We start from the raw sequence: 115343 nt of genomic DNA on the forward strand, positions 1-115343 counted from the left end.
TATAGTATCAGAAAAAAATTAATTATTTAGATGTAACTCAACTCCAGAATTGTCAGCATTCAGCCATCAGCTATCAGCTAGCCTCCTATGGTCGGAACTTTGTTAACAGCTATGAGTTGTTAGCTCATTATCAGCTCAAAATAGGAATTAGTCTCCCAGGAGAGTTAAAACTTATAAAAAAAATGTCTTCAGCTAACCTTAGTAATTTCTTGAATATGTTCAAAAGCTGAATGCTGAATGCTGAATGTTGAATGCTGAATGCTGAATGCTTACCCAGAATTAGGCAACAGGAATCAGGGTTTAATTTTTTTATCTATTGAGTAATGACTGAAAAATTATTCAAGATGACTATATATACTGGGTACAATTTTCTGATTTTATTTACCAGTTTTTCAGCCAAATATATAGTGATTTCAGTTGAGATTGAGACAAGGGTTTCTTGCTTTGAAATAGTTTCAGCTGAAAAAGTGTTTCATTCTTATTTTAAATGACTATAGTATCAGAAAAAAATTAATTATTTAGATGTAACTCAACTCCAGAATTGTCAGCATTCAGCCATCAGCTATCAGCTAGCCTCCTATGGTCGGAACTTTGTTAACAGCTATGAGTTGTTAGCTCATTATCAACTCAAAATAGGAATTAGTCTCCCAGGAGAGTTAAAACTTATAAAAAAAATGTCTTCAGCTAACCTTAGTAATTTCTTGAATATGTTCAAAAGCTGAATGCTGAATGCTAAATGTTGAATGCTGAATGCTGAATGCTTACCCAGAATTAGGCAACAGGAATCAGGGTTGAAATTTTTTTATCTATTGAGTAATAACTGAAATAATGAATATACATTGCTAAGGTCAAGGTTAGTTTTTTTTCCAATACTTTGAATTCTCTTGAAATCTCTCAATACTAATTCCTGCTATAAAGGCAATGAATTAATAGCTGATAGCTGAATTATGATAGCTGAATGCTTAACAATATAGGTAACTAAATAATTGAAAAAAACTGTTGTACTGCATCTCAAATAAATCTGTAATTTTTTAAAATTATCAAAATAATATGGGTCGCGCCACCCCACCTTTTAAGGCGATAGGGTTTTTGGATAGTTGCTCAAATTCCCTACTTCTCCTCCACGGTCGGGGTTAGGGGTAGGTTAACTTCTGACTTCGTTAACACCTCCTTAGAAATAGCTGCTGGAAACTTTAAAAAGAAATTATCAAACTGATAAGAACTAAACTTAACAATAACCACCAAATAGTATTTCTTTGAAGCCAAAATTTGACAGTTCCAAACCAACTAATATGATTAAAATTAGTAGGAGGTACTAGGGGTTCAGATTGGTCGTGATAAAGAGTACAATTTTTAGCATAGGGGCGTTGAGGAAAATTACAGGTATCATCAAAATGGTAGGTACAGCTATTACACAAATATTCTTCTGTTTGAGTGTGATAAATAGGAATTCCTGGATGACCAAAAGCTTTAAGAGAAACTCCACAATGGGGACAAGCGATCGCCTGACTATCAATTGGTTGATGACAACGAGGACAATTTGACATTTTGATTATGCTAGATATGTTAAATTTAACGACTTTTTTCATCTACAGTTTAAATTTGTAGCTTAATTCTAAGTTTGTTGCTCCTTTATACCTAAAATATGGAAATAGGAAAAAAATATGAATAATACTGAAAATCTACTTAAACAACTTTTAATGATAGGCATTGGTACAACTTCCTTAGTGGCCGAAAAAATACAGGAAGTCACTAACCAATGGGTTAAAGATGGTACTATCAACCCAGACCAAGCTAAAACTTTTGTTGATGATATTATGCAGCAACTTAGGTCAGAGCAAGGAAACTGGGAAACTCAGATGCAGCGACAAATGCGGAATGTCATGCAGGATATAGGTGTTCCTCGTCAATCGGAATTGGACGAACTCCGGGGTCGTTTGGACCGTTTGGAGCGTCAGATCCGAGATTTAGAAAATCGCAATTGGCGATAGATGAAGTCAGAAGTCAGAAGTCAGAAGTTAGAAGTTAGATGCTTGCTGTGATTAAATTTGAGAGACGTGAGAATTTCCTAACTTCCCTGACGACTGTTATGTCATTTAACAATATCTGGAATCTTAGTTAAAGTTAAACTTTCATATTAATTTTTGGTTTTTGACTTAATTATATGGAAGATTGATTTTAGTATCAAATATTATAGTTATTAATTTTTCAGTAGTTATGTTCTGTTTTGTCTGTTTGATTTTTTTTCAAAAATACAAATTAGAGAAAATGGGAGGTTGTTTAGAGTGTTTATAAAGTCAGCTGCGAGATTGGAAAAATTACAACTGACGCTAGTGTAGCTGCAAAATATAGTGGTTATAATTTAAACTTCAACACTGAGAATTTTTGACTTTTAACTTAAATTAGGAGGATTAATTTTGCGAGGAATTATTATTAGTCTGGCAGTAGTAATATTCTGTGGTTTAGTTTTGATTGTTGCTCAAATCACAGGTTCGGAAAAAGGAGCAGTTGCTTCTCAAAATACACCAGGTACTATAAATTCTACTGAAGTTCAAGAACAAGTGGCAGAAAATATTATGACTGAAAATAACGGAGAAACTATTACTACTGAATCTGGTCTTCAGTATGTGGTCTTGAAAGAAGGAGATGGCGCTACTCCTAAAAAAGGTCAAACAGTTGTGGTTCACTATACTGGAACTTTAGAGGATGGTTCTAAGTTTGATAGTTCTCGCGATCGCAATCAACCTTTCCAATTTCCAGTTGGTGTAGGTCGAGTTATTAAAGGTTGGGATGAAGGGGTAGCGAGTATGAAAGTTGGTGAACGTCGTAAGTTTATTATTCCACCGGAATTAGGGTATGGCGCTAGTGGTGCTGGTGGGGTTATACCTCCTAATGCTACTCTGATTTTTGATGTGGAATTATTGAGAATTGCTGGATAAATTCAGCATTAAGAATTCAGCAATTATAATTATTAAAAGGGGATAGAGACTTGTTCTCTGTTCCCTTTTATATATTCTTTAATTCCTAAAAATTATATGTCAAATCTCACAGTTAAAGACTTAGAAATATTGCAAGGTACTCTTGATAAATTAGATTTAGATTATCAATTAGAATTAGACGAAGGAAAAATATTAGTCATGGGTCCGTCAGATATTATTTCTAGTGAAGTTGGTGTTCAGTTAATTAGGTTATTAGGTAATTGGGTTTACCCACGTCGTCTCGGACGTTTGTTTGATTCTAGTGGTGCTTTTATTCTTCCAGATGCTAATTTAAAAGTTCCTGATGTTTCTTTTGTTCGTGCCCAACGTTTGAAAAAAAGTGTTCGTTATTTTGGGGAGTTGGTGCCAGATTTAGTAGTAGAAATTAAGTCTCAAAGCGATAGAATTAAACCTTTAAAAAAGAAAATAAAGAAGTATTTAGAATTGGGAGCGGAAGTAGGAATATTGATAGATCCTGACAAGGAAATAGTTATAGTTTATCGTCCTAATGGTGAAGAAATTAAGTTGGAAAATGGAGATATTTTGACTATTCCTGAATTATTTGGTGAGTGGGAATTATCTATTGTTGAACTTTGGCCTCCTGTGTTTGATTAGTAAGCATTTCCTGCGGACTGCTGCGCAAACAGCAATCAGTATTCAGCTATCAGCTTTTTTTTACGAATTAAGTCATAATTTGTTTAAAAACACTTAATATACTAATCCTAAATAATTTGTGATAAAAACATAAAATATTACAACCTATTTAGTATTGCTATCTTAACTGAATAGTTACTTATTTATCCTATAAATGATATCAAATGTATCAATAATAATTTTTTCTTTCAAGATAATAGTTAGTAATTATAATCTAGTTGATAACACAGTTCTGATCTAGAAGGCAAGCTAAAAACTAATGGTTGAATACTAATACTTATATTAAATCCGCATAATTACTACACCTAAGTCATTGCGACGGTCACTGCGTGGAAGGAAGCAATCTCAGAGGTTTAGGAGATTGCTTCCTATTGTCGCAATGACGATTGTTCAAGTTTATTTGTTGTAAATGTACTCCTGAAGAAATTTCTCAGAGAAAGATCGATCCAAGAATAGTAATTCCTTTGTGTGGGATAGTATTACTTGATGAAATTGATGTTTTAAAGTTAAAAGATTTTAATGAAGAAGTAGATGATAATTTTGCAGTATTAGTAGAAAGAGCGATCCCTCTCTAATATTTCATCCTTAAAATATCAACAATTTAACTGGAAAGCTAATAACTGGAAAGCTAATAACTGGAAAGCTAATAACTGATAACTGAAAAGGAGATCGCCCTCAAAACTATACTATCTTTAGTTGAATAAAAAGTCATGCGTATAGGCAAGCAGCCCCCTATATTACTTACTTTATCATAAAAATTGCGAGGATAGAACTGAAAATCTTTTGACACGGCGTTTTTTTTAGAGCTTCAGAGAATGAAAAACTTTGTGGTTTTCAACGCTAGGGGAGATGAATCGAAAGATTTAATCAGAGAGAAACAACCATTTATAGAAGCTTCACAAGATGAAAATATTTTTTATATTGCTCCTGGGAATAATTCCTCAATATTTGATTGTCTTTGACCATGGAAATTAAGTTGAATAAAAAGTCATGCGTATAGGCGAGCAACCACCAATAGCTTTTATGATATCAGAATTTTTGTGAGGCAGCAACCGAAAATCCTTTGACGCGCGTTTTTTCAGGAGCTTCATAGAATGAAAGTGTTGGTAATTTTCCACCATAGGAGGGATGGATGGAAAAATTTGATGATGGGAAAAAATGTATTGAGCGATCGCTATATAGATGACTGCCGAAAGCTGATTATAGGAGCTTCACAAGATGAAAATATCCATACCATTACTCTTGGGAACATTCTTAAATATTGAAAAATCTCTATAGAATAGACTAGGAAATTAAGTTGAATAAAAAGTCATGCGTATAGACGAGCAACCCCTTATAGATTTTATGATATCAGAGTTTTTGTGAGGAGGCAACGGAAAATCCTTTGACCCGCCGATTTTTTTAGAGCTTCAGAGAATGAAAGAGTTGGTAATTTTCCACGCTAGGAGGGATGGATAGAAAAATTTGATGATGGGAAAAATGGATTGAGCGATCGCTGATTGATGATTGCCGAAAGCTGATGATAGGAGCTTCACAAGATGAAAATATCTATAGCATTACTATTGGGAAAATTCTGAAATATTGAAAAGTCTCTATAGACTGGGAAATTTAGTTGAATAAAAAGTCATGCGTATAGGCGAACAACCCCTTATAGCTTTTATGATATCAGAATTTTTGTGAGGCAGCAACCGAAAATCCTTTGACGCGGCGTTTTTTTCAGGAGCTTCATAGAATGAAAATGTTTGTACCTTTCCACGCTAGGAGGTATAGATAAAAAAGAGCGATCGCTTTGTAAGATTCACACTTTTTATTTGACGCGCAGAATTTTTTTTGAGCTTCAGAGAATGAAAATATTGGTGGTTTTTCACGCTAGCAGAGATGGATAGAAAGACTTGATGAGGGAAAAACAATCATTTATGGTAGCTTCACAAGATGAAAGTATTTCTGATATTGCTCCTGGGAAATTTCCTGAATATTCTATTGTCTCTGACCATGGAAATTACGTTGAATAAAAAGTCATGCGTATAGGCGAACAACCCATTATATTTTTTATGATATCACAAAAATTGTGGGGATGGAACCGAAAATCCTTTGAGGCGCGATTTTTTAGGAGCTTCATAGAATGAATACTTTGGTAATTTTCCACGCTTGGAGGGAGGGAGGGATGGAAAAATTTGATGATGGAAAAAATGTATTGAGCGATCGCTATACAGATGACTGCCGAAAGCTGATTATAGGAGCTTCACAAGATGAAAATATCCATACCATTACTCTTGGGAACATTCTTAAATATTGAAAAATCTCTATAGAGTAGACTGGGAATTTTAATTGAATAAAAAGTCATGCGTATAGACGAGCAACCCATTATAGCTTTTATGATATCAGAATTTTTGTGAGGCAGCAACCGAAAATCCTTTGAGGCGCCGATTTTTTTGTGAGCTTCAGAGAATGAAAATGTTTGTACCTTTCCACTGAGGAGCTACTAGATAAAAAAGAGCGATCGCTTTCTAAGATTCACACTTTTTATTTGACGCGCCGAATTTTTTGTAAGCTTCAGAGAATGAAAATATTGGTTGTTTTTCAATGAGGAGAGATGGATGGAAATATTTGATGAGGGAAAGACAATCATTTATGGGAGCTTCACAAGATGAAAATATTTCTGATATTGCTCCTGGGAAAATTCCTAAATATTCGATTGTCTCTGAGCAAGGAAATTCAGTTGAATAAAAAGTCATGCGTATATACGAGCGACCCCTTATATCTTTTATATTATCACAAAAATTGTGGCGATGGAACCGAAAATCCTTTGGCGCGCCGATTTTTTTTTGAGCTTCACAAGATGAAGATATTGGTGCTTTTCCACTGAGTAGGGATGAATGAAAAGATTTAATCACGGAAAAACAACCGTTTTTGGGAGCTTCACACGATGAAATTATTTCTGGTATTGCTCCTGAGACTGATAACTGATAACTGATAACTGATTTATCTGTTCCCTGTTCCCTGTTCCCTGTTCCCTCTTATTGCCAAATTTCTAAACTTAGTAAACTGGGGGTCAAACAATAACTTAACGGTACCAGTTGGCCCATTCCGATGCTTAGTAATAATCACCTCAGCAATACCCTGATCTGGAGTATCTGGGGAATAATACTCATCCCGATAAAGCATAATAACTAAATCCGCATCTTGTTCAATAGAGTTATGAACAACAATCTCATTCGCCACAAAATTATGTAAACCAGGCACAGTTAAGTCAAAAACCTCCGCCTCACCATCTGGTCTTATTTCCACAATTTCATCCCAGTTAACATCAATTTGAGTAGGTTTTTCCCACTCCCGACACTTAACTACAGACCCTAAATTTCCACCATATTTTGGCCCAAAATCTACTTGAGACAAGAATTGCCCACAATACAATATTGAATATTTAAGCATTTTTTGGTTCAAAATAGCAAGAGAATCCCCAATATTCAGAGTATTTAACTGTTTCCAACCCCCCATGGAAAAGAAAGGATGATTAGCCGTAGCCCTAATCAATTTTCCTGAAGAAGTTTGCAAAAGAAAGATAGGTTTAACCCCAGTAGAAAATACTCGACTAACCATAGCCGACTCAAATTTCCCAGTATTTTCATTCAATGCCAAAACAGAAAAATTAGATTTACCAACCAGACAAGAAATAGGATTTTTTTTACCATCAGCTAAATAAATTAAAGTATCCCCAGTCAAACAACCAGACTCTCTTAAGTCAGACATCATCGGTCTTTTATTAGTTCGAGACTCCACACTTCTACTAAGTTGAGATAAAGCAATAATCGGCACGGAAAGTTCTCGCGCCAAACCCTTCAAATTCCTAGTAATTCTTGCCAACTCCAAAACTCGATTATCAGTATTACTCCCCTCCATTAACTGTAAATAATCTAATAAAATTAATCCTAACGCCCCACCTTGTTCGCTTTGAAGTTGTCTAGTTTTTGAACGAATTTCATTAACAGTAATATTAGGAGTATCATCAATAAAAATTGGCATCTCAGCAAGAGTACCAATAGCGGAAGTTAGAGGTTCCCATTCATTCTGACTAATTCGCCCAGAACGTAATCTATTACTTTCAATTCTTGCCTCACTTGCTAATAATCTTAAGACCAATTGTTCCTTAGACATTTCTAGACTAAAAATTGCTACTGGTAATTTGAGATTAGATGCAATACTATGACCAATATTTACAGCAAAGCTGGTGTTATGAAGGCAAATATCATTAGCTACAAAATTATGAGTTTCTGGTATGGTCAAATCGTATACTTGTTTTTCTCCTACTGGTTCTATAGAAACAATTGCATCCCAGTAAATATCGCTATTTTCTAATTGTTCGACTAATAAATTTCCTTCTCTGACTAAATTTAATCTGTAGGAGGGAAAATCTAGATTGTCTGGTGGAAAATTTCTCATATCTGTCAGAAGGTTTTTCCCACAGAAAGTATCAGTAGTAGTGAAGTTATCGAAATTTTTCTCAGTCTTTCCTTTTCTATTTTTGCTCTTTTCCGAAAGAATGATAGATTCGGCAAATTTTTCCATCACATCAACAATTTCATTCCAGAAAATCTGAGTATTTTTTAGTTGCTCAACCCAGAAATTCTCCTGTCTGACTAAATTTAATCTGTAAGAGTGGAAATCTAGATTTATAGATGGAAAATTTTTCACATCTGTCAGAAGGTTTTTCCCTCCGAAAGTATCAGTAGTAGTGAAATTATCGAAATTTTCCTCGGTCTTGACTTTTCCATTTCTACCTTCTACTGATAGACATTTAGATTCGGCAAATTTTGCCATCATATCAACAATTTCATTCCAGAAAATCTGAGTATTTTTTAGTTGCTCAATCCAGAAATTCTCCTTTGTGACTAAATTTAATCTGCTGGAGGAGAAATCTAGATTGTCTGGTGGAAAATTTCCCATATCTGCCCCTAAATTTTTCCCTCCGAAAGTATCAGTAGTAATGAAATTATCGAAATTTTCCTCGGTCTTGACTTTTCCATTTCTACCCTCTGCCCTAAGACATCTATATTTGGCAAACTTTTCTATCACATCAACACTTTCATTCCAGAAAATCTGAGTATTTTCTAATTCCTCAATCCAGAAATTATCCTGTCTGACTAAATTTAATCTGTAAGAGTGGAAATATAGATTTATAGATGGAAAATTTCCTATATCTGCCCCTAAATTTTTCTCACCGAAAGTATCAGTAGTAGTTAAATTATCGAAATTTTCCTCGGTCTTGACTTTTCCATTTCTACCCTCTGCCCTAAGACATCTATATTTGGCAAACTTTTCTATCACATCAACACTTTCATTCCAGAAAATCTGAGTATTTTCTAATTCCTCAATCCAGAAATTATCCTGTCTGACTAAATTTAATCTGTAGGAGGGGAAATATAGATTTATAGATGGAAAATTTTTCATATCTGCCCCTAAATTTTTCTCACCGAAAGTATCAGTAGTAGTGAAGTTATCGAAATTTTTCTCGGTCTTGACTTTTCCATTTTTATCCTCTGCCTCAAGACATCTAGATTCGGCAAACTTTTGCATCTCAGAAATCATTTCATTACCGAAAATGTTCCAATTTTTTAGTTTTTCAACTAAGGCATTTTCGTTTCTGAGTAAATCCAAACTTTCTGATGGAACATTACCAATATTTGTCAGAAAATTTTGTCGAAATAAGGCATCAGTAGTAGTTAAATACTCGGAATTTTGCTCGGTCTTTCCTTTTCTATTTTTGCTCTGTGCCGAAAGGATGATAGATTCAGTAAACTTTTCCATCACAACAAGAACTTTATCCCAGAAAATCTGAGTATTTTCTAATTCCTCAACCCAGAAATTCTCCTGTCTGACTAAATTGAATCTGCTAGAAGATAAATCTAAATTTATAGATGGAAAATTACCAATATCTACCACCAAATTTTTGAGGGATACTTTATCTGTAATAGTTAAATGCCACAAATTTTTATTCGTCTTTCCTTTCCTACTTTTACCTTCTTCAATCTTTTCAATAGCAGCAACAATTCCAAATCTGAGCAAAAGATGTTGTACTTGCCTAACCAACTTTTCACTCACCACAGAATAACCTAAACATACTGCCCCAGTTTCACATATTTTTACCCATCCATCCAGGGAAAATAAATATCTAATAAATAAAGCTAATTGTGACTTTTCTAATTTAAAGACAATAGGAACAAGACAGAAATTATCAGAATCAATCAGAGAAGCAAACTGATTTTCTGGAATAGTTTCATCGCCAAAAATATCTAATCGACGGGGTACAGCTATTTTTTCTCCTACCTGTAATTTTGCCAAAGGTTTCCAACCATCAACCGTTAGAAAAGGATGAGTAATTGTCGTCTCTACAAATCTTCCTGATTTTGTTCTTACTCTAAAAACTGGCTTAATTCCATCATCAATAAAAGCAGAAGGTTTAGTAATCTGAAACTTCCAATTTTTGTCTAAAGTTAATAACTCCGTTTCTTGCCTTTGATAAACATCTGCCAAAGTAATTAAACTGCCATCTTTTTGCAAAACTAAAGTATCATAAGCAGCACATTTTCCCATTGATGGACGACCAGCTACAATAATTAAATCCGAACGTTGAAAACCTCCAGTCATTGCATCCAAATCGTAAAAACCACAAGCAAGACCAGGTAAAGCAATTCCCTCATTTCTATCTTCAATCTCCTGAAAAGTATTGATTAAAGTTTCAGAAATAGGAACTAAATCTTGTTGTGGTTTATCCTGAGTCAGAGCAAATATTTTTTGTTCAGCTTGGTCAAGAATAGTTTTTAATTCAGTAGCTGTTTGAAACCCTAAATCAAAAATTTCATTTCCCGCTTGAATTAATTTTCTGCGGATATATTTATCAACAACTAAAACAGCATATTGGTCAATATTAACCGCCGAAACAGTTCGTTCTAATAGTTGAACTATTTTTACTTGCCCGCCAATTTTTTCTAATTGATTATTATCAGTAAGCCAACTGGTAACAGTCATTAAATCTGTAGGTTTGCCCTGATTATAAAGTTGCCACATAGCTTTATAAAGAATTTGATGAGCTTCAATGGCAAAAAACTCTGGGCGTAACAATTCTGTGACTCGATTAATAGCTTCTGGGTCAAGGAGAATACCACCTAAAATAGCTTCTTCCGCTTCAATATTTTGGGGAGGTAGGCGATCGCTAGGCATCTGTGATTTACCGACAATTCTTTTAAATTTATTTTAATAGGGAATAGGGGATAGGGAGTAGGGAGTAGAGTTTAAATTACTCTGGTAGAAAAATCCATACTCTATCCAATTTTTTAATATTATTCTCGAGGATAATACTATCTAAAATAGCTTCTTCTGCTTCAATATTTTGAGTTGGGGAGGTAGGCGATCGCTAGGCATCTGTGATTTACCGACAATTCTTTTAAATTTATTTTAATAGGGAATAGGGGATAGGGAGTAGGGAGTAGAGTCTAAATTACTCTGGTAGAAAAATCCATACTCTATCCAATTTTTTAATATTATTCTCGAGGATAATACTATCTAAAATAGCTTCTTCTGCTTCAATATTTTGAGTTGGGGAGGTAGGCGATCGCTAGACATCTATGATTTACCTACTATTATTTAAAATTTATTTGAATAGGGAATAGGGAGTAGGAAATAGAGTGTAAATTACTCTGGTAGAAAAATCCATACTCTATCCAATTGTTGAATATTAAAGTCGAGGATAATACTACCTAAAATAGCTTCTTCCACTTCAATATTTTGGGTTGGGGAGGTAGGCGATCGCTAGACATTTGTGATTTACCTACAATTATTTAAAATTTATTTGAATAGGGAGTAGAGTTTAAACTACTCTGGTAGAAAAATCCATACTCTATCCAATTTTTTAATATTAAAGTCGAGGATAATACTACCTAAAATAGCTTCTTCCACTTCAATATTTTGGGTTGGGGAGGTAGGCGATCGCTAGACATCTATGATTTACCTACAATTATTTAAGATTTTTTTGAATAGGGAGTAGGAAATAGAGAGTAGGGAGTAGAGGTTAAATTGCCCTAGTAGAAAAATCTTTACTCTATCAAGTTACTGAATATTAAAGGTCAAAAGTTAAAGACTGTTGATCAAAGGGTACTTAGGCATTTTTGAGGTATGAAATCTAGATTGAGTGTGGTACTAGAGTATTTCTTTGTGTAATCCCTAATTTCTTTTTAACTTTTAACTTTTGACTTTTAACTTTTGACTTTAATTAACTACCTACTACTTGAATCTCTACTTCAGCAGTTACTTCTGGATGAAGTTTAATTTGAGCTTTGTAGAATCCAACTTTGCTAATTTCTGGTAAAGTAACGCCACGTCTATCAATTTCTTGACCAGTATTTTCCTTAATTACATCCACTAATTCTCTATCAGTAACGGTACCAAAAATTGCATCATTTTCACCAACTTGTTTGGCAATTTTAAAGCGACCAACTGTTTCCAAAGCTGTCTTTTGAGCTTCTGCTGCTTGCTTCAATTCTATTTGTCTTTGTCGCTCTTGTTCTCTACGACGTTCTACCTGTTTAAGAATACCTGGAGTAGTACGAAAAGCAATTTTCTGAGGAATCAAATAGTTACGAGCATAACCAGGAGCTACTTCTACCACATCTCCTGATATTCCCAATTTTTTGACATCTTGATTCAAGACTACCTGCAATTTTTTGGCCATGATTTTAATTTTAAAGTTTTCACTGCAAACTTTAATTATATAGCAAATTATATAGCAGTTCTCATAAGTCGTGAGGTACACAATTCTTTTTCTTAGGGAATAGGGAACTAGAAAAGAAATAAAGATAGATATACCTCCATTGCTTGAGAAAGCCTATATCGTAATTAAAAAAAACAACAAGAGATGATTTACAAAATCCATGGATTAATTTAAGCTAAGGTCTTAGCTGATAGTAACTAGGGAAAATAACTATAATTAAAAATTAAGTCCTAGTTATTCTGTAAGCATTCAGCGGTCAGCTATCAACTATTCCTACGGAATGCTTACGTTATTCTTACTGAATCATAAAATTTTCAGTCTGAATCAAGCTAAAAATTATCATATTTATTCAGGTCAAAATGAAACCAAAATTCCTCAAAATTATTTTAGGGACAATCCTGACCAGCTTATTAATAGTTTTTACTTCCTGTCAACAGGTTCCTACCGATCAAATTATTACTATTAGGAGTGCTTACAATACTGGTTGGGTAGAAGAGTTATTTCAAACCGAAGTTGTGAATATAGGTTTAGAAAAATTAGGCTACAAGGTCGAAAAACCTAAACAAATTGATTATCCTGCACTTTATATTTCCATAGCCAATGGAGATTTAGACTATAGTGTTGTTTACTACCAACCACAACACAAGAAATTCTTTGAAAATGCTGGTGGTTCAGAAAAGTTAGAAGGAGTTGGAAATTTAACTCCTAATGGAAATAGTGGATATCAAATCGATAAAAAAACCGCTGATAAATATAACATTACTAACATTGAACAATTAAAAGATTCAGAAATAGCCAAGCTTTTTGACTCAGATAAGGATGGTAAAGCAAATTTAGTTGGTTGTAATCCTGGTTGGGCTTGTGAACTGACTATAGAACATCATCTTCAAGCTTATGAATTAGAGGATACTGTAGAACATAATAGAGGCCAATATACAATCCTTCTGGCAGATGCTGTTACTCGTTATCAAAAAGGCGAACCTATTATTTATTATGCCTATAATCCTCACTGGATATCTGCAGTTTTAAAACCAGGAGAAGATGTAGTTTGGTTAGAAGTTCCTTTTACTTCTTTACCAGAACCTATGGAAAATCTGACTGAAAAAGATACATCAGTAGATGGTAAAAATTTTGGCCTTCCGAAAGTATATCAGAGTATTGTTGCTAATAAAAAATTCCTAGAAAATAATCCAGTTGCTAAAAAATGGTTTGAATTAGTTGAGATTTCAGTTGCTGATATGAATGAGGAAAGTTTGCGTATAAAAGAGGGTGAAAACCAAGAAGAAGATATTTGGCGTCATGCCCAAGAGTGGGTGGAAAATAATCAGGAAAAATATGATAGTTGGCTGGAAATAGCAAGAAAAAGTACAAATTAAGTTTCTCGTTTTTTAAGTAAGAAAGGAAATAAAGAAAAAGACATAAATAATAATTTGTCGCTGTAACTTTAGGATTAGATGATACTGTATCAAACTATCAGATTTCAATCCTTTAAAGTATTCCTAACTGTTATATATTTACTCCTTTTGAACTCTCTTAATAATTATTTTAAAAACAACCTCTAAAATATTTAACCTGATACTTTTTAGAGAGAGTTTCTCATCTTAAGCATTCCGGTCTCGGGAGGGCATTATCATTTATTTTGTGCATATTCAGTTGTTCAAAACCGAAAACTGTATCTAAGGATACTCAACACTGGATATCTACAGTCTGAAAACCAGGAGAAGATGTAGTCTGGTTATTAGTAGATGGAAAAAATCTAGGCTTTTCTGGAAGTAAACAGCAGATAGTAGCTAACAAAAAATTCCTAGAAGCTAACTCAGTTGCCAAACGGTGGTTTGAATTAGTCCAAATTCCGGCGTTGCACAGCGACGAATGATTTTGGATTTTTGATGAACAGGATTTTGGATTTGAGAATTGCTAAAATAAATAATTATATTAGGTTTTTTTAATCAAAGTCTAAACTAATTTTTGGCAATATCATTCCATAATGTGCAACCCCAAAATTCCAGTTGCAGATATAAATGCTGAAAGTTTACGCATCAAAAATGGAGAAGATAAACTTGAAGATATTTTGCGTCATGCTCAAGAATGGGTAAAAAATAATCAGCAAAAATATGATAGTTGGCTGGAAATAGCAAGACAAGAAGCTAGTTAAGGAGGAAAAATTTTAAGAATCTTTCAGCACTTGCAAAGCTTTTCATTTCAGTAAACTACAAAATTATTTTGGGTTAGGGAGTAGGCAGTAGGAAAATAATTTGGCTACTGTAGTCTATCTATTTGAAAACTGCTATAAATGGATTTTAATAGTCATAAAAAAACTAAGGTTAAATTGAAAATTATTCAAGTCTTACATCTAGAAATTATTTCAGATTTTGATAGTTCCAGGTCTTCAATTTTTCAATTGATTTGCTGCTTCATTCTACCCCATAAATCAGAAAACTCAAATATAGCGTTTTTATCTTAAATTTAGAGACTAAGTGCTATTAAAAAGGAAATAGGTAATAGGGAATAGTCAAGGAGGTAAAACAGGATTAAATAGTAGTAAACACAAGGATATCAGGTACTCAATCGAGGTTTTTTTTACCTCAATCTAGATTTACATATAGAAGAAGGAAGAAGCAAAAAGCAAGAAGGAAAAATCTGGCGTTGTCTGAGTTTTAAGCTTTTAATATGCCTTAATCTTTGCTTCGACTGCTATATCAAATAAAAACACTATATTTATCTTGTGTTTTTCTAGTAATTTGTAGATATCGCGATTATCATATTAATGAATATAATATTTTTCTCTTTATTTTTATTCCGATATCCGGTGTTTCCTAAAAATACAAAATTTTTGTATCTTAACCAAGAGGGAAAATTGCTATAAACTAATTATGAATATTTGAATCAAAATATAGTGCCTCTTGTCTATTCTCAAATTTCTATAAATCTTTAGTGCCGAGAGTAGTAAAATACTATTGATACTATTTATGAAAAATTTTTCAATCAAACCACAATGAAACAAAAATATCTCAAAACTGTTTTAGGAACAATCCTCACCAGCTTATTAATAATTTTTACTTCCTGCCAAAAAGTTTCTGATTCTGAAACAGTTACTATTCGGAGTGCTAATAGTACCTGGATACAAGAGTTATTTCAAACCGAAGTAGTAAATATAGGTTTAGAAAAACTCGGCTATAAAATTGAAAGACCAAAACAAATTGAATATCCAGCAATTTATATTTCTCTTGCCAATGGAGATTTAGAATATAGCACTGTTTACTATGAACCACAACACAATGAATTCTTTGAAAATGCTGGTGGTTCAGAAAAGTTAGAGAAAGTTGGAAAATTAACTCCTGATGGAATACAAAGGTATGAAATAGACAAAAAAACAGCCGATAAATATAACATTAATAACCTTCAACAATTAAAAGATCCAGAAATAGCTAAACTTTTTGATTCTGATGGAGATGGTAAAGCAAATTTAGTTGGTTGTAATCCTGGTTGGTCTTGTGAAGTAGTTATCAATCATCATCTTAAAGCTTATGAATTAGAAGATACTGTAGAACATAATCAAGGACAATATGAAATTCTCTTGGCAGACGCAATGACTCGTTATCAGGAAGGAAAGCCAATTCTTTATTATGCTTACGAACCTCATTGGATATCGACAGTTTTAAAACCAAATGAAGATGTAGTTTCACTAGAAGTTCCTTTCACTTCCTTGCCAGCATCGATGGGAAATTTAAGTGAAAAAGATACATCACCAAATGGAAAAAATCTTGGCTTTCCCCTGCTTCAACAACGTATAGTAGCTAATCAAAAATTCCTAGAATCAAACCCAGTTGCCAAAAGATGGTTTGAGTTAGTTGAAATTCCAATTGTAGATATGAATGCTGAAAGTTTGCGCATCAAAGAGGGTGAAGATACACCAGAAGATATTCTGCGTCATGCTCAAGAATGGGTAAAAAATAATCAACAAAAGTATGATGGTTGGTTAGAAATAGCAACAAAAGTTCAGGAAGAATAAAGACACTAAAAAGGCTTTCAGTACTTCAATGAATCTGAAAAGCCATAAATTAAAGCTGAGAGTATAGCAATTTCATTTGAGTTGTGTAAAAAATATCGCTTTTAGTTAGTAAGTAAGCATTTCCTCCGGAATTCTTACGTTAGTAAATTAAGAGGCATTGTAGGATTTTTGAATATTAGTAAATTGCCAAATCTTGTGGGTGCATCTCATTTGAAAATGCTATAAACTCAAAGTATTAATACCATTTATTTATTAAGCTACATTTAATATTAAATACGATAATCATCGATGAAATTAAAAGTAAGCATTTCTTGCGGAATGCTGCGCAAACAGCCTGCAAAAGTTGTTAAAGTCTATTCCCTCCTTAAAAGCAGAGTCTTATTGCTGATAGCTGAATGCTTACCTATAAATTTATCAATCAATCAAATTAAAATTAAACAAAAATATCTCAAAATTATTTTAGGAACTATCCTGAGCAGCTTATTAATAATTTTCACTTCCTGTCAAAAATATCCTCCTGAAATAGTTAGCATTCATAGCGCTCATAGTAACTGGATAGAAGAGTTATTTCAAACTAATATTGTCAATATAGGTCTAGAAAAACTCGGCTACAAAATCGAAAAACCTAAAGAAATTGGATACCCCGCTATTTATATTTCTGTTGCTAATGGAGATTTAGATTATAGCACCGTTTACTATCAACCAGGAAATAATCATTTCTTTGAAAATGCTGGTGGTGAAGAAAAATTAGAAGGAGTCGGAATTTTAACTCCCAATGGAATTCAAGGATATCAAATTGATAAAAAAACTGCCGATAAATATAATATTACTAACATTCAAAAATTAAAAGATTTAGAAATTGCCAAGCTTTTTGACTCCGATGGAGATGGCAAAGCAAATTTAGTAGGTTGTAATCCTGGTTGGTCTTGTGAATTAATCATCAACCATCAACTTCAAGTTTATGAACTGCAAGATACAGTTTAACAAAATCTAGGTGAATATACAATTCTTCTTACAGATGCTATTACTCGCTACCGACAAGGAAAACCTATTATTTATTTTGCTTATAATCCTCATTGGATATCTTCAATTTTAAAACTAGGAGAAGATGTAGTTTGGTTAGAAGTTCCGTTCACTTCTTTTCCAGAATCTATGAAAAATATGAGTGAAAAAGATAGATCAGCAGATGGAAAAAATTTGGGCTTTCCCGTACTTCAACAGCGTATTTTTGCGAATAAAAAATTCTTAAAATCAAACCCGGTTGCTAAATGATGGTTTGAATTAGTCAAAATATCAATTGCAGATATGAATGCTGAAAGTTTACGCATCAAAGAGGGTGAATACCAACCAGAAGATATTCTGCGCCATGGTCAGGAATGGGTAAAAAATAATCAATAAGAATATGATAGTTGGTTGGAAATAGCGATAAAAGCTGCTAATTAAAGTAGCTATAGACAATTAGCGTTCGGCTTTTCAATAGTAAGTGTTGGAGAGATTTTATTCCGGCTAAATCGTATTTTATAGCAGTTTTTATTTGGGTAAATCGCAGTAGATATTTTCCATGGAATGTACCTACTATGTTTTGTTTTTGATGATGTGGTTTATCGATCGCTAAAAGCGCTGTAAATGATTTTATTCAAAATAAAAAATAATGCTATATCTATTACTTCAGTTATTAGTTAGTCTGTAATATTTTGAGAGATTATTAGCATGGAATATTAGATATATTCGTCCTGATTTTCCTACTCTATTATCTCAATAAATCCAATAGATAATATTTCAATTATCACAATTCATACCTGATTACTATATTATTAAAAATTAACTCAAAAAGTACCATATATGAATGTAAGCATTTAGCTATTAGGAGTCAGCTATCAGCAATCATTAATGAATAATTACTTCTAAGATTTAGTCCGGAAACTTTGGCAGTAACTTTTTATTATTTCTCAATTTCAAAGCTTACTTTTACCTTTCTCAAAATTAATAGCTGATAGCTAATAGCTGACGGCTGAATGCTTACATATGAATTCTTTATTCAATCTCAAGAAAATGAAACAAAAATCACTAAAAATTATCTTAGGAACTATCCTCACAAGCCTATTAATAATTTTCACTTCCTGTCAAAAAACTCCCAATTTTCAAACAGTGAGTATTCGGAGTGCCCATAGTAACTGGATAGAAGAGTCATTCCAAACTAATATTGTTAATATAGGTCTAGAAAAACTCGGCTATAAGGTGGAAAAGCCTAAGATAATTGATTACCAAGCACTTTATATTTCTGTAGGTAATGGAGACTTAGACTATAGCGTTATTTATTACTTACCAGGACATGAAAAATTCTTTGAAAATGCTGGTGGAGAAGAAAAATTAGAAGGAGTTGGAAATTTAACTCCTAATGGAAATAGTGGATATCAAATCGATAAAAAAACCGCCGATAAATATAACATTACTAACATTGAACAATTAAAAGATCCAGAAATTGCCAAACTTTTTGACTCCGATGGAGATGGTAAAGCCAACTTAGTAGGTTGCAATCCTGGTTGGTTTTGTGAATTAATTATAGACAATCAAATTGAAGCTTACGGATTAAAAGATACTGTTGAGCATAATCGAGGCCAATATACAATTTTATTAGCAGATGCCATTACTCGCTATCAACAAGGAAAATCTATTATTTATTATGGTTATAATCCCCACTGGATATATACAGTTTTAACACCAGGGGAAGATGCAATTTGGTTAGAAGTTCCTTTTACATCCTTACCAAAATCTATGGGAAATTTGACTGAAAAAGATACATCTCTAGATGGAAAAAATCTAGGTTTTCCCTTACTGCAACAGCATATTGTGGCTAATAAAAAATTCTTAGAAGCAAACCCAGTTGCGGGAAAATGGTTTGAATTAGTACAAATTCCAGTGGCAGATATGAATGTTGAAAGTTTACGTATTAAAGAGGGTGAAGACAAACCAGAAGATATTATGCGTCATGGTCAAGAGTGGATAAATAATAATCAACAAAAGTATGATAGCTGGTTAGAAACAGCGATAAAAGCTGCTAATTAAGAAGAAAGAATTTTGCTGATTTTTCAAGAATTAAATGAATTTGAAAAATCAGAAAAAAGGATGAGACAAATTTTCACATTTTCAGGTCTCAGTTAATTCATAAATAAGTAGGGTTTGCTGAAAAAGTCTTTTTGCTCTTTGTAGTAGTCAGTAATCAGGAGAAATGGGAATGAGCAAGGAAGTCCAAAGAAGATATCGTCCCTTAATTTTTCTTCCCTTATCTTCCCAAAATACTAACTTTCTGAACCTTTTGAGCCTAAAACTTTGCACTTTTTTCGACATAAAAAGGCTAAAACCTTGATCTGTAAATGTTTTTAGATTTAATCAGCAAACCCTAAGTATAAATAAGATAAAAAAATCAGGAATTAAATGGATTAAAAAAATCAGAAAAAGTATGATAGGAATTTATAAAACTCTATAAATTTGGAATAAATCAAGTCCTAAGCTACCAGATATTAAATATATTTAAATCAATTAAACTAAAATGAAACAAAAATATCTCAAAATTATTTTAGGAAGCATCTTAACAAGCTTATTAATTGTTTTCACTTCTTGTCAAAAAACTCCTCCTGGAATAGTTACTATTCGTAGTGCCAATAGTACCTGGATACAAGAATTATTTCAAACCGAAATAGTAAATATAGGTTTAGAAAAACTCGGCTACAAAATCGAAAAACCTAAAGAAATTGACTATCCTGCGATTTACATTTCTCTTGCCAATGAAGATTTAGAATATAGCACTGTTTACTATGAGCCACAACACAATGAATTCTTTGAAAATGCTGGTGGAGAAAAAAAATTAGAGGGAGTGGGAATTTTAACTCCCAATGGCATCCAAGGATATCAAATTGATAAAAAAACAGCCGATAAATATAACATTACGAACATTGAACAATTAAAAAATCCAGAAATAGCCAAACTTTTTGATTCTGATGGAGATGGCAAAGCAAATTTAGTTGGTTGTAATCCTGGTTGGCGTTGTGAGCTGACGATAGACTATCATCTTCAAGCTTATGAATTAGAAGATACAGTAGAACATAATCAAGGACAATATGAAATTCTCTTGGCAGATGCAATGACTCGTTATGAGCAAGGAAAACCAATTATTTATTATGCCTACGAACCTCATTGGATATCTACGCAATTAAAACCAAATAAAGATGTAGTTTGGTTAGAAGTTCCTTTCACCTCCTTACCAAAATCTATGGAAAATTTCAGTGAAGAAGATACATCCCTAGATGGAAAAAATTTTGGCTTTAGGATAATTCAACAGCGTATAGTAGCTAATAAAAAATTCTTAAAAAATAATCCAGTTGCTAAACGATGGTTTGAATTAGTAGAAATTCCAGTTGCCGATATGAATGAGGAAAGTTTACGTATTAAAGAGGGAGAAGACCAACCAGAAGATATTCTCCGTCATGCCCAAGAGTGGATAAAAAATAATCAAGAAAAATATGATAATTGGTTAGAAACAGCGAGAAAATCTGCTAATTAAGAATAAATAATGCTGCTGACTTTTCAAAACTTCAATGGATTTGAAAATTCATAAAAAAGGCTGATACCAAATTGATAAATGTTTGCTACAAATAGTTAGGCTATTTATTAGGATTCAGGAGTCAGGAGTCCTATGGGAATGGCTTAAATGCCAGTTTTTAGGGCGTAAATTATCTTTTTTGTCAAAGGGACAGCTCCTGTAAAGTATTTTTATCGCTCTTACTATTCGTAACATTCTTTTTGAAAATTGGTATGAGACTAATTTTCACATTTTTAGGTATCAGCTAATTCATAAATAAGTATAAATAAGGTAAAAAACATAACTTCAATGGATTTGAAAATTTATAAAAACTAGGAAAAAAAGTTGAAAGACCAAAACAAATTGAATATCCAGCAATTTATATTTCTCTTGCCAATGGAGACCTAGACTATAGTGTTGTTTACTATCAACCAGGGCACAATTAATTCTTTGAAAATGTTGGTGGTGAAAAAAATTTATAGAAAGTAGGAAGATTAACTCCTGATAGAATCCAAAGAAATGAAATTGACAAAAAAACAGCCGATAAATATCAGATTACTAACATTGAACAATTAAAAAATCCAGAAATAGCCAAACTTTTTGATTCCGATGGAGATGGCAAAGCAAATTTAGTAGGTTGTAATTCTGGTTGGTCTTGTGTATTAATTATAGATAATCAACTTAAAGCTTATAAATTGCAAGATACAGTAGAGCAGAATCAAGGCCAATATACAATTCTTCTAGCAGATGCTATTACTCGCTATAAACAAGGACAATCTATCAGAGAATGTTGAAAGAGCTCAAGTCGCTATAATTTTTAATTTAGCAGTGAGATGAATTTCAACCAGTAAATTAATTTCGCAGTCTCTAAACAAACTTTGTGTTAGGATTAAATAATATTTATAAATAAGTTAAATCACCAAATTGATTACTTTAACTTACCAGTACAAGCTGAAACCAACTCATCATCAAGAGGCAGAAATTAATCAGATTATTGATGTCTGTAAAAGTGTATATAACTACGCTTTAAAAGAGCGTAAAGATTGGTTAAGTTCAAGAAAGTCACCAATTAATAGTTGTTCCATTATTTCTGAATATATTATCCCTGCTGATACCCCTTACCCTAATTACAATTATCAGGCCAAAAACCTAACAACAGCCAAGAAAACTAATCCTAAGTTAAAATCAGTTTCGGCTAAGAGCCGACATGAAAATGCTCAAGTTTTACAACAAACTTTAAAACAATTAGACAGGGCATTTTCTGAAATGAAATCCCTGGGTAAAGGCTTCCCTAGATTTAAGAAAAAGATGAGAAGCTTTGTCTTTCCTGCCATGCTAAAAAATTGTTTAGATTGCGGTAAATTTAAGTTGCCTCAACTGGGGTGGATTAAAATTAGACAAAGTAGACCAATACCAGAAGGAATGGTAGCTAAACAAGCTAGGATAGTAAAAAAAGCTAGTGGTTATTATCTGATGGTTAGTTTTGCTTCATCAGAGTCAGTGCCCGATAATCTAGTAGGTAAAAAATCATTAGGTATAGATGCAGGGATAGAAAGTTTTGTAGCTACTTCTACAGGAAAATTAATCAAAGCCCCTAAGTTTTTATTAGGTCAACTACAGTAGGGGCGAATGGCCATTCGCCCCTACAATTGCTGCAAAGAAGGTTGAAATATAAAAATAAGGGGTCGAGTAATTGGTCAAAACTCCAGAATAGAATAGCTAGATTGCATGAGAAAATCACTAATACAAGACGTGATTGGCATTTCAAAGTAGCTCATCAACTTTGTGATTTAGCAGATAATATTTTTGTTGAAGACATTAACTTTAAATCTTGGTCTAAAGGTATTGTTAGAAAACAATCTTTAGATTCTGGAATTGGTCAGTTTATCAATGAAATCTTACCTTATGTTTGTTGGAAACGAGGTAAATATTATGCCAAAGTTGACAAGAATTATACATCTCAAGAATGTCCGTTGTGTGGTCATATACAGAAGAAGAAACTTTCTGATAGAGAACATAATTGTAGCAACTGTGGTTATCAATTGAATCGTGATGTAGCTGCTGCACCCACCCCCATCCCCTCCCGGGAGGGGAGCAAGAGGGGTGGGTGAGGATTAATAGCCGTGGGGCACACGGTTAAATAAAAGCGCACCGCCTGCGCTGAGGTTCCCTCAGCGTAAAGACGGAGCAAGAAAGCTTGTGGAGATGGTCTGACGGGGGTGCAAATTAACTTGTTTGATTTGTTATCTAGTTAAGAATCTGTGATACAAGAATCTCCCATTATAATCTCTGATTTAACGGGCGATTGTCAAAACGTTCTATATATGTAGTAGCGCGTCAAGCTGAAAATGATGTATTAAATTTTTGAGTATAATTATTGCTATGACTAAGGTTTGGAGAATTTTCCTAAAACACTATTTCAAGCTTGACGCGCCAGTAGTATTGAAACCTCAAAAATCTCTAAATGATGATTAACTAAACTAGAATAGAGTATTCCTCTGTCCCTCTGCAAATATAAAAAAAACCCAAGAATAAATAGTCAATGTCTAGGCCAGAATCTAATCCTTCCCCAGAACAACCAGAAAAAATCCATTTACCTCGCACCAGCGAGTCAGAAACCCTCAAAAAAATTCGTCATACCACATCCCATGTCATGGCAATGGCCGTACAAAAGCTATTTCCCAAGGCACAAGTAACAATCGGCCCCTGGATTGAAAATGGCTTCTACTACGACTTTGATACCCCAGAACCATTTACAGAAGCTGACCTAAAAGCCATCAAAAAAGAGATGGTCAAAATCATTAAACGGGATTTACCCGTAATTAGAGAAGAAGTCAGTCGAGAAGAAGCTAAAAGTCGAATTGAAGCAATTAAAGAACCTTACAAATTAGAAATTCTTGAAGATTTAGAAGACCCAATTACTATCTATCATCTCGGTGAAGAATGGTGGGATTTATGTGCTGGCCCTCATATTGAAAGTACAAAGCAACTTAATCCCAAAGCAATTGATTTAGAAACTGTTGCTGGTGCTTATTGGCGTGGAGATGAAACCAAAGCCCAATTACAACGTATCTATGGTACTGCTTGGGAAACTCCAGAACAACTAGCCGAATATAAAAGACGTAAAGAAGAAGCTTTCAAAAGAAACCATCGTAAGCTAGGTAAAGAATTAGGACTATTTATTTTTTCCGACCTTGTTGGACCGGGATTACCTCTTTGGACTCCCAAAGGCACAATGTTAAAGAATTCACTGAAAGACTTTCTCCAACAAGAACAACAGAAACGGGGTTATTTACCTGTAGATACTCCCCATATTGCCAGAGTCGATTTATTCAAAACTTCCGGACATTGGCAAAAGTATAAAGAGGATATGTTCCCGATGATGGCTGAGGATGAACAAGCAGAAGCTATGGAACAGGGTTTTGTTGTAAAACCAATGAACTGTCCATTCCATATCCAAATCTATAAAAATGAATTACGTTCTTATCGAGAGTTGCCAATACGACTTGCTGAGTTTGGCACTGTTTACCGCCATGAAAAGTCTGGGGAATTAGGTGGTTTAACTAGAGTCCGGGGTTTCACTCAAGATGATTCTCACTTGTTTGTAACACCCGAACAACTTGATGCCGAGTTTCTCAGTGTGGTAGACTTAACTCTATTTGTCTTTAAAAATCTACAACTAAAGAATTTTAAGGCTAGATTAAGTTTCCGAGACCCTAACTTAGATAAGTATATTGGTTCTGATGAGGCTTGGGAAAAAGCTGAAGGTGCTATTCGTCGGGCTGTGGAAACTTTGGGTATGGAACATTTTGAGGGTATTGGTGAAGCGGCATTCTATGGTCCAAAGTTAGATTTTATTTTCCAGGATGCTTTGGAGCGAGAATGGCAGTTGGGTACTGTACAGGTAGACTATAATTTGCCCGAACGGTTTGATTTGGAATATGTGGCAGAAGATGGGACCAGAAAACGCCCAGTGATGATTCACCGGGCACCTTTTGGTTCCCTGGAAAGGTTGATTGGGATTTTGATTGAGGAATATGCAGGAGATTTTCCTTTGTGGTTAGCTCCTACCCAAACTAGACTTTTGCCTGTTAATTCTGAATTTTTGCCCTTTGCTCAAGAGGTTGCTGCTCAAATGTGTCAAGTAGGTATTCGTGCTGAAGTGGATATTAGTAATGAACGTTTGGGTAAGTTGATTAGAAATGCTGAGAAGGCCAAAATTCCTGTAATGGCTGTAGTTGGAGCTAAGGAAGTTGAGTCAAATAGTCTAAGTATTAGGACTCGCGCTGCTGGAGAATTAGGTTCTATACCTGTGCCAGAGGTAATTCAGAAGATGACTGAGGCGATCGCTAACTATGAAAATTTCTAGAAGGTATCTGATAGAAGCCTTATAGTATCTTGTCAAAGGTAGGGGTTTTTGGCAAAGAAGTCAGGAGTCAGAAGTTAGAAGTTAGGAGGCACTGAGGGAAGAGAATTGAGTAAAGATTTGGCAATGACGCTGAGGGTGGAACATTTTTTTATACCGAACCCGAGCGGATTTTATATTTTACCGAAAAAATTGGTCTAAAGTCTCGCCCATAAGCGGGCGACTTTTTGATTGATTAAGCAGGAAGACATGAGCTTATAGAACCCATTTGATAGCTATATAATTATGGTAGTCAAGTGTTTTCGCGCATCAATTTTGAGGAAAAATCAGCTATAAGGAGTGTTTTTTGTATTATTTCTCCCCACATCTTCCCTTTTCCCTCTTCCCTCTTACCTTCTGTCTCCAGTATAGCTGTCTCCTGTCTCCTATCTCCTACCCTCACCCATAAGACTTCCATAAGCAAACCCTAAGTATTTATACCCGCTTTCTGATAAATTGAGAGCGGGTTTATTTATTTGACTTGTTATTTGATAAGCTCTTGATAGTATTTAAAAGTTTTAAATTTAAGAATTTATGAATGGCCATAAATTAATAATGACTAATTCCAATTTCCACCATTAAACTATGCCAAATTGAATTTGATCGTCTATCTGTACAAAGTAAAACTTTTCTTTGAAGACCACTAAGAAGTCTAGATCGAGTTATACTTTGCAGGGATCATAAATATAGATGATTGACCCATAAGTTATTAGCTGTAAGTAATTACACTGGTAGCTGATAGCTCAAAGTGATAGTATTCTCTTTCAAAAGTTAAATCAGATTGTTATATTATTGATAGGTATATTACCTTCTTTATATTTAGAGCCAAGGTCGGCGATAATCTGACATATTTTGTTTGCGAAAGGCGCTAGAACATGAAAGCATCTAATTTAAAGGAACTATATGAGACCAAAAGGTTTCAACATAATAAAGTTAAAGATAAATAATGATTAATATCTTAAAGGTTCCTCTAAGAGGGGATGTGTTTTTCGCTTTTTTATGCTTGGAAAGTGCGAAAACGCAAATCACCAGATGTCGCTGTCCAATGGCTCATGTACGGCTAGGAACAGTGACTTAATAATATGAACTTTATGAATACCGCTAAGAAAAAAGTAGAATCTCTATTAAGTAAATTGCCAGATAATTGCTCCCTTGAAGATGTTCAATATCATTTATATGTAATTGAAAAAGTTCTTCATGGTTTAGAAGTAGCTAATAAAGAAAGAAAAATTACACAAGAAGAAGCTGAAGGGCTTTTGAGTAAATGGGTTATAAAGTAGTTTGGTCTTCTAAAGCTATAGATGATGTGGACGCGATCGCCTCCTACATAGCGCGTGACTCTGTTTCTTATGCTGCAGCAGTGGTCCATAGGGTAATTAATGTCACCAAAAATTTGCTTCATAATCCTTTACAAGGAGAAGTGGTCAAAGAGTTTGGAGATGAGAGTTACCGACAAGATTATGCTTATAGTTACCGAGTCCTTTATCAAGTTAAAGGGGATTTAGTAATTGTGGCCGCAGTTATTCATGGAAAAAGATTATTAGATTTATAGTTGAAGCGCGATCGCGTCCAATCAAATATTAGCTCAGAACCGAGTTTCATTGGAAGCTCGGTTTTCTAAGTCAGGAGTCAGGAGTCAGGAGTCCGGAGTCAGGAGTCCGGAGCAGGGTCTATTTATTGTCACGCCTAGAAAAAAGGAAGAGGGGGGAGAGGGGGGAGAGGGGGAAGAGGGGGAACTCAAAAAAATATAGGGTTGTAAATATTCTCGCTACGACAAAGAATTAGCCCTGGGGAGATGGGGAGATTTGTATATTTGCACAATTAAATGTATTTCTGATGAATATTCTCGCTACGACAATGAATTAGCCCTGCTCCACCGGAGGGGTTAGGGGTGGGTTTACTCCTGCTGACTTAAACAATCTATAAATGTTTAACCGGATTTGATATTAAGTATTGTTGATTAGCTTGAATACTTTTTTTTAGCCACCTGTAGCATCTGATGCCAAGTATTTTAACTCTCCTAATTAAATTACCAATTTTCCCATTTTGCTCTACTTTCTTTATCCCAATCATTAATAGTATTATCTTGCTTTGTAGTTTCTTTAGAACGATAATTTACTTCTTCTTCTCCATAATATTCTTCTTCTGCTTCAAGCTCTTCATTAGGGGAATAAATATTAGTCAAAGGTTCTACAACTTTAGCCAACGCATCTTGAATAAACAACTTAACAAATTCATCTTTTTTTGTTAATTGAAATTGTTTTTGTACTACCTCTGTAATGCCACCATCTCCCCAATCTTGGTTATGACTAAAATACTCAATAAAACTCTTTCCAGCAATTCTAGTTAAATAAGCTGCACTTACCCCTTGAATTGCCTTCCCAATTAAAAAAGTTGCTATAGTTAATTGTAAAGCTGTAGAAATTAATTTAATCGCCCCTTCAACAATACCCAAACTAGCAAGTGTTTTAGCCAAAGACATTGCTAACTCTTGCCCTCTTTCAAAATTCAATTCACAACCATAAACTTTGCCAATTTCTATCACCATTTGAGCATTAACTGCAGCAGTGGCCAAAACATCAACTACAGGCAAAGGCGTCACAGCAATAACCCCTGCTCCTATCCACTGAAACCTTTCTACAATCTTCTCTGCTTGTCGTCCTCTTTGAGCATCAATTAAACATCTTGCCTCTTCCCCTAAACGTTGAGATTTGAGCAAAATATTATCAGCAATCAAATCTTCTCCCTCAGCCCTCAAAATAGCAGCCATACGTCCGATTAAAGCCATAATATCAGGTTCTGGCTGATATATCTCCCCAGTCTCAAGCTTAACAGAATGAGGATGAGCAGCGATCGCCACAATATCCATCTTGCTAAACCCTACTAATCTTTGCCTCAGTTTAAGAATGATTGCTTCTTGGTCTTCTTCAGTGTAGAGGTCAATTTTATTAAAGACCACAAGCGATCGCTTACCAATGTCCGCCAAACCATTCAAAGCAGCATATTCGGACTGCTGTAAATCGTTATCAACCACAAATAATAATAGATTCGCCTCTGTCGCCAAAATTCGTGCCAGTTGACCCCTTTCTGTACCTGCTACTCCCGCTTCTAGAATTCCTGGAGTATCAGTAATCAAAATTTCTTTTTCCAATTCTGGCATTCTTAAATGATAGGTTTCTCCGACTGTAGTTGACCCCATAGGTGCTTCTACCCTACCCACCATCTGACCCATTAGTGCATTCACCACAGAAGTCTTACCCGCAGAACCCGTACCAAAAACAACAACTTTTACATCACCTCGTGCTAGACTAGCTTCTATTTCTTGTGAACGCTCTAATAACGCTTGTCGAGCAACCTCATCTTGAATCAATATAGCCTGTTGTCTCACAGCTTTGAGAGATTCAGAAGCTACCTCAGATTTCACAACCGGAATCTTAACTTTAACTTTTGAACCTCGTCGCCGTTGATTTTTTTGAATAGTATATAGTCTCAGATAATATATGAAGGCAAAAATGACTATTCCAATAAGGAAAATTAATAGTAGTAAGAATAAATTGGCCACAAGTGGAGGAGCGGACCATGAAACTTGACTATATAGCCATGATAAAGAACCAATCAGCCAAATTATGAGAAATAAAATTAGGCTTAAACCTAGAATCAATATTAACAAGCGGGAAGTAGACATTTCGAGTTACTTGAAATAAGAGGTTTGAAGTAAATTCAGTTATCAGTATTTTCTTTTTTATCCCTTTAAAAGGGCAGGAGACTTGATTTTTTTGGTTATATAGCGGGTAAGAGCTAATAGTGAGAAAAAAAGTGGAATGTATTCGATTCATTACCAGTTTATGTCCTAACCACTATGGCTGGTATATCTAAAATTTATTTGGTTCACAAGCTAATTGTCAGGAGTTTTTTTGTTCTAGAAGTTAAATTAATCAAGAAAAAAGAACATCAACTTTAAAAATCCCTATCATTTATTGATGTGCAATATTTTGAGTTAAAACACTATCTAAAATCTAAGACTTGAAAGCTAGTGCCGCTACGCGGAAGTCAAAAGTCATGCATCGAGTGTGTAATTCTGAGGGGACCTCAGAATGTAAGACACACATCTGACAGTCAATCATTTTTGATAGGTAAGGCTTTTAGGATGTTGTAACTGGTTAGTTAGGGTTTGCCTATGGAAGCTAAAAGTCAGGATAGTTAAGGTAATGAAGCTTTTTATATTCAATTTATATCCTAAGTTATTGGCTCTTATTGGCATCAATTTACTGAAATTTTCTGCTGAAATTCAAGAAAATTTATTCACATAAAATGGCGAAACCATTGCCTGTTCCCCCATCTCCGAGTCCTCGCGTCTCCGCGTCTCCGTGTCCTACCCCACCAACCAATTTTTTCAGCAAACCTTAGTTATTTCTGTCATCCTGCACTAGATATAAAGCAAAGATAAATATTTAATTAAATGTTATAGATAACTTGAAACAGAAGTTAAAATATTAAAATTTTGTATGTATGAAGCTATTTAAAAAACTATCAGAAGAAACACAATCAACTCCAAAAACTGTTTCTGATCAAAGTAATGAAACAGGTTTAGGAACATTTGGTGGTGTTTATACTCCCTCAATTTTGACAATTTTGGGTGTAATTATGTACCTCCGCTTTGGGTGGGTAGTAGGTAATGTTGGTTTATTGGGGACTTTAATTATCGTCACTTTGTCCACAGCAATTACATTTCTTACTTCTTTGTCAGTCAGCGCGATCGCTACAGATCGAATAGTCAAAGGAGGAGGTGCCTACTATATGATTAGTCGGTCCCTAGGTATTGAAACAGGTGGTGCAGTAGGAATACCCCTATACTTTGCCCAAGCTCTATCAGTAGCTCTTTATACTATTGGTTTTGCAGAAAGCTTAGTAGATGCCTTTGGTGGCCTTAATCAACTATATGTAGCTCTAGCTACAACTATAGCAGTGGCAATCTTAGCCATAACTTCGGCAGAGATTGCTATTAAGGCCCAGTATTTTATTATGGTCGCGATAATTCTATCTCTACTTTCATTTGCATTCGGACATCCCCTAGAAACAACAAACATAGAAATTTTGGGAGCTTCAGAGAGAGTATCAGAATCATTTTGGACAGTTTTTGCAGTCTTTTTTCCAGCCGTGACAGGTATTATGGCAGGGGTGAGTATGTCTGGAGACTTGCGAGAACCTAGCCGTTCAATTCCTGTAGGTACTTTGGCAGCCGTTGGTACTGGGTATATAGTTTATATGGTACTACCAGTTGTCCTGGCTCTGCGGGCGGATGCTACTACTTTAATCGAACAACCTCTGGTGATGAAAGAAATGGCTCTTTGGGGGCCAGCAATTTTGTTGGGAGTTTGGGGGGCCACTCTTTCAAGTGCGATTGGTAGTATTCTGGGAGCACCAAGGGTTTTACAAGCTTTAGCAAGGGATGGAGTTTTACCTAGTTGGTTATCTTTTCTAGGTAATGGTAATGGTCCCAATGATGAACCCAGGATTGGTACAGCAGTAACTTTAGGTGTCGCTACTGCCACGGTTTGTATTGGTGACCTGAATATTATTGCCCCAGTGCTGACAATGTTCTTTTTGACAACCTACATGGTTTTAAATGTTTCAGCAGGTATAGAAGGCTTTTTGCAAAGCCCCTCTTTCCGTCCTACATTTAAAGTCCATTGGTCATTATCAATGTTGGGAGCGCTTGGTTGTCTGGCAGTGATGTTTTTGATTAATGCTGTGGCTACAGTTATTGCTGCTTTGATAGTGCTGGCAATATTTATCTGGCTACAGCGACGGGAGTTAGAGACAACTTGGGGAGATGCCAGACGCGGAATATGGATGGCGTTGGTGCGGGAAGGAATTCTTCAAATAGGTGAGGAGGATACTAAAAATTGGCGGCCACATATTTTAGTTTTGTCTGGGATACCAAAAAAACGTTGGTTGTTGATTAAATTTGCAGATGACTTAACTCATAATCGAGGTATGATTACGGTCTGTAGTGTTTTGCCTAGTGCGTCTCGCGATGTCTCTCAGCAAAGTGATATGCAAGATACAATACGTGAGTATTTGGACAAGCGAGGGGTACAAGCTCTGGTGCGAGTAGTGACTGCTACAGATTTTTTTGATGGTGCGAAACTCTTGGTGGAAACTTATGGCATTGGGCCACTAACGCCAAATACTGTTGTACTTGGAGATAGTCAGGAACCTTCCAGACGCGATCGCTACTGTCAGTTAATTGGTCATGTTCATAAAGCTAAGAAAAATGTAGTGATTTTTCGAGAAGACAGCGAGCATGGTTTTGGTCAACATCGTCAAATTGATGTCTGGTGGGGTGGTTTACAAAATAATGGTGGCTTAATGTTACTTTTAGCATATTTGCTGCGTACAGATATGGATTGGCGAAATGCGGAAATTTATTTGAAATTGGTAGTACCTGAGCAAGCAGCTATTCAACCGACTCAGGCAAATGTTGATCGTGTGATTCGAGGTTTACGAATTAGCGCTGTATCTCAAATTTTGGTTTCTAATGGTCGTCCTTTCTATGATATTTTGCATGAGTCTTCTCAAAATGCTGACTTGATTTTTCTGGGTATTAGGACTCCTGGGGAGAATTTTACTAAATATTATGAGGATTTACAGTGCAAAACGGCCAATCTTCCTAGTACAGTATTTGTTCTGGCAGCACCAGGTTTTTCTTATGGTGAAGTTCTCAGCGATCGCTAATTTTTATTAGACATATTCTTCAAAAGAGGGAATAGGGAGTAGGGAGAAAGAATTAATGAATAAGAGTACGATAATTAATTTGATTTTTTATGATCGGAGATGTCTATTAGATATTTTTAGCTATAGAAGTCAATAAATTCAGGAGCGGTAATTTCAATAATGGATAATTGATAATGGATAATTGATAATTACCTCTCCCTAAAACGGATAGGATTGAATAAAAGGAAAAAATTTATTTTTTTCCCCTTTAAAGGGGAGGTTTTAAACCTGAATTATTTAATAATTTGAATTATTTAATAATTTAATTTAGATAGGACTTATGAATTACAACGTATTTTCGTCTCCTAGTTTTTCATACTTCATGCGTAATATCATGTCCGGTAGCATCGTTTGTGTATAAAATTAAGGCGACAATAGTAGAAAACCTTCTGCCTCCTGCCTCCAGCTCCCGCTGCCTTCCTTCCACCAAAGTATAATTATTCAACCGGACATGATATAAGTCCTGTTAGATAAATTAATAGATATCCCGCTCCAAAAATGTAAAAATTGGAGCAGGATTTTCATCTTAGAGTTATATTCTATTGATATCTTTCCCAACCGAAAAACACAGGGACTACTACTGAGTCTTAACTCCTCGGTGGGTAGACGTTTTGCTGCTTCAGAGTTTCTGCCAACATGGGTGCTGCTACCTTGACGGTAGTCTTACGCTCCCCTCCGTGTCCGTTTCATGTCTCAGATTGTCCACTCACGGCCATAATACTATAGTATATTTCTTCCTACTTAATCAATCAAAAAGTCGCCTGCTTATGAGCGAGGTTTTAGACCCATTTTTTCGGTAAAGTTTGTGGTCATTTTTTAATAATTAATCAGGAGGTAATAATGCCTTAATCTGACTGACAAATTCTTGATGATCCACTACTGGTTTAGAAATATAACTATCTGCACCACTTTGTTTCAAAAAAGATTCTCGATCGCCTGCCATAGCATGAGCTGTCACTAATATGATTGGTATTTTATTCGTTTCAGGGTCAGCTTTAAGAATTTGAGTAATTTTAATTCCATCAACAGATTTACCCTGGTAAACACTACGAGCTAGAGAAACATCCATCAAAATCAAGTCTGCTTCCCCTGAGTGAGCCATTTTTACTACTTCCTCCACATCTTCTGTGTGTTTAACAGCTAAACCACCTCTTTTAGTCAAAATCTTGGAAAATACTCTAGCATTAACTTGATCGTCTTCTACAATCAAAACAGTTTTCATACAAGTCTCCCGCTAAATACTCGTAAGTGTAAAAACCCCATTATAAAGTTTAGACTAAATTTTCTTATAAATACCCAGTAGGCAGTAGGCAGTAGTCGGAAAGAATTAATGTCTCTAAATACGATAATTAATTTGATTTTTTATTATTTGAAGATGTCTAATAGTTATCAGTGATTTTTTGGACGTTTACTTCACCAAAGATTGGTTTAATAGTCCCATCTTACAGCGCTTTTCAAATTGATGAACCACATCTTCACAAACAAAACCTTGTAGGGACTAACCATGGGAACCGCCCTACAGTGGTCTACCCAAATGAAAACCGCTGTAATTTGGATAGAGATTCAGAATATAGGGTTTTCATTTGAGATGTCAGACCAGAGTTGGTTATTTACTAACAGTAAAAAGTCTAGCAAACCTTCTTAACTGTTGCCTCTTGGATTTTACTTTTTGCCTAAAAGCTACCATGTTTTTTACCCAACTCAAATTAAATTAGTATATATTTTTTTATTCCTGCTATGATGATGATAAAAGCAAGAGAAAATTAGTCTATAAAGAATGCTTTTAGCAGCTATAATTCAGGAACTTCAAACATCAAGAATAATACATACTTATCAAGGTAATATTTTAATTCTTTCAGCAGAATTCAGCTTAACACACTTTACTTTAATCTAGTTGTATGACTACCTAAGATAGCATGGCAGATATTTTTGATTTTATAGCCTTCAAAGTATTATTTGGCTAATTAGATAATATTTTAAGCTTTAATCCAAATATGTGCTCGATCTAATATAAATAATTATTCCTATAATCAACTATGGTCAAAATATTTGAGGTATGTTAGCTACTATCTGCAAAAAATCTTTTGTACATTAAAAAAAAATAGATAAAAAAAGTTACTACTGTGAGTGCCTGTAAAGCTATTAAATTTACTTTGCTTGAATTAGGAAAAACATCCTTCAATACACTCTAATTAGTACACTGATGTGCATATAAGTTGGTTACTCCTTGTTACTTTTGAGAAAATTTAGGTATTTCATGCTGAAAATCTTAAATTGTAATAATATTTGGACTTAGAGACTGTTTGTCAAATAAGTATTAAGAGATTATGGATCGACATTCATATAAAAGTGGGAAGGAGTCCAGGGATTGAAATAAGTATGACAGTAATGTATTGGTATTCAGACTTCTAGGCTGACAGATAGAAAGTATAGTCGTGTTAAAAAAACACTCCCCTATTTCCTGTTCCCTATTTCCTTATATAGCAATGTGCGCTGGCATATTTACACATTATTTTTTATACAACTTTTCGCTTACTGCACTTTGAGCTGGACGTTGTAAATACCTGAGCGCTCATTGCCATACATTCAATCTCTTAGTCTCTCAATTGTGCTTTGTCATTTTTTATAAATCGTAATCTAAATAGCAACTCATGGCCAAACAATTAAATCTACTTTCCGGACAAGTCATTACTGCAGCGCTGCATATTGAAATGCAGCAATCATATCTTGAATACGCCATGAGTGTGATTGTCGGTAGAGCCTTGCCAGATGTCAGAGATGGACAAAAGCCTGTGCATCGTCGAATTTTATACGCCATGCATGAACTTGGTCTCACCCCAGACAGACAATTTCGTAAATGTGCCAGAGTGGTTGGAGATGTTCTGGGAAAATATCATCCTCACGGCGACCAAGCTGTTTATGATGCCATGGTACGGATGATTCAAGACTTTTCTAGTCGTTATCCGTTAATCGATGGACACGGTAATTTTGGCTCCATTGATAATGACCCTGCTGCTGCTATGCGCTATACAGAAAGTCGCTTGGCATCTATTAGCAATGAAGGTTTACTTACCCAAATTGGTGAAGCTACAGTTGATTATACCAACAACTTTGATGGTTCTCAGCAAGAACCTACTGTATTACCGGCACAATTACCTTTTTTATTACTTAATGGCTCTTCTGGTATTGCAGTGGGAATGGCGACTAATGTTCCGCCACATAATCTTGGAGAAGTAGTGGATGGCCTTATTGCTTTAATTGATAATCCTAATCTTTCTGATGAAAAGTTATTTAGATTGATTCCTGGGCCTGATTTTCCTACTGGTGGGGAAATTGTTAGTACTGATGGCATTATTGATGCTTATACTAAAGGTAGAGGTAGTATTCCTATCAGGGGAGTGGCCACTATTGAGGAAGTTCCTACAGCTCGTGGGCGTCGCACAAAAAGGGCTATTGTGGTGACAGAGTTGCCTTATCAGGTTAATAAAGCGGGTTGGATTGAAAAAACTGCAGATTTGGTTAATGCGGGTAAAATAGAGGGTATTTCTGATTTGCGGGATGAAAGCGATCGCTCTGGTATTAGGGTTGTAATTGAGCTAAAACGTGAAGCTGACCCTAGTGTTGTACTTCACCACCTCTATCAGCATACTGATTTACTTTCAAAGTTTGGTGCTATTATGTTGGCTTTGGTTGATGCACAACCACGACAGTTATCTCTACGAGAATTGTTGCAGGAATTTATTAGTTTTAGGGAGCAAACTTTAACTCGTCGCTACAGTAATGATTTGGAAATAGCTCAAGGGAGGTGTCATATAGTTGAGGGTTTGCTCAAAGCTTTAAAAGATTTGGATGCTACGATTGATATTCTCAGAAATGCTCCTGATGGTAGTAGTGCTAAGGTTGGTTTTCAGGAAAGTTTGGGTTTGAGTGAAAATCAAGCTGATGCTATTCTGGCAATGCCAATGCGTAGACTGACTGGTTTGGAAAGGCAAAAATTAGAGGAAGAATATGAGCAACTGAGAGAGAAAATACAAGAGTTACAGGGTTTATTGAGCGATCGCCGTTTACTTTTAAGATCGCTGAAAAAAGAATTACGGACTCTAAAGCGCAAGTATGGCGATCCTAGACGTACTCGAATTATTGTTCAAGCGGAATCAAATGCTTCTGTTTCTCAACAGAAAAGCAATGTAGAAATTGGTAATCAAGAAACAAATAAGGAAGCTAAAGGTAGAGGTAGAAAATCAAAAAGTACAGCTATTGAATCACAATTTTTGACTTTGGAAGCTGCTCCACCACCGACTGAAGAGGTTGTTATAGAATTTACTCACCGAGGATATGTAAGACGATTAGCTGCTAAAGAATTTGAGAAGCATCAAATTGATAAAAAATCTAATATTATTACTGAAAATAATGATGATTTTACTATTAATATAATTGAGACAACTACAGACAAAACTTTAGTAGTATTGACTCGTACTGGTAAAGCTTATCCTCTGAAGGTAAATGATATTCCTTCTAGTTCTAATCGTTCGACAACACGACATGAATATAAAGGTGTACCTTTAGTAACATTATTATCACCGTCAGCAACTAAAGAAATGACGGATGCTCGTCAGGAGTTTATTATTGCTCAATTTGTTTTACAGGAGGCTGAAGAAAATAAGGATTTAATCATGTTGACTCAAAATGGTAAAATTAAGCGTTTATCTTTGTCTGATTTAAGTGATATTACAAATCGCGGTATAACAGTAATTAAATTAAAGGAAGATGATGAATTACGTTATGCTAATTTGGCTCAGGTAGGGGAACAAGTAGTTTTGGCAACTTCTGGGGGGAGATTATTAAGATTAGAAATAGATGAGGAACAGTTACCTTTAATGGGACGTACTGCACAGGGGTCTCAAGCAACAAGATTAAGAAAACAAGAGGAGTTAGTAGGTTGTGTAACTTTGGATGGAGAAAGCAATTTATTTTTAGTTTCTCAACAGGGTTATGGAAAGCGTATTGCTATTGGTTCGTTGCGAGTTGCTAATCGTGGTGGTATTGGTCAGAATGCTTTTCAGTTTACGAGACAAACTGATGTTTTGGCGGGAATAGTTGTTGGTGGGTCGGATGTAGTAGTTCAGATGTTAACAACTGATGGTAAGGTATGTGGAATGATGGTGGATTCGGTTAAAGTTTATGGGCAGGATGATAGGGGAAGTCGGTTGGTGAAATTGGGGGCAAACGAGAGGATTATTAAGGTGGTTGGTTATTGATAGCAGAAGGAAGAAGGAAGAAGGAAGAAGGAAGAAGGAAGAGGAAAGAATAAGAAAGAAGAGGGAAAATTTTAACATGAGGTTAGATATTTCCCTAGCTTTTACACAAACGATACCAACGGATATGATATTATTAGGTATTATTTACCTTTTTAATCCAAGGAACATCTCCTGAACGTGTCTTTTAACTGCCCTTATTATTCTATTATTAATAACATTCTTTTTCCAAATTACTATCACAGAGAATCGGAAAAATTGTAAATCTCTTTGATAAACTTTATAAACCAGGTTTGTTATAACTATATTTAGGGTTTGTGATCCAAAGTCTTTTAGTAGGGGTAGGAGACAGGAGACAGGAGGAATGGGAGTTATATCAAATCCGGTAGCATCGGTGTAATTAGATGGGGAGATGGGGGGATGGGGAGATCGAGAAATATTTGGCAATGGTTGAAGATGGAAATTTTTTTTATTCCGAATTAAACGGATTTGATATTATATGAGGAGGTAGGAAGAAGAGTTGTCTCCAGATTGTTCTGCTTTTTTTTGCTCTCAATACTAACTTTTTGAAGTTTTTATGCCAAAAAAAAGCTCATTTTTTTCGCTCCAAAAAGGCTAAAACTAATACCATTCAATGCTTTGAAATTTAATCAGCAAGCCCTATTTACTATTATTTAGAAGTAAAAGTTTCCCAACTATATATCTTAACTTCAAACTCTGCGACATGAAAACGACGAATAGTTGTCTCTTCATCTTCAACCCAAAATTGCCGACCAAACTGTACTAACTTTTGTTGTTTTCCATCAAATATTAATGCTCCTATTGCTACCTTTGCTTTTTCCCGATCGCCAGAAGATTGTTCTTCAACAATTGCTTTAATTTGTTCAAATAAAGAATCATTGTTAGGAATAGTATTTACTGGTATTTGCAAGATAATTATTTTTCTTTGTTTAGCAGAAACATTTTCAGTTATTAATAATTCAGCATCTTTTTTCGGAGGATTTTTTTGAATCTCTAATTGCTCAACTGGTTTTTCTATTTCTACAATAGATTGGTTAATTTCTCTCTCTTCATTTGTTGATTCATTCTGATAATTATCTAATTCTGTCACTGGTTTTTCCTGTTGTTCAACCGGACCTATCATTACCTTTTCTACTTTATTTACTATCAACTGAATTTCATCTTCCCGTTTCTCGGTTTTGCCAGTTAATAAAAGTGGAGTATTTTCTGTAATTACATCTTCGGTGAGTAAATTTTTCACCTCTTTATAAGTTTCGGAAAAAACCACCCCATCAACTTGCCCGGTCATATCTTCTATTTGTAGAAAAGCCATTGTAGTTCCTTTTTTGGTGACATGATGTTTAATACTGGTTAATACCACGACAACTTTTACAATTGACCCCATTTTTTCTTCCTTCATCTGAGAGATATCAATAACATTCTGAATCGAGTGTTGCTGCTGCACTTGTTTGAGAGGATGTTCTGAGACATAAAAGCCTAGAATTTCTTTTTCGTGCTGTAATTTTACAGCAGGTTCAAAATCTGGATCTGAGGAATATTTATAAACAAAATCAAAAGCGGGCATTGCTGTTTCACCTACATCAAATAAACTTAATTGCCCCATATCCCGGTCTTTCTTTCTATCTTGTGCCCACTTCATTACACCATCTAAATTTTCAATTAATTGATTACGGTTTGATTCAATTTTATCGAAAGCTCCGCATTTAATTAAAGATTCTAAAGTACGACTATTAAGAGCGTTAAGATTAACACGGTCACATAAGTCTACTAAAGATTTAAATTCGCCTCCTTCTTTTCGTGCTTTTAAAATTGCTTCTATTGCTCCTTCACCTACATTTTTTACTGCGGATAATCCAAATAAAATTTTATCTTTTACTTCTCCTGTAATTTCTTTTGGCAGGGGAGTAAAATCTACTTCTGAGCGATTAATATTTGGCGGTTCGACTTCAATATTAAATTTCTGACAATTAGCAATATATTTTTGTACTTTATCTTGGTCGCCACTATTAGCAGTAATTAGAGCTGCCATATATTCAACTGGATAATTGGCTTTTAAATAAGCAGTTTGATAAGCTACATAAGCATAAGCAGTCGAATGAGATTTATTAAAACAGTTAGAGGCAACTAATCCATTTGCTAAGACAAAGTTATGGTCTTTTTTTACACCAATATCGTAAACATTTTCTGTTTTTGCGAGCTTGCGAGAAACAATTTTAACCACGACAGTAACTCCTTAAAATCTGTTCTATTTTTGCTTTTTTGTAATCTAACCCTAGACCTGGTATTTGATAGACCCAATTGTAAAATTGCTGAATATGCTCCTGACTATAAATTCGCCAATAGTAAACGGATTGTGATTGGTGCTGAACAACCTTGCCCATATCAAGGTAATTGGACAATGCTTCTGCCCAAGGGTATGAAGCAACTATGCAGACTAACCCACCACTTCTACCTTGATTAACATAGGCACATCCATCACCATCAAAATATCCTAGTAAATAACTACTAAAGTATTGAGCTTCTCGAAAATAATAAGCACCTGACTCAGTGCGTCCAACAACCACAGCATATTGCTTTAGTGCTGTTGCTAGTTGTTTGGAAGAAAAGTTAATCCGATAATGAGGAGCATATCCCTGTGTAAAAGTAATAGTACGGATATCCCCGGTGTATCTCAACTCAGCTTTAAACAACTTAACTAGAGAAAGTTCGGTTGACTCAAAAACAACGTAATTCGTTGAAGTTACACAGCCATCTGCAGCCATTAACCCAAGTAAATATGCTTTCTTTTACGAGTCAATAGTGTTGAAGTAGGTTTCATCAAGACTATAACGATTCCTTCGTTTAGTATTAATTCCTACTTCTACCAATACGCGTGCAACTGAGCGTTTACTTACATTGAGAAAATCTGGAATTTCTTGGCATTCCATTCCCCCCTCAAATGCTTGAACAATCTGTTGCTTCAATTGAGGTGTTAACTGACGATAGGAAATTCCCATTGTGCTACACTCCCTAAACACTTCAAATCCAAATTACGCTCAAAAATTTCATCAATAGGCAGCATTTGACCATCTTCAGTCATAAACTTATGTTCTGGTGTTGCTCGAATAACTTTTCCATCTTCCAGAATATATTCATAAACTTCCTGCATACCCTGATTATGCCATTGAGCAATTGGTTGTGTATAAATATATCCATTTTTATCTATGGTATAAACATTACATTCAATCCGATCTTCTACAATTTTACCAATAGGAATAGCGCCATATTCTACAGTCATAATTTCTGTCTCATAAGCCAAACAATATTCAGCGAATTTAATCATTTGCTCAAACAAATCTTCTGCCACTGCAGAAAGAACTCCTCTTTGAGTTGCACCATCAATAAATATTTCTCGGTGCTTTTCCATTTCCGAGACTTTCTTTTTACCCATACAGTTGTGAACTATAAAATCATTGGCAATGAAGTTATGAGTTTCGGAAATTGTCAAATCAAAAACTTCTTCTTTGCCAATATATTCTATAGAAGTAATCTCATCCCAAAACACTTCAGAGTTAGCTATTGCTTTTAATTCTTCATCTGCAAAAGCTGTGGCAAATCTATTAACTTTATGACGGGATAAACTCCGGGTTGGAGTATTTTTAAAATTTAAACCTGACGACATTGTGCCACGACATACTCCGACAGCTTTATCTATTTCCGCCCAAGTCATTCCACTAGCTTTTTTAGCTTGTGCAATTACGGTAAGAATTTCTGGGGGTAGACAATGTTTAGATTGATTATTTTGCTTATCTTTGATAACTAAATAACAACTTTGACAAATCTGCTTTTTGTAACTACTCAAATATGGCTGTATCAATTCACAAAACTTGAGCATATCCTCACGTCCTGTAATTTGAACTCGATAAGAAACATAAGGCTCACCTAGATATTTTATCTTCTTAATATTGAACAGAGAAACAATACCTAAACGCAGAAGTAAATGTTGGATTTGTCTGACTAAAACTTTTGAGGTAGAGTTGTAATCTGTATGCCCAATTTTTTTGTCAAAACTACCATCTGTTGACCATAAAATTCCTAAGAAAAGTTGTAACTGACTCTTCGACAAAGAAAATACCCAATTAGGAATTTCTTTATCCCGTGAATGAGCACGTTTGAGATGATTATCTACCCAATTATTAAAAGCTGAAAGAAAACCTATACGAACATAAGTAACTGATTTTTTTCCTTGATGAAGTTGTTTATCGGTAGGTGCTAAAGAGCCAAATAATTCTTCTGCGCAATTATTAAAGTCAGCAATTAATTCTGTATTACTATTACAAAAATAACTACAAGAGGGACTCTTAGTAGATAGATGTCCATCACCTATTAAATAAGCAGTAAGTTTAATTTGAGCATCAGATATCTGACTACTATGATTAATCGGGATTTTCTTTGGTAAACCTAAGCGATCGCCTAGGTCAAAATCTTTTAAAGGTTTCCACCCTAAAACTGTATAAAAAAGGTGGTCGTTTGTAGCTCTAATTTTCCGGTTTGTTCGAGTAGTAATTTGCCAAACATCTCGTATACCATTAGGATGAATTTCTGTTATTGTTTTTTGCACAATTTGTTGAGTTTTGGTGTCTAAAGAAAATACTTTTCGACTTAACCAATACTCAGGTTTAGCAGCTATTTCTTTGAGACTAACTAAGTTGCCTGTTGCTGCATCTATTACTTCTGTTGAACCACTCAAACAACGACGTAATAAATCTGCTTCCCCCAAAGAATATCCTGCTAAATCTTGAGCCATTTTCATAATTTGTTCTTGGTAACAAAGGACTCCATAAGTTTCTTGCAAAATCGGCTCTAATTTTGGATGTTGATATTTAATTTCTTCCCGCCCATGTTTCCTATCAATAAACTTCGGAATTAAACCAGCATCCAAAGGTCCAGGACGATACAAAGCCAAGATAGAAGAAATATCTTCAATCGAACTAGGCTTCAATTTTTTCACAACATCAACCATCCCAGAAGATTCCAACTGAAATACTCCTTCTAAATCTCCAGATTTAAGTAAGTCATAAGTCTTTTCTACATCTTCTGGCATTTCCCCTCTGCTTTGTTTTGCAATAATTGCTTTTCTTTCAAGAGCTGGCAAATCATCTGGAATCAAAGGAAAAGGAGGATTATAATTTTTCTCAATCAAATCGGCAGTATTCTGAATAATAGTTAAATTTTTCAATCCCAAAAAATCCATCTTCAACAAACCAAGGGATTCTATATCTTCCATGTGATACTGAGTAATGACCGAACCATCATTATTTCTTTGCAAAGGCACAATTTCATCCAGAGGTTCTTTAGAAATTACTACTCCTGCCGCGTGTACTCCAAAAGTTTTATTCGTACCCTCAATTCTAATTGCCATATCTATCCATTGCTGGACAGAAACTTTATTAAAAATTCCCCCTTCATTATCTTTTATTTGTATTTCATTATTCTCATAAGCTTCCTTAAACTCTGGAGCAGGAGTCTCATTAGAAATCATCACCTTTAACTTTGCTGGTTTACCCCTGGCAACAGGAATTAACTTTGCCATTTTATCGGCTTCTCCAAAGGAAACCCCCAATGCTCTCGCCACATCTTTTAATACTGCCTTAGATGTCATCCGGTTAAAAGTAATGATTTGAGCAACTCTCTCTTCCCCATATCGTTCAGTCACATAATCAATCATTGCATCTCGGTTTTCAATGCAGAAGTCTGTATCAATATCTGGCATTGATTTTCTTTCTGGATTTAAAAACCTTTCAAATAACAAGCCATGATGCACCGGATCGATATTAGTAATTCGCAAAGAATAAGCAACTAATGAACCAGCAGCACTTCCCCTACCAGGACCCACAGGAATATTTGCATCTCTGGCATATTTTATATAATCCCAAACTACCAAAAAATATGTAGAGAAACCTTTATCCTGAAGAACTTTTAATTCAGTTTCCATCCGCTCTTTATAAACTGCGGAAATTTCACTTCTTTGTTGACGTTTTAGCCTTTCTAATAATCCTTGCCAAGAAAGTTCTTCCAGATAAGTATCGGCATTATGTTCTGGCGGAATCGGATAATCAGGAATCCTTGGCTCTCCTAAAATTCCTTCATATTTTTCAACCTTATTTGCCACTTCTAATGTATTAGCGATCGCTTCTTCTATTACTTCATTTTCTAAGTGGTCTCTAAATAGTTGTTTCATCTCTTTAGCAGACTTTAAATATTCAGTACCGCTATATCGCATCCGCTTTTCTTGAGTGATTAATTTTTTAGTGTTAATACACAACAAAGCGTCGTGTGCTTCTACGTCTCGACAAGAAATAAAATGAGAGTCATTTGTAGCTACTATTTTTATCTTTAATTTCTCGGCAATTTTAACAATTCCAGTATTTACTACCCTATCTTCTGAGAAACCGTGGTCTTGTATTTCTAAATAGTAATCTTCTCCAAATAAATCTTTGTACCACTTAGCTACTTTCTTAGCTTCATCTAATTTTCCCTGCATAATATTTTGCGGTACTTCTCCTGCCAAACACCCGCTAGTTACTATCAAGTCTTCGTGGTATTTTTCTAACAATTCTTTGTTAATACAAGGTCTACCAAATAGAGAGTTTCCTTGAAAACCTTGTAGATGAGAAAGGGTTGTTAATTTGACTAAATTTTTATAGCCTTGAGTATTTTTTGCTAATACAATTTGGTGAAACTTTTTGCCTCGTTGCTGTTTTGTAATATCTCCATTTATGACATACATTTCATTGCCAATTATGGGTTTAATGTTTTTATTTCGACACAGTTTAATTAATTGAATCGCCCCATACATTACTCCGTGGTCTGTCAGAGCAATGGCTGGCATTCCTAGTTCTACCGCCCTATCTATTAATTGTGGTAATTGGGATGCCCCGTCTAATAGGCTATAGTCGCTATGAATATGTAGGCCAACAAATGACATTTTTTTTAGATTTTAGAATAAATATTATATGTAGCTTTATTTTATAGGGAAGAAGTCAGAAGGAAGAAAGAAGAAGGTTGATATTTAATTTTTGCTGGTGTTGGTTTGACTGAAAGCCTTTACCTGTAAAATTTTTAGGGTTTAATGAAAGGTAACTATAAATTAAGCTTATAAATTATTGCTAAATATATTTGGAATTTAAACTAAATTTTCCAAAAAAAGTTCAAATGAGCTATTTAGAGGGAAAAATGGGGGTAAAAAGGGTGCGATCGCGCTTTCATTGGCTATTTGTTATAAGTATTGATATATAAGAGATATAGGGTAGTTGCTTGTCAAGAAATTTTCGTGTATTTTGGAGGTAAGTCATTCGCTCTGCGTAGGTGCTTATGAAGATGAGTAAAGGATTTTCGGGTGGGAGTGCGTTCGCGCTAGCGTAACGTAGTTTTATCGCTTTTCCGTCAATATTATGTAAATCAAATTACAATTAATAATGTTGATATCAAATTACTACTATGGCTACTGAAAAGGTTAATCCAAGTTTGAAATGGCTACTTCAATCTGATTGGCGAGAAAAATTCATTCCTAGTTTAGGTATAGACCCATGGATAACTGTTTATTTTGATAAAGTTACTGAAGACGAGAATCTTGGCATATTTTCAGCCTTGATTCCAAATGCTGATTTTGAAACTTCTCTAAGCAAGATTTCTTGGGATTTCCATCTTGAAGATGGGCATCCATGTTTCAATAAAAATCTTAACTATTTGCGGTTTGGAAACTTAGATGATGTAGAACCATTTATAATTCGTCGGGATTTTCATGGCATTCGTGACTCATATAACGAAATCATTGAAGAGTTTCGACACTTCCATCGTTTGTACCACGATTGTGAAAAAAATCAACTTCTCAAATTTGATGATAGAGGAGATGAAATTGTAGTAGCAAAACTTGAAACAGATAAGGTTGAAGTTCGTCTCAAAGAAGTACGTCAATTTCTTGCTGTAAAAGAAATGCACTTAGCAATTTATTTTGACTTTAAACGATACTCTGAATCAGTGCTTGATGAATTTACACAGGAATTAGACCATAAAAATAAAAAGGATTTAACTTACTATAAACTTCGCGCAAGTTCGGCAGAAAATTTTCATATAGCCAACTACAAATCCTTCTCATACTTGTGTGGAAAGAAACTTATTTCTCCATTTCCACTCAATCGCTGTGGAATGTGGCCATTCAATGATAAGGACAAGGAAAACTACATTGATTTCATTATTGGAGTAGATAAAAATGGGGATTCAGTCAAATATTCTTGTAATCCAGATGAGCTGGCAAACTACTTTGGTGATAATCCAAATGCTCCAAAATATCTTACACCTGTCTTCTTTCGGCGCGAAGTTTTGACAAAATATTATGCTCATCTTTACCTTGAACTCTTTCCGTTAACTTATCTGGTAAATTAATTTTAATTTGCATAATTTAAAAATATCCTCGCTCTACATTTGACATTTTTTTTAGGTTTTAGATTAAATATTTGGCGTTAGTGAATCAAGCTATGAAACCTAAATTTGGCAAAATATAACATAATTAGGGGCGAAGTAGATTTTAGTTTAAACTGAAATAATATCACCTCAATATTTGTAAGCATTTCCTGCGGAATGCTGCGCAAACAGCTATTAGCAGTTAGCTAGTCTCCTCCAGAGGAACTACGTTAACAGCAATTAGTAATGAATAATTGCTTCTCAGGTTTATAAATGGGACTTTTGCAGTAAATTTTTATTCTTTCTCAATTTCAAAGGTTGCTTTTACCTTGTCAAAAATTAATAGCTGAATTGCGCAGTTCCGACCATAGGAGCCTAGCTAATAGCTGACGGCTGAACGCTTACCGAATAATTAATAATTAAATAATTCTGGTTTAAAGCCTCCCCTTTTAAGAGGAAAAAAAGCGGTCGAGGGATGGCGATGTCTCCTCGCCATATCCAATCGACCAAGAGAAGAAATAATATTTCCTTATATTCAATTCCGTAACGGTTTTAACCAGAGGTAATTATCAATTATCAATTATCCATTATCAATTATCCATTATCAATTAATGAACAATATTTATGTTTAAAGTCGCCCCTATAACTCAGATATCTCAGCCAAATATTCCAAGTTTTATAGATAACTGAAAACTAACTACGGTCAATTTCTGCCAAAATTTCATCTAAGATTTCTTGGGCACCTTGTTTTCTCAATTTCTGAGCTAATTCAATACCTATTTGTTCCGCATCATTAACACCAGCAGTTACAACATCCTTAACTAATTTCTGACCATCTAAACTAGCAACAATACCAGTTAAAGTCAGTTGTTCCCCTTCTACTTTAGTATTGACACCAATAGGAACTTGACATCCACCTTCCAACTCTCTCAAAAAAGCACGTTCGGCATAACATCTCTGAGCCGTGGCAGTATGTTCCAAACTCTTCAATATATCAAGAATATCATTATCTCCGGCACGACATTCTATTCCTAAAGCACCTTGTCCAACTGCATGAAGAGAAACTTCTGGCGGTATAACCTGATGAATGCGATCGCCCATACCTAATCTATGCAAACCAGCAAAAGCTAAGATTAGGGCATCATACTCTCCAGCATCCAATTTTGCTAGTCTAGTATTCAGATTACCACGAACATCCTTAAATTGAAAATGGGGGTAATGGTGACGGAGTTGTGCCAAACGTCTGAGGGAAGATGTGCCAATCACAGCACCTTCTGGCAAAGCTTCAAGTTGTTTATCCTTGAACTTTTCATGGACGACCAGAGCATCTGCCGGGTTTTCCCGTTCGGTGACACAACCTAAAACTAAACCTTCTGGCAAATTTGTAGGTAAGTCTTTGAGGGAATGAACTGCTAAATCAGTTTCATTTTGCAGCATTCCCAACTCTAGTTCCTTGGTGAAAAGCCCTTTATCCCCAATTTTTGCTAAGGCCACATCTAGAATTTTGTCTCCTTGAGTAGACATAGTGTGGACTTCAAATGTGATATTTGGGAAATTTTTCTGGAGTTGTTCTTGTACCCAATAAGTTTGAACTAAAGCCAGTTGACTTTTGCGGGAACCGATCCGAACGGTACGAGTAGGGGCAGATACTGTCATATCTTAATAATTTCGAGTAAATAATTGTGGTCATTCTTTCTAGACTACCGTAAAAAGGGGCCTAAATGGATGATTCTGGGTAAGTGAAATTATTTTCTGGTTGTAAACATAGGTTTCCTTCATTAACTATAGCGCTAGGGTTTGAAATGCTAAATTTGTAGCTACTAGGATTTCCTACTAGATTTGAGTAGTCATTTGTTCCCATTGCCTTAAACCAGAAATTATTGTTGTTGAAATCAATACTTGTGGAGGTAGTGGCACTAAATGGAGCCGGAATATTTAGGCTAGAATTTCGGCCAAACGCAATGTCTGCAGGGTTTATGATCCACATTCCGCACCACAAAATGTAGCAAACAAAAGTCAAAAGTCAAAAGTCAAAAGTCAATTATAGTGGTCAATAGGAATCAAGGATTCAGTAAGTATTTATGCTGATATATTTAACTGAGAATTTGACTCCTAATCAAGGTAAATGAAGATAATTTATATAGTATAAATACCTAAGCAAGCTACAGATTTTATACTAATTTTCATGTTACAAATTGAAGTGCGGAATGTGGGTTATTAGGAAACGGTTGAAAATTTGTATACCTAAAAAAAGTTATTGCTTCTAAAAACAGACTCAAAGCAGTCAAAAAATTAGCAAAAGCACACAAAAAAGTAGCCGATATCAGAGTAGATGGTCTACATAAACTCACAACATGGGCGAGCTTTAAACCACAGCACCATAGTAATTGAGGATTTAAACGTAAGTGGAATGCTCAAAAAGCAGTGCGACCCCGCGACGACGTCAGCTCGCTTGCGGAACGCGCACCAAGACATCACAAACTAGCAAGTGCCATAGCAGACTGTGGATTTTATGAATTCAAGCGTCAGCTTACATACAAATGTAAATGGTATGGTAGTGAATTAGTCATAGCAGATAGATTTTACCTAAGTTCTCACATAAGTTCAAACTGTGGACATCAACAGAAAATGCCGTTACACTTGAAAACTTATGTTAGCGTTTGCGCAGCATTCCGGAGGAAAGCTTTGCGCAACGCAAATGTAGTGAATGCGGTTTTCAAGCAGACAGAGATTTTAATGCTGCTATCAACCTGAAAAACTATGTGTATAAGTAGCTTGAGTTTCAAGGGATTTTAAGCCTGCTCTTGAGAAAAAGGTTACAGACTACGGTCGGTGATTCTCACAGAAGCAGGAAGCTAACTCCAAAGCTCAAAATCTGGTTTTGGGTAAGTGTGGGTAAGTTTAGTAGAACGGTATTGCTTTCCTTCGCAGTACCTCAAAAAGTAATCTTTTTTGTCGTTTTTTATCGTCATTTTCTATTTAAGTCAACTTATTGTGACTTTTCCCTATGTTCTTAATGTCAGTGCTTTGCTAGTCAATTAAAGCATGAATCAGAATATCTGTGAGAGATTTTTGCTTAATTTCATACCAAAACTTCGTGTCAACAATATCACATTTTGCACCAGCGTTGACAAGATGATCGTCTAGGAAAGTCAAGCATTCTGTTGTTGCTGAATCTTCACCAATTTGTAAAAAACTAATTCCTAGTTCATAACTATTTTCTGTACCTGGAATTAGGTCAATTTTTTCAGTAGCATTAATAATTAAATTTACCAAAGCTTCTTGTTCATCAGAAATTTTATCTACTAATACTAAAATAATATCCCCATTTTTAGTTTGCTGTGCATCTCTGCGTTGAAAATAGTCATCAAGAGCATCTTCCAGACTACTTACTACATCTATTATTTCTGGAGGATTTTTTAGCTGAAATAGTTGAGCTAATTTTACGACTTCTGTGTTTGTATGCTTGATAAAAGGACTAGAAGCAAGATAAACAGTAATTCCATCACTATCTAATGATTGACAATGCTTGGCTAAATCAATGATTTTTATTTGCGCTGCAATCCAATCTTCATAGTACAGATTAGAGGCAGACCAGCTTTCAAAACTTCGAGCAAAAATAAATGTGTAGTCTCGATTTTTTAGTAATGAAAGATTATCAGACATAAACTTTTACCTAGAATTATAGTTGGGAGCAATATAGTTTTTTGTACTTCTAATAAAAATAGTAGCAACTTAAATAAGTGTATGTCTATTAAATTAATATGAAATTATGCACAATATTACTCTTAAGAAAATTCATGTTTAATTTAGTTATGGAAAAACTAACTATTACTTAGTTTTAATATCAAATTCATTTCTAAGCTGCATAGAATAATATATTAATCAGAGTTGACTGTAGGTGGAGATAGACAAGTTATAGTCATTTCAGTTTAGATTGAGACAAGTATTTCTTGCCTTGAAAGAGTTTCAGCCGAAAAAGTGTTTCATTCTTATTTGAAATGACTATATATCAAATCCGCTCGGGTTCGGTATAAAAAAATGTTCCATTTTCAACCATTCCTTTAAAGAAGAAACAAGCGGTCGAGGGATGGCTCCGAAACCTACCCCATATCCAATCAACCAAGAGAGAAAAAATTTTCCTTTTATTCAATTCTCTTCCTTTTAGGGAGAGGTAATTATCAATTATCAATTATTGAAACCTACCACCTAATACCTACCACCTACAATATTTAATTACACCGATGCTACTGGATTTAATATTAATAAATTTCATAATTCTGCACCACCTCAGATAAAATTGGTATAACACTCAATACGTTAAGAACTAAGACCTAAGACCTACCACCTACTACCTAATTCTGTGCAGCCTCACATAAAATTGGTATAAGTAGGTATTAATGCTGTGACTGCATAGCGATTTGGAGATAAGTATTTTTCAGCTAAATTGAGTAATTCTTTTGGTTGAAATGCTGCTATTTTTTGCGGATAACGGATTGCCAACTCTGGATTTGCTATAATAAAATAATAACCATAAAGACCTGCTAGCTGTCCAGGACTTTCAATGGAAAACACATAATCATTACATAATAAACGCTTAGACCTAGCTAATTCTGCCTCTGAAATCTCTTGAGTTAATAACTCATAAAGGCGATCGCCAATTCGTGCTTCTACTTCTGGAATATCTTTCGGTTCTAGCATGGCGCTAATTGTAAATAAACTTGAGTCTTGCTGCAAAGAGAAACTGCTAACAATTCCTTGCACTAAACCTAAATCTTCGCGCAATTCTCTAACTAATCTAGAACTTCTACCATCAGCTAATAATATTGACAGTAAATCTAATCCATAAGCATCATCTAGCTGTTCGACTCCAGGTCCTAGCCAAGCCATTGTTAGACGACCTTGTTCTAATCTGGGCAAATATATTTCCTGGCGACGAACTTCAGTTATTAAAGGTTCTGCTGTTATTTCAACTCGCGGACAACGAGAGCATTTTTCCGCAAAATTGGCAAAAGCTGCACTGACTAATTCTATTACCTGGGTTTGCTCTACTCTCCCAATAACTACCACTGCCATATTCTCTGGTTGATAGTGATGATGGTGAAAACAACGCATTTCATCAACTTCTCGTTCTTTGATAAGTTCTGCTGTACCCATCACTGAACGTCGGTAGGGATGATATTTGTAAACATTCTCCATCAATGCTTGAAACCCTACAGAGTCAACACAGTCTTCTGATTGACGAATTTCTTCTAATACCACTTCCCGCTCTCTAGCAAATTCTGATTCTGGTATGGAAGCACGCAATAATATTTCTGCCAATGGATGTACCACTTCTTCTACATATTGGGCAGCAGTTGTAATAAAAAAATGAGCATAGTCGTGACTTGTAGCAGCATTTGCTACTCCGCCACGATTTTCAATTATTCGATCGAAGATTCCTGGACCTAATTTTTCTGTTCCCTTAAAAATCATGTGTTCTAGGAAGTGAGCCATACCTGACCATTTATCAGGTTCCTCCCTAGCACCTGCTCTTACCCACACATCTATCACCACTGCTGGAGTGGCTGAAATATATTGATGAATAATTGTTAGACCATTATCTAGCTTGAAAACATTAGCTGGAAAATTAGAAGTTGCTACAGACAATTCTTTTAATAATTAAATTTGGGCTAAAATTTTATTTGCATTGAGTTTGAATATTATAGAGCTTTTGTCTAAGATAATTTGTAACATTTAATACAATCAAAAAAAGCGCAGCTTTGTGATAGCAAACGATAGTATTTGCGGGGCATTCCGGAACCGAAAGCAATCTAAGCGCCAATTTTCTATTAGACATCTCCTGCAAAAGAGGGAATAGGTAATAGATATGGAGGGGAAAAAAACTGATAATTTCTGTACGATAATTGATTTTATTTTTGATTTTTGTAGATGTCTATTGCATCATTTTAGTTGAAACAGTCTAGTACTGGACTACTTGATTGGTTGGTTTTGGTTTTTCTCTTGGGAGCATAGAGCGATCGCCCTGTTTCTTCTTTCTTTGATTATTGGACTGACACAGCTAAAATGGTGCGTTAGATGGGGAGATGGGGAGTAGGGGAGATAGGGAGATAGGGAGATGGGGAGATGGGGACACCTAGAAACAAAAATAAGGGGAGTAGGGGAGTAGGGGAGTAGGGGAGATAAAGATACCTAGTGGTACTTAGGAGCTATGTAAGAATAAGTTGTACAAATTTTATCTGGGATAAATTGTGAAATATAGCTTCCATCAAAAAACTGTTCAAGTTATTTTTACCGAATTATTAATAATTAATAATTAATAATTAAATAATTCGCGCCTTGAAGCCTCCCCTTGATCGGGGAAAAAAGCGGTCGTTTTGCTACGCAACATGTAAAGCGCAGCTTCCCGTAGGGTGGGATGGCGAGGTCTCGGAGCTGTCCGACCATCGACCAAGAGAAGAAATAATATCTCCTGATATTCAATTCCGTAACGGTTAAAACCCGAGGTAATTATCAATTATCAATTATCCATTAATGAAACGGCTACTTAGACATTTTTTGGTAGGAAAAATGCTTCAAAGTTAGTCTAGACAAGGGAATTACGTCGATGCCTTAAAAATGGCTAGAACCCTTGATGATTCAGGATTTATACCTTTTTGACGTAAAAGCCTCTGCCCATCTATATTTGAGCCTATTTTCTAGCTTTATTTTGTGTAAGTCCCACTAGAAATAAAAATCTATTGCACAGTTTTAGGTGTGTCGGTCCACTACTGGACTTAATTATTCGGTAAAATATATTTATATTAATTAAATTTATGAAATAGTCTCAAATATATTTGAAATTTAAACTGATTTTTGCCAAAAAAGTTCAAATGAGCTATTTAGGGGAAAAAATGGGGTAATTTTGGTTGCGATCACTTATCGTTGGCCATTTATTAAAAATATTGATACGTAAGAAATACAGGGTAGTTGCTTGTCAAGAAATTTTCGTGTATTTTTGAGGTAAGTGATTCGCTCCGCGTAGAAGCTTATTAAAATGAAAAAAGAGAATTAGTGAGTGGGAGTGCGATCGCGTAGGAGAAGGGAGTTCTATTGCGCAAGCGTTTAGCGGAGCTATGCGTCAGCAAAACGTAGTTTGATCGCGTAGGGGAACGGAGTTCTATCGCCCAAGGGTTCAGCGGAGCCATGGGTACAGCGAAATGTAGTTTGATCGCGTAGGGGAACGGAGTTCTATCGCGCTACGCATTAAGGTGTTTGACATCAATAGAAGCTGAAAGCCTTTTGTCTTCCCCTGTTGCCTTACAGAAGTTCGCATTCCCTCTCTTGGTCGGCATTCCCATGGCGAGGAGACCAGCTCTTGACAGAGCCGCTCTGCTAACGCCGGGTTCCGACCGCTTGCGTCTGTCGCCGACGCGGGGTCGCACCGCTATTGCTTTCCGGAACTGTTGCCTTGCGCGTAGCACTATATCATATCATGTCCGTTGATATCGTTTGTGTAAAAGTTAGCGTGAATATCTACAGGAAATTTAAATTTTTTTCTTGCTCTAAAGCCTTCCTGCCTGTTGCTTTCCGGAGCTGTTGCCTGTTGCCTACCTTTGCTATACAATACCGATGCTACCGGACATGATATCATTTGTAGCAAACATTTATCAAATTGGTATAATATCATGTCCGTTGGTATAGTCCCGTGTAAAAGTTGGGGAAATATCTACCGCCATATAAGTAAAATTTTTCCTTTTCTTAAAGCTTCTTCCTTCTTCCTTCTTCCTTCTTCCTTCTTCCTTCTTCCTTCTTCCTTCTTCCTTACCTTCTCTATACAAGACCGATGCTACCGGACATGATATAACAGGTCAAAAAAAACAAAAGCGTAGTCAAATTTCCAAAAATGATTGACTACGCTGAAAATTTAATTTTATAGTTCTATCTCAGTTTTTACTCTGAGTTTTATTGCTATCTAAATACCCAGATAAATCTAGATATTTATAGACGAATATTGCCAATATTAACACCAGGCACATTAGCACCACCAAAAGTGCTGATAAATACTGGTTCATTAGGACCAGGAACAGTTTGAGTAAAGATTGCCGCCTGCTCTGGGTTTAGGTCTTGCCGAACTGTATAACTAGCATCTGCTAAGTTTGAGAAACCATAGTTACCGTTGACATCACTAGCAACGAATATTTCATCAGCATCTCGAACAGAGTTGTTGTTTTGGTCGAAGTAAATAACCACACCACCAATACCAGGTTCGCCAGCATCTATGAAACCATTACCATTGAGGTCTTCAAAAGTTATCCCACTAATGCTACCAGTACCACTAGGCGGTATAGGTGGTTGAGGTGGTATAACTGGTGGGTTAGCACTGTTGCCAATGTTGACAAAATTAGCATCATCCCCTGCAAACAGAGTTAGAGTTGGGTCTTGGGTAGTCTGGAATAAACCTGGTGGCGGAACTTGAAGCACTGTATATGTACCAGGAGGTAACTCATCAAAGTCGTATACTCCCAGTGAATCAGTAATCGCAGTACGTTCCTCATTGTCTAGAATTGAGTTATCATTGCGGTCGAGGAATACTGTAGTACCAGGAATACCATTCTCTCCTGGATCTAACAGACCATCACCGTTGATATCATTGAAAACAATACCACCAATACTAACAACAGGAAGGACAGCTTTTGGTAGTCCTGTTGGATCGTTGGCAAAATTAACAAAGTCAGCGTTATCCCCTTCTATCAAAGTGATTACCACTGGTTCTGGAGTAGTAGAGTCAGTAAAACCAGGCCGTGGTTCCTGACGAATTACAAAAGTGCCTGGAGACACATTGGGAATATCATAGAGACCAAATTGATCGGTAAGTGCAAATCGTTCCCCATCATCTCGTTCCCCATTATCGTTAGCATCGATATAGATAACAGCATCAGGTAGTGGAGGTTCACCTGGATCTGCAAAACCATCTCCGTTTTCATCTATGAATGCAATACCTGAAATATTTGCAAGACCAGGAGGAGGAATTATCGGAGACTGCCCAAAGTCAATTTCCAGATTGGAGTTGTCAAACTCATCAACAGTAATTGTGAGGTCTGTTAGAGTAGTAGAAGTAAAGTTTTCTGGATCTGGAATCAGACGTAGTGTGTAAGTACCTGGCAACAAACCAACAATTGCATATTCTCCGTCTGTATTTGAGAAGGTATTAGGCTCAATATCGTCATTATCAAGAATGCCATTTTCATTGAGATCGACATAGATACGGAAACCAGGAACACCCCTTTCTACAAATTCATCAGGGTCAAGGATGCCATTAAGGTTAGTATCGTTAAAGTCTTGGATACCATTACTGTTAAAGTCTTCAAAAACAGTTCCAGTAATTAAGGTTTGAGCTTGGTTACCAAAGTTGTAGACAACACTGTCACCTCCCACACCTACCTCTACATGGGCAGTAGTCTGGGTAAAGCCAGTACGAATGATTTGTAGGAGCGGATATGAGCCTGAGCTTACATCAGACACATCTAAACCATAAGTACCACCAGGACCACTAATTTGATTTGGTTCAAATCCTTGTATCTGTCCATCTCGGTGTACATCTAGGAAGACCTCAACACCAGGCAAACCTACTTCCCCTTTCAGAGGTTCAAATAGTCCGTTACCGTTGTTGTCAGCAAATACAATTCCACTAACAGTATCTCCTCCTGGTGCTGTGACATTAACACCAACGTCAATATCATTGAGACTCTGACCGAGGGGAAGATTAATTGGAGTGGGTGAGATATTTGGATCTGGTGGTACTTGACCAACAGTAACATTAATAGTGGAGTTACTGCTAGTTAGGAATAAGTTTTCTTGTAGAACAACATCAACTGTGTAATTCCCTGGCGTTAAACCATCAAAGAAATAACGACCATTAGGATCGGTGAAAGTTTCAGGTTCACTTACATCCAGGTTTCCGTCGCCGTCTACATCTTCGCCATCATCCAATACACCGTTCAGGTTGAGGTCTTCGCTGCTATCCAGGTTTCCGTCGCCGTCTAGATCTAGGAAAACTTGAGCAGTTGGAATACCTGCTTCCCCAGACTCTTGAAAACCACTGTTGTTACTATCAGTGAAGATTATACCGCTAATGCTGGTGTTGGGGTCAAAGATACTGGTGTCACCGAAGTTGTAAACAACAGTCTGACCTGGAACAACAGGAACAAACGGAGTAGGAGTGGTGTTAACAAAACCAGCAGGTGGTGTTTCTAGTACTCTGTAGTTACCTGGTGGCAATGTAAACCGATATTCCCCATGAGCATCTGTAAAAGTAAATGGTTCATTAGCTTCTGCTAAACCATTATTATTGAGGTCTACAAAGATTTCGACACCTATAAGTCTTGGTTCATCTGGGCCTGCTAAACCATCAGCATTGCGATCGTCAAATTTAACACCAGCAATTGTACCCGTGCTATCAGTATTTACAATTGGGGGAAGAAGTGGAGGAGGAACTGGGGTAGGACCTGGGGGAGGAATTGGAGTTGGAGGAGGGGGTGCTATTGGTACATCTGGTTGGTTGCCAATATTCACAAAATCAACATTATCACCCCCAACTATGGTAATTACTGGATCGGGAGTAATTTGAGTAAAGCCTGGTTGTTGAACTTCCCTGACTACATAAGTATTCGGTGGTAAACCTTCAAAGCTATAACTACCATCTACATTTGTAATAGATGTAGGTTCATCAGGGTCTAGAACTTGGTTATTATTAGTATCTAGGTAAATAGTAAATCCACCAAGACCAGGTTCATCTGGATCTACTATATTGTTGCCATTATTGTCACTAAATTTAGTACCAGCGATTCTGCCTGTTACTGTAACTTGACTAGCAATTCTGGTCGCTTCTGTTGTAGGATTATCAGTTACGCCAGTATCAGTAGGAATGTCAATATCAGTAGTAGTTCCTTCTGTTGTGGCAGTACCAGTATCAGTAGTTCCTTCTGCTGTGGCAGTATCAGTATCAGTAGTTCCTTCTGGTGGTGCTGCTGGTGCTGCTTCTGGCGCTGGTGCTGGTGCTGGTGGTGGCGCTGGTGCTGGAACTGGAATTGGTTCTGGAAGTGGAATTGGATCTGCAATTACAGCATTACCAACATTCAAGACAATGGGAGCATCACCTTGCAGAACATTAATAGGTGCATTTAGAGTAATTTCTTGATCTGGAGTAGTTTTCACAAAACCTGGTTGGGGAATTTCTCGCAGAAAGTAAGTTCCTACAGGAGGATTATTAAAGCTAAAGTCACCATTAGCATTTGATATTGCAGCAGGTTCTGTAGGATCTAGTATATTGTTACCGTTTTGGTCTAAGTAGAGGGTGAAGTTCGGTAAACCTGGTTCTCCTGGGTCCAAAACTCCATTTGAATTAAAATCGTTGAACTTATTACCAATTAAGTCACCCTGAAGTAAAGGGGTGGCAGGAGAGCTACCAATATTAACAAAGTTAACATCGTCTCCACTGGTGACTGCAATGACTGGGTCTGGAGTTGTTTGAATAAATCCTGGTTGAGGTACTAATCTGACAACATAAGTATCTGGTGGTAGAGTATTAAAGCTGTACTCACCTTGACTGTTAGTAATTCTGAATGGTTCCTCTGGGTCAAAGATACCATTTTCATTAAGGTCTAGATATACAGTAGAGTTTGATAAACCTACATCTCCTGGATCGATGGCACCATTGCTATTATTATCTACAAAATTGACACCAGCGATTACATTTCTTTCAGCATTACCAAAGTTAACACCTAATAAAGTTCCCCCATCAGGTACATCAACAGTCCGAGGATCAGTTGTCAGATTAAATCCCACTTGTTGCTCTGCTTCCCGAATAGTCAGGCGAGTTGCTGGAAGGTTAGGTAAGAAGTAAACACCATTAGTATCAGTAATATCAAATGGCTCGCCTACATCTAGAATGTGATTACTATTGAGGTCTGCATAGATAGTAAAGTTTGGTATTCCAGGCTCGTCAGGATCTAAAATACCATTAGCATTAAGATCGAGATATTTAGCTCCTTCAACATTACCAGTCCCGCTAGGAGTAACTATACCAATATCTAGAGCTATATCTGGTGGTGTTTCTTCAAAACCAGTAATTATAACTACTGAATTAGGAGTTGTTCTTGCTTCGTCTGGTTCCCTGATAACATCAATGTTGTATTGGCCAGGGAATACGTCTACATACGAATAAAAACCAAATTCATCTGTAAAAGTGCTGGCTTCCCCCTCCTCTAAAATACCATTTCGGTTGGCATCAAGGAATACTTGGCTACCAGCAATTCCTGGTTCTCCAGGGTCACGGACACCATTAATATTGAGGTCATCAAATAATACACCACTAATATTACCTCTACCTGGTCCCACTGGAAGTGGAGGCGGAATTGGAATGGGGTCTGGAGTGGGAACTGGAGTGGGAATTGGTGTTGGGACACCAATGCCACTACCAAGAGCTATCCTGCTCTCTCTAACCATAATTCCACCGACTATGCTCACTGGTACTGGCAGTGGTGTAGTTGAAACAGTGCCACTGGGTGGAACCTGTCTGACAAAATATTCACCATCTACTAATCCCAAGAAGTTGTAGACACCATCTGAACGACTAATGTTAGATAATTCATTGGGGTCTTGAATACCGTTATTATTCTGGTCAAGATAGACTGTAACATTACCTATTACTGATTCTGATGTATCAAAAATACCATCACCATCTGTGTCATTAAATGTGACACCTACTATATTCCCGCTCCCTCCAAGTTGGGAGCTTTCTCTTATTTCTATTTCATCTCTCACGTTCTAACTCCTCCACCGTAAATTTATCCAAATAGCGATTTGTATTTAAGTGACATACTCCCACGCCAACCTTAAGGTATGACGTGGGCTTCTCGTTTCCCAGTCCCGGTACCCCGTCGGACTCCACGAGCTTTAAGGACGTCTGGGCCCTACCGCCCTATTTTTGATATTTATTGCTACATTTCCGTTTGTCATGCTCCGCAAACAAATCACAGTCAATAATCACACGGCAATTGGCACAAGAATGAGTTCTTTCTGGTAATTTTTTGGGGACCCCCTCACCACAATTTGAACAATTTTGGCTCTGTTTTTGAGGATTCACAGCTATAGTCTTCACCTCCAGCATTTGCCTCCTAGGTCGGAGCTGCCCTAACAGCTTTGACAGTTAAAATAGTTAGAAATTGTCCCCATCCAGTTGATTGCCCAAGTTTGAGACTTGATTTTCGCACCAGAAACAGAAATTTTTAGATCATGGTGAAAAACTCCAGAATGGTATTGTCAATCAATTGGACATCGAATCCAATTGATTTACCACCGATTCATCTCAAGACAATTTTTCAAATATGGCGTAAGGCTTCTCGGCGATGTAGCTAAAAAAGCTAAAGCGCAGACGCTGAGGATTATATCAGGTTGACAAGAATGTGACAATTAGATTAGAAAATAGACTAGAACAGTTTATTCTTGAGGCCATAAACAAAATTTAATTATTTAATATCTAGTAATATGAAACACCCACCTATAAGGAGGGGGGTGATATGGTGTCGGGACGTTATTAATATATGACAAGTTCCAATTCCAGAGAAATTTTCTCCTATTTCCTGAAACCTTAAGAAAATAGATAGAAATTGACTTTAATTAATGTTTTTTTTAGTGATTGCCTAGAGGGTATTATTACTAATATTGCTTAGTTGACATCCTTACCTTTCTATAAGAAATAGTGATTACTCAGCAGGTCATATTTTTAGGGATGGTCGCTGAATGGGGTTAACAGTTCCACGCACACCGCTTGATCACAAGTCACAAGTCAGAAGTCAGTAGGGGCGAATGGCCATTCGCCCGTACAGAAGTTGACCCACCCCTCGCCCCTCCGCCTCCCAACCCACCCCTAACCCCTCCCAGGAGGGGAGGGGAATTAGGGGATTTGATCCCCCCTCCAAAAACATTTCGCCATTTCCCGGCAGGGTTGCGCGACCCAATTATTTTGATAAAATCCATGTCCACTTTAAGTCTCGGAATGCCCTCCCGCGACGATATGTATCATTTAGACAAAAAAACACAAACAAAGCTTTTTGTTTTGCTTCCAGTTTGGATTTTACCGAGAAATTGTGGTCTAAAGCCTTCCCTTTTAAGCTATCCCTTACCCATAAGTCTTGAAACCCTTGTGGGACCAACCCCTAACCCCTCCCAGGAGGGGAAGGGGAGCAGGGAGCAGGGGAGAAAGGAGAAAAAATCATAGTACCTAAGTAAAACTACTGAAGCCGTCTAAAAAAAGTATTTTTCTATACATTTTTTTCTCCCGACAAACCTGAAGCAAGACTTATGCATAACTCGTCTATTTTGTCAAGCTTTATCTCAACGTTGGTTGAAGACCCGCGCTCTCCCGACGCTCCCTTTCGGGGTGAATGCGAGCGCATTCCGAAGGAAAAACCAATCAATTTTGAGGTTTTTTCAATAGTATGTTAGACTATAATGCCTGGCTGTTGGGCTAGCAGTGTCAGTCTGTGGAGCGCGCCTTTAGACCGAAAAGAGGCTCGACCTTGGAGGCTGGTGTATTGTTAGCGCAGCTCCTCTGCAAGAGGCAGCAGAAAGACCTAAGAGCGCGATGGTTAGGAATCCCGCGCTGTCACGCAAGTGCAGCGTCGGGAGGATGTCAAGTTAAGCAAAGATGTGGTTCATTAATGGATAATGGATAATGGATAATTACCTCGGGTTTTAACCGTTACGGAATTGAATATAAGGAATATTGTCTTTTCTTGGTCTCATGGATATGGCGCAGGTTTCCTCGCCATACCTCGACCGCTTTTTTTTCCCTTAAAAGGGTCGGCTTCAAGGCGCAAATTATTTAATTATTAATTATTAATTATTAATTATTCGGTAATGGATAGCCTTTTAAGGCAGGGTCAATTGATTGTCACGCTTAGAAAAATTGATAGGGAGATGGGGAGATGAGGAGATTCTTAGATATTTGCACAATTAAATGTATTTCATACCCATATAAATATTCTCTGACGACAATGAATTAGCCCTGCCCCTTTTGGAAACAAGAAAAAAATTTCCCTACCGCGTCAATCCTCTTCTTTTCAAGGAGAGGTAATGATTAAATATTAATTATTAATGCCGAAAAATCACTCTCATATTGATTCGGCCACTGACTCTGTAATTCCCATTTATTCTACCTCTTAACTACTCCCTACTGCCTACTCCCTACTCCCTACAAAGAGCAAAAAGACTTTCCTATACGCAAACCCTAATTATTATTAGTACCAGTTTCAAGTTAATGATTAATGAGTGTATGATCGCTGCCAGCTTAAGTTGGATATTTCAACCACTTTCACCATAGTAAAAAAGTCCCCCTAGTAAGGCAGGGCTGTTTCAAAGTCTCGTAAGTTAATGATTTAGGGAGAATGAGAGATTAGAGGATAGGGGCATAGGGAAATTTAGCAAAATTTGCCAAAATTTGCTAATTTTTTCAGTGTTGGAGTATCCGTGTTTACTCTGACTAAATTAGGTCAAATAACAAAAATTCGTTAATTTACCTTCAAGGATAATTGATAAATTTGGCCGAAATCCTGACTATTTTTCCAAAATTTTCCTGTTATACCCATCTATCTATCTCCTTCTCTGTTTTTCGCGAGAATGAAACAGCCCTCCCCCTATTAAGGGGGAAGCTTGTGACCCAAAGGGTCCGCTCAAAGTTTCAACCTAAAATTTAGTAGGCATCTTGTAATTCATAGAATTCTGGAGAAATATAATCTTTACGCAATGGCCAACCAACCCAATCTTCAGACATCAAAATGCGTTTAAGATTAGGATGTCCCTCATAGATAATGCCATACATATCATAGGATTCCCGTTCTTGAAAATCAGCCGATTTCCAGATCCAATAAACTGAAGGAAGTCTAGGATCGTCTCTGGGCACAAATACCTTTAAACGTAATTCTTCTGGTTGGTCTACATCGTCCTTGACCTTAACTAAGTGATAAACACTTACCAAATCTTCTCCCGGACCTGCATCATAAGCACATTGACATTGTAGATAATTAAACCCATAAGCATATAAAGCTGTAGCTAAGGGAATTAAAAATTCTCTGTCAACTTTGATCATTTCTACTCCCAGATGATCGGGTGCTAGAAACTCATGCTCAAAGCCATTTTCTGTCAGCCATTTTGAAGCTTTACCTGCTTCAACTATTGGAGCTTCTGATTCAGCCACGATTTACCTCCTCTTTTTGTGTAGCTTGCAGTGCAGGTGGTACAGGCATACCTATTGCTTCAGTTAATTCTTTTGGCGGTGTTTCCCGGTCTGATGTCTTGAGATAATTACCATTCAGAATTGGTTCAACCACTTTCATATTGTGTTTAACAGTGTGGTAGCGATGTACCTGCTGTAGTTGAGCCCGTTCTTGCAAAGATTCATTGGCAACTTTTTTTCTCAGCTTGATGACCGCATCAATAATTGCTTCTGGACGTGGTGGACAACCAGGAATATAAACATCTACTGGGATTAATTTATCTACTCCACGGACTGCTGTAGGTGAGTCCATGCTGAACATTCCACCAGTAATTGTACAGGCTCCCATAGCAATTACATACTTAGGTTCTGGCATCTGCTCATAAAGACGCACCAAAACTGGGGCATACTTCATGGTAATTGTACCTGCAGTAATCAACAGGTCTGCTTGTCTTGGACTAGACCTTGGCACTAAGCCAAAGCGGTCAAAGTCAAATCTAGAGCCAATCAGAGCTGCAAATTCAATGAAGCAGCAGGCTGTACCATAAAGTAGAGGCCACAAGCTAGAAAGTCGTGCCCAGTTGTAAAGGTCATCAACTGTAGTTAACACAACATTCTCTGACAGTTCTTGAGTAACCTGGGGAGATTGCTCAATAGGATTGATAATTTTTTGGTTTTGATTTGGACTTAAGACCATTCCAAAGCTCCTTTACGCCATGCGTAGACTAAAGCAACAACTAAGATTGTGATGAAAATTAGAGCTTCTATAAATGCTAGAAGTCCCAATTGATGAAAGGCCACTGCCCAAGGATACAAAAATACTGTTTCTACATCAAAGATGACGAAGACGAGAGCGAACATATAATAACGGATATTGAATTGTATCCAAGCTCCACCAATTGGTTCTACACCCGATTCATAAGTAGTTCGTCGCTCTGGGCCACGAGTTTTAGGCCGCAGTAGTTTAGATGCAGTTAAGGCAATAACTGGAACTAGGCTACTAATTAGTAGGAAGCCTAGAAAATATTCGTAACCACTAAGAATAAACACAATTAACCTACATTTCTGAAATAACTAGGACTTTTATCTGTGAACATTTTGACACTCTCCAGTTAAATTAAAGATTATAACGAGAGATTCTTTTTTGAGTGATTGTTAGATTAGATGAAAATTAAAAAGCTGCCCTTTTTAACCCTCATCAGATCATATCCATCAGTTTTTTCAGTTTTACTTTTACTGCCAGGTAGTTAGTAAAAGGATTTAAAACTTATTTATTTTTTGTTTTCTGGCTATTCTATCAATGCTCTGAGCGATCGCTCCCATTACCATTACAATTTTTTTGTGATATTTGTCTCCAGGAAAGAAGTTAGGGAAGCCAAACTCTGTAATCTTTAGATTAGCATTACCAATTTCTTAAGCATAACTACTGATCGATCAAAATTTCTCTCTTTGGTCGTTTTTCTTATTGGCCACAATTTCTCTATAGCGTTTTTACCAAAAAATCAGGTCTAAAGCCTCCCCTTTTAAGGGGATGAAAAAAATATTTAGTTCAGTATTTCAAGCCTCCGACTTCAGTCGGAGGTTCACTGATAACTGATAACTGATAACTGATAACTGAAATGACCCACATTCCGCACTTCAATTCATAGCATTAAAAGTAGTATATAAATTCGTAGCTTGGTCAGTATTTATACTATGCAAATCATCTCAATTACTTTTTTCGTTCATCAAATCCCGAGTAAAAAATTTACGCATAAATACTTGCTATACATGATTACTCAATCACGGCAGCTATGATTTTCTGCTGAATTCTGTCTCCTGTCTCCTGTCTCCTGTCTCCTGTCTCCTTCTTCTATTTTCAATACCCATCTCCTCGAATTACACCAATTCTGTAATAATAATTAAAGATGTTCTCATAATAGCTATTCAATTTTTTGGAACTATGAGCGAGGAAGCCACTGAGGCCACAGATGAACAGGATCGGTATGAATGTCGAGCCTGTGGATATATATATGAACCGAAGAAGGGAAGTTCTACTGGTAATATTCCACCGGGAACTGCTTTTTCAGATTTGCCCCCTAGTTGGCGCTGCCCTGTTTGTGGAGCGATTAAGGTTCAATTTGTGAATGTTGGACCAACTGAAGGTCCTTCAGGATTCAAAGAAAACCTTGGGTATGGTTTTGGTGTTAATACACTCACACCAAGCCAGAAAAATATCCTAATTTTCGGCGCTTTAGCCGCAGGATTTTTGTTTTTCTTGAGCTTATATGGTTTACGATAAGATGGCCTTAACAGCCTTCTCCTCACGGAGACGCGGAGCGAAACGGCTGGAAGTCAGGAGTCAGGAGTCAGGAGTCAGTAGATTTTTTTTGGGCGCGATAGATGGGAGTAACTGGCTCCTGACTGGAAGCCTTGCCGGGTATAAATCCCTACCGTCACCCGCTGTGTCCACAATTGGTTGGGGTTTTGTAGACAGGAAGTGGCGTGTCGGAGACTATCCCCACGAACATTGATTCTGTCTCCTGTATTCTGTCTCCTGACTCCTTCTTCAAGGCTAATTAATAATTTAATGTGATGCACTCAATAGTAAAGTTCTGGAAACAAATTTTCATAATACTAGCAGCAGTTATACTTTGTAGTGGCTGCAAAAATGCCTTTTTACCGGGAATAGGTTACAATCCTTGGGAGATAATTCAACTACCAACTAAGGCCAAGCTATTTGATATCGGATTTACAGGCAATCTTGATCATGGTTGGATTGTTGGTGGTGATTCTACTCTCTTAGAAACTACTAATGGTGGTAACACTTGGCAACCTAAAAGTATTGATATAGAAGAAAGAGTTCGCTTGACTTCAGTTAGTTTTAATGGTAAAGAAGGTTGGATTTTAGGACAGCCTTCTTTACTTCTACACACAGATGATGAAGGAGAGTCTTGGACTCAGATTCCTCTAAGCTCTAAATTGCCAGGTGCTCCTAATACTATTATTGCTCTTGGGCAAAATTCTGCCGAGATGACTACTGATGTGGGAGCGATCTATCGCACAGCAGATGGTGGCCAACATTGGCGTGCTCAAGTAGAAGATGCGGTGGGAGTAGTGAGAAATATTTCCCGTTCTCCAGATGGTAAGTATATTGCTGTTTCGGCAAAGGGTAATTTTTACTCTAGTTGGGAACCAGGCCAAAGAGCTTGGACTCCTCATAATCGTCAAGACTCTCGCCGTTTGGAAAATATGGGGTTCAGTGATGATGGTCGTTTATGGCTATTGGCACGAGGAGGCCAACTGCGGTTTAGCGATCCAGAAAATCCTGAAGAGTGGGGAGAAGCTATTACTCCAGAATATGCCACAAGTTGGGGTTTATTAGATTTGGCTTATCGAACTCCTGATGAAATTTGGGTTTCTGGTGGTAGTGGTAATTTACTTCGCAGTGTTGATGGCGGTCAGACTTGGGAAAAGGACCTTGATGTAGAGAATGTTCCAGAAAATTTCTACAAAATTGTTTTTATTAACCAAGATAAAGGTTTTATTCTTGGTCAAAGAGGAACTGTGTTGAAATACAATGGTTCAGCAGTTTCAGAAGCAGCTTGAAACTCAACACAATATGCGGTCAGACCCAGCGTCGGCGTAAGACGCAAGGGAATGCTGACCAAGAGATCACAGAAAAATTCTTCCTCATAATTTTAATTGGGTAGTATTACTCAGATGGGAAAAGATAATTTCTTGATGTTGTTTGAGTTGCTGAAAATTTAGACTGGATATGTTAAAATTGATCCCGTCTAACTAACAGATAAAAATAGCAGATGTTAAAGAAGGCAAAAAGTTAGTCTGTCTTTAGCTCTTAACGAAGAAAAAAAACTCATACCATTAATTAGTTATGGGATGAGGTATTTAGAAATGTTTTAAAACTATCACATTTAGATGATGGTTGGAAATAAATTTGGAGGATAAAATTAGATGGCTGGTGGCAATACAGGTGAGCGTCCGTTTGGAGATATCATCACAAGTATTCGTTATTGGGTAATACACAGTATCACTATTCCAGCACTGTTTGTTGCAGGTTGGCTGTTTGTAAGTACAGGTTTGGCTTACGACGTTTTTGGTACACCTAGACCTAACGAGTATTATACTGAGCAAAGACAAGAATTACCAGTTATATCAGACCGTTTTGAAGCTAAAAAACAAATTGATGAATTTATTGGTGAATAGTTGAAAATTTAGGAGACTTTTATTATGACAAGCGGAAATCCAAATCAACCAATTAGCTATCCAATTTTTACAGTTAGATGGTTAGCAGTTCATACCCTTGGGGTGCCTACAGTTTTCTTTTTAGGTGCGATCGCAGCTATGCAGTTTATTCAAAGATAGGAGTATATTATGCCTTTAGATCGTAGCGAAAATTCTAATAAGCAACCAGTAGAGTTAAACAGAACTTCACTCTACCTTGGTTTATTATTAGTGTTTGTTCTTGGTATTCTGTTTTCGAGTTATTTCTTTAATTAATTCGGGAAGTAAAACACAAAAATTACTTAGTATTTAAGTCACCCTATTGGGGTGACATATACTTAGTAAAATCAAGTAGAAAGTTAACAAGTATATTGTTGACAAATTACCTTATAGGTAAATTTTTTTTAGTATCAAGTAGTTTTGAAATAATGAGGTGAAATATTATGATGTCCGAACCAGGTAGAATTCCTTTATGGTTGGTTGCTACTGTTGCCGGAACTGGCGTACTTGTAGTTTTGGGTCTTTTCTTTTATGGTGCCTATGTTGGTGTAGGTTCTTCTTTATAAGAAAAACTTGAAGTTTGATTTTTTTGAATAATCTCACTATCTTTGAAAGTGGGATTATTTTTTTTTGAGGTATAGATAAAGTTATAGCAATGTGCGCTGGCATATTTACAAATTTCAGGAACTGTCCAATAGCTAAAAGTTTTATATGATCAGCTTTTTATCCCCCCTACTGCCTATTGCCTATTGCCAGATGAGCTGCGCGCAGCGCTATAAATTTCACAATCATTAGTGACAAGTTACCCACTTTTTAGGATAGTGAGGTATGGCAGTCGCCACTATAACTATAGTTAGGACATCGGGTAATTATATACTTAGGACATCGGGTAATTATGATGATTTATGACGCGAGCAAGATGCTCGCACTAATTGTCAAACAACAACCTGGCAGTTCCTATCCGGATTTGATATGACAAGAACTGTCCAATAGCTAAAAGTCTTATACCAATTCCCATGCATTATTGCTATACTTGAGCAATACTTCAGTTATTAATTAATCAGCACAAACAAAATCACTTTGCATGCTAATTTTAGCTAAATTAATCTTAATTATTCTTATGTTTGCTTCCCCTCCCAGGAGGGGTTAGGGGTGGGTTTCCTGCTCAACAAAATGTAGAAAAGTTTTTGATAAATGGTATTATATTATCGGTTTTTTATTCCCCCTTCCAGAGCTGTTGCCAGATGAGCTGCGCACAGCGCTATATTTAGGCAATTATTTTAAAGATTGAGAAACATCAATGATACTTATGGATTTGTATAAAGGTATGTCCGATTTCTATAATAGCTTTGTGCAGAAGAATCGGAATTACAAAGCAATTGCCACCGAGCTGATCGAAATTTTCGGCGATCGGAAGGACATCTTGGATGTGGGTATTGGGACTGGTTTGCTTGTAGAGCAAATTCTTCTGTTGCGACCTGATCTCCAGATATCCGGGGTGGATACGAGTGCGTCTCTACTTGCTCAAGCTCAAGAATGCTTAGGGACTCGAGTCGATCTCTACTGCCAAGATGTCGTCGATATGCACCTCAACAAGATGTTCGATCTGGCCTATTCTCGTGGTGGTGCGTGGGCTTTTGTGAATGATGGCGATACCATCTTACTTGCTAGCCACATCCTCGAGCTTGATGCGATTCAGAGGAGTTTTGAATGTATTGCTGCACACTTACGAGACAGAGGGCAATTAATTATCATCTCATCAAATTCTAATCATAGCAAATGCGAGAATTTGGATGAGGAAGTATCATTCCAGAGAACCGTTACCAAGAATTGGATTGATGGAGAGCAATATCTTAGTCTTGACTACGCTTGTCATCAGCAAGGGAGTCTTATCGGACAGCAAAAGCTGCGAATGCGATTACTCGAGTTCGATGTTGTCGAAGAAATTCTGAAATCGGCAAATTTGCGCTCGGTCTCCGTTCGAGATAACCATTACCATATCTATCAAAAAGAGGTTTCCGAATGAGTTAGTACTTTAATCTTATGAAAGAGACATCCCAAGCAACGGATGTGCTAATCGCCGACTATACAGAGAAGTTAAGCCCAGAAGTGCAGCAGCTTCCTATGAAACGTCATGGTCATCCTCGATTACGAGACCTCCAGATCCGAACAGGTTATGAGATTAACGGAGGTCAAAACTGGAAGGAAATTATTCCTGTCTGTGCAAGTTTTGAGATCCTGAACTGTTCGACTTATGTTATCAACTGGTTTCTTGATGAGAAAAATGGGTATGATAGTACCGATAGTAAGCGAAAGCTAGTCATTGCAGGCTTTCAACTGAGAGAAATTGCTCAACAAATCTTAGAGGATTATGGCATGACTTCGCTCTTAACGCTCCTCAGCAAAATCAACCACCAAGTCTATCTTGGTCAGAGGATGGACATTCACAATCTACAGGTTTCTAAAGTGAGTGACTATCCAGACTACGACCAGTTCCTAGCAGCGTATCAGCAGCGATGTAGATTGCTATCAGGTGTGTTCTACGGAAGTTGCTTCTTTCCAGGTTCGATTGTTGCAGAGCAGCCTGACGAACTGCTGTATGAGATGGGCGCTATCTATGGTGCAGCTACTCAGGCGGCTAATGATTTCGGTGATTTTGCATTGCCTGTCCAGCGTCTATCAAAGCTGGAGAAACCTTATCAGGATCAATTTTCGGACTTCATCAATGGAAAACTAACGTTGGCAGTGTATCTGATGACCCAAAGATCCAACGAGCAAGAGCGGGAGCGACTTGAAGAATTAAGGTCTAATACCATTGATGAGAATTCCTATCGCGAAATTCTAGAGATACTGGTCAAAAAGGGTGTCTACTCTGACTGTTTGACTTACCTCAAGCATGAGCATAAAAGATGTAAGACGATGCTCTATGCTAAAGAGAAAACAGTACATCGAGATACGGTTGCTTCAATTCTAGTGAGGATCACCTCGAACAAGTTCTTGTCACAGCTCAGAAAGAATATCAAAATGTTGAGCATTGGATGATACTTTGTAGAGATTTGAGGCTTAAAGGGTGAATATCTACAGTAAATTTAAGCTTTTTTTCTTGCTCTTAAGTATTCCTGCCAGATGAGCTGTTGCCTACCTTTGCTATACAATACCGATGCTACCTGAAATGTTTAGTTACAAAAATTCGTAATTATGATTTTTCCCTTTGTTTCTTGAGCTTTAAGCTTTTTCTGTTTGTTCAAAAAATGTATTAATTGATGCAATTTAGACACTAGGGTGTAAGATGTTATTTGAAAATCTTGAAATGTGACTTTGGCCTAATTGTTGTCAAGAATACATTAAATTATGTTAACTTCTTCAAGTAGAAATTCCTTCAACTTTTCAGTTCAATCAATTGAGAATTATCAGAACTTACTGGCGCAAAACCACTTTATTTACGTCGAAACTGAAGATCCTAGCTGTGACTGGATTAAATTTGCTAAATTGGTAACAGGTGAAGATTTAATACCGCAATACGGGAAAGATATATTCCATGTCAAATATGAACCCGAATTTCTGAAATTTTCTGATGCTAGGGGTCAAAAACCTTTGCTTCCTCATACCGAAGCCACCGATTACCCAAGTCCACCAAAATATCTAGGGCTTTGGTGCAAAAAGCCTGCTGATTGTGGTGGTGGATTAACTACCTTAGCTGATGTGGAAGGATTCCTGAAAACCCTTACGGAAGCAGAAAAGCAAAAACTGATGGAGACTCAACACTACTTTGGTGCAACCGGAGGAGTTCACGCCAACCGAACCGAGGGAGCAGTTCATACTATCCTCTCATTTAATGACAACAAACCTATTTTCCGATTTTCTTGTAACTATATCACACACGGTGACTACAGTCCCGATCCAGATAACCTAAACCCTTTCACTCCCGATCCATTTTTGGCAGAAATTTCCGATCGCTTTATGAAGTATTACGAGGAAAACCACATGGCGATTCGGATGGATCAATACTCATTTTTGCTTTGGGACAACCAATGTATGGCACATTCAAGAACCACCTATAGCGATCCAACTCGAATCCTAGAACGCATATTCTTAGGTTGACTTTTAGCTGACTTTTGAAGCGTGTTGGGGGGTTACACTTTGTTGCCTCCCTTCAAGAATTTAGAATTTAGAATTTAGAATTTAGAATTACCTCGTTCTTAATAAACTAAGAGGATTGGTTAAAAGGATTTTTTTTCTTTTTTTTCCATGAATGGAGAGGCTTTATACCTGAATTTTTCGGTAATTCTTTTAACGTTTCAAGTTATATCGCTATAGCAGAGGCTTTAAGTGGCTTTCCCAAAGCATCCCATAGAAAATTAATCAGAATAACTTAATGAAAATCTTCAATAAATTGGAATCCAATGTGCGAAGTTACTGCCGTTTATTTCCTACGGTGTTCAAAACAGCACAAGGAGCCTTTCTAGAAGATAAAGAAGGTCGTCAGTACGTTGACTTTCTCTGTGGCGTGGGTACCCTGAATTACGGACATAACAACCCACAAATAAAAGAAAGACTACTACGTTATCTAGACTCCGACGGTATTGTCCACGGACTAGATTTAGCAACCGTAGCGAAAGAAGAGTTTCTCGAAACTTTTGCAGCTACTATTCTTCAACCGAGGCAATTAAACTATAAAGTTCAGTTTCCAGGCCCGACAGGAACGAATGCTGTGGAAGCCTCTCTAAAACTGGCTCGCCAGATTACTGGACGGGAAAATGTCATTGCCTTTTCCAATGGCTATCATGGCGTAACTCTGGGTTCCTTAGCAACAACAGCCAAGGCTTCCCAGCGAGCAGCGGCAGGAATTCCGACCACAGGCGTAACTTTTATCCCCTATGATGGCTACTTGGGTGAGGATATTGATACAACCGAGTATCTAGACAAAGTCCTTTCGGATGTGGGTAGTGGTGTAACGCTGCCAGCAGCAGTGATTGTCGAAACCATTCAGGGGGCAGGTGGGGTGAATGTGGCCTCTTATGAGTGGTTGCGATCGCTCGAAAAAGTCTGTCGTCAACATGATGTCCTCTTCATTGCTGACGACATTCAAGTGGGATGTGGACGGACGGGTTCTTTTTTCAGTTTTGAAGAAGTTGGCATTTCTCCTGACATTGTCACCCTTTCCAAATCCTTGAGTGGTTTTGGCCTTCCTTTCTCACTGGTACTGATCAAACCCGAATTTGATCGGTGGAAACCCGGTCAACACAGTGGCACTTTCCGGGGGCCTAATCTTGCCTTTGTCACTGCTAAAGCAGCCTTGGATATATACTGGCAAGACGACAATTTGTCAATGGCTGTCAAACAAAAAGGAAGCAGAATGCAGTTAAGATTGGAAAAGATAGCTAAAAATAATTGGGAGTCAGGCTTTTCTGTTAGAGGAAGAGGGATGATTCAGGGATTAGATTGTAAAGATGGCAACATCGCCGATAAAATCATCCGCACAGCCTTTGCTAATGGACTAATTATGGAAACTGCTGGCGCACAGGGGCAGGTGATTCGATGTCTGCCGCCTTTAACTGTTTCCGAGGAAATATTAGAGAAAGGGTTAGACCTGCTGGAAAATACTGTCAACGAAGTCATCCAGGGGAAAGTTTCTAAAGAATTAGTCGATATAGGAGCATCTAAATAGGGCGTGCTGATTAATTCTAAAAGTATTGACAGGTAAAGGTTTTAGCGTTTTAGAGTAAAAAAAATACCAGCTTTGGAATGGAAAAAGCTCATGCATGCTAGTATCTTGGGATGATTATGGCAGAAAAATTGAGAGACAAAACGCCCGCTCCTTCCTCCTTGCTCATTCCCATTTCTCCTGTCTCCTGTCCCCTGTCTCCTACCCCTACCAAAAGACTTTCCATACGCAAACCCTAAATAATTGCTTATGAGTATTGTATTAGAAAATTCTCCGGAAGTTCTAACTCGGATCGAACAAATTGAAAGCATCTGTGAACGCGATATAGGGAATAATGTCGGTAATAAAATCAAGCCACTTATGGACGCTGCCAAGGGAGGCTTATTGGAGGCTGCTCGCTCTATCGCCGAACATCCATCCCCTCATGTGGCAATTATGACAGGCTTTTTTGTTCCCCGAGGAAATCCTCCAGCAGCGGAAACTGATGGCCCCATTGGTTGCGCTCATCTCGCAGCAGGATTGCTTAGAGTTGGCATACCGGTACGTCTAGTGACCGATCCTTTATGCCTTAATGCTGTCAAGGTGGCTGCCCAAGCAGCCGGAATATCTGCTCAAGTTCCTGTTGATGTTGTTCCTGTCAATGCAGCTAGTGTAGAAGATCCTTCTGTTGCTTCTATTGTGAATGCCTGGCAAAGTGCTGAACTGCCAGTTTCCCACGTTATTGCCATTGAAAGAGCTGGCCCCGGTTACGATGGTATTGTCTGGAATATGATCGGCAAGGATATCACTGCTGATACTGCTCCTTTGCATCTCCTATTTACTCTCAGTGAAATCATCTCTATTGGCATTGGCGATGCTGGCAACGAATTGGGTATGGGAACCCTTCCTAGAGAACTCATTGCCAAAGGTGTCAGTACAGGAGAAAAAATTGCTTGTAGTATTCCTTGCAATCATCTAATAGTTTGCGCGGTATCCAACTGGGGAGCAATAGGGTTACTCACTGCTATTGCTTTGCTTCGTCCTGACTTGAAATCTAAGTTAACTGAAGGATTAACCTTAGAAACCGATAAACATATTTTGACTAAGATTGTTTATGAGGGACCTGCGGTAGATGGGGATACGGCGGTTCAAGCTCTCACAATTGAGACTTTTCCCTGGGAATTTCATGGCAAAGTGCTGACAGAAATTTTAGAAGCCGCCGGTTTGAGAGAGTCAGTTTGAAAGAGTCGCCTGGTTGACTGACAAAAGCCTCGGAAGTTTAGAAAATTCGTAGGTTGGGTGGAGGAACGACACCCAAATCAATGGTTTGCGGTTGTTGGGTCGATCCTAACGGATAAGCTGGCGCTAATATGCTTCAACTCAATCTACATCAAGGCTGACAAAAGCCTCGGAAGTTTGGAAAATTTCTAGATTGTTGGGTTTATCCTAACGGATAAGCTGGCGCTAACATACTTCAACCCAACCTACATCTACTGACAGAAATTTTAGAAGCCATCGGCTTGAGGGAGTCAGTTTGAAAGAGCAGCACTAATACTTTTATCCAAAATATCTAGCCCTTGGGTCAAAGTTTCAGGAGCGATCGTGAGTGTAGACTGAAGATTAATCACTTCTTTGTTTACTCCCATCGGTTCAAAGATTAAACCCCGTTGGAAAGCCTCATGACTCACTTTTTTCGCTAACCCCGGCTGTTGGCAGGCGATTCCTTGAATTAGTCCCAGTCCTCGATGTTCGCCACCCAGTTCTGAATATTGAGCGATCATTTCTTGGAGTCGCTGCTTCATAACTTCACCTTTTTCTGCGATTTCTTGTTCAAAAGTGTCTGTCTGCCAATATTCGTCAATTGCAGCTGTGGCAGTTACAAAGGCTAAATTATTGCCTCGGAATGTACCGCTGTGTTCCCCTGGTTTCCAGCAGTCTAAGTCACGTCGAATTAGCACTACAGCCATCGGGTTTCCATAAGCGCTTAAAGATTTAGCCAGACAAACCAGATCGGGTTTAATTCCTGCCCGCTCAAAGCTAAAGAAAGGTCCTGTTCGACCACATCCCACTTTGATATCATCAACAATTAATAAAATTTCTCGTTCTTGAGTCATCTGAGCTAGGCGTTGCAGCCANTTAAAAAATGAGCGTATTTTGGCGCATAGTTGGGCATAAAAATTAAGGGACGATTCTTCCAACTACCTCCTCTATAATTCTCCGTTCCTCCTGAATTATGGATTCTGGCTCCTGACTCCTAGTCTTACCACTCATACTTTTGAGGGCAAACCCTAATTAATTTGTTTTTCATTATTAATTATTAATTATTCATTATTCATTATTCATTAAGGCAGGGATGTACCCATGAAAAGGGACGTTTAGGAGAGGAGCCGTGATGAGGTGAAAGTCTCACGTCCGGTTCTGAAGACGAGTCAGGTAGGGTAACTTACCTGGCTTAGTTTAACAAAAAACTCCTAGCTTTACTGTTAGTACCAACAAACAAATGTACTACTGTTTTGGCTGTGGTGCAGGTGGTAATGTTTTGAAATTTATGATGGAAGTTGGTAAGTCTTCTTTTAGTGATGTAGTGTTAGATTTAGCCAGACGTTATCAAATACAAATTAAAACAGAATCACCAGAAAATAGACAAGAGTTTCAACGTCAAATTTCTCTGCGGGAACAACTTTATGAAATTTTGGCAATGGCTAATAGTTTTTATCAACACGCTTTGAGACAATCACAGGGAAAAGTTGCTTTAGAGTATTTAAAATTTTCACGTCAAATTACAGAAGAAACTATTCAAAAATTTCAACTGGGTTATGCTCCTAATGGTTGGGAAACTATTTATGGTTATTTGGTGGAACAAAAAGGTTTTTCTGTAGAATTAGTGGAGAAAGCAGGATTAATTTTACCTAGAAAATCTGGTAATAGTTATTATGATAGATTTCGCGATCGCTTGATGATTCCGATTAATGATGTGCAAGGTAGAGTTATTGGTTTTGGTGGGAGAACTTTGAGTGATGAACAACCTAAATATTTGAATTCTCCTGAAACTGAATTATTTGATAAGGGTAAAATTTTATTTTGTTTGGATAAGGCAAAAACTGCTATTTCAAAACAGGATAAAGCTGTGGTTGTAGAAGGATATTTTGATGCCATTGCTCTCCATGCTGCGGGAATTAATAATGTTGTTGCTTCTCTAGGTACGGCATTAAGTTCAATTCAAATTAAACAACTTTTACGTTATACAGAGTCTAAACAAATTATTTTAAATTTTGATGCTGACCGGGCGGGTATTCAAGCTACTGACCGGGCAATTGGAGAAATAGAAAATCTTGCTTATAGTGGGGACGTTCAACTGCGAATATTGAATATTCCTGATGGGAAAGATGCTGATGAATATTTGCGAAATTATTCTGCGGAAAAGTATCGGGAATTATTAGTTAATTCTCCGCTATGGATTGATTGGCAAATTCAAAACATTGCAGCAAATAAAAATTTGGGTTTGGCTGATGAATATGGTCAAGCAACTCAACAAATAATTAAAATTTTAACGAAAATAACTAACGATAATCAGCTTACTTATTATCTTCAATATTGTGCAGACATTTTGAGCCAGGGAGATTCTCGTAGAGTTTCATTACTTACTGAAAATTTGTTGAACCAAGTTGTTATTCATTGGAAAAAGCTCTTGGCTGAAAACGAATTTTTATCCGCACCATTGCTAGTAGCAAAACAGTTAAAATATTATCGACAGAATAGTAACAATTTTACTCAAGAGAAAAATAATAATTCACAGAAAGTTTTATCTCCACCTACAGAACGTAGTTTATTAGCAGAAGCAGAATATTTATTACTGCGTATTTATTTACATTGCCCAAAATATCGTCAAGATGTGAAAGATGCAATGGAGGCTAGAGATTTACAATTTAGTTTGTCTGACAATCGATTTTTGTGGAAACAAATTATTGATGTAGAAAATATGTCTGAATATCAAATTACTGACTCAGATGATTTAATTTCAAAGTTGCAAGATAGTTGTTTAGAAGCTCCAAATAAACTATCAGAAGTAGAGCATCTTTTTCATTTAGATGAAAAGACAAAGAAAAATCTTCTTAGAGCGCCTTTAGAAATTCGTTCTACCATAGCAACTATCGAATTAATTATGTGTAAAAAACGTCGTAGTGCTGTTTTAAGTATGTGGCAAAAGACTGATTTATCCACTGACTCTGAATTGGCTAAAAAATATCAAGAAAAATTCTATTCTGAATCAGAATGGATTCAGGAATTGGAGAGATTAAGAATCACCACTATCTATGATTTAATACAAGTACCTCTAGGAGAATTAAATAACTAAAAATTCCTTGTTTTTATATATCCTGAGATTTTTTACAAATCATTTGGGATTACTATAACTATGATAATTTCTTGATTTTATAGAATTAGCAACTTTCAATCTGGCTTTTTCATATCATTTGGAACCTAAGCATTTTTTTGATAATGACCTACTTAATTGTCGTAGGCTTTTGCGCAGCATTCCCATAGGAAAGCTCCTCTATTTGCTGTATTTTGAACCATCTCAAGGTAAACCTAGCTGTTTGTTTTGATTTCCTGCTTTTAAATTTTGGAGTCTTTATGGCTTTGCCTTTTCTCTTACCTTTTGTAGAACTGAAAAAGTCTTGATAAAAACATTATTCATTTTAATAAGCACCTACGCATAGCGAATAACTTGTTATCAATATACATCAAAATTTGCTGAGAAGCAAAAATCCTGTATTTATTGCATATCAATACTTGTAGCGTTTATGAAAAGGTTGTTCATACAGGCGCAAAATTGCGATTTTTCCCTAAAATTTGGCTTTCGATAGCTCATTTGAACTTTTTTTGTCAAAATTAGTTTAAATTATAAATATGTTAATCAATTAAGTATAAGTTTAATTAATATTGAATCATTTGATAGTCTTATAGCTCTATGGACAAAACAAAAGTCAAAAATAATCTATAATTGAGTTAGCTCATTTAAAAATGTCCTAATCTTGGCTTCGATGGCTATAAAACTCGTAAGCATTCAGCTATTAGCAGTCAGCTATTCCTTTCCTTCGGAATGCTTCCCTACGGGATGCTACGCAAACAGCAATTAGTAATTATTTATTACTTCTTAGGTTTAGAAATGGGACTTTGGCAGTAAATTTTTATTCAAACTCAATTTCAAAGGTTGCTTTTACCTTCTCCAAAATTAATAGCTGTTAACGCAGTTCCTCCGATAGGAGGCTAGCTAATAGCTGACGGCTGTTTGCGCAGCATTCCGGAGGAAATGCTTACTAAAACTCAGATAACACAAGATTTTTCCTTCTTACTTCTGCTATACAACATACAAGAAATAACAGGTCTAAAAATCAATAAATTTTCTCATATTTTTATGGTTATACTGAAGCATTAATTGATGAGATTAACGGCGTAACTCATACAGTGCTTATTTGATAAATATCAAACAACGTAGTGGAATAACACACCTAATTTTGTGCGGGGCGATTATTGGGCATTTCAACAATTAATAATTAGAGTTTGCGCTTCACTAGTCTTTTAGTAGGGGTAGGAGACAGCTATACTGGAGACAGGAGACAACCCACCCGCGGGCCCCGACCGTGGAGGGGAAGACAGGAGGAACGGGGAATGAGCGAGGAGGTAGTCGGAAAAATTATCCCTCAATTTTTCTGCCATAATAATTCCAAAATACTAGCATGCATGAGCTTTTTCCATTCCAAAGCTGGTACTTTTTTTAACTCAAAAACGTTAAAGCCTTTATCTGTCAATACTTTGAGAATTAATCAGCAAGCCCTAATTAATTATTAATTATTACCTCTCCTTGAAAAGAAGAGGATTGACTAATCATGAAAAATTTTTCTTCTCTTGGTCGATTGGATATGGCTCCAAGACCTCGTCATCCCTCGACCGCTTGTTTCTCCTTGTAGAGCGACAGCTCGCGGCGCAGCCAAGAAGAGGCTTTAAACCTTAATTATTCGGTAACGCACTATCTCCAGCATATAGTAAAGTGTCAAACCGACAGTAATTCCAGAAATGGTAAGCATACTGTCATACACCCTATCTAATCTTTTTTACTACAACTATTGAATTATTGTGTGGTTATCTATCTCATAAAATACCAATCAAAAATAGGATTTACTCCCATATATTGAAAATAAAAAAGGGAAGATTGAAATAAATGTACTTCACTTTTACTTCTGCTCATTCCCTCTGTCTTATTACTTCAAATAAAGCCAATAAAATTAATCACAAAAAAGTGTATCCTTTGTGTAATTACCTGTAATAGGATTCCTACCTTTAGCTATTTTACATAACTCCTTTTGAGTATCTGCTCGTAAAAAAGCATCTGTAAAATCTGCTCCATCAATAATTGCACCACGGAATTGAGTATGAAAAGCAAAAGCACCCTCTAAAATAGCATTAGTCAAATTTGCTTTGTTAAAAATCGCGTTATCCAAAGTAGAGTAACTTAGATTAGCTCCTACTAAATTAGCTCCTTCTAAATGAGCGCCAAACAAACTAACACCACTTAAATTTGAATTACTGAAGTCACTTTTACGCAGAATTGATTTAGTAAATGAATCATCAGTTAAGTCTCGACCAGAAAAATCCACACCCACTAAAATTTGCTTGTTATACTCATCAGCTAGAGTGGGTGTCAGATTAGTAATTGTTAAGGCAATTATTGCCCCAATAGTAATGAGATATACTATTAGTGAAAAGACGAAGTTGACTAAAATTTGGGAAGTTTTTTGTTGTCTAAAATTCATACTAATTCTGTCTAATTTACTCCAGGCAGTCCATAACCATAATAAGAAGAATAAACTAAAATGAGCTTTTCTTCATCTGAGCAATCTGCTTCTTCCTCAAAAATTGACAGAGGTATCTTGGGAGAAGATTTAGTGGCAAAATGGTTAACTCAAGAAGGTTGGCAAATACTCCATCGACGGTGGCAATGTCGCTGGGGAGAGTTAGATATTATTGCCCTGAAAACATCTCCTTTAGAAGATAACCAAACTCAAAAATTTCCAATTCTGATATTTGTGGAGGTAAAAACTCGTAGTCGAGGTAACTGGGATAAAAATGGTTTACTGGCAGTTACAGAAGTAAAACAAGCAAAGTTGTGGCAAACCGCAGAAATATTTTTGAGCGATCGCCCAGAATTAGCAGATTGTTCTTGTAGATTCGATGTAGCTTTAGTCAAGTGTAATTATACTCAAAAAGATTATCCTCAATCGAAATTTCTATCATTAGAGGAGCAACTATCTAAGTTAACGATTAAGGTAGGACATTCCGTAGAATTAGCCGCTTATCAACTTGTCTTGCAAAATTATATCCCTTCTGCTTTTATTTCTACCTCTGACCTGGACTAAACTCATTTACAGTTTAATCAGGTATTTGGTGTTGTTGAATAACAGTATGATTTTTAGTATGAGTAGGGTTATAGCTACTAAACCTTTGCTTGCTTCATATCCAGAGCGATTAAAATTTGCTCTTCAACAATTAATTTGGATTTGCATCCTAACTTTCTTTTTTTATTTTTCTTTAGCTTTGATAGAACAAACCATTACTCTAAAAGTTTTTTTTAAACCCTGTAAAACCATTAAACCCTATCGATGATAAGTTTTTGGTTTACCAATATTTCACGATTGAATTAATTTAATTTAATTTAATTTAATTTAATTTAATTTAATTTAATTTAATTTAATTTAATTTGCTAAATTAACTGTCTTTAATAAGAAGACAATGATTCTTCCTATAAAACTTATAGCGGTTTTCACAAAGGTAGACTACAAAGCTTCTGCCTTCTGCCCTCTGCCTTTAAGTATAAATTCCGTGACTAATTTTTCATACCAGGTTTAAAACCGCATGGATCTCTTATTCTTTTGATATATTTGTAGGCTCGAATGAGAAGCCAAATTTAATGCAAATAGTTCTATTCCTAACTATGGCAAGGCTCTGAACTGTAGAATGCTATGCAAACGAGCAAAGTAAGTTAAATTATAAAGAATAAATTAAATGTGTCCTACTCTTGTTGTACCCATACTAATATGATTAACGTACAGGTACAAATTAAAGTAAGAGTAAAACTATAGCTCAACCTAAAGTTTCAGGACAATATCCTAAACCCTTGACAAATTGAGTACGGAATGCTTCTATTTCCTCTTGATTTGGTTGGCCATGAGATACGACTGCTACCTGATAGCGTCTCATAACACTCAAAGGTGATTGTCCAGTTTCTAAGCCCCACAACGCCATTCTGATACGGATATCAGGCTCATAAGGTATTCCTAATTCATTCATAAAAGCCCGAAAATCCCCATGTTGTTGAGGAGTCAAGTAGTGACTCATTTTGATTTTTACTACCCAGCCATCAATTTGATGAATCACAGTCATAAATTGAAGGGGTAGTTGATGAGTAATGCATAGGTATTCAACTACTCTCAGGCAGAGGCTAGTATTAGCTATAAAGTAAAGGTATTCCATCTCAATCTCACTATTACCGCTGAAAACTACTGCTTTTCCCTCGGTTTAACCTCTAAATCTTTTGCTACTACAGAGGAAAAATTAAAGGTAATGAAAAACTGTTGTAGGGAGCGGGGCGGATGTTGCCGCTTCCCAGTTAATAATATTAGGTGTATGTTCTAGAATGTCTAGAGTTTTGAACTAGACGATCAATCTGTTATTTTTCACTACAGATATATCTGCCCTACACTCTGAAAATTAATTCTGTACTTATATACTCTATATTTTCTCTCAATGTGTAGCATATCACTAGGGGAAAAGTACCCTAATTTCTCTGGGGGATTTTACCCAATTACGAGTTATATATAGATAATATGACTGAAGTAGATTGGTCTATTGATGCTTATGACTATGAACTTCCCCAAGAGCTAATTGCTCAAAATCCTGTTGTCCCCAGGGATAGTTCTCATTTAATGATTGTAGATTCACTTACACATCATAATTGTATTTTTAGAGATTTACCAGATTTACTCCAACCAGGGGACTTACTAGTTTTGAATAATACTCGTGTTATTCCTGCGAGGCTTTATGGCCGAAAAACTACTGGGGCTCAGGTAGAAATATTGTTGTTGAAACCAGTGGAAAATAATTGCTGGCTGGCTCTAGTAAAACCAGGTAAACGTTTTAGCAATGGTACAACAATTGAATTTGAGCCTAATTCATCTTTTGGTTTTGATTATAAGTTGCAGGCAACAGTATTGTCAACAGATAGAGAAACTGGTGGACGATTTTTACAATTTAACTTACCTCAAGGAATTTCGTTAATCAACTTGTTAGACCAATTTGGTCATGTGCCATTCCCACCTTATGTTACAGATTCACAGGCTCTCACAGAACAATATCAAACTGTATATGGTACAATTTCAGGAGCGGTCGCTGCCCCTACTGCTGGTTTACATTTTACTGATGAATTACTAGAGAAACTAAAACAAAAAAATATTAAACTAGCTTTCATCACATTGCACGTTGGTCTTGGTACATTTCGGCCAGTTGAGACTGAGGACATCACTAAGCATGATATGCACTACGAATGGCTTGAGGTATCACCATTAGTTGTAGACAAAATTAATCAAACAAAATCTCAAGGTGGACATATCATTGCAGTGGGAACAACAGTAGTTAGAGCTCTTGAGGGAGCAGCACTATCTAATCAGAATAATAATAGTAAGGAATTTTCTCTCTCACCATTTTCTGGTTATACCAATATATTTATTTATCCTGGCTACAAGTGGCAAATAGTAGAAGGTCTAATCACTAATTTTCATCTACCACGCTCCAGTTTGCTGATGCTTGTGAGTGCAATGATTGGTAGAAAACGCCTTTTAAGCTTATATCAGGAGGCGATCGCCAAAAAATATCGTTTTTATTCTTTTGGTGATGCGATGTTAATTTTGCCAAGTGCTAGGATAAATTAGTATAGTGGTTAAAGTATTTTGAGAATTGGACATTTTTTTCCCCAATTCTCCGATTAATTAATCTTCTTCCTCTTCTTCCTCAGCACTTGGATAGACAAAACTGTGGGAACGTTGAGTAAGAACTGATTTTCCTAAAGATAGCGCTTTCTGTGCCTCCAGCCTTGCTTTACGTTTCCACTGAGCTTTCCGCATCTTTGTCTTAGACTTTGAAGTTCTCTTCTTTGGTACAGCCATGAAAGTTATTGTATAGACATAGATATTTATAGACAGACTACTATAGTACCTTAATTTTAGTAACTATGGAAGACTTCTATATAAATATATTTGTAATGATTATTGGTTGGCAAAATTACAATTCATGGAAATCGTAAATTACAATTCCTGTCTCTGGATGGTTATCTACACTAACATAACCAGTTTTGAGCATTTCCTTGAGAGCTTCTTCTACTTCTAGAAAGCTAGATCCTGTTTCCATCACCCCCTGACTAACAGATAACTTTCCTCCTTTAGTGGAAGCTGACCTGAGTAAAGCCACCATTAACTGTTGACGGGTTTGTGGAGGAGAAGCTTTCATAGAGACCGCCCCATTCGATTGATATAGTGGCACTCCTTGGGATGAAGTATCTAACTTTGCTTTGACTTTAGCGTTGTGTTCTTCTACCATATTAGGAATTAAAAACAAATCAATAAATTGGCCTATTCCAAATAAACCCAATGTAAAGAGCCAAAGTAGACCGGTCAAAATTTTGCCATTGTATAAACGATGACATCCGCTAAAGCCTAGAAAGCCAGCTCCCCAAAATAGGTAACTATATCTTATACTATTCATTTAGTCCCAAAAATGATTTTTCTGAAATTAATGTACTGTTTTGCCTAGTTACTTAATTTTTGTTATGTGCACCTAGTATCATAAACACTCAACACAAATATAGTCTTATGTAGTTAAATATAGTCTTTGATCTCCAGAAATTTGGGCGACTATTGACATAATCTAACAATGTCTGTGATAATTGAAAATTATATATCCTCAAGAGTCAACGATCTGAGTTCAATAGGGTGAAATTCCACCGACTGACACGCTACCTCTAGACACATTAGAACCTACGTCCAGGCCTCTGTATTATGACCAAGTAGAAATTGAATCAGGGAGAAAATCATGCAAAGAGGAAAAGAAAAAGTAGTCCCAAATGCTCTTAGCTATGGGATATAGGGTGTTGTAGTTCACGAGTGTCAAGGTAACGCCTGCAAAATAAGGATATGTCATATTTGACTATATTTTTATGAACTATTATTACCATCTTAGCTTGACAGTCGAGAATCCTCACACCATGATTTTTAATTTGGTGTGAGATGAATCGACGGCTAACTGAGTAGGCTTGATGCCTGCGAGAGTTGACAATATTATTCCGGAGTATTTTGGTTTTAAATATATTTTTTTCAAGTAGAAATTGTTACTCCGCCACTGGAAGTGATAAAATAAAAGCCATTCAATAAAACATATTTCCAGTAAATAGCATTAATTTGTTCTGCAAATTCTTTTGGCAAGGGCAAATGGCATTCGCCCCTACAGATGGTGCTCTAAAAATCAATTTGCGTAAGTCCTGATATACATACTTTGCAATTCTTAACTAAAACTTTGCACTTCAGTCCCCTAGACCTTGCTAAACTATTAGCGTGGAAAATATAGTACTTTCTTGCTCATTCTCCAAACTGTAGACCATATAAATGGTGCAGATCAAAAAACAGAGCAGGAAGTTAAAGACATCTAAAAATACCCCACACTACCAGCCATAGATTCATAAATTCAGAAAACAACAAAACTTATGGTAGATTCTCTAAAAAAACCAGATTTTCAAGAAATGCGACCAGGGGTTAAAGTTCCTTCTAAAGAAACTATTCTAACCCCTAGATTCTACACAACAGATTTTGATAAGATGGCTAAAATGGACATCTCAGTCAATGAAGATGAATTGATAGCTATTCTAGAAGAATTTCGTACTGATTATAACCGCCATCATTTTGTTCGGGATGAAGAATTTGCCCAATCATGGGATCATATTGATGGGGATACTCGTAGGTTATTTGTTGAGTTTCTAGAACGTTCTTGTACGGCTGAATTTTCTGGTTTTTTACTCTATAAAGAATTGGGTCGTCGTCTCAAAAATAAAAGCCCTATTTTGGCTGAGTGTTTCAATTTAATGTCCAGAGATGAAGCTCGTCATGCAGGTTTTTTAAATAAGGCCATGTCAGATTTTAATCTATCATTAGATTTAGGATTTCTGACTAAAAGTCGTAAGTATACTTTCTTTGAGCCAAAGTTTATTTTTTACGCTACTTATCTATCGGAAAAAATTGGTTATTGGCGCTACATTACTATCTATCGTCATTTAGAAGCTCATCCAGAAGATAGAATTTATCCTATTTTCCGTTTCTTTGAAAATTGGTGTCAGGATGAAAATCGTCATGGAGATTTCTTTGATGCTATTATGAGGGCACAACCACAAATTTTAAATGACTGGCAAGCAAAATTGTGGTGTAGATTTTTCTTACTTTCTGTGTTCGCTACTATGTATTTGAATGACGTTCAAAGAGCTGATTTTTATGCTGCTATTGGTTTGAATGCTCGTGATTATGATAAGTATGTAATTGAGAAGACTAATGAAACTTCAGGACGTGTTTTTCCAATAATTTTGGATGTAGAAGATCCTCAGTTTTATGAAAGACTAGAAATTTGTGTTAAGAATAATGAAAAGTTAACAGCGATCGCTAATTCTAATAAGTCAGGTTTTGTGAAGCTTTTCCAGAAGTTACCTCTTTATCTGTCTAATGGTTGGCAGTTCCTGAAACTATATTTTATGAAGCCAATTGAAACTGCTACTATGCAAAGTTCTGTTCGCTAAAAAAGTCTTTAATAATTAATCTCGCTTGATAGCCTTGTGATATTTCCAAGGCTATTTTTTTATTTGTTTTATTTAAGAAAAGAGGGAGTAGGGATTAGGGGAGAAATAATGGATGATTTATGTACTATAGCAATGGGCGCTGGTATATTTACAAATTGCAGGAAAGGCCAAATAGCTAAAAGTCTTATATTATCGCCAATTTATTCCCCCTGTTGCCTTCCGGAGCTGTTGCCTGTTGCCTGCGCACAGCGCTATATAATTGACTATATTTTTGATTATTGGAGATGTCTAATATTAAATCCACTTAATTGGGTATACAGTACTTTTCATATTGATTAACCACATCGTCACAATCAAAACCCTTTAGGAACGTTCCATGGAACGTCCCTACTGTGGTCTACCGTGTAGGAAAACTGCTGTAAAACAATGTTTCATTTTCAATCAGAGCGTAAATCTTTCTAAATTTTCTTCCCTCTTGACTCCTGAGTCCTGACTCCTGACTCCTCCCTTGATATAACTCCTTAATTCAAGGACTCTAAAAAAGTCTGAACTTGACCATCTGGTCTCAAAACCAATCGAATTTTAGCAGTCTTGTCGCCCTCAATATTAGAGACAAAAGTTTCTTCCTCTAAAGGCATCTTTGTATTACCATAAAACTCAACTGATGCTAGACCAATTGGAGTTACCTTTTTCACCGAACCATCACCATTTAATAACAAACTATACTGCAAATTCCTATCTAAATCTGATGGTGGTTCCCAACTTTTTTCAAAATATTCTCTTACCTCTGCAACTTGGGGAATTCGATCAAATAATGTAGATTTCGGTTTTCTGCTAGCATTTTCACTAGGTTCAACCACAGATTCGCGATCGCGCAAAGCAACTGGTTCTACATCTTCCAAGGTCGGTAAATCAATTGCTCTAGGAACATTAACCGGAATACGACTCACATCTAAATAAGGTCTTACCCCACCTCCTCTATTAAGTGTTGGTGGCAAAGGTCGGTTTGGTGCGGGTGGTATTTGCAAATTTGGGGGTGGTTGCACAGGAGGTCTGGGTTGTACTGACGCGCCATAGTTAGGTATTGCTGGAGGAGGAATTGGTGGTGGTGCTGTTGGTGGTGCTGGAGGAACTGGTGGGAGTATTGTTGGTGGTGTCGGAATAACTACTGTTGTAGCATTTCCCTGATTTTGAGGAGGACGAGAAAAATCATTCAGAGGTGGTGGCAAGTTATTAGGAGCGGGTGGGGCGGGGTTTTGTCTAGGAAACAGAGGAGATGGTGTGGGAATTGGAGATGGTCTAGTAATTGTTGGTGTTGGTAGATTTGTTGGTGGTGTTGGTAATGGTGATAGAGTTACTGTTGGTGTTGGTATTGGTGTTGGTAAATTTGTTGGTGCTGGAAGGGGCGAATTACTGCTTGGTGGAGAAGCAATAATATTAGGCTCATTTTGTGGTTTGCGACTAATTGCGTAGCGGTCGTATAATTTAATGGCACTAGCTGTTAGACCAGCGCTGATGATAATTAGTATTGCACTACGCAACCATTCAGGAAGAGGTGTAACTTCACTTTCAGACTTAAACTGAGGCAATGTCTGTATATCTGTTTCACATTCATCTAGAGCGATCGCCAGGTCAAATAGTTGCAGCATACTCATGGTAATGAAACTTCCTGACTCTTTAGTTGCTAGAGACCCCAAAAATAGATCGTGGTTTAATAAGTCTCGTGGTTGTAGATAAATACTTTGACCGTTTATTGGAGGTGGGTAATTAGGTATGGAAAGTTTGGCATCAGCAACTTCGGTGGTCTCTTCCTGAATTTTTGTTTGTGAGTTTGACTCTGTTGCAGTGCTATTGTTTTCTTCTCCTTTCTTTTCATTGTCTAGAGGTAATTCTGGAGACTTACTGAGGAATTCTTGTACATAAGTGGTAACAACTTTGTGGAGAGTGTCTAATTCACTGCGACCACCCCTCAGCGTAATATGCTCTGTTTCTGATACCCTGGGGTCGTCAAAACTAAGGCTAAAGCGTTGTTTTCTGGGAATACCGATCCATTTTAAGGCCGCTAAACCTCTAGCTGTAAATTTTAATGTACAAGTTGGGGGAGTATAACTTCGTGAAGGCATTGGAAAACTTTTGATTGAAGAAGGAAGAAGGAAGAAGGAAGAAGGAAGAATTACTGATGGATAGTAAACGACCGACCGCGTGTATGTCTGATCGCCCCAAATAATTTTAAGTACCCCCTGTAAAGTGGTGTATTAAACTCGCCACAGAAAAGATTAAATTATGTTAATCTACAGCTTTAACAGTAATTTCCTCATAGTTCATAAAAATATAGTCACATAGAGACATATCCTTATTTTGCAGGAGTTATCCTGACGCTCGTGTTAGCGCAGCTCCTCCGGAGGAGGCACTACAACACCCTCGCTTCCCATAGTCAAAGACAAAAGGGAGCTGCTTTTTTTATAATGTTCAGGGAACCATTAACATCAGCATTGATTAATCCTTTGCTGGCGATACGATACAAACCTCTTTTCACTCTTTTTCCTGAAAAGGTGACATTATTTTTCTCACCTCCAGTTAAGATATTTGACATAAACATAATTTAACTATATAGACTATATTTATGTATAACTTTTATTATACCAATTTAATTCCAATTTAATTATAGTTGAGTTATGTAGAGTAGTAAGTAGCCAAGAGGTTAAGATATCATCATATAACTTTTTTAATTTAAATTTAGTATACAGGGATAAATTTTATCTAAAAAAATCAAAAGAGAATTAAGGTATGAAACAGTTTAAACTCTCTGAAGTTTACCATTTACTTAATCATTACTTAATTCTCTACCATGCTGAAAACTTTTTCAATCAATTAATTAATTTTTGAATTTTTTGTTAAATCGGTATTTTGAGTTCTGCTCAAGCATTTTACTTCATACTAAAATTCTAGTATGGTTTTGGGTTCTAAAATTTCAGACTGGACCAAAGACGACTGCACCCTTGAGGAGCACTATAAAATAATAAATCCACTAATAACTTTAGACCTAATTTTTCTGGGTTATCGTGGGAAGTATTTTCAGAATATATGTGATATTGTTTATATGCTTTTTCAAATTTATCAAGATATTCTCTTAATAAAGTAACTGATTGAGGTTTAGTCTTTTGAGCAGCCACTTGCTCCATTAATGCTACTGCACGACGAATTAATGCTTGGTTTTGTTTTGCCAAGTGACATATAACTAGGATGAAAGATTTCGCTTCCTCTGTTTTCAGAGGTTGGTTTGCCGACATTCCCCGTTTTTCATCTACCACTAAAGTCAGTTCATCAGCTAACTTGGGAGGTATATTCAATTTACTGGCTACTCGCAATATGCTGTCTGAATTAATTCCTGTTAAAACATTTAGGGCTAATAATTCCATGTCCAATTTTGTTCTAATCTGGTTTGACCGATTTTTTTTGGCCACGGTTTGCTGGGTATTATCTTGTCTCGAAGGCAGTATGAAGACTGAGGTATTGCCAGGAGCAGCAGATGTTACCATATTATAGACCTCTTAAAAATTTATTTATTACAAGCACGTCTATTGTAGTCGTACTTTGCTAAATTGTGTCTACTATTAGGAAAACTTTATTTGACGAAATATTTATTTACTAATATTTTTTTCAAAAAATTATTGTTTAATTTCTGAATCAATTAATTAGAGTTTGCGCTTCACTAGTCTTTTAGTAGGGGAAGGAGATAGGAGACAGGAGACAGGAGACAGGAGACAGGAGACAGGAGACAGGAGACAGGAGACAGGAGACAGGAGTAACAATTGTCAATTTGGGATTTTTCTGCCCAACTATGTGCCTAAAATACGCTCCTAGCATGAGCGTTTTAGACGTGATACCAGGCACTTTTTCAAGACTCCAAAAAGGCTAAACTCTTTATATGTCAATACTTTGTTCTTTAATCAACAAGTCCTAATTAAGTATAATATCATGTCCGGATCATCAAAAAACCTTTTGGACGAAATATTGATTTACCAATTTTTTTTTCAAAAAAATATTGTTTAATTTCTGAATCAATTAATAAGTATGATTTTGGCATTCAAACCATTATTCCGTAAAACTTTTAATAGTTGATCTGCCTCAAGACGACTACGAAAAGCTCCAGCTTGCATGACTGAATTACCATTAATATTCGTATTAAAAGCATCTGGTACAAGCGATCGCAACTTATAGGTCTGAGCAGCATTATTGACATTAACAACTACTCGATAACGTAGACCCAAGGCCGCAGCACGACTTTGAGAATTACGACGTAAGGATAGTCTTGGCATTGGGTTAGGATTAGGATTTTGATTTCTGCCAATACCGGGAGGGACATAACCACCACGACCAAGGGGTATATTTGCGCTTGGTACAGATAGTAAACCAGGAGATGCAACTGGAGTAGTGGGTTCAAAACTTGGTCTAGTGTTCCTTGGAGGTAAATTTCGCCATCTTTCTAAAGTTCTGCTCCGTGACTCTGGTGGCGATACTGGTATTTCAATTGCTCGTGTATTCTGATAATTAGGATTAGTTTGTAGTAGTCTTTGTAAATTTCCTTGACGACTTGTTGTCTGGTAGGAATTTCCCCTAGACCTTGGGGTTTCTGGTTTTGGTACGGGAATAATAATTGTTGTAGAATTTCCCGGTCTTTGTCGTGAAATAATATTATCAGAACTGTTCTGCTCCTGTAATTTTTCTGCTGAAGCTGAAATATTTGGTTTCTGTGGCGTTGTCTGAATTTCTGGTTCACTAGAAGCAGTTTCCATAACTTGCTCTTCCTGGACAGACTCTGTTTCTGGATTTACTGTAGGAGTAGTTATAATATTCGGCAAAGGAGCAACTCGTGGGGGTGGAGCAATTTTCCCAGCAATATCAATACTGCCATAATTACGACCGCCTCCTAAAGAATTTCCATAAGCAGGAAGAGTTTGACCTTTTACTGCATGATAAATATTATACCGAATGTTATTACGAATAGTATTACGACCAGGTTCTTGAGAGTTACCCAGATCCGGTAATGATTGAGCGATCGCTGCTACTCCATCCTGTCTATTACCCTCAATATAATTACCCCGCAAAATTGGGCGTGCATTTCCTTGAATAATAATCCCACTTTGATTTTCTATCAGACGGTTTCCCACTACTTTTGGAGCAGCATCATCAGATATTTTCATTCCAATACCAGTATTTTGAAACGAATTGTCTCTAATTTCTGGCTGAGAGTTATGATAAATTTCGATACCACTTACCCCATTGTCATAGAAATTATTTTCCTGAATAATTGCTGTATTACTACCCGCTACAGAAATGCCATTTACAGTATTACCAGTAAAAGTATTTTTACTAATAACACAACCACTAGATTCTATCCATAAACCATAACCTTGAAGATTAGGATTTATAACTGTTACGCCACTTAAATTAGATTCATTAGCAGCTACTATTGTAATATTTTTCTGATTTAAAGTCGGACTATTAAAATTACCTCCACCTTGAATCAAAACATTTTTTCCACGGTTAAAATAGTTGCCTTTAATGGTAATTTTTGGCTGCAAAATTAAAGGAAATTTTTCACCTGTTTGTCTATTGTAAGTTCCGGGAGCAAGTAAAATTTGTGTGTGAGGTTGAGAAATTTTCAAAGCATAAGTAATAGTTTTCAAAGGAGCGGTTTTAGTACCATCTCCAGAGTCACTACCAACAGATGAACTAACATAAAGTACATTTATTTGAGAATTAGCTTGAGTTTCTAGGGATTTGGCCACTTGTTGTGCAAATGGTACTGCCAAACTTGCAGAAGTAAATACCCCTAGTAGTGCAGTGGCTAAAATAGGTGATAAAAAGTTGATTTTACGCAGTAAATTTGTTTGATTATTTTCCTGCGAAAAAAGGATAAATATTTGTTTCACGGCTTTCCTCCTAGGAAACTGTGACAGACAATTTAGTTATTATATTTTGTCAAGTACCTCTTATTATAGGTGTTTTGAAGAAATCTTTTAATTTTTGTAAAGAGAGGTTGATTGTTAAGGATAATGGATAAGTCTGACTAGAATTAGCAAAGCTCATTTTGATAGAGATGAATGGAACTTTGCAATTACCCGAAAATATTTGCTGTTGCCAATAATTTTGTTATTTAAAAAGTCTATTTTTCCTGGCGTTCGATACTATTTAGGATTAAGCATTTAGTTAAGGTTGTTGTACATTTCAACTTCGATAAAACCATTACCCCTATTTAAAATTATTCGTCAGTTTTAGAGTTGATGAAGTACAAAGTTTTACACTCTTAGGGAATAGGGGTTAGTATTAAACTGTACCTCACTATTCTGAAAATGCTGTAATTATCCTTCATTTATGGATATAGCGTTTCTCAAAGAGCGTGAGACATACCTATCTTTTACTGTAAGCATTCAGCAGTCAGCTATCAGCTATCAGCTATTTATTTTAGTTTTAGATAAAGGCTTTATTAATTAAGTCAAAATTACCGAATTATTAATTATTAATAATTAAATAATTCTGGTTTAAAGCCTACCCTTTTAAGGGAAAAAAAAGCGGTCGTTTGCGGAGCAGTCCGTTAGGATGGGATGGCGAGGTCTCCTCGCCATATCCATGAGACCAAGAGAAGAAATAATATCTCTTGAGATTCAATCAAGAACGGTTTTAACCAGAGGTAATTATCAATTATCCATTATCAATTAATGAAATCTTACTACAAAAGCCAACTTTAAAGGCTATATTCATTTAGAGCAAGTCTTTAAAGTTGGTATATTATTGCTGATAGCTGACGACTAATAGCTGTTTGCGCAGCATTCCACAGGAAATACTTACCTTTTACCTTTGTTTCTATTCTATTGCCTATTCCCAGATCCCAGATGCGGTGTTCCCTGTTCCCTAAAACAAACCAATGCACTTACCTCATGCTTTTTGGGAATTACTATATGCTCTTGTTGATTGTGAAAGTTAGTATTATCCAATCATATCATCACTATTTGTGTTCCTTTTTTTGCTAGTCATTCTTGATTATTTCCAGCTTCTATCCATTCATTAGCTATCGAGCAAAAAAAGTTAATATTTCATAGAAATTAGAAATTATTGGAGTAGCTTTGATTGATAAATTAAGCAAATTATTTCTTGTCTAAATGGCTTATACCTCCCATGAAATTTATTTGAGAAATCCCTAGTAATTGCCAAAATTAAATCTTTTTACTTTCCTTTTTCCTTCCCTTTTTTATATTTCTATTTTTTTTTAGCGATCGCTATAGAAATATCTAGTTAACCTAACAAAAATTTGCAGCCCTAAAGTAAAAACTTATCTAAAATATGGCCTAACTATTTTGACCAAAAAATCAGGTCTCAAGCCTCCCCTTTCAAGTGGATGAAAAAAAATAAACTTCAGTATTTCAAGCCTCTGGCAACAGCTGCGAGGTACTGATAACTGATAACTGATAACTGATAACTGAAATGACCTTGGTCCTACAGTTGTAATCCTGATAGCTAAACTATTTCAGAAATTATTTGAACAATAATTAAATTCTGTATTGCAGGCAATATTATACTATAAAACGGTCTATATTAATAGCAAAATTTATCATAGTCTGCCCCTCCCTATTTGAGAGAGCAAGATTATAGTCATGTTGACAATAAGGATTAAAATTTATAGGGTAATTATTATGAACGATAAGTATAATTGGGGTCAAAATGTACAGCCAGGGGTTCGCCGAATTTTGGATGCTAACCTAGATCGGGCCAGAGAAGGTTTAAGAATTATAGAAGAATGGTGTAGATTTGGCCTCAATAGTATACATTGGGCTAATGAATGTAAACAACTACGTCAAGAGATTGGAAGTTGGCATAGTACAGAATTAAGAATGTCCCGAAATACTCCTGGCGATCCAGGCACAGAATTGACTCATCCAAAGGAAGAGGAACGCTCAGATGTTCAACAACTGCTACAAGTTAACTTCTGTCGCTTAGAAGAAGCACTACGAGTTTTAGAAGAATACGGCAAAATTTATAATTCTCAGATGGGTTCCGCTTGTAAACAAATGCGTTATCGAGTTTACACTATAGAAAGTGGACTTCTCGCCTATAACAGGCATCAGCAATTACAAAACTCCTACCTTTATCTAGTTACCTCACCCAACGATAAATTAATCAATATAGTAGAAGCAGCTCTTCAGGGAGGATTAACTCTTGTCCAATACCGCAATAAAACAGCAGACGATATAACAAGATTGACAGAAGCTCAAAAACTCTCTCAACTCTGCCATCGCTACGGCGCTCTATTTATTGTTAATGACCGAGTAGACCTGGCGATCGCTGTGGATGCAGATGGAGTTCATCTTGGACAGGATGATATACCAATTAAGCTTGCTAGACAACTGCTTGGCCCTCAAAAACTTGTAGGTCGTTCCACTACAAACCCAGAAGAAATGAAGGGAGCAATTGAAGAAGAAGCGGACTATATCGGAGTAGGGCCAGTATATGAAACTCCTACTAAGTTAGATAAACCAGCAGCAGGTTTAGAATACATTAGTTATGCTGTGAATAATTGTACTATTCCTTGGTTTGCCATTGGTGGAATTGATATGCAAAATTGTGATGAAGTTCTATCTTCTGGTGCAGAGCGTTTATCTGTAGTTAGGGCAATTATGCAGGCAGAGCAACCAACTTTAGTAACTCAATATTTTCTTTCTCAACTAAATCGCTATCAAGCCCTACGCTCTCACAATATATTACCGGAAAAAATCTAAATATTACTAGAATGTCAAGTCAAATTACGCTCAAAGTTAATGGAGAAACCCATACTTGTTTACCTCATATACTTTTACCTAATTTTCTCGAACAGTTGGGGCTAAACCCTCGGTTAGTAGCTGTGGAATATAATGGTGAAATTTTACATAGACAATTTTGGGACAAAACTGAAATACAAGCAGGGGACAACTTGGAAATAGTTACTATTGTGGGAGGAGGTGTTGAATGAAGTCAGAAGTCAGAAGTCAGAAGTTAGAAGTTAGAAGTTAGATTTGATAGGCTAAAAATGGGGACTTATATTTATATATGGTTATAAGTAGTGGTGTACAAGTAGTGATTTTTGTAGTTTTGTTTCTGGCAGTGACAGGGATTTAATTATAAATATCGCTACATCTACAAGACTATCTGATTATAGTAACTAAAAACTATAGTGCTATATATTTTAAGACTTGGGCAAATATACTGGACTAAAAAATAAAGAAAATTCCGTATTTCAAGCCTCCTACCTACTTTAGTAGGAGGTACTATTAACTGATAAATGAAATAACCTCGACTACATAATTTTTGATTCTTGATATTTTGTGATTCAAGTACGGATATCCCAATAATTAAACACCAAGCTTTGATTGCAAAGTCTAGAAAGAAAGCTATACATTAAAGAAAGAAGTATAAAAATAATAACAATTATTTATGAATAAAAAATTGCTTTCACAGATCGTAAAATCTGTCTTTGCCATCGCGCTAGTACTTACTTTAGCTTTTAGTCAAGTTGATGCAGCTTTTGCCGCTCGGAGTGGAGGTCGCATTGGCGGTGGATCATTTAGAATGCCCAGTCGCAGTTATACATCACCTACCCGTAGTCCTGGAGGTGGTTACTATCCTAGAGGAGGTATTGGTTTCCCATTTTTATTACCTTTCTTTGGTTTCGGTGGGTTTGGTAGTCTGTTTACAATTTTGATTTTTATTGCGATCGCTAATTTCTTAGTTAGTAGTTTCCGAAGAGTAACTCAGGGAGATGAGTTTGAAAGCTATAGTAATAATCCTACAGTTTCTGTTGCTAGTGTACAAGTTGGTTTATTGGCAGAAGGTCGCAGTTTACAAACAGACCTTGATAGAATAGCGGAAAATGCTGATACTGGTTCTGCTGCGGGTAGAGCGCAAGTTCTCCAAGAAGCTACATTATCTTTGTTGCGCCACCCTGAATATTGGGCTTATGGATCTGCCCAAAGCGAACAAGCAAAGCTAGACTCGGCAGAAGCAAAGTTTAATCAGTATGCTTTGACTGAACGCAGTAAGTTTTCTGAGGAGACTCTTTCTAATTATAATAATCAATTAATTGATAAAGACACTCAAACTTCTCTGCCAGTTAGTGAAACTGATGGTGAGTTGGTAACTCAGGGAACTGAAGCACCAGGGGAATATATTGTGGTTACTGTTGTTGTTGGTACTCAAGGTAAATTACAGTTGCCAGTTATTAATAGTACAGAAGATGTAAAACGTGCTTTAAGTCAAATGGGTACTATTTCTAGCGAGCAGTTATTAGCTGTTGAAGTTTTATGGACACCTCAAGCAAGTGGCGATACTTTGACTTCTGAGGATATGGTTGCTGAGTATCCAAATCTTAAATTGGTTTAAAGAAGGAAGAAGGAAGGAGGAAGAAGGAAGGAGGAAGTTGTGATGATTTTGGTTACGGTATAGCCAGTGGGAGCATCTTGCTCCCGTTGTGAGTTTTGCTTGTCTCCATTTACCCAAGAATACCAATTAGTGTACTTTTTGTTAAAATGTAATGTTCTCCATCCTTAATTTATGTAAGGGTGGGGAATATTTATTTTTGATTTTTAATATATTGCTGATTGACTCGAAGAATGAAAGGGGTAAAACTTTTCAAGTTCCTGGTATGTAAAAGTTGTTTAATCGACAAAATTTTCTGATTTCTAGTAGATGCGATGGAATTTATAGTAATATCATGTTCGGAATTTATCAATATTTGATTGTTGTTTAATATTAGTAGCGTAGCCAGGATATTTTAGGCCAATATTATTGTCTAAAATATAATCTGAATAGTTATTATATGTAAGCATTCAGCCGTCAGCCATCAGCTATCAGCTATTGCTTTTAATTTAGGATAAAAGCTTTATTAATTGTCTTACTACAAAAGTTGGCTCCCTTGCCCTTAAAGTCTATTTTAATTTAAACACTTTCCTATATATATGAGAGAGTCTTGTTGCTGATAGCTGACAGCTAATAGCTGAATGCTTACTATTATTTCACAAATTAACTATTAGCTATCTCAGGGTCGCATCTGGTAAAAAATATCCTCAAACTTAAAATTTGAATCAATAAGTTTGAGGTAATTATAACTCGTACACAGATGCAATAAAGAATTAGTGATGAAGAACTGCAACCAAGCAATTAATTCCAGAGAATACAAATTAATTCTCAACATTAATCAATTTTATGACCGTACTCATACTGTAGAAAGATTTGGCAATTTAGTTGAGTCATTGACACAACAGTTTAAAGGAAAAGCTATTAGCCAAAAAACTGAAGAAAAATATCGACAAGTTTATTACTTAGATACACCAAATTTTGATTTACGTCATCATGGTTTTATCCTGAGAATTAGGCGAGAAAAAAAATATAATCAACCGAAATATCAGATAACTCTCAAACATCGTGAGTCAGACCGCTATTTGTCAGCTTCACAGGATTTGTCGGCAACAAAACCAGGTAAGACTAAGTTTGAAGAAGATATAATTCCGCCATTTCAAAGCAAGTTTTCTCAGTCAATATCTGTAACTAAAGACCGGCAGCCTAACTTTGAAAATATTAAACAGGTTGCAAAATTATTTCCTGGTTTAAAAGCTCTTGACATTACCGAACAAACTTCAATTGAGTTAGTCAATAATTTTCGGGCTTTTGAAGTGGTAAAGAAACTAGGAAATTTACAATTTGGAGACAAACATATTGTGAAAACCGATCTAAGTTTCTGGTATTTAAATACAACAGATAATTTACCGTTAATTGCAGAATTTTCACTTAAATATCGTCTACCTAAAAAATTGTTAGAATCTCCAAAAAAATTAGAACAATTTCCTATGCCAATGATTCAAGGGACAAATTATTTGTTTAAAGCTTTGCAACAACAATGGGAATGGATAAATTTTCATCCTATGACTAAAACTGCTTATGTTTATGGCGAAGGAAATCAATTTCAAAATATGTTTTTGGCAGAAAAAAAATCTCTTTTGGCTGCTTAATGTAGTAGGGTGCTGTTAGCGACAGGGTAACTGAGCAAAACTCAACGGTGCTTCATTAATTGATAATTGATAATTGATAATTACCTCTGGTTAAAACCTTTCTTGATTGAATATAAGGAGATATTATTTATTCTCTTGGTTGATTGGATATGGCGAGGAGACCTCGCCATCCCTCAACCGCTTTTTTTCCCCTTAAAAGGGGAGGCTTTAAACCTGAATTATTTAATTATTAATTATTAATAATTAGGTAATACTATACTCCACTTCATTCCACTCACACACCCTACTACTAATAAAGAGGTAATATAAAGTAGTGAATTTTTATTGATATTGTTCCCAAGTTTCATCCTTTAATTTTTCGGCTAAATCTGTAACATCATTCACACTACCAATATAAAAGTATCTTTTACTGCTTTGCATACCCCCAGGAGTAGTCTTAAGAAAATTAGTCGGATGTAAATCAGCTAATAAAAATACTCTTGCTGGATACCATGAATTATCAATATAACTACGACGATTTCTAGCAATTTCAACTAATTCTTCGTCCGATTTATCAACGTTTTTCCACTTAATAGAAAATTCATCTTCTGACTCAATATCCACAACTGCTTCAATCTTAGCTACCCGGTCTACTTGTTTATTTCTATAGACTCCAAAGTACAAACTGCGACGATGACTATACTGACCACCTTTTGCTGTACAAACATATATATTATGGTTAATAACATCATCATAAGTTCCAGCACAATTCACAACATCTAGACGATATTTCCAAGAAGGTAACAAATTTTCTTCATCAAAATACTCTTCTAAGTCGGCGATCGCATCGCCTAGACTTTTTGATAAACCTTCCACTTTTATTGACTCTAGAAAATATTCAAAACTAATAGGTAAAAATAAAATTTTATCTGCTTCAGCAATCTTTTTAACATTGGAAAAAGCCGGAACATTAGGTTCATCTTGTTCATAGTTAGCAAGAGCAATAAGAACTTTTGTACCTTGCTTTTGCTTGAGGTTTTCTAGATGACGTAATAATTGTCCTTCATCAAAATTATTTCCCCTTTTAGTTTCAATAAAAATAGGTAAGCATTCAGCTATTAGCAGTCAGCTATCAGCAATTAGTAATGAATAATTACTTCTCAGGTTTAGAAATGGGACTTTAGCAGTAAATTTTTATTCTTTCTCAATTTCAAAGGTTGTTTTTACCTTCTACAAAATTAATAGCTGATAGCTAATAGCTGACGGCTGAATACTTACAAAAATAGAGAAAGGTTCTTGAGTAATTTCTCCATCAGGAGTGCTTTGTTTTCTTCTTACTTGTTGAGTGAATTTGACTCCAACTTTTCCAGATAAACCTTCACCTAATAGTTTACTCAAAACTTCCGATAAAAATTTAGGATTTTCTTCATAAAGCATTTTGAGAATCAGGAGACAATGGTTTGTAGTCTGATTTTCTCTTTGAGAATAGGAGGGAAAGAGGCGAATATTTCGGCTCATTTGAAATCAATATTTTGACGAATTCCATAATTGTTTAGCACTATAGCACTTTAATTCTGTCTCCTGACTCCTTCTTCAAATTCTCTCTTCAGTCAAAAATCACTCAGATTTTTCTGAAAAGTTGCGTCACAATATAGAGAGAGTATAAATTACTAGACACTTGATTATTTTTGATAAATATGGTAATGGAGCAACTTTCCCAAAATTCTCTATCTGAAACAACTGTCAAACCAAAATTAGATTACGATTTAGTTATCGTCGGTGGGGGTATCGCTGGCACTGCTCTTGCTTGTGCTTTGAAAAATTCTGGCTTAAAAGTGGCATTAATTGAAAGTCAACCTAAATCTGTAGTTGCAGCTAGAAAACTTGCTTATAATCTCTCCTTAACATCTGGCAGAATATTAGATGGCATCGGAGTTTGGCAACAAATTTTGCCTAACATCACTACATATCGGCAAATTAGTCTTTCTGATGGTAATTATCCCCGTACTGTCCAATTTTATCCTGATGATTTGGCTATTACTGGTAAAAGGCCAACTTTAAAGGAGGGATTGGGTTATGTGGGAGAACATCAGGTGATGCTGACGGCAATGCAGGAATTTTTGGCAGACTGTGAACAACTTACTTGGTTATGTCCAGCGGAAGTTTTGCGGGTAGATTATAAATCGGATTTTGTGGAAGTTGAGCTAAAGCAGAAGGATACAGACAGTTTGTCTGGTGAAAATGAAAGTTTGACTGTCCGCTCTCGGTTGGTGGTAGGAGCAGATGGGGCGAGGTCTCCTATTCGTGAAGCTGCTAATATCGGTACTCATGGTTGGAAGTATTGGCAGTCTTGTGTAGCAATGACAATTAAAACTGAAAGGTCTCACAATAATATTGCTTTTGAGAGATTTTGGCCGAGTGGCCCGATGGGGGTTTTACCCTTGCCGGGAAATCGCTGTCAGGTTGTGTGGACTGCTCCTCATGCTGAGGCGAAGGCGTTGCAGGAGTTGGATAAACAGGAATTTTTGGCCAAGTTGGAGTATCGTACTGCTGGAAAGTTGGGTAAGTTGGAGTTGTTGAGCGATCGCTATGTTTTTCCGGTACAGTTGATGCAGAGTGATCGTTATGTTGAACACCGTTTAGCTTTAATTGGGGATGCTGCTCATTGTTGTCATCCTGTGGGTGGTCAAGGTTTGAATATGGGTATTCGGGATGTAGGAGCGATCGCTGAAATTATTAAATCTGCTCATCAGCAAGGTGAGGATATTGGAGATATTGGGGTATTGAAGCGTTATGAAAGTTGGCGCAGAAAGGAGAATTTCGTAATTTTAGGGGTTACTGATTTTCTGGATAGAATGTTTTCTGCTAGTGTGTTGCCTATAGTGGCGGTTCGTCGTTTAGGTTTGTGGGGTATGGGAATAGTTCCGATATTTAAGTCTTTGTCTTTGCGGGTGATGACTGGTTTATTTGGTCGTCATCCAGAGTTAGCTCATACCGTTTCACAGAAGTTATAAGTCGTAGGGGCGAATGGCATTCGCCCGCGCAAAAGTCAAAAGTCGTAGGGGTGAATGGCATTCGCCCGCGCAAAAGTCAAAAGTCGTAGGGGCGAATGGCATTCGCCCGCGCAAAAGTCAAAAGTAAGATTTTATCGGCTCAAAACTTTGATGCTACAGTAATTTATCGAAGTTATTTAACATTTAAAATTTGTGAAACCTTTAAAGTGAATTAGTATCAGATTTTGTCTGTTAAGTAGAGGAGTCAGGAGTCAGGAGGGAAAGAAGCAACAGGAGAAGAAATTTTTCGTTATAGTAGTCGCAATTACTGTTAGGAAATATTAAAAAATTAAAACTCAGACAACCCAAATTTCTTCCTTCTGCTCTATCTACTCTTATAAAAATGCACCATCACCAAAAAATGCTTCCATCTCCCCCACTCCAATAATCTAACTTCTTCCTTCTTCTTTATTCCTTCTTCCTTCTTCAATTTAAAACTTTTCTAATTCAGCAATAACTCTCATAAATTCTTGCTTGAGATAATTATCATCTTCATAACAAGAAAGCAAAGAATGATAAAACCAAAGAGTTTTTTCTTTACCCCCACGAAAGCGCTGCCAAACTATTTCTCCTTCCTGACGTAGTGCAGCTAATAAGTCTCTGCCATTATGTAGTTTATCAGCAAGAGAAATACGTTTTACAGATTGAGAACCATGACGAATTTGCTCAATATAACGTAATTTTCGCTCCTCCCAAGGTGGTTTAGGAATAGTCTCGGACTCCGTACAACCATCAATAATATTCACCACTGTTTCACCAAATAATTCCAGGATATGCTGACGAGTTGCCATACCTCCCCTATCTTCCACCGCATCATGTAATAAAGCAGCGATCGCTTCATCTTCGTTCCCTCCATTTTCTAGTACTAAAGCTGTTACACTCAACAAATGAGCAATATAGGGTGTACATCCATCTTTGCGTAACTGTTGAGAATGTAATTGGTGAGCATATACTAATGCTTGTTCAAATTTTTCTGTAAGTTTCGTTGTTGTCATTTCAGTTATCAGTTATCAGTTGTCATATTTTTTTCCTCTTCCCTATTCCTTATTCCTTATTTTGTGACTGTAGTAATGTTCAATTGCATTTATATGACTATTCTCATTCCCATTAAAGTTCTGCTAATGAACTTACTTTGTGGTTAAATTACCTGAAAATTGCTGTAATTGTACCATATTTCGGGCAAAACTTAAGATGCGTTTACCCAGGTCTGATACCACCACCTACTTTGTGTCGTTATACTCACGGGGTAAAAATGTAGCTGAAAGCTATATATAGAGGTGGGTTTATCAAATAACCTGAAGAATACTTCAACTAAAAGAGAACTATTATTGAGAATAGATGGGGGTGTGGTGCGATACTGCTGACGCAACGCGGAGCGAACGCACCACACCCCCCACACTAGGTTGATTATTTATTTAAATAAATTTGAAAACAGTTAAAAATATGAGAAAAAAGGTTTGATAATTATAAATAAAAAAGAATAAAAAGTGAATATATTAGGGTTTTATCAAGACCATATAGAACAAAAATTGACGGCAAACTCAAGTAGCAACATTACAAATATTATTATATTTAATATCAGTATATAAAACTGTACAAATATCAAAATTAACAAGCTTATTTCCGATGCCAATCCAATCAGAAAGTAAGCGCAAACATATACAAAGATTTTTAACCCTCAAGGAATTAAGTTTACCTATATTTTGGTTTCCTTTGGTAAGAATTATGGTAGAGGAAGTATTCAGTTTTACTTCTGAATTAATATTAATTATAGATAGAACTCAATGGCAAAATACTAATATATTAATGATTAGTGTAGCCTGGAAAAAAAGAGCATTACCCATATATTGGAAGATTTTAGATCATAAAGGGGCTAGTAATTTAATAGAACAGCAGGCAGTAATTCGTCCTGTATTAAGATTATTAAAAAGGTATAAAATTATGATCACAGCAGATAGAGAATTCCACAGTATATTTCTATCCCATTGGTTAAAAAAATCTCATAAAAATCAGGTTTACTTTGTCTTAATACAGCGAAAATCTACCTCAATCAAACAAGGTAAAAAATATTGTCAACTCTCAGAATTAAAAGTAAAAGTCGGTACAGCTAAACTATTATTAAATCAAAAAATTACTAAAATCAATAAGGTGGGAACATATAATTTACTTGTATATAAAAAACAGAAAGATATCGACAACTATGTTTCATAAAAATGGTATATTTTGACTAATTTATCATCGATTGAGAAAGTGAGAAAAGTATGTAGTCTTTTATGGTCTAAATATGTCGTTAAAGCTATATGAAAATGGCTCTTATTGTCAGCCGTAATTGTCTAACGATTGATTCAACTACCAGGAGCGTTTAATACTGAGATTGGCACAGCTTTTAAAGACTTAATTGATCAAGAATTTGAGCATTTTAACACCTAAAACCTACGACCTTTGAATCCGATAAATTCGATTATTTATCTCTTCAGTAAACAACAAACTACCATCTGGCAAAACCTCTAAACCAGTCGGACGACCCCAAGTAGTTTCCTCTGAAATATCCAGAAAACCTGTTAAAAAGTCTCGATATTCTCCAGTCGAATTACCATTTTCATCAAAGGGTACAAAAACTAATTTATAACCTGTGGGTTCCTGACGATTCCAACTACCTCGAAATGCCACAAATGCTCCATTTTGATATTCTTCTGGGAAAGTTTCACCATCATAAAATTGCAGTCCTAAAGGAGCAGAATGAGCTTGAAATAATACATCAGGTGTTTGAGTTTCAGCTACTAAATTCGGATTTTCTCCTGCTCTTCTAGGGTCTTCCAAATTAGGTGAGAAATAAGCATAAGGCCAACCATAAAATTCTCCTGACTCTAATCCGGTTAAATAATCAGGAACTAAATCATCTCCTAACCCATCCCGTTCATTGACAGTAGTAAAAAGTTGATTTGTAATTGGATGAAAATCTAAACCTACAGGATTTCTTAAACCAAAAGCAAAAGTTTGTTGATTAGAACCATCTAAATTCATTACTTGAACTGATGCTCTAGGTAATGGCTCTACAGATACATTGGAGAGGGAACCAATAGAAACAAAAAGTTGATTATCAGGAGAAATTGCTAAGTTTCGAGTCCAATGACCTCCTGTTGGTAAATCGGCTATTTTTTCACCAGTACCATTAATTTCTAAATCCCCAATATTGTAGGGATATCGTACTACTGAATCTGTATTTCCTACATAGAAATAATCTTCGGTAAAAGCCATGCCAAAAGGTTGATTTAATCCATTTTCTGCATCGGCAAAAACTTGAGAAAAATCGACAGTACCATCCCCATCTGTATCGCGTAATAAACGTATTTGATTGAGTGGTGTTTCTGTTACTAATACATCTCCAGTGGGAGTAACTTCTAACCAACGAGGACTTTCTAAATTTTCGGCAAATACATTAACAGTAAATCCATCGGGAACTTGCAAAACTGGATTATCGGGAACAGGAATAATATTGGCAGGATTAGAAGCACTATCAGTAGCAAAAGGTATAGGTAATGAGTCTAGAGAAATACGGATATTTTCTGATAATAATGTTTGAGTTTCTAGAAAACTACTGTTGCGGTTGTCATTGGATTCTATATCGAGAGAAAAAAAGCTGTTGCCATCTAATTCGGCAGGTAAAATACCTAAAACTATACCTATGATTTTTTCCGACTGCCTAATTTTTATCGAAGTATCATTACCCCCATTCATAGCAGTTTCTATTATTAAATCATTAACTGTTAAACCCGAAGTTAAACCAAAGCGATCGCCTATTTCAAAATCTGTAATTACATCTGCTTCTTCTGAAAGTACAAAAATATCTGCACCTGTTCCTCCAGTCAAAGTATCTATTCCTAAATCTCCATACAAAGTATCATTTCCCGTACCACCAATCAGAAAATCACTTTCTTTTCCTCCTCTTAATACATCGTTTCCCCCATCGCCATGAATCTCATCATTTCCTAAATTTCCACTCAAGAAATCATCATTATCACCACCGAAAATTAAGTCTAAATTTTTACCACCAAATATCGTATCGTTTCCTTGATTTCCGTCGATCGTATCATTGTCTTGATTACCATTAATAACTTCTGCATCTATAGCTCCAATAATTGAGTCATTGCCACTTAAACCAAGTAGACCACCAGGCAAATTAGCAAGTAATTCTGGAGTTAGTTGAAAGTTGTCAGACTCGGAGGTTAATTCATAAAATCCGTCAGGGTTTGGCCCACTCATTGTTTTTGGATTTAGTTAAGTTTTTTCTATTTTATCAGGAAAGGCAGAAGGCAGAAGGCAGAAGGGAATTCTGACTCCTACTCCCGCTACCCGTGACCGAAGGGAACAAGGGCATAAAACCCCAACCAATTGTTCCTTCTCCCTTCGTTTATAGCAGGGCAAAATGGGAAAAACATTTCCTCTTATTCGGTTCATCACCAGCATAAGTTTTAACCTACTATAACAACCAGCTGAAAAGTTCAGAAAAGCTTCCCAAGGTTTTATATACAAGTTCGGATAATTAGTGATAAAAAAACTTTCTCGGCGTTGATGAATCAAGGGATGAAACTTAAATTTAGCTAAATATAAAATGCTTTTCAGTTAATAGTTAGACAATTGCCATTAAAGCACAATCATAGCTTGATTCACCAAAGCCACTTTCTCCTTCTCCTATTGTTTATTCTTCTTTCTTCTCTCCTGACTCCTGAGGACTGACTCCTCCCTCTAAAGTTTTTATTTTGGCATTGAAGAAATACCTTTAAATAATAATATTAACCCTCCAATTAAAATTGCTACTGCTAAACCACCACTCAGTAAATCAAGCCAACCACTATTTTCCATAATTAAACTCAATTAAATTCTTAACAAATCTTATATCATACCTATTTTGTTACAGTCAATACTAACTTAACTAATAATCATTAAAATTTTGTTTAATTTACTGATTTTTATGAGAATTTGAGTAAATTATGGATACTATAGTATCTATGAGATTTTTATAAAATAGTAAAAAAAATATATAACAAATCTGAGGAATAAGCAGTACAAATGTAAGCATTTCCTGCTGAATGGGATGCTGCGCAAACAACTATTAGCAGTTAGTTCTTCCTGTGGAATACGCTCGCATTCAGTTTTTTAATGAATGAACCAAGTATTTGCTGAACTTCTACTACATTTTTGAACAAAGAACTGAAGCACAAGAAGAACGAGCTTAAATTGTCCACTAAAGGTAATAAAACTGATAACGCAGTTCTGACCATAGGAGGCTAGCTGATAGCTGACCGCTGACCGCTGTTTGCTTATGTACAAATTCCTATTAAGTATTAAATTTACTAATTTTTTTCTATGAGCTATTGCCTCAACTTACATTGTCAACAACCTCAAAATCCCAACGATGTAGAATTTTGCCAAACTTGCGGTTCAAAATTGTTACTGCGAGGACATTATCAAGTAATTAAACCTATTGGCAATGGCAGCTTTGGCAGAACTTTTTTAGCATTGGATTTAGATAGATTTAATACACCTTGCGTAGTCAAACAATTTTTCCCACAAAATCACAACTTAATCTCTACCGAGAAAGCATCAGAATTATTTAAAAGAGAAGCAGAGCAACTATTAAAATTGGGAGAAAATCCCCAAATTCCTACTTTATATGCTTACTTTGAAGAGCAGGGAAATTTTTATTTGGTAGAACAATTAATTACCGGACAAACTCTTCTACAAGAATTAGAAGAACAAGGTGTATTTAGCGAGAATAAAATCTGGGAGATATTATTAGAATTATTACCATTATTAAAGTTTATTCATGAAGAAAAAGTAATTCATAGAGATATAAAACCAGAAAATATATTACGATTTAAGACTTCAAAATCATCAGAAAAAGGGAAAAATAAATTAGTCTTAATAGATTTTGGTGTTGCCAAACTAAATAGTCAGGATTTTGCGAGTGAAATTGGTACTATGGCTGGTACAGTAGGATATGCTCCAATAGAACAAATACGCGGGGGTAAAGCATATCCAGCCAGCGATCTCTACAGTTTAGGTATGACTTGTATTCACTTGCTAACTAAAGTGGCACCTAACCAACTATTTGACCCATTTAGTGGAGAATTAATCTGGCGATCGCATCTAGTTCAACAAGGCAGAAAAATTAGTTATCATCTAGAAAAAGTATTAGATAAATTAGTCAAAGACCTAGTAAAAGAAAGATATCAATCAGCTACAGAGTTACTAACAGAAATTTCTCATATATCAATTCCAAATATTCAACAAAAAAATCAGGTTAATCGAGCAGAAAAAAAATCTTTAGGAGAAATACAAACCACTCAAGAAGTGCCGGAGAATGTACCTCATATCAGTATCATTGTACAAGCAGAAGTAGAAGCATGGAAAAATAAACAAAATTTAGCAGAATTAACTGAATATAAGCGTGAAAAAATATTTCATAATGATACCGAAAGCCACTATCAAAGCACTCAAACATTATCAGAAAATCGACATATTAACTATCAATCAAAACCACTAAATAATGTCATAGAATTTGAAAAGAAAAAAGCAAATTTATCTTCAACAAAAACAAAAATTAGAAACTATTTAAAACTCTCTCAGTTATGGAAAAGTGTACAAATTATCCAAGAGCATAACGCTTCTGTAAACACCGTAGCTATCGGTCCCCACGGTTTTACTTTAGTCACTGGCAGCGATGACAAAATAATTAGACTATGGAATCTAAAAACAGGACAACTTTTACATAAATTTTTAGGTCACACTGCCGAAGTATATGCAATAGCTATTACTGCTGATGGCAGAAGAATTTTCAGTGGTGGAGATGATAGAACAATATTAGCTTGGAACTTACAGAAAAAAACAATTGCAGACAGATTTTATAGCTATTCAGGTTCCCCTTATAGTCATCGGGGTGGTGCTATTTTGTCAGTAGCTATTAGTCCAGATAATGAAACTGTAATAAGTGGTAGTGCTGACCATACAATTAAACTTTGGAATCAACGTAATGGAGAATTACTTTGCAAATTACATGAACATTTAGATCAAGTTTTCTGTGTAACTTATGCCAAAGTTAATAATACTGGTACGGCAAAAAATCATCCTCAAAATCACATTTTTGCTAGTAGTAGTGCTGACAGTTCCATCAAAATTTGGCAAACAGGTACTTGTGTAAGTCTGAAAACTTTGAGGGGACATTCTGGAGGAGTATATTCAGTTGCTTTTACTTCAGATGCTCAAGCGATCGCTAGTGGTGGTGCAGATCAAACTATCAGACTCTGGGATGTTCGCACAGGTGAGCTACTGAATATATTCAAAGGTCATTCTCGTGCAGTTTTGTCTGTTGCTATTAGTCCCGATAGTCAAATTCTTGCTAGTGGAAGTCTAGATGGTACAGTTAAATTGTGGAATTTGCACACTGGAAAATTATTAGATAGTCTTTGTGGTTACTATCCAGTGCAATTTACTCCAGACGGTAACACTCTAGTTAGTGGTGGTGAAGGAGGTCGAATTTTGATTTGGAAGTTGTAGTAATATCATGTCCGGATGAAGACTTATAAATAAACGACGGAGGAGGACCGAGTCAGGAGGACTGAGTCAGGAGTCAGAAGGAGAGAGAATCACTTTGATGAGCGTAGTTACAGCGGTTTTCATTTAGGTAGACCACAGTAGGGACGTTTCATGGAACGTCTCTACAAAGTTTTGCTTGTGAAGATGTGGTTCATCAATTTGAAAAGCACTGTATGACGATTGGAGAATTTTTTTATGTCTAATTCCCCATACCACTTGCTCTTTTTCCAATGATAAATTTATGAATATTAGGTCTACTGATATATTTTGTAATATATTTAAAACTTTTTCTCTACTATTAGAAGGTTAGAACAGATCAAAAGTTTAAAACTAAAACAACGTAATATTTTTCCTTCTTGCTTCTTCCTTATTCCTTCTTGCTTCTTCCTTCTGCTATATTTCATACAAAACAGAAAAATAAAAAAACCTCTTGCCAGTTTTTGGGATAATTATATCCCTGTATATTTCAACAGCATAAATTTTCCTTCCCCACCTAATCAAGGTAAAATTCTGGCTGAAGAATCAAGCAAGAGGTTAAACTTTTAGATGCTCCTGATGTACTAACTCCCTAGATATTTCCTACGCTCCGACTAAGGAGTGGATTGTAGGAAAGCTAAACTCACTTACAAAGGTGTTTAATTCTCTTTGTAAAAGTTCAGAGTGTGTCTGTACTCTTCCATAATAAAACTTTTTTCCTCAAATGCAACTGGGTTATTACAATAGCCCTATTTTATTCATCGTGAAGAGAACCATAAGTAGGTAATGTTTAATATCAAAGTTAAACCAACAGTAAAATTACTATATACAACTGAAAAAACTACTCTTAATTTAGTATTTTTAACCATAAAACTACTGTAGTGCCACTATTAATTATGACATCTTGCTGTTGTAAATCATGAGATAGCCACTGAGGAACTACAGGAGAATATACTTGAATTTGGCCTTTCATTGCATGTATTAAATCCAGAGCTATAGCTAATCCTAATCCTGTTCCTGGAATTTCCGTTTTAGCTTTTTCACCCCGATAGTTTCGTTCAAATAAATGTTCTAAATCTTGTGCTGGAATACCATAACCTGTATCGCTAATAGCTATTCCTAGCATTCCTTCTCTTTCATTTTTTACCGATCGATCATCATCTGTTTGTGGAGCTGAAGTTGTCAACTTAATATAAATATTTCCCCCTGCTGGAGTATACTTCAAAGCATTATCAATAATATTACTTAAAACTTCTCGCAAAGCTTTATTATTAGCTTTTACTATAGGTAAATTATCAGAAAAATCAACTTCTAAATCTATATGACGTTCATCGGCAATTGCTTTTGCAGAAACTAATAAAGGTTCCAAAACATCTTGTACTGAAACTGATTCTAAGAAATTAGACTCTGGCAAAAGTGGTAATGATTTGAATTCTTTATTAGCTTCCGTATAATAATCTATTACATTTTCATTTTCAGTTGTAGTTTGAGGATACTCGCTTTCCCCAGAAATACTCAAAATTTCTTCCCCAACCTCAACAGTTTCATCAATTTGTTCTATTAACTCTCTGAGGCGATCGCCTTCCCGTAAAATACTATTAGCAATATTCCAGCTTTTATCTTCTGGCAACAATCTTTTCAGCAATAACTTACCAAAAGTTCGTAGTGCAGTTAATGGACTTTTCAACTGATGCAATATGTCGTGTATTATATCATACTGCTGGGCTTGTAGCTTTTGCTGTTGCTGAAATTGTTCCTTTAACCATTGAGAACGTTGATCTAATATACAGGCTATGGCAATAGTATGGGCTACTTGTTGAATTTGAGTTTTTTCACGTTGATTCCATGGCCTACCTTCTCTTACTGTTACCAGTAATCCTATTACTACTCCATCATGGATTAAAGGTAAAACAATTTGACGTTGTTGCCAAGGATGACTTTCTGGCCATTTAGGGTCTGACTCTGTTGTGCCAGTGCTTGCTTCTAAGAGCCAAGTATTTGTCCCTGTAGTTAAGCTTGTTGCTGATAGTTTCGGAAGATCGCCTAATATTTGTATTTCTGAGGTTGTTTTGAAAATTGAAGTGGCTTCCCCATTCTCAAACTTTTCTGGGTATGCAATAATGGGAATTAGTTTAGCTTCACCTCCTTCTACTAATTTTTCTGTCAAGTAAACTATACTTAAACATGCACCCCAACTAGATACAAGGGCTATTTGCGATCTACAAAGTCTAATCAATTCTGTACTGATTGGCATTAGCATTGGAGCTATTTGTGGGACTTTTCACTAGATATGGACTTTTTTGGGACTCTAAATATCTCAGAATTTTATAAGTTATCTTCATCAAAGTGTATATTTTGTATCAAAATATTAAAAACACTTGAGTTTTTCAACTAAAATTTATATAATCTTATCAAATTTGGTAGCCATAACTACACCCATCGGCTAACACAGGAGGTAAGGAAATTGGCTAGAAGACGTAAGCGCAAAAGTCGTCGTAGACAAGAAGGACGCAGGATTCTTGAGCAAGTGGCTCAGTATAGCATTGAAAGTGGCGAAGATAAACCAGTCACTGCAGCCCGTAAATTTATTCATGCACAAGGTATTGTTCCCCCTGCTGTACTTTTAGTTAGAAGGAATGAGCATACTACTGATCGATACTTTTGGGCTGAAAAAGGTTTATTTGGAGCTCAGTACGTTGAAGAAAATCACTTCTTGTTCCCTAGTTTAAAGGTTTTGACTGAAGCTAAGACACCTGACAAAAAGCAAATATTTAGTTCTACTCCAAATATAATTAAAGTCTAAGGACATCATTAATTTAATGTTTTTTACGGGCAAATAAGAATGTCCTAGATTTTTGATGACCGCCAACAAATATCAACTTCTACTGAAATATTTATTAGGTGAGTGGGTAATACTAAACTTGTACTCCCACCTCATTTAATTTAGTAGTATTTAGTCACAGATTTTATAGCCTTATGTGCTCAATTAACTAGGATTTAAAGCTTCCATCTGCCAATGGACTTAAATCCTAAGTTTTTTTTTTCAATATCTCCCTTTATAACTTTTGGTTTGAGCGGAAAATTATTGTTTTGCTGATTTTTAACTAGGGCGTGTCATCAATTAGCTCTAGTAGCCGATCAAAATAATTTATCTTAATATTTTTTATACTTTTAGTTTGATTATTGGTATGGCTTCAAGTTCATAGCTGTTTGTAAAGCTGTTAATTCGTCCCTATGAGCTGTGACAGAAATTAAACTTTTGACTTCAGAATTCTCAGTCAATATTCCTTCTAACTTTAGAGACACTTTTTCTGGACGTTTAGACTTTTTCCAGTAAAAAATACCTGCTAAAGGAGATAATAGCACTAGCCATAGATAGTATTGGTCATATTCAGGAATTAACATTGATAAAGCCAAACCAAAACATAAACAACCTATTGCAGCTAATAGGGTCAAGAAAAATGCCAAAAACAAACTCGGTCGAACTACTCCTTCAAATATTAGTTGATTCTCCGCTGCATTAGCACTAACAATTCGGTAGGCCCGATAGCTAAAATATTCTTTTAGCTGCTGTAAAAGTGAATCAGCTTCCCGATCAGCTATCAGTTTTAGGTTCTTAGTCCTATTTTTTACTGATGCTTTGATAAAAAAAACTAGACCAATGCTAGATAGAAGCGTCAGTACAAATGACGATACTAAAGCTATATTATTCATACAATTTTAAATTTGAATGGTTTTTTTATGTGTTCTCTTTTACATAAGTTTACAACAAAAAAAAGACTAGCTGCTTTGTGACAAATATCAGCTAGGATTTATACTTCTATTTAGATTTTATAGCTGAAAAATTGGCACAAAAATATTCTCAATGGGAGTACTGGCCAAAATCAGCATCAAAATTGTCCTCACCTGCCTAGTGCAACATTTAACCTTATCAAATCTATTCATCACTGAACATCTCTAATAATAGTATGGCATTACCGTAACGGTAAAGGCTGTTGCCTGCAAAGCTAATCCTTAAAGGACTAGCGCGTTATTACCTTTCTTCTCCTTTGATAACAGAAGAATTGTTTTCACTTATAGTAGTGCTGGTATCCGAGCTAACTTCGCCTGGCAGCTAAAATCTACCGAACTGTTTCTAAAAGGCACTGTTTCCTAAATTGTACCAGATTTAGGACTATTTTTGAGATTTTGAACACTCAAAAATCAAGGAAATGGATAGGTTTAACAAGGTTTTTGGTTAATAGTTGCGTCTCTATTTACAGGGTTGATGGTTGAGTTTGGGGCCGAATATGACGATTATTAGTATATTCGTACCATAGTTGCGCTAAATCTGTAGCTTGAGAACGCCATTGAGGGATAACTTGATACATTCTCCGTGGACGTCCTCTTCCTTCTACTTTTTTCCAATAGCCAATAATTGTGCCTTGATCCTCAAGAAATTTCAGAGCGCCGTATAACACTGTGTCAGAAAGTCGATAAATAAGGTAGTCCCTTTCTAATTGGCCAATAAGCTCAGTTCCGTAAGAGTCTCTCTGTAACAACACAGATAGGATATAGCACACTGCTAATTCTTTGTTTAGATAGACCGGAGGGGGACTTTGAAAAAATTGATAAATGTCCTCAAAAGAAGTCATCTGAATTTACCCACTCACTCTATCTTCCAATCTATCGTGCAAACCATTAGGCTGACCACTCATTAGAGTTATTCTAGTAAGTAAGTGGAAATTTCAAAGTAAAAAGTCAGATAAATTGAGGATTTGTGGATAGGAATTTATTTGACTCTCAATTTTGCAGGGGGTCTATTTACCTTCTTCCCCTAGTAAGTGTGATCAAAAATATTGCAACTTTAGCAGATTAGTGGTATGGAAGTGTAAGAAATACCAGGATTTTACTATTTCTTAAGTTGGATTAATACCTAACATAGCTTGTAGAGTTAAGACTAGAAAAACAAATGTCCCAATGATTAGACCAATCAGAGCGATCGCCGTAACAGGTTTATTTAATAGTGGCTTAAGTTGATCGAATAGAAAAAAGAATATTCCGAGGGTAATGGTAATCAAGTATCGTGGATAGCGAGAGACATTGTTGAAGAAATCTTGCATCGTTATTGTTTGATAAAATTTTAACTCTATACAATATTAGTTTAATATCTGATTAGTCAATTTGTAACCAGATCCAATCTATCCAGCTTTTTACAGTAGAAGCTCGTCTTTCTCTAGTTTTATCTCCTATTTTTAGATGATTTTCAGACAAAAGTTGGATAATTTGTTTTTTTGAGGGAATATGGGAAATTTCTAAGGATAGTTTAAAGGCTTGATTAAATACTTCGTGTTCCAATATTTTTTTGATTAGCTTTAAATATTTAAGTTTATATCTTTGACAAAAAATATCTTTGGCTTGGTTTGTTAGTGTAAAAGTTTTTCCCTGTTTTGTTATTAGCTCTAAATATTTTCCTGCACTTGTATAGTAATAAGTTTGTCTCTCATCAAATTGATAATTTTCTGTAATCTCATCTGAAGTTAAATCATTTTCTAATAATAGTGAAATTAAGTCGATTAATCTTTCAAATTTATTTGCTTGTGGAAATGGATTTTTTGGCGGTTCAGGAATTATTTTGATCTGAGCTAGTAGCAAGTCTATGTCGCTTCTTTGTATTTTATCGGAAGCAATTGTATAATTTTTATTTTCTACCAAGGTGATTGAATTATAGTCTGATATATCTACAAATTTATAAATAAAAAAGCTGAAAATATCGTTAGAATAAGTCATTAACACTGGTACAATTCTCTTACCGATTTTTTTTGACCACAATCTATAGGGATAATAGAGTTGTCTAATTAAAAAATCCTCAACCTTATAATTTTTAGCTTCGATTAAAATCAAACAATCATCAGTTTCAAAACCTGCATCTATTTCACACTGAGAGTTAGCCACATTAATTGAATATGGCTGATTATTAATATAATTTTTAATGCAAAAGTCAAAAGTTCCAGTAGACATTCTGCCTGAAACGGTGAATTTAGTTTTTGAGTTAACTAAATCATCAATGATACCTATGTTAAATGCACAAAGTAATGCCGAACTTTCAGAATATAAATTAGTGTAATCTATCGTTTCTATTTCTCTGGGAAACTGCCAAGGAATACTTTCAAGTTTGGAGTGATATTTGACTGGTAAGTGTATATTAAAGTGACCGATAATATATTGAGAACGAGAAATTGGTAAAATAGATAGACAATTATCTTTAAATATTTCTGGTAAATTAACAACATGGTCAAATTTTGCCATGAGTCTGCTTTCTCGTTCCTGATTAATTTGAGATGCTTCTATTTTGAAGAAGCCGTTTTTATTTACCTCTTCTAAGATTTGATATTTTTCAAATAACTTTTCCCATGCTACATCATTTTTAGTCATATCAAATCTGGATTAAACAGTTATATAAGTGTGAGGAGTATGGGGAGATGGGGAGATGGGGAGATGGGGAGATGGGGAGATGGGGAGATGGGGAGATGGGGAGATTTAAGGCTTAAAGTGTTGATATAATTATAAACATATACTCTATAACCGGATTCTATGTAAAATGCGTTTTAAAAGCTTAATTTTTCGTTTTTAACTATAGCAAAGAACGAGTTTGTTAGGACTTATGTTGATGATGAACCTTCAATAATTAGGGTTTGCTGAAAAAATCTTATGGGTGAGGGTAGAAGACAGGAGACAGGAGGAGCGGGGAATTTAGAGTAGGTAGGAGCTAAGTTTTGTCCCAAGATTGTTCTGCCCTTATCTTGACCAAAATCCTCAGTTTTTGAACCATTACCACTTAAAACCTCGCACTTTTTGATACTTAAAAAGGCACTTACCCTTATCTATAAATACTTTTAGATTTAATCAGCAAGCCCTAATTAATAATTAATAATTAATAATTAATAATTACCTCTTCTTTTCAAGTAGAAGATTGACGCAGAGCGTGAAAATTTTTTCTTGTTTCCTCTATAAAAAGGGATGCTTTAGAGCACAATTTCTCGGTAAAATAGAGAAATTATTTTCCCACTGTTCCCTGTTCCCTGCTATATCAAAATATTTAGGCTTTTTAGCAAAAAAATTATTACTAAAATAGTTTCTACTATATCAAGGTAAAAATATAACAGTCTCAGGAAGGGTGAGGACAGATAAACAGCTTAAAACTCAGACAACGCCATATTTTTCCTTCTTTCTTCTTCTTTCTTCTTTCTTCCTTCTTCCTTCTTCCTTCTCAATAAGATAACCATTGAGACTCTATTTCCCTGATTTTGCCACTTTCCCGCATTTCTAAAATCCTAATATTAAAATCTTCTAGGAAAGAACTATCAGGAGATATCATAAAACCATAACTTTCACTAGCAAAAGTAACGGGAGATAATTTCAAGTTTTCATTAGGATTAGTATGTAAATAGTATTTAAGAGCAGGAGTATCAAAAACAACACCATCCACTTCATTTAACCTCACCAAATCAATTGCTTCTACCAAAGTCCTAGTCTGACTAATACGAGATCCATATAGTTGTGCCCATTTCTCACCAGTAGAACCTCTAACTACAGCAATTCTAGAATTTTTAATATCTTCAGGAGCAGTAAATTGTACAACTGTTTGATCAGATAGAGAAAGAGTTAAACTTGTAGCAATACCCGCAGTTAGAGAAGAAACTGTCACCATAGTTATCATCATCCATACTCCAGCAATTATACGTCCCGCTTTAGTAATGGGAGCGCGATCGCCATATCCAACCGTGGTCAGAGTTACCAAAGCAAACCACATACCATTACCAATGCCA

Annotated in this window: 85 protein-coding genes and 3 pseudogenes (1 of these 88 only partly in view); 49 read left to right on the forward strand and 39 right to left on the reverse strand. The window is 36.1% G+C overall.

The window, feature by feature from the left end; translation table 11 throughout:
• Window positions 1–1193 precede the first annotated feature (1193 nt).
• Window positions 1194–1547: a zinc ribbon domain-containing protein gene (locus tag F6K15_RS02660; protein ID WP_293056699.1), complete on the reverse strand. Its 354-nt coding sequence runs from the start codon at window positions 1545–1547 to the stop codon at window positions 1194–1196.
• 117 nt (window positions 1548–1664) lie between these two features.
• On the opposite strand from F6K15_RS02660, the gene F6K15_RS02665 reads away from it, so the two are divergent.
• The 8 genes from F6K15_RS02665 to F6K15_RS02700 all read left to right on the forward strand — a co-directional run bounded on the left by F6K15_RS02665 (window position 1665) and on the right by F6K15_RS02700 (window position 6359).
• Window positions 1665–1991, forward strand: a complete 327-nt coding sequence (locus F6K15_RS02665) for a phasin family protein (RefSeq protein WP_202223014.1) — start codon at window positions 1665–1667, stop codon at window positions 1989–1991.
• A 426-nt stretch (window positions 1992–2417) separates the two neighbouring features.
• Complete coding sequence (locus tag F6K15_RS02670; protein WP_293056735.1) at window positions 2418–2939, forward strand: FKBP-type peptidyl-prolyl cis-trans isomerase; 522 nt, start codon at window positions 2418–2420, stop codon at window positions 2937–2939.
• Window positions 2940–3035: 96 nt separating this feature from the next.
• On the forward strand, window positions 3036–3593 hold the full coding sequence (locus F6K15_RS02675; protein ID WP_293056736.1) for a Uma2 family endonuclease: 558 nt from the start codon (window positions 3036–3038) through the stop codon (window positions 3591–3593).
• Window positions 3594–4018: 425 nt separating this feature from the next.
• Window positions 4019–4207, forward strand: coding sequence for a hypothetical protein (locus F6K15_RS02680; protein ID WP_293056737.1), 189 nt, complete (start codon window positions 4019–4021; stop codon window positions 4205–4207).
• A gap of 240 nt (window positions 4208–4447) precedes the next feature.
• Window positions 4448–4594: a hypothetical protein gene (locus F6K15_RS02685; protein ID WP_293056738.1), complete on the forward strand. Its 147-nt coding sequence runs from the start codon at window positions 4448–4450 to the stop codon at window positions 4592–4594.
• Between the two features lie 132 nt (window positions 4595–4726).
• On the forward strand, window positions 4727–4897 hold the full coding sequence (locus tag F6K15_RS02690; RefSeq protein ID WP_293056739.1) for a hypothetical protein: 171 nt from the start codon (window positions 4727–4729) through the stop codon (window positions 4895–4897).
• An 857-nt stretch (window positions 4898–5754) separates the two neighbouring features.
• Window positions 5755–5928, forward strand: a complete 174-nt coding sequence (locus F6K15_RS02695) for a hypothetical protein (RefSeq protein ID WP_293056740.1) — start codon at window positions 5755–5757, stop codon at window positions 5926–5928.
• 287 nt (window positions 5929–6215) lie between these two features.
• Window positions 6216–6359 carry a hypothetical protein gene (locus F6K15_RS02700; RefSeq protein WP_293056741.1) on the forward strand — a complete coding sequence of 48 codons (144 nt, stop codon included), beginning with the start codon at window positions 6216–6218 and terminating at the stop codon, window positions 6357–6359.
• 255 nt (window positions 6360–6614) lie between these two features.
• Here the strand turns inward: F6K15_RS02700 and dnaB are convergent, their stop codons facing one another.
• On the reverse strand, window positions 6615–10850 hold the full coding sequence (dnaB, locus tag F6K15_RS02705) for a replicative DNA helicase (protein ID WP_293056742.1): 4236 nt from the start codon (window positions 10848–10850) through the stop codon (window positions 6615–6617).
• A gap of 1048 nt (window positions 10851–11898) precedes the next feature.
• Window positions 11899–12357, reverse strand: coding sequence for a 50S ribosomal protein L9 (gene rplI / locus F6K15_RS02710; protein WP_293056743.1), 459 nt, complete (start codon window positions 12355–12357; stop codon window positions 11899–11901).
• Window positions 12358–12755: 398 nt separating this feature from the next.
• On the opposite strand from rplI, the gene proX (F6K15_RS02715) reads away from it, so the two are divergent.
• The 12 genes and pseudogenes from proX (F6K15_RS02715) (at window position 12756) to F6K15_RS02770 (ending at window position 26944) form a co-directional block, all read left to right on the forward strand.
• Window positions 12756–13772, forward strand: a complete 1017-nt coding sequence (gene proX / locus F6K15_RS02715; RefSeq protein ID WP_293056744.1) for a glycine betaine/L-proline ABC transporter substrate-binding protein ProX — start codon at window positions 12756–12758, stop codon at window positions 13770–13772.
• Window positions 13773–14383: 611 nt separating this feature from the next.
• The gene (locus tag F6K15_RS02720) at window positions 14384–14551 is read left to right on the forward strand and encodes a hypothetical protein (protein ID WP_293056745.1); all 168 of its coding nucleotides are present in this window, start codon (window positions 14384–14386) and stop codon (window positions 14549–14551) included.
• An 840-nt stretch (window positions 14552–15391) separates the two neighbouring features.
• Window positions 15392–16408 (forward strand): glycine betaine/L-proline ABC transporter substrate-binding protein ProX, encoded by a 1017-nt coding sequence (gene proX / locus F6K15_RS02725; RefSeq protein WP_293056746.1) that lies wholly within the window; start codon window positions 15392–15394, stop codon window positions 16406–16408.
• Window positions 16409–16789: 381 nt separating this feature from the next.
• Window positions 16790–17680, forward strand: a pseudogene (gene proX, locus F6K15_RS02730) (glycine betaine/L-proline ABC transporter substrate-binding protein ProX).
• A gap of 780 nt (window positions 17681–18460) precedes the next feature.
• Window positions 18461–19474: a glycine betaine/L-proline ABC transporter substrate-binding protein ProX gene (gene proX / locus F6K15_RS02735; RefSeq protein ID WP_293056747.1), complete on the forward strand. Its 1014-nt coding sequence runs from the start codon at window positions 18461–18463 to the stop codon at window positions 19472–19474.
• A 484-nt stretch (window positions 19475–19958) separates the two neighbouring features.
• A complete protein-coding gene (gene proX / locus F6K15_RS02740) occupies window positions 19959–20969 on the forward strand; it encodes a glycine betaine/L-proline ABC transporter substrate-binding protein ProX (protein ID WP_293056748.1) in 1011 nt (336 codons plus the stop codon).
• Window positions 20970–21511: 542 nt separating this feature from the next.
• On the forward strand, window positions 21512–21781 hold the full coding sequence (locus tag F6K15_RS02745) for a glycine betaine ABC transporter substrate-binding protein (RefSeq protein WP_293057141.1): 270 nt from the start codon (window positions 21512–21514) through the stop codon (window positions 21779–21781).
• 130 nt (window positions 21782–21911) lie between these two features.
• Window positions 21912–22610, forward strand: coding sequence for a transposase (locus F6K15_RS02750; protein ID WP_293056749.1), 699 nt, complete (start codon window positions 21912–21914; stop codon window positions 22608–22610).
• A gap of 41 nt (window positions 22611–22651) precedes the next feature.
• Entirely contained in the window at window positions 22652–23098 is a 447-nt protein-coding gene (locus F6K15_RS02755; RefSeq protein WP_293056750.1) for a transposase, read from the forward strand.
• Window positions 23099–23529: 431 nt separating this feature from the next.
• On the forward strand, window positions 23530–25356 hold the full coding sequence (gene thrS / locus F6K15_RS02760) for a threonine--tRNA ligase (RefSeq protein ID WP_293056751.1): 1827 nt from the start codon (window positions 23530–23532) through the stop codon (window positions 25354–25356).
• 1127 nt (window positions 25357–26483) lie between these two features.
• Complete coding sequence (locus F6K15_RS02765) at window positions 26484–26672, forward strand: hypothetical protein (RefSeq protein ID WP_202223026.1); 189 nt, start codon at window positions 26484–26486, stop codon at window positions 26670–26672.
• Complete coding sequence (locus tag F6K15_RS02770) at window positions 26657–26944, forward strand: type II toxin-antitoxin system RelE/ParE family toxin (RefSeq protein ID WP_293056752.1); 288 nt, start codon at window positions 26657–26659, stop codon at window positions 26942–26944. Before F6K15_RS02765 ends, F6K15_RS02770 begins: the two co-directional genes overlap by 16 nt.
• Before the next feature lie 477 nt (window positions 26945–27421).
• On the opposite strand, the gene F6K15_RS02775 is transcribed toward F6K15_RS02770, so the two are convergent.
• Window positions 27422–29077 carry a YcjF family protein gene (locus F6K15_RS02775; protein ID WP_293056753.1) on the reverse strand — a complete coding sequence of 552 codons (1656 nt, stop codon included), beginning with the start codon at window positions 29075–29077 and terminating at the stop codon, window positions 27422–27424.
• Between the two features lie 824 nt (window positions 29078–29901).
• On the opposite strand from F6K15_RS02775, the gene F6K15_RS02780 reads away from it, so the two are divergent.
• On the forward strand, window positions 29902–32130 hold the full coding sequence (locus F6K15_RS02780) for an amino acid permease (RefSeq protein WP_293056755.1): 2229 nt from the start codon (window positions 29902–29904) through the stop codon (window positions 32128–32130).
• An 862-nt stretch (window positions 32131–32992) separates the two neighbouring features.
• Here the strand turns inward: F6K15_RS02780 and F6K15_RS02785 are convergent.
• The gene (locus F6K15_RS02785) at window positions 32993–33391 is read right to left on the reverse strand and encodes a response regulator (protein WP_293056757.1); all 399 of its coding nucleotides are present in this window, start codon (window positions 33389–33391) and stop codon (window positions 32993–32995) included.
• A gap of 1429 nt (window positions 33392–34820) precedes the next feature.
• Between F6K15_RS02785 and F6K15_RS02790 the strand changes: the two genes are divergently transcribed.
• Window positions 34821–37427, forward strand: coding sequence for a DNA topoisomerase (ATP-hydrolyzing) subunit A (locus F6K15_RS02790; RefSeq protein ID WP_293056760.1), 2607 nt, complete (start codon window positions 34821–34823; stop codon window positions 37425–37427).
• A complete protein-coding gene (locus F6K15_RS02795; RefSeq protein WP_293056762.1) occupies window positions 37417–37602 on the forward strand; it encodes a hypothetical protein in 186 nt (61 codons plus the stop codon). The genes F6K15_RS02790 and F6K15_RS02795 overlap by 11 nt, the downstream gene beginning before the upstream one ends.
• A gap of 492 nt (window positions 37603–38094) precedes the next feature.
• Here the strand turns inward: F6K15_RS02795 and F6K15_RS02800 are convergent, their stop codons facing one another.
• The 4 genes from F6K15_RS02800 to dnaE are packed head-to-tail and all read right to left on the reverse strand — an operon-like array spanning window position 38095 to window position 44412.
• On the reverse strand, window positions 38095–39666 hold the full coding sequence (locus F6K15_RS02800) for an OB-fold nucleic acid binding domain-containing protein (protein ID WP_293056764.1): 1572 nt from the start codon (window positions 39664–39666) through the stop codon (window positions 38095–38097).
• On the reverse strand, window positions 39659–40207 hold the full coding sequence (locus F6K15_RS02805; protein ID WP_293056766.1) for an LAGLIDADG family homing endonuclease: 549 nt from the start codon (window positions 40205–40207) through the stop codon (window positions 39659–39661). The genes F6K15_RS02800 and F6K15_RS02805 overlap by 8 nt, the downstream gene beginning before the upstream one ends.
• A 24-nt stretch (window positions 40208–40231) precedes the next feature.
• Window positions 40232–40441, reverse strand: coding sequence for a hypothetical protein (locus F6K15_RS02810; RefSeq protein WP_293056768.1), 210 nt, complete (start codon window positions 40439–40441; stop codon window positions 40232–40234).
• Entirely contained in the window at window positions 40417–44412 is a 3996-nt protein-coding gene (gene dnaE / locus F6K15_RS02815; protein WP_293056770.1) for a DNA polymerase III subunit alpha, read from the reverse strand. The genes F6K15_RS02810 and dnaE overlap by 25 nt, the downstream gene beginning before the upstream one ends.
• Before the next feature lie 512 nt (window positions 44413–44924).
• Between dnaE and F6K15_RS02820 the strand changes: the two genes are divergently transcribed.
• Entirely contained in the window at window positions 44925–45869 is a 945-nt protein-coding gene (locus F6K15_RS02820) for a hypothetical protein (protein WP_293056772.1), read from the forward strand.
• A gap of 711 nt (window positions 45870–46580) precedes the next feature.
• On the opposite strand, the gene hemC is transcribed toward F6K15_RS02820, so the two are convergent.
• Both hemC and F6K15_RS02830 read right to left on the reverse strand, forming a co-directional pair.
• Window positions 46581–47543, reverse strand: a complete 963-nt coding sequence (gene hemC / locus F6K15_RS02825; protein ID WP_293056774.1) for a hydroxymethylbilane synthase — start codon at window positions 47541–47543, stop codon at window positions 46581–46583.
• Between the two features lie 61 nt (window positions 47544–47604).
• Window positions 47605–47874: a hypothetical protein gene (locus tag F6K15_RS02830; protein ID WP_293056777.1), complete on the reverse strand. Its 270-nt coding sequence runs from the start codon at window positions 47872–47874 to the stop codon at window positions 47605–47607.
• A gap of 437 nt (window positions 47875–48311) precedes the next feature.
• Between F6K15_RS02830 and F6K15_RS38050 the strand changes: the two are divergent.
• Together F6K15_RS38050 and F6K15_RS38055 are read left to right on the forward strand one after the other, a co-directional pair.
• Window positions 48312–48470, forward strand: a pseudogene (locus tag F6K15_RS38050) (hypothetical protein); the annotation flags it as partial.
• A gap of 77 nt (window positions 48471–48547) precedes the next feature.
• A complete protein-coding gene (locus tag F6K15_RS38055) occupies window positions 48548–48661 on the forward strand; it encodes a zinc ribbon domain-containing protein (protein WP_363267151.1) in 114 nt (37 codons plus the stop codon).
• A 256-nt stretch (window positions 48662–48917) separates the two neighbouring features.
• Here the strand turns inward: F6K15_RS38055 and F6K15_RS02840 are convergent, their stop codons facing one another.
• From F6K15_RS02840 to ndhC, 9 genes are all read right to left on the reverse strand, one after another.
• Window positions 48918–49553, reverse strand: coding sequence for a hypothetical protein (locus F6K15_RS02840; RefSeq protein ID WP_293056783.1), 636 nt, complete (start codon window positions 49551–49553; stop codon window positions 48918–48920).
• A 705-nt stretch (window positions 49554–50258) separates the two neighbouring features.
• The gene (locus tag F6K15_RS02845) at window positions 50259–51536 is read right to left on the reverse strand and encodes a pitrilysin family protein (protein ID WP_293056786.1); all 1278 of its coding nucleotides are present in this window, start codon (window positions 51534–51536) and stop codon (window positions 50259–50261) included.
• A 1813-nt stretch (window positions 51537–53349) separates the two neighbouring features.
• Window positions 53350–53556 carry a hypothetical protein gene (locus tag F6K15_RS02850; RefSeq protein WP_293056789.1) on the reverse strand — a complete coding sequence of 69 codons (207 nt, stop codon included), beginning with the start codon at window positions 53554–53556 and terminating at the stop codon, window positions 53350–53352.
• Complete coding sequence (locus F6K15_RS02855) at window positions 53537–53707, reverse strand: hypothetical protein (RefSeq protein WP_293056791.1); 171 nt, start codon at window positions 53705–53707, stop codon at window positions 53537–53539. The genes F6K15_RS02850 and F6K15_RS02855 overlap by 20 nt, the downstream gene beginning before the upstream one ends.
• A gap of 160 nt (window positions 53708–53867) precedes the next feature.
• Window positions 53868–58691 (reverse strand): SdrD B-like domain-containing protein, encoded by a 4824-nt coding sequence (locus F6K15_RS02860; protein ID WP_293056793.1) that lies wholly within the window; start codon window positions 58689–58691, stop codon window positions 53868–53870.
• Window positions 58692–58848: 157 nt separating this feature from the next.
• A complete protein-coding gene (locus tag F6K15_RS02865) occupies window positions 58849–59076 on the reverse strand; it encodes a zinc ribbon domain-containing protein (RefSeq protein WP_375341041.1) in 228 nt (75 codons plus the stop codon).
• Window positions 59077–61620: 2544 nt separating this feature from the next.
• Window positions 61621–62124, reverse strand: a complete 504-nt coding sequence (locus F6K15_RS02870) for an NAD(P)H-quinone oxidoreductase subunit J (RefSeq protein ID WP_293056797.1) — start codon at window positions 62122–62124, stop codon at window positions 61621–61623.
• On the reverse strand, window positions 62117–62839 hold the full coding sequence (ndhK, locus tag F6K15_RS02875) for a photosynthetic/respiratory NAD(P)H-quinone oxidoreductase subunit K (protein ID WP_293056799.1): 723 nt from the start codon (window positions 62837–62839) through the stop codon (window positions 62117–62119). The genes F6K15_RS02870 and ndhK overlap by 8 nt, the downstream gene beginning before the upstream one ends.
• The gene (gene ndhC, locus F6K15_RS02880; RefSeq protein WP_293056801.1) at window positions 62830–63192 is read right to left on the reverse strand and encodes a photosynthetic/respiratory NAD(P)H-quinone oxidoreductase subunit C; all 363 of its coding nucleotides are present in this window, start codon (window positions 63190–63192) and stop codon (window positions 62830–62832) included. The genes ndhK and ndhC overlap by 10 nt, the downstream gene beginning before the upstream one ends.
• Window positions 63193–64084: 892 nt before the next feature.
• On the opposite strand from ndhC, the gene F6K15_RS02885 reads away from it, so the two are divergent.
• The 11 genes from F6K15_RS02885 to F6K15_RS02935 all read left to right on the forward strand — a co-directional run bounded on the left by F6K15_RS02885 (window position 64085) and on the right by F6K15_RS02935 (window position 73252).
• Entirely contained in the window at window positions 64085–64423 is a 339-nt protein-coding gene (locus F6K15_RS02885) for a rubredoxin (RefSeq protein ID WP_293056803.1), read from the forward strand.
• A gap of 293 nt (window positions 64424–64716) precedes the next feature.
• Entirely contained in the window at window positions 64717–65730 is a 1014-nt protein-coding gene (locus F6K15_RS02890) for a photosynthesis system II assembly factor Ycf48 (protein ID WP_293056805.1), read from the forward strand.
• Between the two features lie 366 nt (window positions 65731–66096).
• Window positions 66097–66348, forward strand: coding sequence for a cytochrome b559 subunit alpha (psbE, locus tag F6K15_RS02895; protein WP_293056807.1), 252 nt, complete (start codon window positions 66097–66099; stop codon window positions 66346–66348).
• A 24-nt stretch (window positions 66349–66372) separates the two neighbouring features.
• The gene (psbF, locus tag F6K15_RS02900) at window positions 66373–66507 is read left to right on the forward strand and encodes a cytochrome b559 subunit beta (protein ID WP_202222379.1); all 135 of its coding nucleotides are present in this window, start codon (window positions 66373–66375) and stop codon (window positions 66505–66507) included.
• Window positions 66508–66516: 9 nt separating this feature from the next.
• A complete protein-coding gene (locus F6K15_RS02905) occupies window positions 66517–66642 on the forward strand; it encodes a photosystem II reaction center protein L (RefSeq protein WP_293056814.1) in 126 nt (41 codons plus the stop codon).
• 167 nt (window positions 66643–66809) lie between these two features.
• Window positions 66810–66932 (forward strand): photosystem II reaction center protein J, encoded by a 123-nt coding sequence (locus tag F6K15_RS02910; protein ID WP_375341038.1) that lies wholly within the window; start codon window positions 66810–66812, stop codon window positions 66930–66932.
• Window positions 66933–67675: 743 nt separating this feature from the next.
• Complete coding sequence (locus F6K15_RS02915) at window positions 67676–68392, forward strand: trans-aconitate 2-methyltransferase (RefSeq protein ID WP_293056816.1); 717 nt, start codon at window positions 67676–67678, stop codon at window positions 68390–68392.
• A gap of 17 nt (window positions 68393–68409) precedes the next feature.
• Window positions 68410–69408, forward strand: coding sequence for a polyprenyl synthetase family protein (locus F6K15_RS02920; RefSeq protein ID WP_293056818.1), 999 nt, complete (start codon window positions 68410–68412; stop codon window positions 69406–69408).
• A gap of 309 nt (window positions 69409–69717) precedes the next feature.
• Window positions 69718–70467: a TauD/TfdA family dioxygenase gene (locus F6K15_RS02925; protein WP_293056820.1), complete on the forward strand. Its 750-nt coding sequence runs from the start codon at window positions 69718–69720 to the stop codon at window positions 70465–70467.
• A 274-nt stretch (window positions 70468–70741) separates the two neighbouring features.
• Window positions 70742–72034 (forward strand): diaminobutyrate--2-oxoglutarate transaminase, encoded by a 1293-nt coding sequence (ectB, locus tag F6K15_RS02930; RefSeq protein ID WP_293056822.1) that lies wholly within the window; start codon window positions 70742–70744, stop codon window positions 72032–72034.
• A 246-nt stretch (window positions 72035–72280) separates the two neighbouring features.
• The gene (locus tag F6K15_RS02935) at window positions 72281–73252 is read left to right on the forward strand and encodes a glutamate cyclase domain-containing protein (protein WP_293056824.1); all 972 of its coding nucleotides are present in this window, start codon (window positions 72281–72283) and stop codon (window positions 73250–73252) included.
• Window positions 73253–73539: 287 nt separating this feature from the next.
• Here the strand turns inward: F6K15_RS02935 and F6K15_RS02940 are convergent, their stop codons facing one another.
• Window positions 73540–74208, reverse strand: coding sequence for an aminotransferase class III-fold pyridoxal phosphate-dependent enzyme (locus F6K15_RS02940; protein WP_293056827.1), 669 nt, complete (start codon window positions 74206–74208; stop codon window positions 73540–73542).
• Between the two features lie 263 nt (window positions 74209–74471).
• Here F6K15_RS02940 and dnaG point away from each other — a divergent pair.
• Window positions 74472–76364 (forward strand): annotated as a pseudogene (gene dnaG, locus F6K15_RS02945) (DNA primase); the annotation flags it as partial.
• Between the two features lie 1930 nt (window positions 76365–78294).
• On the opposite strand, the gene F6K15_RS02950 reads toward dnaG, so the two are convergent.
• Window positions 78295–78822 (reverse strand): pentapeptide repeat-containing protein, encoded by a 528-nt coding sequence (locus F6K15_RS02950; RefSeq protein WP_293056829.1) that lies wholly within the window; start codon window positions 78820–78822, stop codon window positions 78295–78297.
• A 60-nt stretch (window positions 78823–78882) separates the two neighbouring features.
• On the opposite strand from F6K15_RS02950, the gene F6K15_RS02955 reads away from it, so the two are divergent.
• Window positions 78883–79425, forward strand: a complete 543-nt coding sequence (locus F6K15_RS02955; RefSeq protein ID WP_293056831.1) for a YraN family protein — start codon at window positions 78883–78885, stop codon at window positions 79423–79425.
• A 724-nt stretch (window positions 79426–80149) separates the two neighbouring features.
• On the opposite strand, the gene F6K15_RS02960 is transcribed toward F6K15_RS02955, so the two are convergent.
• Window positions 80150–80539, reverse strand: coding sequence for a hypothetical protein (locus F6K15_RS02960; protein WP_293056833.1), 390 nt, complete (start codon window positions 80537–80539; stop codon window positions 80150–80152).
• Between the two features lie 353 nt (window positions 80540–80892).
• On the opposite strand from F6K15_RS02960, the gene queA reads away from it, so the two are divergent.
• Complete coding sequence (gene queA, locus F6K15_RS02965) at window positions 80893–81993, forward strand: tRNA preQ1(34) S-adenosylmethionine ribosyltransferase-isomerase QueA (protein ID WP_293056835.1); 1101 nt, start codon at window positions 80893–80895, stop codon at window positions 81991–81993.
• Window positions 81994–82050: 57 nt separating this feature from the next.
• Here the strand turns inward: queA and rpmF are convergent, their stop codons facing one another.
• A complete protein-coding gene (rpmF, locus tag F6K15_RS02970) occupies window positions 82051–82227 on the reverse strand; it encodes a 50S ribosomal protein L32 (RefSeq protein WP_202219299.1) in 177 nt (58 codons plus the stop codon).
• 115 nt (window positions 82228–82342) lie between these two features.
• Window positions 82343–82822, reverse strand: a complete 480-nt coding sequence (locus F6K15_RS02975; protein WP_293056843.1) for an NINE protein — start codon at window positions 82820–82822, stop codon at window positions 82343–82345.
• Window positions 82823–83816: 994 nt separating this feature from the next.
• Between F6K15_RS02975 and acsF the strand changes: the two genes are divergently transcribed.
• Window positions 83817–84893 (forward strand): magnesium-protoporphyrin IX monomethyl ester (oxidative) cyclase, encoded by a 1077-nt coding sequence (gene acsF / locus F6K15_RS02980; RefSeq protein ID WP_293056844.1) that lies wholly within the window; start codon window positions 83817–83819, stop codon window positions 84891–84893.
• A 521-nt stretch (window positions 84894–85414) separates the two neighbouring features.
• Here the strand turns inward: acsF and F6K15_RS02985 are convergent.
• From F6K15_RS02985 to F6K15_RS03000, 4 genes are all read right to left on the reverse strand, one after another.
• Window positions 85415–87016, reverse strand: coding sequence for a DUF4335 domain-containing protein (locus tag F6K15_RS02985; protein ID WP_293056846.1), 1602 nt, complete (start codon window positions 87014–87016; stop codon window positions 85415–85417).
• A 311-nt stretch (window positions 87017–87327) separates the two neighbouring features.
• Window positions 87328–87486 carry a hypothetical protein gene (locus F6K15_RS38995; protein ID WP_375341042.1) on the reverse strand — a complete coding sequence of 53 codons (159 nt, stop codon included), beginning with the start codon at window positions 87484–87486 and terminating at the stop codon, window positions 87328–87330.
• 370 nt (window positions 87487–87856) lie between these two features.
• A complete protein-coding gene (locus F6K15_RS02995) occupies window positions 87857–88432 on the reverse strand; it encodes a DUF3038 domain-containing protein (RefSeq protein WP_293056848.1) in 576 nt (191 codons plus the stop codon).
• A gap of 522 nt (window positions 88433–88954) precedes the next feature.
• Window positions 88955–90829 (reverse strand): DUF1565 domain-containing protein, encoded by a 1875-nt coding sequence (locus tag F6K15_RS03000; protein ID WP_293056850.1) that lies wholly within the window; start codon window positions 90827–90829, stop codon window positions 88955–88957.
• Window positions 90830–92587: 1758 nt separating this feature from the next.
• On the opposite strand from F6K15_RS03000, the gene F6K15_RS03005 reads away from it, so the two are divergent.
• The 4 genes from F6K15_RS03005 to F6K15_RS03020 all read left to right on the forward strand — a co-directional run bounded on the left by F6K15_RS03005 (window position 92588) and on the right by F6K15_RS03020 (window position 96931).
• Window positions 92588–93670, forward strand: coding sequence for a thiamine phosphate synthase (locus F6K15_RS03005; RefSeq protein WP_293056852.1), 1083 nt, complete (start codon window positions 92588–92590; stop codon window positions 93668–93670).
• An 11-nt stretch (window positions 93671–93681) separates the two neighbouring features.
• A complete protein-coding gene (thiS, locus tag F6K15_RS03010) occupies window positions 93682–93900 on the forward strand; it encodes a sulfur carrier protein ThiS (RefSeq protein WP_293056854.1) in 219 nt (72 codons plus the stop codon).
• 461 nt (window positions 93901–94361) lie between these two features.
• A complete protein-coding gene (locus F6K15_RS03015; protein WP_293056857.1) occupies window positions 94362–95306 on the forward strand; it encodes a DUF1517 domain-containing protein in 945 nt (314 codons plus the stop codon).
• Window positions 95307–96061: 755 nt separating this feature from the next.
• Window positions 96062–96931, forward strand: coding sequence for a CYTH domain-containing protein (locus tag F6K15_RS03020; RefSeq protein ID WP_293056859.1), 870 nt, complete (start codon window positions 96062–96064; stop codon window positions 96929–96931).
• 321 nt (window positions 96932–97252) lie between these two features.
• On the opposite strand, the gene F6K15_RS03025 is transcribed toward F6K15_RS03020, so the two are convergent.
• Together F6K15_RS03025 and F6K15_RS03030 are read right to left on the reverse strand one after the other, a co-directional pair.
• Entirely contained in the window at window positions 97253–97786 is a 534-nt protein-coding gene (locus F6K15_RS03025) for a hypothetical protein (RefSeq protein ID WP_293056861.1), read from the reverse strand.
• A 354-nt stretch (window positions 97787–98140) separates the two neighbouring features.
• Window positions 98141–98428 carry a hypothetical protein gene (locus F6K15_RS03030; protein ID WP_293056863.1) on the reverse strand — a complete coding sequence of 96 codons (288 nt, stop codon included), beginning with the start codon at window positions 98426–98428 and terminating at the stop codon, window positions 98141–98143.
• Window positions 98429–98607: 179 nt separating this feature from the next.
• On the opposite strand from F6K15_RS03030, the gene F6K15_RS03035 reads away from it, so the two are divergent.
• Window positions 98608–99924, forward strand: coding sequence for an FAD-dependent hydroxylase (locus tag F6K15_RS03035; RefSeq protein WP_293056865.1), 1317 nt, complete (start codon window positions 98608–98610; stop codon window positions 99922–99924).
• Between the two features lie 470 nt (window positions 99925–100394).
• Here F6K15_RS03035 and F6K15_RS03040 read toward each other — a convergent pair whose 3' ends face one another.
• Entirely contained in the window at window positions 100395–100958 is a 564-nt protein-coding gene (locus F6K15_RS03040) for an HD domain-containing protein (protein ID WP_293056868.1), read from the reverse strand.
• Between the two features lie 631 nt (window positions 100959–101589).
• Between F6K15_RS03040 and F6K15_RS03045 the strand changes: the two genes are divergently transcribed.
• Window positions 101590–102174, forward strand: coding sequence for a hypothetical protein (locus tag F6K15_RS03045; protein WP_293056870.1), 585 nt, complete (start codon window positions 101590–101592; stop codon window positions 102172–102174).
• A gap of 222 nt (window positions 102175–102396) precedes the next feature.
• Here the strand turns inward: F6K15_RS03045 and F6K15_RS38060 are convergent, their stop codons facing one another.
• A complete protein-coding gene (locus tag F6K15_RS38060) occupies window positions 102397–104226 on the reverse strand; it encodes a PQQ-dependent sugar dehydrogenase (RefSeq protein ID WP_363267163.1) in 1830 nt (609 codons plus the stop codon).
• A 1104-nt stretch (window positions 104227–105330) separates the two neighbouring features.
• Between F6K15_RS38060 and F6K15_RS03060 the strand changes: the two genes are divergently transcribed.
• Window positions 105331–107520 carry a serine/threonine-protein kinase gene (locus F6K15_RS03060; protein ID WP_293056872.1) on the forward strand — a complete coding sequence of 730 codons (2190 nt, stop codon included), beginning with the start codon at window positions 105331–105333 and terminating at the stop codon, window positions 107518–107520.
• A gap of 862 nt (window positions 107521–108382) precedes the next feature.
• Here the strand turns inward: F6K15_RS03060 and F6K15_RS03065 are convergent.
• Window positions 108383–109795: a GAF domain-containing sensor histidine kinase gene (locus F6K15_RS03065; RefSeq protein ID WP_293056874.1), complete on the reverse strand. Its 1413-nt coding sequence runs from the start codon at window positions 109793–109795 to the stop codon at window positions 108383–108385.
• 204 nt (window positions 109796–109999) lie between these two features.
• Between F6K15_RS03065 and F6K15_RS03070 the strand changes: the two genes are divergently transcribed.
• A complete protein-coding gene (locus F6K15_RS03070) occupies window positions 110000–110338 on the forward strand; it encodes a DUF3155 domain-containing protein (protein WP_124146716.1) in 339 nt (112 codons plus the stop codon).
• Window positions 110339–110715: 377 nt separating this feature from the next.
• Here the strand turns inward: F6K15_RS03070 and F6K15_RS03075 are convergent, their stop codons facing one another.
• From F6K15_RS03075 to F6K15_RS03095, 5 genes are all read right to left on the reverse strand, one after another.
• Entirely contained in the window at window positions 110716–111249 is a 534-nt protein-coding gene (locus F6K15_RS03075; RefSeq protein ID WP_293056877.1) for a cofactor assembly of complex C subunit B, read from the reverse strand.
• Window positions 111250–111791: 542 nt separating this feature from the next.
• On the reverse strand, window positions 111792–112169 hold the full coding sequence (locus tag F6K15_RS03080; RefSeq protein WP_293056879.1) for a PadR family transcriptional regulator: 378 nt from the start codon (window positions 112167–112169) through the stop codon (window positions 111792–111794).
• Window positions 112170–112433: 264 nt separating this feature from the next.
• Window positions 112434–112637, reverse strand: a complete 204-nt coding sequence (locus tag F6K15_RS03085; RefSeq protein ID WP_293056881.1) for a DUF751 family protein — start codon at window positions 112635–112637, stop codon at window positions 112434–112436.
• A gap of 52 nt (window positions 112638–112689) precedes the next feature.
• Window positions 112690–113949 carry a type II restriction enzyme gene (locus F6K15_RS03090; RefSeq protein WP_293056883.1) on the reverse strand — a complete coding sequence of 420 codons (1260 nt, stop codon included), beginning with the start codon at window positions 113947–113949 and terminating at the stop codon, window positions 112690–112692.
• An 835-nt stretch (window positions 113950–114784) separates the two neighbouring features.
• On the reverse strand, window positions 114785–115343 hold the 3' portion of the coding sequence (locus F6K15_RS03095) for a transporter substrate-binding domain-containing protein (RefSeq protein WP_293056885.1). Its footprint extends 545 nt past the window's final position; 559 of the gene's 1104 nt are visible here — the last part of the coding sequence; its start codon lies beyond the right edge, outside the window; it ends in the stop codon at window positions 114785–114787.

Origin of the sequence: Okeania sp. SIO2B3 (genome assembly GCF_010672525.1) — a bacterium.
GTDB lineage: Bacteria > Cyanobacteriota > Cyanobacteriia > Cyanobacteriales > Microcoleaceae > Okeania.

Excerpts from the sequence above, each read along its gene's own strand:
- F6K15_RS02660 (WP_293056699.1), bottom strand. The coding sequence starts at position 1,547 with ATGTCAAATTGTCCTCGTTGTCATCAACCAATTGATAGTCAGGCGATC.
- F6K15_RS02665 (WP_202223014.1), top strand. The coding sequence starts at position 1,665 with ATGAATAATACTGAAAATCTACTTAAACAACTTTTAATGATAGGCATT.
- F6K15_RS02675 (WP_293056736.1), top strand. The coding sequence starts at position 3,036 with ATGTCAAATCTCACAGTTAAAGACTTAGAAATATTGCAAGGTACTCTT.
- F6K15_RS02685 (WP_293056738.1), top strand. The coding sequence starts at position 4,448 with ATGAAAAACTTTGTGGTTTTCAACGCTAGGGGAGATGAATCGAAAGAT.
- F6K15_RS02690 (WP_293056739.1), top strand. The coding sequence starts at position 4,727 with ATGAAAGTGTTGGTAATTTTCCACCATAGGAGGGATGGATGGAAAAAT.
- F6K15_RS02695 (WP_293056740.1), top strand. The coding sequence starts at position 5,755 with ATGAATACTTTGGTAATTTTCCACGCTTGGAGGGAGGGAGGGATGGAA.
- F6K15_RS02700 (WP_293056741.1), top strand. The coding sequence starts at position 6,216 with ATGAGGAGAGATGGATGGAAATATTTGATGAGGGAAAGACAATCATTT.
- dnaB (WP_293056742.1), bottom strand. The coding sequence starts at position 10,850 with ATGCCTAGCGATCGCCTACCTCCCCAAAATATTGAAGCGGAAGAAGCT.
- rplI (WP_293056743.1), bottom strand. The coding sequence starts at position 12,357 with ATGGCCAAAAAATTGCAGGTAGTCTTGAATCAAGATGTCAAAAAATTG.
- proX (WP_293056744.1), top strand. The coding sequence starts at position 12,756 with ATGAAACCAAAATTCCTCAAAATTATTTTAGGGACAATCCTGACCAGC.
- F6K15_RS02720 (WP_293056745.1), top strand. The coding sequence starts at position 14,384 with ATGTGCAACCCCAAAATTCCAGTTGCAGATATAAATGCTGAAAGTTTA.
- proX (WP_293056746.1), top strand. The coding sequence starts at position 15,392 with ATGAAACAAAAATATCTCAAAACTGTTTTAGGAACAATCCTCACCAGC.
- proX (WP_293056747.1), top strand. The coding sequence starts at position 18,461 with ATGAAACAAAAATCACTAAAAATTATCTTAGGAACTATCCTCACAAGC.
- proX (WP_293056748.1), top strand. The coding sequence starts at position 19,959 with ATGAAACAAAAATATCTCAAAATTATTTTAGGAAGCATCTTAACAAGC.
- thrS (WP_293056751.1), top strand. The coding sequence starts at position 23,530 with ATGTCTAGGCCAGAATCTAATCCTTCCCCAGAACAACCAGAAAAAATC.
- F6K15_RS02765 (WP_202223026.1), top strand. The coding sequence starts at position 26,484 with ATGAATACCGCTAAGAAAAAAGTAGAATCTCTATTAAGTAAATTGCCA.
- F6K15_RS02770 (WP_293056752.1), top strand. The coding sequence starts at position 26,657 with ATGGGTTATAAAGTAGTTTGGTCTTCTAAAGCTATAGATGATGTGGAC.
- F6K15_RS02775 (WP_293056753.1), bottom strand. The coding sequence starts at position 29,077 with ATGTCTACTTCCCGCTTGTTAATATTGATTCTAGGTTTAAGCCTAATT.
- F6K15_RS02780 (WP_293056755.1), top strand. The coding sequence starts at position 29,902 with ATGAAGCTATTTAAAAAACTATCAGAAGAAACACAATCAACTCCAAAA.
- F6K15_RS02785 (WP_293056757.1), bottom strand. The coding sequence starts at position 33,391 with ATGAAAACTGTTTTGATTGTAGAAGACGATCAAGTTAATGCTAGAGTA.
- F6K15_RS02790 (WP_293056760.1), top strand. The coding sequence starts at position 34,821 with ATGGCCAAACAATTAAATCTACTTTCCGGACAAGTCATTACTGCAGCG.
- F6K15_RS02805 (WP_293056766.1), bottom strand. The coding sequence starts at position 40,207 with ATGGCTGCAGATGGCTGTGTAACTTCAACGAATTACGTTGTTTTTGAG.
- F6K15_RS02810 (WP_293056768.1), bottom strand. The coding sequence starts at position 40,441 with ATGGGAATTTCCTATCGTCAGTTAACACCTCAATTGAAGCAACAGATT.
- dnaE (WP_293056770.1), bottom strand. The coding sequence starts at position 44,412 with ATGTCATTTGTTGGCCTACATATTCATAGCGACTATAGCCTATTAGAC.
- F6K15_RS02820 (WP_293056772.1), top strand. The coding sequence starts at position 44,925 with ATGGCTACTGAAAAGGTTAATCCAAGTTTGAAATGGCTACTTCAATCT.
- hemC (WP_293056774.1), bottom strand. The coding sequence starts at position 47,543 with ATGACAGTATCTGCCCCTACTCGTACCGTTCGGATCGGTTCCCGCAAA.
- F6K15_RS02830 (WP_293056777.1), bottom strand. The coding sequence starts at position 47,874 with ATGTGGATCATAAACCCTGCAGACATTGCGTTTGGCCGAAATTCTAGC.
- F6K15_RS02840 (WP_293056783.1), bottom strand. The coding sequence starts at position 49,553 with ATGTCTGATAATCTTTCATTACTAAAAAATCGAGACTACACATTTATT.
- F6K15_RS02850 (WP_293056789.1), bottom strand. The coding sequence starts at position 53,556 with ATGATATTATACCAATTTGATAAATGTTTGCTACAAATGATATCATGT.
- ndhK (WP_293056799.1), bottom strand. The coding sequence starts at position 62,839 with ATGGTCTTAAGTCCAAATCAAAACCAAAAAATTATCAATCCTATTGAG.
- F6K15_RS02885 (WP_293056803.1), top strand. The coding sequence starts at position 64,085 with ATGAGCGAGGAAGCCACTGAGGCCACAGATGAACAGGATCGGTATGAA.
- F6K15_RS02890 (WP_293056805.1), top strand. The coding sequence starts at position 64,717 with ATGCACTCAATAGTAAAGTTCTGGAAACAAATTTTCATAATACTAGCA.
- psbE (WP_293056807.1), top strand. The coding sequence starts at position 66,097 with ATGGCTGGTGGCAATACAGGTGAGCGTCCGTTTGGAGATATCATCACA.
- psbF (WP_202222379.1), top strand. The coding sequence starts at position 66,373 with ATGACAAGCGGAAATCCAAATCAACCAATTAGCTATCCAATTTTTACA.
- F6K15_RS02905 (WP_293056814.1), top strand. The coding sequence starts at position 66,517 with ATGCCTTTAGATCGTAGCGAAAATTCTAATAAGCAACCAGTAGAGTTA.
- F6K15_RS02910 (WP_375341038.1), top strand. The coding sequence starts at position 66,810 with ATGATGTCCGAACCAGGTAGAATTCCTTTATGGTTGGTTGCTACTGTT.
- F6K15_RS02915 (WP_293056816.1), top strand. The coding sequence starts at position 67,676 with ATGGATTTGTATAAAGGTATGTCCGATTTCTATAATAGCTTTGTGCAG.
- F6K15_RS02920 (WP_293056818.1), top strand. The coding sequence starts at position 68,410 with ATGAAAGAGACATCCCAAGCAACGGATGTGCTAATCGCCGACTATACA.
- F6K15_RS02925 (WP_293056820.1), top strand. The coding sequence starts at position 69,718 with ATGTTAACTTCTTCAAGTAGAAATTCCTTCAACTTTTCAGTTCAATCA.
- ectB (WP_293056822.1), top strand. The coding sequence starts at position 70,742 with ATGAAAATCTTCAATAAATTGGAATCCAATGTGCGAAGTTACTGCCGT.
- F6K15_RS02935 (WP_293056824.1), top strand. The coding sequence starts at position 72,281 with ATGAGTATTGTATTAGAAAATTCTCCGGAAGTTCTAACTCGGATCGAA.
- F6K15_RS02950 (WP_293056829.1), bottom strand. The coding sequence starts at position 78,822 with ATGAATTTTAGACAACAAAAAACTTCCCAAATTTTAGTCAACTTCGTC.
- F6K15_RS02955 (WP_293056831.1), top strand. The coding sequence starts at position 78,883 with ATGAGCTTTTCTTCATCTGAGCAATCTGCTTCTTCCTCAAAAATTGAC.
- F6K15_RS02960 (WP_293056833.1), bottom strand. The coding sequence starts at position 80,539 with ATGGAATACCTTTACTTTATAGCTAATACTAGCCTCTGCCTGAGAGTA.
- queA (WP_293056835.1), top strand. The coding sequence starts at position 80,893 with ATGACTGAAGTAGATTGGTCTATTGATGCTTATGACTATGAACTTCCC.
- rpmF (WP_202219299.1), bottom strand. The coding sequence starts at position 82,227 with ATGGCTGTACCAAAGAAGAGAACTTCAAAGTCTAAGACAAAGATGCGG.
- F6K15_RS02975 (WP_293056843.1), bottom strand. The coding sequence starts at position 82,822 with ATGAATAGTATAAGATATAGTTACCTATTTTGGGGAGCTGGCTTTCTA.
- acsF (WP_293056844.1), top strand. The coding sequence starts at position 83,817 with ATGGTAGATTCTCTAAAAAAACCAGATTTTCAAGAAATGCGACCAGGG.
- F6K15_RS02985 (WP_293056846.1), bottom strand. The coding sequence starts at position 87,016 with ATGCCTTCACGAAGTTATACTCCCCCAACTTGTACATTAAAATTTACA.
- F6K15_RS38995 (WP_375341042.1), bottom strand. The coding sequence starts at position 87,486 with ATGTCAAATATCTTAACTGGAGGTGAGAAAAATAATGTCACCTTTTCA.
- F6K15_RS02995 (WP_293056848.1), bottom strand. The coding sequence starts at position 88,432 with ATGGTAACATCTGCTGCTCCTGGCAATACCTCAGTCTTCATACTGCCT.
- F6K15_RS03005 (WP_293056852.1), top strand. The coding sequence starts at position 92,588 with ATGAACGATAAGTATAATTGGGGTCAAAATGTACAGCCAGGGGTTCGC.
- thiS (WP_293056854.1), top strand. The coding sequence starts at position 93,682 with ATGTCAAGTCAAATTACGCTCAAAGTTAATGGAGAAACCCATACTTGT.
- F6K15_RS03015 (WP_293056857.1), top strand. The coding sequence starts at position 94,362 with ATGAATAAAAAATTGCTTTCACAGATCGTAAAATCTGTCTTTGCCATC.
- F6K15_RS03020 (WP_293056859.1), top strand. The coding sequence starts at position 96,062 with ATGAAGAACTGCAACCAAGCAATTAATTCCAGAGAATACAAATTAATT.
- F6K15_RS03030 (WP_293056863.1), bottom strand. The coding sequence starts at position 98,428 with ATGAGCCGAAATATTCGCCTCTTTCCCTCCTATTCTCAAAGAGAAAAT.
- F6K15_RS03035 (WP_293056865.1), top strand. The coding sequence starts at position 98,608 with ATGGTAATGGAGCAACTTTCCCAAAATTCTCTATCTGAAACAACTGTC.
- F6K15_RS03040 (WP_293056868.1), bottom strand. The coding sequence starts at position 100,958 with ATGACAACAACGAAACTTACAGAAAAATTTGAACAAGCATTAGTATAT.
- F6K15_RS03045 (WP_293056870.1), top strand. The coding sequence starts at position 101,590 with ATGCCAATCCAATCAGAAAGTAAGCGCAAACATATACAAAGATTTTTA.
- F6K15_RS38060 (WP_363267163.1), bottom strand. The coding sequence starts at position 104,226 with ATGAGTGGGCCAAACCCTGACGGATTTTATGAATTAACCTCCGAGTCT.
- F6K15_RS03060 (WP_293056872.1), top strand. The coding sequence starts at position 105,331 with ATGAGCTATTGCCTCAACTTACATTGTCAACAACCTCAAAATCCCAAC.
- F6K15_RS03065 (WP_293056874.1), bottom strand. The coding sequence starts at position 109,795 with ATGCTAATGCCAATCAGTACAGAATTGATTAGACTTTGTAGATCGCAA.
- F6K15_RS03075 (WP_293056877.1), bottom strand. The coding sequence starts at position 111,249 with ATGAATAATATAGCTTTAGTATCGTCATTTGTACTGACGCTTCTATCT.
- F6K15_RS03080 (WP_293056879.1), bottom strand. The coding sequence starts at position 112,169 with ATGACTTCTTTTGAGGACATTTATCAATTTTTTCAAAGTCCCCCTCCG.
- F6K15_RS03085 (WP_293056881.1), bottom strand. The coding sequence starts at position 112,637 with ATGCAAGATTTCTTCAACAATGTCTCTCGCTATCCACGATACTTGATT.
- F6K15_RS03090 (WP_293056883.1), bottom strand. The coding sequence starts at position 113,949 with ATGACTAAAAATGATGTAGCATGGGAAAAGTTATTTGAAAAATATCAA.